The sequence below is a fragment of the Leyella lascolaii genome (assembly GCF_900079775.1).
Lineage (GTDB): Bacteria > Bacteroidota > Bacteroidia > Bacteroidales > Bacteroidaceae > Prevotella > Prevotella lascolaii.
On record NZ_LT556036.1, the window covers coordinates 465,720 to 566,761 of the forward strand.

Below are 101,042 nucleotides of genomic sequence, written 5' to 3' on the forward strand. Positions count from 1 at the left end.
AGTTTGTCCCATAGTAGATCTGTCCACACAACTGTTAGCACCGATTTCTACGTTATCTTCTATTTTAACAATTCCAATCTGTGGAATTTTGTCATATCCATCCTGATTTGGAGCGAAGCCAAAACCGTCGGCGCCAATAACACTTCCTGAATGAATCGTTACATTATTTCCGATTTTACAATCATGATATATGGATACATTAGCATATATCAGACAGTTGTCGCCAAGACTAACATTATCTTCAATTACAGAATTGGGATATATCTGACATCCGTCTCCGATTCTGACATTATCTCCAATATAGACAAACGGACCTATATAACAGTCTTTTCCTATCAATGCTTTTGGCGATATACATGCTAAAGAATGTACTCCAGTCTTTCTTGGTTTGCTTGACTCATACAATTGCAATAACTTTGCTATACATTCATATGCATCCTTGACACGTATCAGCGTTGCTTTTACAGACCGTTCTAATTTAACGTCCTCATTTATAAGGACAACAGATGATTTTGTATCATAAAGATAATGAGTATATTTGGGATTTGAGAGAAAAGATATAGCACCCTCAGTACCTTCTTCTATTTTGGCAAATGTATGTACTGAAGCATTTATATCTCCCTCGACACGGCCTCCAACAAAGTCAGCTATCTGTTTAGCAGTAAATTCCATCTTCCTTTCTTTCTTATTATATCTTGCAAATATAATAAAATTAATTTATAATATATACATAGCTTGATAATATTCCGTAATGCGATAATAATTTGCCCTATAATATGCCATGCGCATACAGTTCCTTTTCCATTTCTTTCTGTATTTCACATGCTTTTTGTGCTGCTACAGTCGCAAAATCATTTTTATTGCTTGCATATATTATTCCTCTTGAGCTGTTAACCAGGAGTCCACAGTCTTTTATCATTCCGTACTTACATACATCTTCCAGAGAACCGCCTTGCGCTCCGACGCCCGGGACAAGAAGAAAACTGTCAGGTACAATCTTTCTTACATCCTTAAACATCTTGCCTTGAGTGGCACCTACCACATACATCATGTTTTTAGGATTGCCCCATTTTTGTGACTTGTACAAAACCTCCTCAAACAATCTCTGTCCGTTTTTATTTTCTGTCAGTTGAAAATCGTTCGAACCTTTATTGCTCGTGAGTGCTAACAGTATAATCCATTTATCATTATAAGTAAGAAATGGAGTGACACTGTCTTCTCCCATATAAGGTGCGACAGTTATAGCATCAATATCATATTCTTCAAAAAATGTTCTGGCATACATTGCAGATGTATTTCCTATATCACCTCTTTTTGCGTCTGCGATTATAAAATGGTGCGGATAGTTTTCCTTCAAATATCTTACGGTCTTTTCAAAAGCAATCATACCTTTTACACCGAAGGCTTCATAAAAAGCTAAGTTCGGTTTGTATGCGACACAGTAAGGTGCAGTCGCATCGATGATTTCTTTATTGAACTTGAATATAGGATCCTCCTCTTCAGTGAGGTGGGGTGGTATCTTTCTTAAATCAGTATCCAAACCGACACAAAGAAAAGATTTCTTATTTTTTATCTCTATAATTAAGTCTTGTCTGTTCATAAATTTATTATAATTCGGATTCTTTCATTCTTTCTGCATTCTCAGCTACAGTAAGGGCATCTATCATTTCTTGAATGTTACCGTTCATAAACCCTTGCAAGTCATGCGTAGTGTAACCTATTCTGTGGTCTGTCACACGACCTTGCGGGTAATTGTATGTGCGGATCTTTGCACTTCTGTCTCCGGTTGACACCAGCGTCTTCCGCTTATTGGCAATATCATCCATATATTTCTGATGTTCCTTATCGTATATAAATGTCCTAAGGCGGGCAAGTGCGCGTTCTTTGTTTTTAGGCTGGTCTCTTGTCTCTGTACATTCAATCAGTATCTCTTCCTCTTCTCCCGTATTCGGGTTTTTCCACATATATCGCAGTCTCACACCAGATTCGACTTTATTTACATTCTGTCCTCCGGCACCGCTGCTTCTGAATGTATCCCATTTTATCTCGCCCTCATTAATGTTAACCTCAAATTTGTCTGCTTCCGGTAATACAGCTACAGTTGCCGCACTCGTGTGCATTCTGCCTTGAGTCTCAGTTGCAGGAACACGCTGAACCCGATGCACTCCGGATTCATATTTCATTATTCCATATACATTTTCACCGCTTACGGCAAAATCGATTTCCTTAAATCCTCCTACAGCCCCTTCACTGACACTAATGATAGATAGATTCCATTTTTTAGAATCGCAGAACTTCTTATACATGTTAAATAGATCTCCTGCAAACAAGGCTGCCTCGTCCCCGCCTGTGCCGGCTCTTATTTCCATTTGTATGTTTTTCCCATCCTCAGGGTCTTTGGGAACAAGAGCCTGTTTTATTTCATTCTCAATTTGGGGTAACAGATTCTCATTAATACTCAGCTCTTCTCGTGCCAGCTCTTTAATTTCCGCATCTGACTCATTTGCCAACAGGTCTTTTGCCTCTTTTATTGAATTCATGCAAGACAAATACCTTTTCCGGGCGTCCATAATGTCTCCCAACTCCTTATATTCCTTCGTCAATTTGATAAACCTATCCTGATTTGCTATTACATTAGGATCGGTTATCAAAGTGGATATTTCTTCGTAGCGGCTTTCCAAGCCATTCAATTTATCCAGGATGTTGTTACGGTCAGCCATTTGTCAATAATTAATAATTGAAGACACCAAATTCTGATTCTATAGTAAGCCCTTTAGGACCTTCTTCAACACGGCCGACAATCTGCGCGTCGATATTAAATTTCCGGCTTATCTCGATTATTCTGTCGGCATGTTTGTTATCCACATAAATCTCCATCCGATGTCCCATGTTGAATACCTTATACATTTCCTTCCAGTCCGTCTCACTTTCTTCACGTATAATTCTGAATAATGGAGGTACTGGAAACATATTGTCTTTTATAACATGACAATTGTCATTAACAAAATGCAATATTTTTGTCTGTGCTCCGCCAGTACAATGTATCATTCCATGAATCTCATGTCGTAAGTCATCAAGTATGCTTTTTATCACAGGAGCGTATGTTCTGGTCGGCGAAAGGACAAGCTGTCCCGCATCAAGTCCAAGCTTACCTATCTCATCGGTAAGTTTATAATGTCCGCTGTAAACAAGTTCGTCAGGAACATTATGGTCGTAACTCTCGGGAAACTTTTCTGCGAGATATTTTGCAAACACATCATGCCGAGCGCTTGTCAGACCGTTGCTTCCCATACCTCCGTTATATTTGTTCTCATATGTAGCCTGTCCGAATGACGCCAGACCTACAATCACATCACCCGGACGTATGTTGGCATTATTGATAACGTCAGAACGTTTCATTCTACATGTAACGGTGGAGTCGACAATAATTGTCCGAACCAGATCCCCGACATCCGCAGTCTCACCTCCAGTCGCATATATACCGACCCCCATATTTCTCATTTCGGACAGCAGTTCGTCAGTTCCATTAATTATCGCAGATATGACTTCCCCCGGTATAAGCATCTTATTGCGTCCGATTGTACTTGAAACAAGAATATTGTCAGTGGCTCCCACGCACAAGAGATCATCCGTGTTCATGACAACAGCGTCCTGAGCAATGCCTTTCCATACACTAATATCACCGGTCTCCTTCCAATACATATATGCAAGTGATGACTTCGTACCGGCTCCGTCCGCGTGCATGATGTTACAATAATCATCATCCCCACCAAGTATGTCTGGCAATATCTTGCAGAATGCTTGCGGATATAATCCCTTGTCTATATTCTTGATGGCATTATGCACATCCTCTTTGGCGGCACTCACGCCACGCATCATATATCTGTTAGAATTGTCCATAGTCGTTTTATGTATTATTCTTTTCCGTTCCAGAATTCCCAACTCGCAAAAGCCTGCAGCAAAAGCATTTCCACGCCGTTTTTTGTTGTTGCTCCGTGTTCGGCACCCTTTCTCATAAAAAGAGTCTCATCAGGATTATATATCAAATCATATAATATGGTGTTACTGTCCATTGCCTCATAAGGAATTTTGGGGCAACTGTTTACATTCGGGTACATACCCAGAGGCGTGCAATTGACAATAACGTTATATTCCCTTATTATATCAGGAGTTACCGCATCATATGATATGGCTCCTTTCTTTTCATTGCTGCGGCTTACAAACAACGTTTTCAAACCAAGTGACCTTAATCCAAAATCTATTGCCTTTGATGCTCCGCCTGTTCCAAGTATAAGAGCCTTTTTATGTATACATTCCAGCATCGGCTCGATGCTTCTTGTAAATCCGATGACATCACTGTTGAATCCCTTCAGATAGGTCTTACCGCCTTTATGAGTTACACGAATTACGTTTACCGCACCTATTTCCCGTGCTTCTTCACTCATATCGTCCAAATACGAAATAACCTTCTCCTTATATGGTATAGTTACATTCAGACCTTTAAGCTCAGAATTTGACGCCAGTATCTCCGGCAGAGTCTCTATCGTCGGGATTTCAAAATTGACATATTCCGCATCAATATTCTCACTCTTGAATTTTTCATTGAAATAGCTGATTGAGAACGAGTGTCCCAGGGGGAAACCTATAAGTCCGTATTTGTCCATAAGCTATACGTTTTATTTCGTTGCAAAGTATGTGGTGCAGATACCGAATGTATGACGTTTGAAACAGGCATCGGAAAAACCGGCATTTTTAAGGATGCTTACCATCTTCTCACCTTGTGGAAAAGCCTCGATTGTAGCTGTGAGATATGAATAAGCCACATTGTCGTGCGATATCAATTTCCCGTATAATGGGAGAATCGTATGTGAGTATATCTTAAAAAGCCCCTTGATTGGATGATGCACAGGAGCTGTAAGCTCAACAATACTGAGATGTCCGCCAGGTTTCAAAACACGATACATTTCATTTATACCGCGGTCAAGATCTGCAAAGTTTCTTATTCCGAAAGCTGCAGTCACAGCATCAAACGCGTTATCCTCAAATGAAAGATTCATACAATCTTCCTTCTTGAATGCAATGACACTGTCCAACCCCAGTTTCTTAACTTTCTCATTTCCTATTTTCAGCATCCCTATACTTATGTCTGCGCCGATAATCTGGTCCGGCGCAAGCATTCTTGCCGCCTCTATGGCAAAGTCACCGGTTCCTGTCGCGATATCCAGAATCGTTCGCGGATTATATCTCCTCAAGGAATTTATGGCGGCTTTTCTCCATATCTTGTCTATATTCCAAGACAGCCTGTGATTCAGTTTATCGTATGAATGGGCGATGTTATTGAACATGCGCGCCACCTGTTCACCTTTGTCACTGTCCGGATCGTAAGGCTTTATTTCCTCTTGTTTATATGTCATTATGTATATGAAATGCTGTCAACTTCATCAGGCACTATCATGCTTATCTGGCTGCAGCCAGATAAGCATTGACGTTTTTCTCTATTCTTGCTGAAATATCGTCAGCATCCTGTGCCTTTACAAACTTTTCACCGGTGATATGCTCGTAAAGTTCGATATATCTCTCGCTCACACTGTTTGCATATTCGTCCGTTATTTCCGGCATTGTCTGTCCTGGCTCGTTCATAAAGTCATGTTCGATAAGCCACTGCCTTACAAACTCCTTGGACAGCTGTTTTTGCGGCTGGTTGTTTGCGAGCTTCTCCTCATAGCCGTCAGCATAGAAATAGCGGCTGCTGTCGGGTGTGTGTATTTCGTCTATGAGATATACCTTACCGTCGCGCTTTCCAAACTCATATTTCGTATCGACGAGTATAAGACCATGCTTCTGTGCTATTTCCTGTCCGCGTCTGAACAGTTGTCTTGTGTATGTTTCCATTACCTCATAATCTTCCGCGCTGACAATACCTTGTCTTATTATCTCCTCTTTGGAAATGTCCAGATCATGTCCCTCATCGGCTTTTGTCGTCGGAGTTATAATAGGCTCCGGGAATCTCTCGTTCTCTTTCATGCTCTCCGGCAGTTTCACCCCACACAGTTCGCGACAACCGTTCTTGTAAGCTCTCCATGCTGAGCCCGTGAGTATAGAGCGGATAATCATCTCAACCCTGAAACCTTCGCATTTAAGACCGACTGTCACCATAGGGTCGGGTGTGGCAAGTTTCCAGTTGGGGCAGATATCAGCGGTCGCATCCAGAAATTTGGATGCTATTTGATTCAGCACCTGACCTTTGTAAGGAATACCCTTAGGCAGAATGACGTCGAATGCCGAGATTCTGTCTGTGGCAATCATTACGAGAATGTCGTCGTTTATATCATACACATCACGTACTTTGCCGTGGTACACACTCTTCTGTCCATCAAAATGGAAGTCGGTCGCTGTTAATGCTTTCATATTTTATATGTTTTAATTGTTCTGTTTCCCTTCTGTCATATGATGTCCTTTATCATATGCATCATAGGCACTCACTATCTTAGTGACCAGTTTATGCCTTACGATATCTTTTCCTGACAGATTCACGAACGAGATGTCATCAATGTCTTTCAATATATCCATGGCATCGACAAGACCGCTTTTCTGTCCTCTTGGCAAGTCAATTTGTGTGACGTCACCTGTTATTATCATTTTTGTATTCCATCCCATGCGGGTGAGAAACATCCTGATCTGCGCCGGAGTAGTGTTTTGAGCCTCATCCAGAATAACCACAGCGTCGTTAAGAGTTCTTCCTCTCATGAACGCCAGCGGTGCTATCTGTATGATGTTCTTCTCCATCATATCCTGTAGCTTCACCTGTGGAATCATATCCTCGAGCGCGTCATATAAAGGTTGCAGGTATGGATCTATTTTCTCCTTCATGTCTCCCGGAAGAAACCCCAGCTTCTCTCCGGCTTCCACAGCGGGACGGCTCAGTATGATTCTTTTTATGCTCTTTTCTTTTAAAGACTTGACCGCAAGTGCTATACTCAGATAAGTCTTGCCTGTTCCGGCAGGTCCCACGGCGAAAATCATATCCTTTTTCTCGTATTCGTCTATCAGTCTTTGCTGGTTGACGCTACGGCTTTTTATTGGTTTTCCGGATATGTTGTATACAAGCACATCTTTTATTGCCTCGCCTTTGGTCTGTCTGCCTTTTATGATGTCTAAAATATCTTCTTCACTGATAGAGTTAAACTTGAGGACATGCTTGCGCATCAGCTCTATCTTATCTTGGAAAACGGTGATGTCATTATCATCTCCGAGCACTCTCACAACATTGTCTCTTGCCACTATCCTGAGCTTCGGAAACAGCGACCTTATCATTTGCAGATGACTGTTTCCTATACCGTAAAATGCGACAGGATCAATGTCTTCCAATATAATATGTTTCTCTATCAAGTTTTTTCGTTATTGTTTCGGTTGCAAAGTTAGCTCAAATAGTATAAAAAACAAAATAAAAATGTATTTAAATTTACAGCACCGGCGTTAACCGAAATACATCCTGACATACTGCATCCTCTCTTGTGAACACGCATTATACGGCACTGCCTGAATGATAAAAGCCCCATTTCAATGACATGGCATGCCGCCATGCCCTTCCGTAGAGATGTTATGCGCGTAGGACATGTCTGTTTTTTATTACGCACTTATTGTAATTCTAAAAAAAATATTACTTTTGCAGCAATTTACAACATATGATGAAGATTACCAAAAAGACATATTTGCAGACATTCGGACTTATCGTGATATTTCTTGCGTTTGTCCGCTGTCTGTTCCCGTCAATAGCGGAGCCGCTTGAAGGCAGTAATATGAAAACGCCGGATGTCCGTAATGAACAGGACTCTCTTTATAAAACGCATGACTCCGGAACGGTTGTGAAGGAGGAATATGCGGGAAAATCGCGCTTTTTCAATCCGGACGGCACGCCTGTTAAAAATCCGATATACAGCGTTCCGCATTTCGGCAACACGTTTCCTGACCAGAATGACGTACAGCTGATTTCTGCAAAGAAACACGGTGTTGCAGCTGTGGAAGACCGTGCCGATGCCGAAAGACGCAAGTCTGAGCTGGTATATGTCGGTAGTAATCCATATTTTCACGTTGACAAACTGTATAGCAGCATACCGTATCTTGTGCCGAAAGCATCGGTGTTGTTACAGGATATAGGACGTAATTTTTTTGACAGCCTGCAGATAAAAGGCATACCGCTTCACAAAATAATTGTTACAAGTGTATTGCGCAGCAAAGAGGACGTCAGGAAACTGCGCGGCCACAACAGCAATGCCACAGAGAACAGCTGCCATCTTTACGGTACGACTTTCGACATATGCTACAACCGGTATAAAACGGTTGAGGATCCTGACGGACCCAAACGGCGCGTTGTGAGAAACGACACGTTGAAATGGGTGTTGAGTGAGGTTCTTGACGACCTGCGCCGCGAAAAGAGATGTCTTGTAAAATACGAGGTGAAGCAGGGATGTTTTCACATTACCGTGAACTGAGCATGCCGCAGTGCCCGACCTGATGGATATATAATCTGTACGCGGTATGCATATTTTCCATCAGTCACTGTAAGGAGTCATATTAAGTTTATGCGCGGTTAGCCATGTATGTATACAACAGGCAATGATGTCGTACTTATGAATGCACATGTGTCTCTCGTACATGGAGTATACGCATAAGGCGAAATTCTATATACAAATATTAACTTAACTCCTTGAGAAAATTAACACAACATTTTCCCGCATTCCATATTGTAGAAATTGAGAACCGGCTTATGAAATACGTGTCATGTGCCTGTTGTTTAGAAAAAATCATAACTGTTTGATGCGAAAAAGCCCGTTCCGGACGCGCAGATGCACTGTTTCATGTCTTGAAACAGGCTCTTCCGCATGCCGGTAGAGCCTGTTCTGTCATGCCAGAGAGCCTCTTTCATGACATCGCGACGAATCCGTCATTTTCCGTAAATACATAAGTCGCATATTGTCAGACACTTACAATATACATGATTTTAAGCTGTATTCGCAGGAATATTTGCAATCTCGCACAGAATCCGAGTTTTCTGTATAATATGAAGTGATTATTTCTGTTTATAATTGAATATACGCAAGTATCGGAAGAATGCAAATCACAAATGTCGGGACACGTTTTTATTTTTTATATTCATATTCATCCTTTGCCCATATTATATGGCCGTCAAGATTGTAATAATGGTCTCTCATCATCCATTGCCGGCGTGTCCCGTTTTTATCTTTTACCCTTTTTATGCGCGAAAGCTTCTTTATAATGAAGCATCCCTTGCGTTTGATTATCTTTATGCCTTCGTCTATCTTTTTGCTTTCATCACCGTCCGGGCTTATCCTCCACAGTTCGTGGCTGTTCTCAGGAGTGGTCTGGGAGAACGGGCTTCTCTCTATGCAGATATAGATATATTTCCCTTTTGGAGCCAGGTAAGTGGCATATATTGACGAGTAAGCGAACGGAGTGAAGTTAACATCTGTATTTTTGTTGGTCAGCACGTCATATTTATATAAACGGTTATGCATCGTATAAAAAAGACAGTGGTATCTGTTGTCCGTATATTTTGCCACAATCTCACATCCGTCAGGCAGGCTTTCAGCTGCTGCCCTGACCCTGTTTGCGACCGGATTCTGTGCTGACAGGGTCAATGTATTTATGAATGATAAGATGGCGAAAGCCGCAGTTTTTATATATATGTTCATTTCTGTTTATATGAAAGTTGTCATAACGCCGTGTACGTCTGTCTGATTCTACATTACGACGGGCAGTCGTCGTCAGGCTCCGAACAAGGTCCCGACCTGGAATACCGCGGCGGAAGTTATCCATGCGAGTGCTGTCGTGTATGCCATGGCAAACAGCGTCCACTTCCATGATCCGGTTTCTCCTTTTATGGCAGCTATCGTAGCTATACACGGAAAGTAGAGTAGTATGAAGACCAGAAAACTTATGGCGGTAAGAGGCGTTATGTTGTCGGCTGTCATCTGTTGTCTGAGATGTCCGTATTCCGACCCGTGTGTATCTTCACCGGCACTGCCGTCCGCCTCAGACGAGTATAGGATGCTGATGGTTGAAGCCACAATTTCTTTCGCTCCAACTCCGGACAATATTGCCACATCAAGCTTCCAGTCAAACCCCTGTGGTCTGAATACAGGTTCTACAAATTTGCCTATCTGTCCGATATAGCTGTTCTCAACCTGCTGCTGTCTGTTCAGCCTGTCGTCGTGCGGGAAATAGCTTAGTGCCCATACTATTATGCTTGCCACAAGTATGATGCCTCCCATCTTCTTGAGATACTGTTTGCCTTTTTCCCATGTATGCCTTGCTATAGCCTTGCTTGTCGGGAAACGGTATGGCGGAAGTTCCATAACAAAAGGAGTGTCTTCGTCTTTAATAAGAAAACGGCTGAACAGACGGCTCATTAAGATAGCCATTACAATGCCGGTGACATACAGTGCCATCATTACGGCAGACTGATATGCCTTTGGAAACATTATGCCCGTTATCATTATGTAGATTGGAAGTCTGGCGGAGCAGCTCATCAACGGAATTATGAGCATGGTGATGATGCGGCTGCGCCGGCTCTCTATGGTGCGTGTCGACATGATGGCAGGAACGTTACATCCGAATCCCATGATGAGCGGAATGAACGACTTGCCGTGCAGACCTATTTTATGCATCAGCTTGTCCATTATGAATGCGGCACGCGCCATATATCCGCAGTCTTCCATATATGATATGAAAAGATACAGAATTAGGATTTGAGGAAGAAACACAATCACCGCTCCCACGCCTCCTATGATACCGTCGCTTATAAGGTCCTTCAGAGGGCCGTCAGGCATATATGTCTTTACTGTATCGCCTATCCATGCCACGCCTGCCTCAATCCAATCCATCGGATATTGCCCGAGTGAGAAAGTAGCCTCAAACATTACCCATAAAAACATGATGAATATTGGAAATCCCACATAACGGTTTGTTATCACATTGTCGATGATGTGGGTTGTCTGATAAGTGTCTTTCTTGTTACCGGTCTCATAACCCGATTCATGAAGTGCCCCGTGAATGAAACCGTATTTAGCGTTCATTATGGCAGTTTCGCAGTCTTCCTTTGTGTAATACTTCACATTCTCCACCGCACGGTCTCTCACTTTAAGTATTGCTTCCTTGTTATGATAAGAGTCAAGCAGTTTTTCCGCCTCCCTGTCGTTTTCAAGCAATTTTATAGCCAGATATCTTGTGGAGTAGAGGTGTCTCGGATTTCCCGGTTTTTTCAGTTCTTTCTGAATGTCAGCTATCCCTTCTTCTATGTATCTGCCATGGTTTATATGTATGTGGCGGAAAACGTTGTTGCGCGGCTTTATGCCGCTGGCGAAATCCTCCTCGTGGTCGTTGCAGTCCTCTTTGTCGTATTTGAGATGCCATTGCCTTATCTCGTCAGCCACCTCAGGATTGAGATTTCCTTTATTGTCAAGAAAATCCAATCCCTCATACATATTTATAATAATGTGAAACAGCAGCTCAACCCCACGTCCGGAAGTGAACGTGGTAGGTATCATCGGGACACCGAAAAGCGTTCCGAGCTTGTTGCTGTCAATGATGTCACCACGTTTCTCAGCCTCGTCATACATGTTTAACGCGCAGACCATACGCAAATGCATGTCTATCAGCTGCGTCGTAAGATACAGGTTGCGCTCCAGATTACTGGTGTCTATCACATTAATCACAACATCAGGGGTTTTCTCGATGAGTTGTCTGCGGACATACAGCTCTTCAGGAGAATACGCTGACAATGAATATGTGCCGGGCAAGTCTATGATGTTGAACTCATATCCTTCAAATGTGGCACGTCCCTCCTTGGCATCAACGGTAACGCCGGAATAGTTGCCTACTTTTTCATGGGAACCGGATGCGAAATTAAACAAGGATGTCTTGCCGCAATTGGGGTTGCCTATAAGTGCTACGTTTATGGTGCGTCTTTTCTTCAGTGCAGCATCGTGCAATTGCTTATCGCTCAATATGGACGAATCATCCTCATATTTGTCGGTTATATCTATATCTTGTGATTCAGGATATTCATCTACCCATTGTCTGGCTTCTTCTACGGATATAACTTCTATCATGCTTGCCTCTGAGCGCCGTAGTGAAATCTCATAACCCATAACCTTGTATTTCACCGGATCCTGAAGCGGGGCGTTCTGTAGTACATCCACAATCTTTCCCTTTATAAAACCCATTTCAACAATGCGTTTGCGGAAACCACCGTGTCCGATCACTTTTACAATGACGCCACGTTCTCCGGTTTTCAATTCTGAAAGTCTCATATAATGCGGTTATTCTGTTCGTGAGACAAAATTACTTATAATATTCGAGTTGGGGAAACATTCGTTGCCGGATTATTACAGATTACCCACAAATTGTTACCGTAATTCCTGTGAAAACATATTAATACTAATAAATTGGTATTGTTGTGTGATGTACTTTTTGTATGTTTGCATATCCAAAAATCAGATTGCAGAGAAATGAATGTCTCGTCTAAAATATTTGCCATAGGCATTTTTACAGCAGTAACAGTGACGGATGTGTCCGCCCAGATTAGTGTGACAGTCAATAAACAGATGTCCTTCGGTAAAAATGTTCCGGCTGGAAACTACAGCGGAATAACCGGTATGGGAAATGGTTTGTATGCGGTTGTCAGTGACAAATCGGAACACGACGGATATTTTGTCTTCAATATAGACATTGATTCCATAAGCGGTGAAATTATTAACGTGAGAAACAAAGGTTTTGTGGCATCGGATGTTCCGAACCGTGATGCGGAAGGCATCACATATATCCCGGAACGCAACACTGTTCTCATTGTTGGAGAACGAGACAGCAGAATCATGGAATATGACTCTGTAGGAACGTTTACCGGGCGTGAACTGTATCTTGCAAAAGCATCCGAAAACTTCGGATACGAATCATTGTCATACAATGAAAACACGGGGTTGTTATGGACCTGCACGGAAAATGTCTATCCTGACGCCAACGCACTGATGACAAGCGACACTGCGGCTGTAGTCAGACTCCAGTCCTTTAACGTTGACTTGCGTCCTGTTTCCGCGTATTCATATAGAATGGACAAACCTCAGGCGGACAGTGCCGGAAAGCATTATGCCCATGGCATTAGTGAGCTTCTCGCTCTTGATGATGGCTCGCTTGTGGTTCTTGAGCGTGAGTTCCGTGTTCCGGAAAGTATTCTTGGCGCTTATGTCGTGTGCAAACTATATCTGGTCAGACCACAATCATCACCGTCAACAGAATACATGTCTGAACCACCGGAAACTGACCTGCCTAAGGAACTGTTGTGTGAATGGAAAACCAGACTCGCTCTTTTCAATTACTCATTGGCAAATTATGAAGGAATGTGCCTTGGTCCGAAATTGGCGGACGGATCACAGACAGTCGTAATGGTTTCTGACTCGCAAAACAGAGAGGGTGGGGTCTTGCGCGACTGGTTCCGCACCATCATTATCCGGAACACGGAGAGCATCCGAATCGCAAATTTCAAGACGGATTGATATCGCTAAGTTTTTCGGCTGACGAGATTTCAAAGAAAACATTTCACATGTATACGGGTCTGAAATGATGGCTTTAACACGAACATAAAACAATATTAAAAATACTGTTTTATTGCAAAATGAAATTTATTCAACTAAAAAAGTGGTAATTTGTTTGCTAATATGAATAATATGATTATCTTTGCAACCGAACAAACAAAAACGGCAATGACAGTATCTCAGAACATCCTACATGCTATTATTATTCAGCTAATTAATATGGTTGAAGAGGGTAAGTTGTAGGATGCGGCTGAAAAATATGCATATAAAAAATATAGACAGACCTTTCTCACTTACCGATGGTGTGAAAGGTCTTTGTTTTATATGACAGAGAGACAGTATAAATTCGCATAAATTAAGACATATGACAGACAGATTATTCATTTTTGATACCACACTTCGTGATGGCGAACAGGTACCTGGATGCCAGTTGAATACTGTAGAGAAAATACAAGTTGCCAAGCAACTTGAGCAGTTGGGGGTTGACGTTATTGAAGCAGGCTTTCCTATTTCGAGTCCGGGCGATTTCAATTCTGTTATTGAGATATCCAAAGCTGTGACATGGCCTGTAATCTGTGCTTTGACAAGAGCTGTAGAAAAGGACATTGATGTTGCGGCAGAATCGCTGAAATATGCAAAACATAAAAGAATACACACGGGAATTGGCACGTCTGATTCTCATATTAAGTATAAATTCCAATCCAATAGGGAAGAAATACTGGAACGTGCCATAGCTGCCGTCAAGTATGCGAAACGCTACGTAGATGACGTCGAATTTTATGCAGAAGATGCAGGACGCACAGACAATGAATATCTTGCAAGGGTCGTCGAGGCTGTCATAAAGGCTGGAGCGACTGTAGTCAACATACCTGACACGACCGGTTATTGCCTTCCGGACGAATACGGTAATAAGATAAAGTATCTGATGGAACACGTTGACGGCATTGATAAAGCCATCATTTCGACACATTGCCACAATGACCTGGGACTGGCTACGGCAAACACACTCAGTGGAGTGCTGAACGGCGCACGGCAGGTTGAAGTCACGATAAACGGAATAGGAGAAAGAGCAGGAAACACATCATTGGAAGAGATTTCCATGATTCTGAAATGTCATAAGCTCGACATAGAGACAAATATAAACACTACAAAAATATATCCCACAAGCCGCATGGTGTCGAGTCTGATGAATATGCCTGTTCAACCGAACAAGGCTATTGTAGGCAGAAATGCTTTTGCGCATTCAAGCGGAATACATCAGGACGGTGTACTGAAAAATGTGTCGACATACGAAATAATGAACCCCAAGGATGTGGGACTTGACGACAACTCAATTGTATTGACAGCCCGTTCCGGAAGGGCAGCACTGAGATACAGATTAAGTGTTCTTGGCGTGGAAGTGGATGATGAAGAGAAGGTGGACAAAATATATCAGAAGTTCCTTAAACTGGCAGACCAGAAGAAGGAAGTGAACGATGACGACATACTGATGCTTGCAGGAGCGGATATTGCTGAGACCCGTGCCGTGAAGCTCGATTTCCTTCAGGTTACAACAGGAATGGGAGTAAGAAGCGTCGCAAGCATAGGACTTGATATTTCCGGACAGAAATTTGAAGAGGCATCAACGGGCAACGGACCTGTAGACGCGGCAATATGCGCATTGAAAAAGATTATACAGAAACATATGACTTTAAAGGAATTCACCATTCAGGCTATAAGTAAAGGGTCTGATGACGTGGGAAAGGTTCATATGCAGGTTGAATATAACGGACATATTTATTATGGTTTCGGGGCTAACACCGATATTGTTACTGCATCTGTAGAGGCTTATATTGACTGTATTAACAAATTTAAAAGATAAGACATGAATACTTTGTTTGATAAGATTTGGGACAGACATGTCGTCCAGTTACTTGAAGACGGCACTACACAACTATATATAGACAGGCTCTATTGTCATGAGGTTACCAGTCCACAGGCTTTTGAAGGATTGAGAGAACGTGGTCTGAAGTGTTTCAGACCTAAGCAGATATTCTGCATGCCGGACCATAATACGCCTACGCATGATCAGGATAAGGAAATTGAAGACCCCGTATCAAGAAAGCAGGTAGACACATTGGCAAATAATGCCAGAGACTTCGGATTGACTCATTTTGGAATGATGTCCGAGGATAATGGTATAATACATGTTGTGGGACCGGAGAAAGGGTTGTCTTTGCCGGGAATGACAATTGTGTGTGGAGATTCTCACACGTCAACACACGGTGCAATGGGTGCTGTGGCTTTCGGGATAGGAACAAGCGAGGTGGAGATGGTGCTTGCGTCCCAATGTATATTGCAGCAGAAGCCAAAGTCTATGAGAATAAATATTAACGGTGAACTGGCAGATGGAGTTACAGCGAAGGATGTCGCCCTATATCTTATGTCAAAGCTTACAACCTCAGGTGCAACGGGATATTTTGTGGAATATTCCGGTTCTACTGTGAGTCATATGTCGATGGAAGGACGTCTCACATTGTGTAATCTTTCAATCGAAATGGGAGCACGCGGTGGATTTATAGCACCGGATGATGTGACTTTTGAATATATAAAAGGACGGGAATATGCTCCAAAAGGTGCTGACTGGGACAAGGCAATAGCATATTGGAGAACGTTAAAAAGCGGTGATGATGCCATATTTGATAAAGAATTGTTTTTTGACGCTTCGGATATAGAGCCACGAATAACCTATGGTACTAATCCGGGTATGGGTATTGGCATAAGCGAGTCTATCCCGAGTCTGGACGAAATCGATGGTTCAGGAAAAGCATCTTTTTTGAAATCACTTGATTATATGGGGTTTGAACCTGGACAGAAACTGATAGGCCATAAGGTGGACTATGTTTTTCTTGGCGCATGTACCAATGGAAGAATCGAAGACTTCCGTGCATTCGCCTCTATAATAAAAGGTAAGAAAAAAGCAGACAATATCACCGCATGGCTGGTACCGGGCTCGTGGGCTGTGGCGAGACAAATTAAGGAAGAGGGACTGGACAAAATTCTTGAGGAAGCCGGATTTGAAATACGCCAGCCGGGATGTTCAGCCTGCCTCGCAATGAACGATGATAAGATTCCTTCCGGCAAATATGCAGTTTCAACAAGCAACCGAAATTTTGAAGGTCGTCAGGGACCTGGCTCTCGAACAATATTGGCAAGCCCGCTTGTTGCAGCGGCAGCAGCAATTACAGGAGTGATAACAGATCCGAGAAGTATCATTTGAAAACATTAAAAACATGAAGCAAAAATTTGATATAATAGTCAGTACATGTGTACCGCTTCCATTAGAGAACGTTGATACAGACCAGATAATTCCAGCACGTTTTCTTAAGGCAACAGACAAGAAAGGATTTGGAGAGAATCTTTTTAGAGATTGGAGATATAATAAGGATGGTTCATTAAAAAAAGACTTTGTACTTAACAATCCTAAATATAAAGGCTGTATTCTGGTTGCCGGAAAAAATTTCGGTTCCGGCAGCAGTCGTGAACATGCTGCGTGGGCAATTGCAGGATATGGATTCAGAGTTGTAATCAGCAGTTTCTTTGCGGATATACATAAACAAAACGAACTGAATAATTTCGTTTTGCCTGTAGTCGTTTCCGATGATTTCCTAAAAGAACTATTTGAAGAAATAGAAAAAAATCCGGATACATTGGTTGAAGTCGATCTTCCTAATCAGAAAGTTACGAATAAGACAACCGGGAGGACAGAGACATTTGAAATAAATGCATACAAAAAACATTGTCTTATGAATGGACTGGATGATATAGACTACCTTTTACAGAATAAAGACAAAATAGAGAAATGGGAGACTCAAAGGTGAATACCTATCAGAGGATACCTCCGTTTATCGAGATAATGGACTGCACGTTAAGAGACGGAGAACAAACAAGCGGTGTATCCTTTCTGCCACATGAAAAGCTGATGATGGCACGAATGCTCCTTAAGGATATAAACGTTGACCGTATAGAGGTTGCGTCAGCCAGAGTGTCTGAAGGTGAGAAGGATGCCGTCAAGATGATATGCAGATATGCAAACCAAATTGGTATGCTCAATAAAGTTGAGGTATTGGGATTTGTCGATGGCACACAGTCTATAGATTGGATATGTGATTGTGGATGTAAGGTCATAAACCTACTTGCAAAAGGTTCGTTGAAGCATTGCACACATCAATTGCATAAAACTCCTGAAGAACATATCAATGATATTAAAAATTCTTTGAGATATGCGGCAGAAAAAAATATAGGTGTCAATCTTTATCTCGAGGACTGGAGTAATGGGATGAAAAACTCTCCGGAATATGTGTATCAGCTTATGGATGCGCTGATTGATACAAATGTAAATAGGTTTATGCTGCCAGACACTTTGGGGGTGCTTAATCCTCTTCAGGTGATTGAATTCTTCAGAAAAATGATAAAACGCTACCCGAATGCGCATTTTGACTTTCATGCACACAATGATTATGACCTTGCTGTAAGTAATTCTCTGGCAGCTGTACTTAGTGGGGCTAAGGGTTTGCATGTTACGGTAAACGGGCTTGGAGAACGTTGCGGCAACGCGCCTCTCGCAAGTGTGCAAGCCATCTTGAAAGACCAGTTTCATGCAAAGACCAACATAAAAGAAAGCAGACTTAACGACATTAGCAAACTTGTTGTAGGATATTCGGGAATAGCAATAGCTCCGAACCAACCAATTGTGGGTGAGAATGTTTTTACTCAAGTAGCCGGTGTACATGCAGATGGAGATAATAAGGATAATCTGTATTGCAATGATCTTATTCCGGAACGTTTTGGACGTAAACGTGAATATGCTTTAGGAAAAAACAGTGGTAAGGCAAACATAGCACGAAATCTTAAAGAACTCGGATTGGAACTCTCTGCAGAGCAGACTAAAAAGGTTACTAAGCGTATAACAGAGCTCGGAGACAGAAAAGAAATTGTAACACAGGATGATCTTCCATTTATTGTCAGTGATGTGTTGAAACATTCTGCTCCTGAAAACAGGATAAAGTTGGTTAGCTATATGGTATCACTCGCATATGGTCTGAAACCTTTAGCCAGTGTGAAAGTTTCGATAAATGGTAATCTTTATGAAGCTGATTCTACAGGAGACGGACAGTATGATGCATTTGTCAAATCTTTAAGAAAAATATATAAAGAAAAACTCGGTCGTACTTTTCCGCTACTTGAGAACTACGCGGTTACAATTCCACCAGGAGGACGTACAGATGCTCTTGTACAGACAGTCATTACATGGCGTTTCGGTGATAAAATGATACGAACCAGAGGCCTTGATGCAGACCAGACTGAAGCTGCCATAAAGGCAACAATAAAAATGCTCAATATGTTTGAAGAACAGGAATATAATAATTAAATGTATAAATAATTGAATATGAAATTGAATATTGCAATATTAGCCGGAGACGGTATTGGTCCGGAGATAATGAAACAGGGAATTGCTGTATTGGACGCTGTTGCCGAGAAGTTTGGTCATGAATTCAATTATAATGAAGCCATTTGTGGGGCAGACGCAATAGATAGGGTGGGTGATCCGTTTCCTGAAGAAACATTCCGAATCTGTAAAGAAGCTGATGCTGTGCTGTTTGCAGCTGTAGGGCATCCAAAATTCGATAATGATCCGACGGCTAAAGTTCGTCCTGAACAGGGACTTCTTGCAATGCGCAAGAAATTGGGGCTTTATGCAAATATACGTCCTATACAGACTTTCAAATGTTTGCTTCATATGTCTCCTTTGAGAGAAGAAATTGTCAAAGATGCTGATTTTATATGCATACGTGAACTTACTGGAGGAATGTATTTTGGTGAGAAATATCAGGATAATGATAAGGCATATGATACAAATTACTATACAAGACCGGAGGTTGAGCGTATCTTAAAAGTTGCATTTGAGTATGCAATGAAACGTAAGAAACATCTGACGGTTGTAGATAAAGCTAATGTTCTCGCGTCATCACGTCTATGGAGACAAATAGCACATGATATGGAGCCTTTATATCCGGAAGTGAATGTTGACTACATGTTTGTTGATAACGCATCTATGAGAATGATAACAGAACCATCTTTTTTTGATGTTATGGTAACCGAAAATACTTTTGGTGATATTCTGACAGACGAGGGTAGTTGCATCTCCGGTTCTATGGGACTGTTACCATCAGCGTCTATAGGTTGTGGAACTCCTGTATTTGAGCCGGTACATGGTTCTTGGCCGCAAGCTACAGGTAAGAATATAGCAAACCCTTTGGCACAAATTCTTTCAGCAGCAATGTTGCTTGAATATTTTGATATGAAAGATGGAAGTAATGTTATAAGACGTGCTGTCGACGCATCTTTGGAAGCAAACATTCGTACTCCAGAAATACAAGTCGAAGGTGGTGCTCATTATGGGACGAAAGAAGTCGGAAAATGGATCGCAGATTTTATAAAAAACAAATGTTGATACCTTATTCAAATTATCAACAGATTTCAAAATAAAAATATAATACATGTATCAGCGTGAATAGACAATAATCATTTGAAATTCAATTTGTTAAAAAATATTTTTGTGATAAATAGTTTAAATAAGATATATAATAAAATGATGAATCACGAATATATTTTCTTTAACAAATTGAATTTCAAAATGATAAAGAACCATATATTTCATGCAATTTGAAATCGTTTTGGTTCGATTATGTCTGCTCTTACTGCATAATAATGTGTATATGACTGAAATGAATAAAAATTTTTTCTTTATTATATTGTCTATTTTCACTTATTTCTGCGACAGAGTAAGTGCACAAAACTATCAGGCACTCCGAGATAGTCTTTCAAAAGCCACAGAAGCATTAAGCTATAAACCTGATTCTTTGGATTTACGGCTAAAAAAAGCAGGGTGGAATATACTTCTTGAACAGTGGCAATATGCCCGTGACGAGTATGACTTTGTATTAAAGCAAGATCCTAACAATATAGCAGCATTGTTTTATAGAGCATTTGTTAACGAAAAACAGAAAAGATATAATTTTGCCAGACTTGATTATGAGAATCTTATAAAAATAGTACCTTATCATTTTGAGGCACGGCTCGGACTGGCTCTGTTAAATCATAAAGATAAGCATTTCACTGAAGCACTGAATCAGATAAACAAACTCGTAGAGCTTTATCCTGACAGTGCGATTGTATACGCAGCACGAGCTGGAATGGAAATGGATCACAAACACTATGAACTTGCTGAATTCGATTACAGCAAAGCGATTGAATTGGAGCCTGAAAATAATAATTATCGTCTGAATAGAATTAATGTACGGATAATACTCAAGCGCAAGGATGATGCACGCAACGACCTTGATATTTTAGTAAAAAAGGGAATACCACGCGCAAATCTGGCAGAGTACTACATGAAATGCAGATAGAGAAGATTCATGTAGTGATATTTGTATATAGTAAACTTCAGTTTATGTATTTAACATAATGCGGATTATGTGATTTTGAGTGGTATTCATTGATGTTCCAACATTTTTTACCATACCTTCAAACGGTCTTACAGTACAAAGGACCGCTTCTTTAATCTACGCGCTATTTTTCGTTCGTAATAGATAGATTTACAATAATTTATACAATCATTTAACAAAATTGTTGGGACAACAGTGGGTATATATCCATCTCAATACATTTAATTAGAAAGAATACACAAAACCAAAGCTAAGATTTTCTTTAAACCTCCAATATCCGTGATTCTCGTCTTTCGCTCTGCTGTCATCGAAATGAGGATATGCATAGAATTGTCCGGAAAGATATTTATTGATGCGAAAATTAAACCAGTTTTCAAATTCCATCATGCTAATTTCGTATGACGTATAGCCACGTATACGACTACGCCAACTTATCCCGTCAATTATGTTTAAGGTGAATTTTATTGTGATTTCTGAACCATAAGTAATCTTAAAGTGTTCTCCATCCTCTATTCCATGTCGAGAAGACAAATTCTTTCTATCGCAATATCTCATCTGGCTTGCTAATAAACCAAAATGTGTAGAGCCTGTTAATTTACCCTTAAACCAATTGAAATTATAATCCATACCTAAAGATGGAGATACAACTAATGGTGAAAGAAAATCTGTATTAACGAAATTAGAATTTGCGTCAAAACCTCTCAACATTTGTGTTTCTGCTGTAACCTGAAAAGCATAATACCAGTTTTTTATCGCCTGAATGCCAACATTTCCTGTATATCTAATTTTGTCTTCATTTGTTTTGAATGTATGCACAGTATCTTCCGACACGTGCCTCAATGCCATCCTGAGCTCAAGTGTATTATTCCATTTAATGCCTTTTTTATTATCGTAGTTTGCCCATAATGTAACATAACCCTTTACCGATGAATGGCTTTTATCATTTCCATCTATCCAATTTTTTGTTGTATGATTATACTCTATATATAGTTCCGTCTTTCCGGAAAGTTTCCAGAAATTTGGCTTTTTTACAATAATATCAACTGGTGCTAAATCCGAATCTGCTACAGTTGGTGAAACTTTTTCTATTATATCCGCATCCGGAGTGATAGCCGAGTTGATAGGCGTACGTATTGTTCCAGCCTGATCCAACTGCTTTTGTGATTTCAAGACAAGATCCGGACGTTGCATATATACAGTAAGTAGCGACTTGTCCGGTTCATCGAGGATTGTATCAGAACTTAAGTCAAACTGTTTTTTTGCAATGTTATAATAAAATGTGAGCGGAGTAAAAAGACGATAATATCTTGCATCAAGAGTTTTCTCTATCTCATTATAAGTGCCAGCACGTTGTAACGAATCTATTTTCAATTTATATACACGAAGAGAGTCAGTATAGTTCTTCACATACGTTGCGACAGAGTCACGCGTATGTTGTTTTAGAGCAAGCACCTGAATTTGAGCATTAGCATCAGATACCGCCAAACAGAACAATAATAACAGTATATATCTAATATTCATATCCGAATTCTGTTTACCGCACAAAGGTAATAATAAATATTTAAAGTTGTTTGTCCAATTCGCATTTTTGTGTTAACTTTGCGCCTTGTATTACTTATGTGTTTTAACTAATTATATTCTTTTAATCGTGGCTGAAACAAAATACATATTTGTCACAGGCGGCGTGGTTTCATCGCTTGGCAAAGGCATTATTTCATCATCAATTGGCAAACTCTTGCAGGCAAGAGGCTACAACATTACTATCCAGAAGTTTGATCCTTACATCAACATCGATCCTGGTACATTAAATCCTTATGAACATGGAGAGTGCTATGTGACTGTCGATGGAACAGAAACAGACCTTGACCTCGGACATTACGAAAGATTTACAGATATACAGACAACACGAGCAAACTCGCTTACAACAGGAAGAATCTATAAAGCAGTAATAGATAAGGAACGTAGAGGTGATTATCTTGGAAAGACAATTCAGGTTATACCTCACATCACAGACGAAATCAAACGCAACGTGAAACAACTTGGTCGTAAGCATGGATATGATTTTGTAATCACTGAAATCGGAGGTACAGTAGGAGACATTGAGTCTACGCCTTTTCTCGAAGCAATACGACAGCTCAAATGGGAATTGGGAAACAGAGCTGTGTGTGTACATCTGACATATATCCCCTATCTGAAAGCCGCTCAGGAGATAAAGACAAAACCTACGCAACATTCTGTAAAAGAACTGCAGAGTATAGGTATTCAGCCGGATATCTTGGTGTTGCGTACAGAAAAACATCTTAGCGATAGCATATTACATAAAGTCTCAGCATTTTGCAATGTCGGACAAGACTGTGTGATACAGAGTGAGGATCAACCAAGCATATACGAAGTTCCTGTGGAAATGCAGAAACAGGGTCTTGACACAGCCATACTTCGGAAAATGGGAGAACCTATAGGTGAGACGCCGACACTCGGACCGTGGCGCAAATTTCTTGAAAGAAGAACAAATGCAACAAGCGAAGTGAAAATAGGACTTGTTGGAAAATATGATTTACAGGATGCTTACAAAAGCATAAGGGAAAGCCTTTCGCAGGCAGGAACGTATAATGACCACAAAGTCGTATTGACATTCATAAATTCCGAAAAAATAAACGAGGAGAATGTTGCAGAGAAACTTGCCGGTCAGGATGGCATAATGATTTGTCCGGGATTCGGACAGCGTGGTATAGAAGGGAAAATTATAGCATGTCATTATACACGAATACACAATATACCTACATTTGGTATATGCTTAGGCATGCAGATGATGGTGATAGAATTCGCACGCAACGTCCTTGGATATAAAGATGCAAACAGCCGCGAAATGGATGAAATGACAGAGCATAACGTGATTGATATTATGGAGGAACAGAAAAATATCACCAATATGGGTGGTACAATGCGTCTTGGGGCATACGAGTGTGTGCTGCGGCAGGGCTCCAGAGTATTTGACATTTACAAAAAAGAACACATACAGGAACGGCACCGTCACCGTTATGAGTTCAACAACAAATATCAAAAGGAATATGAGAAAGCCGGTATGCAATGCGTAGGTCGAAATCCGGAAAGCGACCTCGTTGAGATTGTAGAGATACCTGGTCTGAAATGGTATATAGGAACACAATTCCATCCTGAGTACCAGAGCACAGTACTCAAACCCCATCCGCTATTCATGTCTTTTGTAAAGGCTGCGATAGAAAACAAAGCAAAATAATAAATCTTGATTTAAAACATAATTTACAGAAAAAGTGGATAAAAATACTATTATAGGCTTTGTCCTTATAGCAGCTGTACTTATAGGATACGGAGTATGGTCACAGCCATCGGCTGAGGAAAGAGCGGCTATGGCAAAGCAGGATTCTATTACCAACGTTGTAAGGCAAAGAGCGGAATTCGCCAGAAAAGAAGCGCAGGAGAAAAAACTTGCCGAAGAAAGCAACCGCGCTCAGGACACAACAGCTCTGTTCTATTCTTCTCTGAAAGGAAAGGAAGAGAAGATAAAACTACAAAATAAAAGCATAGAAGTAACGTTAAACACAAAAGGTGGCACACCGGAAAAGGTTGTTGTAAAAAATTTCCCGGATTATAAGAAGAACCCGGATGTAACCTTATTTGACAAGAAAGATCAAAGCCTGAAGTTCATTCTCCAGGCAAAGGAAACAAATATTAATACATCTAATCTTTATTTCACGCCGTCAGATGTCACGGACTCTACTGTAACAATGACAGCCATAGCAGGATCAGGCAAGGACATAACAATCAAGTATACCCTTGGTAAAGATTATATGTTGCATATGGAGTTTCTTGCCAGTGGTATGGAAGGTCTGTTCTCACCAAACTATAACATGATGGATGTGAATTGGAGTGACAGATGTCGTCAGCAGGAAAAAGGATTCACATTCGAAAATCAACATACATGCCTCACATACCATGATGTTGATGGCGGAACCGATGAGCTTAGTAGCACAGGAGAAAAAATTAACGAAATCATTGAGGAAAGAATCGATTGGGTAGCATTTAAAAACCAGTTCTTTTCCGCTGTTATGATAGCCAAAAACGATTTCTCTGACAATTCGGTATTAACAAGCATCCCCCAACAGAAAGGTTCTGGTTATCTGAAACAATATGAGGCAAAACTTAAAACATTTTTCGATCCGAGTGGAAAGAAAGCTTCGGAATTTGATTTTTACTTCGGTCCCAACGACTTCCGCCTCCTTCAGCGTGTAGAGAAAGAGGCTGGATATGATAAGGAACTCGAACTTCAAAAGCTTGTGTACCTTGGATGGCCTATTATACGTATTATTAACCGGTGGTTTACAATATATGTATTTGACTTCCTGACAAGCATGAACATTAATATGGGAATCGTTCTCATTCTCATAACACTATTGCTAAAATTTATAACATATCCTTTGGTAAAGAAAAGCTATATGAGCTCGGCAAAAATGAGAGTTCTTAAGCCAAAACTCGAGGAAGCAACAAAACAGTTCAACAGACCGGAGGATCAAATGCAGAAGCAACAGGCAATGATGGCGGAATACGCAAAATACGGTGTAAGCCCATTGTCAGGATGCCTGCCAATGCTAATACAATTGCCTATTTGGATTGCTATGTTCAACTTTGTTCCAAACGCCATACAACTTCGTGGTGAAAGTTTTCTATGGATAAAAGACTTATCAACATACGACCCTATTCTTGAGTGGAACACCAACATATGGATGATAGGTGACCACCTGTCCCTGACATGTATTCTGTTCTGTGTATCCAATATACTTTACTCAATAATGACAATGCGTCAGCAAAAAGATCAGATGGTCGGACAGCAAGCGGAGCAGATGAAGATGATGCAATGGATGACATATCTCATGCCGGTATTCTTCTTTTTCATGTTCAATGACTATTCATCAGGATTGAATTTCTATTATTTCACCAGTTTGTTCTGCAGTGCATTGATAATGTGGATACTACGTAAGACAACAAATGATGAGAAACTTCTTGCAATACTTGAAGCGCGTTATAAGGAGAACAAAAACAATCCGAAGAAGTTAAGCGGTCTGGCAGCACGACTTCAGGCAATGCAGGAACAACAGATGGAACTGCAACGTAAGCGTGAGGAACTAGAACGCAGACGGAATAGGCAATAAATCAATAAAAATATTCAGGCAGATTATGTAAAAGAGGGATTCACCGTCCTGATTCAACATAATCTGCTTTTATTAAATGAAAAATAATATGAATGCATTAACAACAACTATTGCGGCATTAATTGCATGCAGCGGAATACAGGCACAGACAATGATTGATAAAAGTGACATAAAGCTAAAAAACAACCTAATGACTCCTGAAGCACTATGGGCAATGGGACGAATAGGTTGTGCAGAAGCATCGCCAGACGGAAAGACTATAGTTTATCAGGTAGGATATTACAGCGTTAAGGAAAATAAAAGTCGTCAGGTGATATACACAATAAGCAGTGACGGCAAGACACAAAGAAAACTCACACCGGCAGGAAAGAGTCAGAGTGACGCCACATGGATTGCCAAAGGTAAACGTATAGCATTCCTTCAAGACGGACAGATATGGTCAATGGCAGCTGACGGCAGCGACTGTAAACAGCTCACAAAATCATCAACCGATATTGAAGGATACAAATTCTCGCCTGACGGAAAAAGTGTTTTGCTGATAAAATCAATACCTTATAATGGTAGTATAAAGAAAAATCCGGACGATTTACCATTAGCTACAGGAAGACTTGTTACCGACCTGAACTATCGTCACTGGGATCACTATGTGGAATCAATGCAACATCCGTTCATCGCTAAAGTTGGGGAAAGCAGAATTGATGATGGTATCGATATTCTTAAAGATGAACCATATGAGTGTCCTATGGCACCATTCGGAGGCATCGAACAATTGAACTGGAGTCCTGACTCAAAGATAATTGCATATACGTGCCGTAAAAAAGAAGGGGTTTCTTATGCAATATCGACGGATTCGGACATATATCTTTATGACGTCACAACAGGTAAGACAACCAATATTTGTAAACCGTCCAATTATATTCCTGTTGATGTTGATCCTACAAAATCTATGAAGAATCAGGCTATAAACCAACAGAAAAGTGACTACAACCTTGGTTACGATGTAAATCCGACATTTTCTCCTGACGGGAAATACATTGCATGGCAGAGTATGGCTCGTGACGGTTATGAAAGTGACCGTAACCGTTTATGCGTCTATAATATAGCAGATAAGAAAAAAAAATACGTCACAGAAACATTTGATTCAAATGTGGACAGCTATTGCTGGGCGGCAGACTCAAAGAGAATTTACTTCACCGGATGCTGGCATGCATGCGTAAACCTCTATCATACGGACATTAACGGGAATGTATTGCAGCTCACTGACGACATAGCCGATTTCGGTTCAATATCTCTTGTAAATAACGGCAATAAACTTCTTGCTACACGCCATAGTATGTCTCAGGCGGACGAACTGTACATTGTCAATCCTGGCAAGAACATAAAAAAGACAAGTGTTACACAACTTACATACGAAAATCAGCATATTTACGACCAATTGCAGATGGGGGAAGTCAGAAAACAGTGGATAAAGACAACTGACGGCAAAGATATGCTGTGCTGGATAATACTGCCCCCACACTTCGATGAGACTAAGAAATACCCCACCCTGCTCTATTGTGAAGGCGGACCGCAAAGTCCGGTGAGCCAGTTCTGGAGCTACAGATGGAACTTCCAGATAATGGCTGCACATGGATATGTGATTGTTGCCCCTAACCGGCGTGGTCTGCCAGGATTCGGCTCAGAATGGAATGAGGAGATAAGCGGAGACTGGACGGGTCAGTGCATGAAAGACTACCTCAGTGCTATAGACTATGCGACAACAAACCTTCCATATGTAGACAAAGACCGTCTTGGTGCAGTGGGTGCCAGCTTCGGAGGATTCAGCGTATACTATCTCGCAGGGCATCATGACAAACGGTTTAAATGCTTCATAGCACATGATGGAGCGTTCAATCTTGAATCAATGTACACAGACACAGAAGAGGCGTGGTTTTCCAACTGGGAATACGAGGATGCATATTGGAACAAGAATCTCAGCGACAATGCAAGACGCACGTATGAAAATAGTCCACACCGGTTCGTTGACAAATGGGACACCCCTATATTATGTATACACGGTGAGAAGGATTATCGTATCAACGCCAATCAGGGATTCGGAGCATTTAACGCAGCGCGTATGAAAGGTATTCCGGCTGAACTGCTTATTTTCCCAGATGAGAACCACTGGGTTCTCAAACCACAGAACGGTATATTATGGCAGCGTACGTTTTTCAACTGGCTTGATAGATGGCTGAAAAAATAAGCACGCTGATATGACAAATAGAAATAACACAATAAATTACAAAAATGACTGAAACTATAAAAAAAACACTGAGAGATTCGGCTGCTGCCCGGTGGACAGTACTGCTGTTTTTGGCTTTTGCCATGTTCTGTTCATACATCTTTATGGACATTCTCTCACCTATCAAGGATCTGATGCAGTCGACGCGGGGCTGGGACTCCACGGCTTTCGGTACGATGCAAGGTTCTGAGACATTTCTCAACGTATTCGTATTCTTCCTCATTTTTGCGGGAATCATATTAGACAAAATGGGAGTACGTTTCACAGCTGTACTTTCCGGATTTGTCATGCTTATAGGTGCAACCATCAACTGGTATGCCGTGACCGAACAGTTCATTGGCAGTGGTCTTGAGACATGGTTCAACAACAACCTTAACTACATTCCAGGCTTTGACGAGCTTGGCATATCTCCCTTCTATGAAGGTATGCCGGCATCAGCCAAATTCGCAGCCATCGGATTCATGATTTTCGGTTGTGGAGTCGAAATGGCAGGTATAACAGTTTCACGAGGAATCGTGAAATGGTTCAAAGGACGCGAAATGGCACTTGCAATGGGCTCTGAAATGGCGTTGGCACGCCTAGGTGTAGCAACATGCATGATATTCTCTCCTGTATTCGCAAAACTTGGAGGTGACATTGACGTTTCACGCTCTGTTGCATTCGGAGTGGTTCTGCTGCTCATCGCTCTCATCATGTTTATTGTCTATTTCTTTATGGATAAGAAGCTGGACGCTCAGACAGGTGAGGCTGAAGAAAAGGATGATCCGTTCAAGATAAGTGATCTCGGAAAAATACTGTCAAGCGGTGGATTTTGGCTTGTAGCTTTGCTATGTGTGCTTTATTATTCTGCCATATTCCCCTTTCAGAAGTACGCTGTAAACATGTTGCAGTGCAACCTCACTTTCACCAAGCTTTCTCCGGATTCATTTTGGGCAACCAATACCGTTACTGTAATACAATATTGTATTATGCTTGTCGTTGCGGCAGCCGCATTTGCGAGCAATTTTGCAAAGAATAAATCTTTAAGAGCTGCATATCTGATAACAGCTGTGGTGGCACTTGTTGTATTTTGCTACATGGGTTATATGCGTCAGAGTGCAGAGACTGTGTTTGCTGTATTCCCGCTTCTCGCAGTTGGTATAACTCCTATTCTCGGCAACTATGTCGACCATAAAGGAAAGGCGGCAAGTATGCTGGTCATGGGTTCTATACTCCTCATCATATGCCATCTTACATTTGCATTCATTCTTCCGATGTTCAGAGGCAATACCTCCGGAGGCATCATCATAGCATATCTCACAATACTCGTTCTCGGAGCAAGTTTCTCTCTTGTTCCCGCATCGTTATGGCCTAGTGTTCCGAAGTTGGTGGATGCAAAAATCATTGGAAGTGCGTATGCCCTTATTTTCTGGATACAGAATATCGGACTGTGGCTGTTCCCGCTCCTCATTGGAAAAGTACTTGATAAAACCAATCCGAAGCTTGTGGAGAATCTTAAGAATGGTGTGATAACTCCCGAACAGGCTGCAGTGTCATATGACTATACAGCACCACTTGTCATGCTTGCATGCCTCGGAGTTGCAGCACTTATTCTTGGCTTCGTACTCAAAGCTGTCGACAAAAAGAAAGGCTTGGGACTTGAGGAGCCGAATATTAAAGACTGATGTCAAGACTTTATATACTCACACTGTGAAATAAAATACAGATAAAAGCTGTTATAACATATGAATACGCCGCAGGAAATAGATATTTCCTGCGGCGTATTCATATAAAGTTTCATGTATTGGTTCACGCTATAAATAAGAAGAAAAGTTGCTGTAGTACAATTCGAAATAACAAACAAGTATGACTATAAGGAATATTTAAATTATCTAAACAATAAGAGTTTTCCTTACAAGTATTGTTTTCTACTTAATTTTACAAGTAAGAATGAGACAATTCAATTCATATCTTTCAATAAACAAGATTTATTAGAAAGAAAACTGTCAAAGGCTGATATTTTCAGACATATGATACTTAATGCATCCTTCTTTGGACAATTGAAAATCAAATACAACAATAAAATAGTCTCTCCTGCTACTGATTATGTACTATCTGATTTGACTGATAATAAATGTTGGTATGAAGCGTCAAAAAAAGAATGCAATAGAAAAGATTCCGAATGGTTCATGAATCGAAAATCAATTGGTGGAAAATGTGCGGAATGCATATTTAATAACATTTGTCCGTCTCCATCTGAAATAGAACTGAAATTTAATATTAGATATCCTTGTCAATAGTAAATAAGATTAATTTGAAAACCGCTATGAGCTTTATCATAAAACGACAATCATGATGTAATTTGTAAATCTTATACCCTGGTCAGAAAAACTAATAGCTCAGTCACAAAAATTGAGGCAAACTACTGTACTGTGTGAAGCACTTCAATATGTATAAGTCATGGTTGATATTTTATGAGTATTTAGACATTTCCACTTTTTGTGTAATATACAACAATACCAAGGTTCACGAGACTGATAAACTAACTGTCGGGTAATAAGTATTATACCAATATGGAGCACGATCATATCTTTATTCGCATAATTTCCACTTTTATACATAAATATATGAACTATAATTATTTAGTTCAATGTTTTTATGTCTTTGTGCTCGTAAAATTTGGCGTGCATTATTAATTTTATTAATTTTGTTATCGTTAATAAACGTCTCGCCGACTTCCGGTTTCACCAATTATATTGATGTTGCAACACTAATGCCGAACGGGATGCCGTAAAACACAATAATAATGAATATTTTTTTAAGAACACTGCTATTATTTTCAGTTATTGGATTTGGCATTGACGTGCAGGCGCAGGACAATACAAGATTCACTCTTGTCCGTGATGTGTCAGAGCTTAATGACGGTGATGCCGTGGTTATTGTCGATTCCGAAGAAGGTGCTGCATTAGGNGATTCGGCAGAAAATCTCAGACATGGCATTTATATTGTGAACGGCAGAAAAACAGTAATAAAATAACAGTAAAACAAATACATGAAAAAGACATATATCGTCCCGGCTATTTGCCTGCTCCACATCCCGGCAGTGCTTTTAAGCGGTTCAGGCAGTTCCGCAAAGATGGAAGGAGGACATTTCCTTGACATAAATGATGAGGAGTCGTCCGAAGGTGAGGGACGAGCAAAGAAAAATGACAGTGACTGGGACAGCTGGGACAACGATTGACATATAGGATTTCTTATGAGAATTGATATGATGTATGACAGTTCTCCTATGGACTTCCGTGAATAAATACAAGCTAACAATTGAATAAAAAAGTAGGAAGGAAACGATTTGTTTCCCTCCTACTCTATTTATATACTTACAAATAAGCGAATTAGTCTGTAATCGACTATTTCAAAGCTTTCAGAGACTCTCTGATTACAGCGATTTTTTCCTCGCTATCTTTTTTCTTTTTGCGTTCCATTGCAACAACAGCCTCGGGTGCATTGGAAACGAACTTCTCATTTGTAAGTTTCTTGTTAATACCATTAAGGAAACCTTCAAGATGTTTTAGCTGAGCTTCAAGTTTTTCTATTTCGGCTTTTACATCTATCATGTCACCCAATGGAATGGCAAACTCGTCAGTACCTACCATAAAAGATGCAGCCGTAGCATCTTTGGCACTTACAACCTTTACGTCTTTCAGATTTGCCATTTTACTTATTACGCTCATATATTTCCCGTAGCCATTAGAGCCTATGCAGTGCAGCTCCAACGCATCTTTAAATGGGATGTTTCTTTGATTACGTACAGTACGTATGTTACTTACAATCTGTCTTACATTTTCCATCCCTGTGGATAATGTGTTATCCGAATCTGTCGGTGCCGCCAATTCCAATCTGTCGCGCATAATGGATTCACCGTCTTTTCTGTCATATATATGTTGCCACAATTCCTCTGTGATAAATGGCATAAACGGGTGCAGCATTTTTAACAAAGTCTCGAAAAACTTCAAGGTTGCATCATATGTTGCGTTGTCTATCGGCTGTCCATATTCCGGTTTCACCATTTCAAGATACCAGCTTGAGAAATCATCCCAAAACAGACGGTAAACAACCATGAGCGCCTCTGATATGCGGTATTTCAAAAACAGCTCATTTAGCTCATCATTAGCCTTTCTGAGCCTTGCTTCAAACCATTCTACCGCAATCTCATTAATCGACGGCTGTTCTGCTTCAGTTTTTTGCCATCCTTTCACAAGACGGAACGCGTTCCATATCTTGTTATTGAAATTGCGCCCTTGCTCGCAAAGACTCTCATCAAAAAGAATATCATTGCCGGCTGGTGCTGAAAGCATCATACCCATACGTACACCGTCCGCACCATATTTGTCAATGAGCATCAATGGGTCTGGAGAATTTCCAAGACTCTTTGACATCTTGCGTCCCAACTTATCACGTACAATACCGGTGAAGTACACATTGCGGAACGGCATTGTCTTACGATATTCATATCCTGCCATAATCATTCTGGCGACCCAAAAGAATATAATATCCGGACCGGTTACAAGATCACTTGTCGGATAATAATATTTTATTTCTTCATTGTCTGGATGTTCTATCCCATCGAACACAGCTATAGGCCATAGCCAGCTTGAGAACCATGTATCCAGACAGTCACTGTCCTGCTCAAGAGAATCTGAGGTAAGTAAAGGATTCTTTTCCTGCGCCATTTGTAATGCCTTTTCTTTACTTTCGGCTACGACAAAGTCGCGTTTTCCATCAGATGTGTTGAAATAGTATGCGGGGATACGGTGCCCCCACCATAACTGACGGCTTATACACCAATCCTTGATATTCTCAAGCCAGTGACGATAGGTATTTTTATATTTTGCAGGATAAAATTTTATCTCATCATTCATTACCGGAGGCAAGGCAATTTCAGAAAAATGTGACATCTTCAAAAACCACTGTGTGGATAATTTTGGTTCTATTGGCACATTTGTACGTTCAGAGAATCCTACCTTATTATTGTAGTCTTCCACTTTCTCCATCAGACCGGCTTTTTTCAAGTCCTGCTCTATTCTCAACCTAACGTCCATTCTATCCATACCGACGTATAGTCCAGCAGCTTCACTTATTGTACCATTATCATTGAATATGTCAATCGTTTCAAGATTATGTTTCAGTCCGAGTGCATGGTCATTTATATCATGTGCAGGAGTAACTTTCAAACATCCTGTTCCAAATTCTATATCAACATACTCATCTTCAATAACCGGAATCTGACGTCCCACAAGTGGAACAATAACATGCTTACCGCGAAGCCACTGATTTTTAGGATCATTCGGATTGATACACATGGCAGTATCGCCCATAATGGTTTCAGGACGTGTGGTTGCCACAACTGCGTATTTGCCAGGCTCTTCAACAACCATGTATCGCAGATAATACAGTTTCGAGTGCTCTTCCTTGTATATAACCTCTTCATCAGAAAGGGCTGTCTGCGCTTTCGGATCCCAGTTAACCATGCGTGCTCCACGATAAATAAGACCTTTGTTATAAAGGTCGCAGAATACTTTAATTACCCCTCTTGAGCGGGTCTCATCCATGGTGAAAGCCGTACGGTCCCAATCGCAACTTGCTCCGAGTCTGCGTAATTGCTTAAGAATAATGCCTCCGTGCTCATTTGTCCATTCCCACGCATGTTTAAGAAACTCATCGCGTGTTATGTCTTTTTTGCTTATGCCTTCTTTGGCAAGTTTATTGACGACTTTAGCTTCAGTGGCGATTGACGCATGGTCTGTTCCTGGCACCCAGCAGGCATTTTTTCCTTCCATCCGTGCACGGCGTACAAGTATGTCTTGAATGGTATTATTAAGCATGTGTCCCATGTGGAGCACACCTGTTACATTTGGCGGTGGGATAACCACTGTGTATGGTTTTCTACCGTCCGGCTTACTACTGAACATCTTTTTATCCAGCCAATACTGATACCATTTAGACTCCACCGATTGTGGATCATATTTACTTGCCAGTTCCATATATTTTTTATTTGGTTTTCTACATAAAAACGATGCAAAATTAGTAAAAATACATTGAAATGTAGTATATTTGCATAATTAATAATTAAATTATGCATTCTAAAGAAGAAAAACTACAGGCATTCGGACGTTTTCTTGATGTGTTGGATACGCTAAGGGAAAAGTGTCCATGGGACAAGAAGCAGACAAACGAAAGCCTGCGACCGAATACAATAGAAGAGGTATACGAATTGTGTGATGCTCTGTTAAAAGATGACGGGCAGAATATATGCAAGGAACTTGGCGACGTTTTGCTTCATGTTTGTTTTTATGCAAAGATAGGTGACGAACAGGGACGCTTTGACATTGCCGACGTGTGCAATATGCTTACCGACAAATTGATTTTCAGACATCCACATGTTTACAGTAAATCACAAGTCGGTGCTCCTAACCCACTCCCTCTTCCCTATGGTGAAAACGTGCCCAATGCAGAGTCAAACCACTCAATCACTTCTGCTGAAGTTTGTGAGAATTGGGAACAGATAAAACTAAAGGAAAAAAACGGAAACAAACGTGTTCTATCCGGTGTGCCAGATACACTGCCTTCGCTTATCAAGGCATATCGCATACAGGAAAAAGCCAGAAATGTAGGATTTGACTGGGAAGACAAGCAAGATGTATGGGCTAAAGTTGAAGAAGAGCTTGGGGAGCTGAAAAGCGAATTTAAAAATGAAAACAACCACCGTACTTTAAAAGAATATGGTGATTTCCTGTTCTGTGTAATTAACGCGGGCCGTCTGTACAAACTTAATCCAGACACTGCATTGGAGTATACAAACCAGAAATTTATCCGCCGTTTCAATTATATAGAAGAGCAGAGCCGTTTAGAAGGTAAGTCTATAAAAGACATGACTCTAGGTGAAATGGATGAATTATGGAACAAAGCAAAGTCTCTTGAAAAAGACTAATCACAACATTTCAATATAACCAATGTGTTATTTTCCGTAAGACGGTAATATTATTGCAACAGATAACTAATTATACAGTAGCTATATGAAACATTCTTGCTTTATAATAATTGCAACTCTTTTTTCATGCATTATGTTAGGATGTATGGACAAAAAGAACTCAAATGAGATGTTGAAAGTTGAAGAAAAGACGTCTTCAGAACCAGACACCACTATATACGGTGTATGTGGAGAAGGGACAGCCATGCACACTTTACAGCTTATAACAGATGTAGGAGACACGTTAGAGTTTGCTCTTCTCGACAAATATGATATGCAGGCAAATGTTCAGGGTGGACTGATGTCTGGTGACAGAATGGCAGTTGTTGGGGCTGATATTAATGGAGAAAGAGTGGCTTCAAAAGTCATCAATGTCACAACCTTGCTTGGCAAATGGGTAAGTCTGGATAAAAATTTTGAAATAGAAGAAGGGGGCACAGTGAAGTCGAACGTAAAAGCTGAGACAAAATCGTGGACTTCATGGAAAATATTCAATGGACATTTGCTTCTGAATAAGGATACTTTTGATATAATTTCTCTTGGTGCGGATTCGCTGTATCTTGAGAATAACAACGGTATATTTGTATACAAAAGACAGCAGTAAATATATATTCTGTAATATATGGAACCGTTTAAAGTACACATTCTTGGTTGTGGAAGCGCATTACCGACTCTGAGGCATAATCCATCTTCACAGGTGGTGGAAATACGCGGGAAGTTTTTTATGGTAGACTGCGGTGAGGGAACACAAACGCAGTTGCGTCGTTCAAAAATAAAATTTACAAAAATTAATGCGGTGTTTATATCTCATGCCCACGGAGACCACTGTTTCGGACTGATTGGAATGATTTCTACATTCGGAATGCTTGGACGCACTGCCCCACTTCATGTATATGCGCCGGCAGGCTTGAGAGAGATAATGAAAAAGCAAATTGAATACTTCTGTAATGGATTTGAGTATGAGGTTATTTTCCATGATGTAGATACGTCTGCAAACAAAATAATATATGAGGACAGAAGTTTATCCGTTGAGACTGTTCCCCTATCGCATCGGATGCCATGCAGCGGATATATATTTCGCGAAAAACCGACATTGCCCCATATCCTGCGTGATATGGCAGATTATTATAATGTGCCAGTTTCACAATTCAACAATATAAAAAATGGAGCCGACTGGATTGATAATGAGGGCAATATTATTCCCTATACCAGACTCACAAAACCTTCAGAATCGGCTCGGAGTTATGCATATTGCAGCGACACGAGATACATGCCAGAACTTCATGAATATCTGAAAGGAGTCAATGTCCTGTATCATGAGTCTACATATTTGAACGAAGATGAGGGAATGGCAAGGCAGTTTTTTCACAGTACAGCGTCGCAAGCGGCACAGGTCGCGTCGGATGCCGGAGTAAACACTCTTGTTTTAGGACACTATAGCGCACGTTATAACGATGAAAGCATATTGTTATCTGAGGCAAAAGAAATATTTCCAAACAGTATATTAAGTGATGAAGGTCTGACCATCGATATATAGTTAAATAAACATAAATGATGCTATGATGCTGAAGCAATGTCTTTTATGTTATATTGAAAATTATTATATTTGCGTTCAGATAAACTTTGATAAAATGGCAAAATATATACTAAGCACACTTTTTTTAATACTATTTATCGCAGCTACACCTGTTTATGCTGTATCGGCTACAGAACCGGCATCAGTGGAGTCACCAAATACAGAAATAACAATATCTGTCAATGGCTCAAAAATTCGTGTGACGGGAGCTAACGGTTGTACACTTTCCGTATACAATGTTACAGGAGTTCGCGTTATGAGTGTGAAAATTGACAGTGCCGACAAACAGTATGACCTTGATCTTCCCAAAGGCTGTTATATTCTGCAAATAGGAAAAACGGTGCGTAAAATATCCATCAGATAAATATTTTGCGGTTAGGAAGACATATTATATCGTTTACTATATTGATGCTTTCTGTGTGCTCATGTCATGAAAGAAAGTATGATACAGACTTGTCATTGGAATACTTTTCTGAAATAAGTTCAGAGAGATATTCTGTTGACAACTCTTTATTAAAAGAAAAAATACAACATCTTATTCTATCTGATAGAGATAAAAGTGAATTAGATGTCTCTGTCAGAAAATATTATAAAGATAATGATGTTCTTTTGTGGGTTACACGCAGTGGTATAAATTCCAAGGCAGACACGCTCTTGAAATATTTGAATGATGTAAGACACATCGGTTTTAATCCTGAAAAATTCTATTACTCCCAGATTAGAAACGATATTAAAACTCTAAGAAATCTGGATTTCAATGATACTGACAATATAAATTCTGTTATTGCCAGATTAGAATATTATATGACAAAAGCGTATGTCAGATATTGCACCGGACAGCGTTACGGATTTGTGAATCCAGCGATTCTTTATAATACATTGGAGAAGGATGATTCCGATACTACCAACACAAGATTTATACGGCTTTATGATATACCTATGCAACATCCGGACCGTACATACTATAATGAGGCTTTCCGTAAGATATTGAATGACAGCATTGGTGTTTTTCTTGGCGAATCATCACCTCAAAATCGTTTGTATGATGTATTGGTGACACGCTTAGACAATATAAAAAATAAGTCAAAAATAAAATATATATGTAATATAGAGCGCGCAAGGTGGAGGTTGTCTGATTATCCCGGTAAATACAAGAAATATGTTTTCATTAATATACCTTCGCAGACACTGGAAGCTGTAGATGGAGACGAACGTATTCCAATGAAAATTATATTCGGAAAGACATCCACAAAAACACCTCTATTAATAAGCAAAATAAACCGCATTGATTTTAATCCAAAGTGGATTATTCCGCAAAGTATAATAAGAAAGGACGTTGTAAAGCATGTTGATGACATAGATTATTTCATCAGAAACAACTTCTATGTGACTGAAAAGAAGACTGGAGAAGTTATTGATTTGTCGGATGTTACAAAGGAGATGCTTTTGTCAAATGATTATCGGGTAATACAAGAAGGCGGATCGGGCAACTCTTTAGGTCGCGTCATCTTCAGATTCAACAACAATTTCTCTGTCTTTCTTCATGATACTTCCAGTCCGAATGTATTTACAAGAACCGACCGAAGAGCGTCTCATGGCTGTATCCGCGTGGAAAAACCTTTTGAACTGGCGGTTTTCATGTTACATGAGAAAGAGGACAACACAATCGAGAGAATAAAATACTCGATGACAAATGACAACCATGTAAAAGAGCAAAGTGAGAAAAGGAACACTCATAAAGTAAAAACAGAATTAGCATTGACGGATGCCGGGTTATATCTGAGCAGTCTTAAAATAAATCCCACAGTGCCGCTGTTCATAACATATTACACGGTGTATCCTGTGGAAAATAGCGGGATAAGAGAATATAATGATATATATGGATACGATCAGGTGATTTACGACCACTTGAAACGTTTCATGTAAAATGAGTAAAAAGGATACAAATAAAACGTCTGAAAATATATCGGATAATTTGAAAAAGTCTTTTTCCGATATAGTGAGCCAATACAGTGAACCGTTGTATTGGAAGATAAGACATATTGTACTGAATCACGATGACGCAAACGACATTTTACAGAACGTATTCATTAAAGCCTGGAAAAACATAGACGACTTCCAGAACAGAGCGAAAATATCGACGTGGCTATATCGTATAGCTATAAATGAATCGCTTGACTTTATAAGAAAGCAAAAATCCAATGCTGTTATTGAATCCGATGCGGACAATAATATTGCGAACAGACTTATTGCAGATGAATATTTTGATGGAGATAAAACGGTAGCAATGCTCCAGCAAGCCATTGCGACATTGCCTGAAGTACAGAGAGTTGTCTTCAATCTGAGGTATTATGACGAAATGAAATATTCAGAAATGAGCAAGATTTTAAATACGACAGAAGGTGCGCTGAAGGCAAGCTATCATATTGCAGTGAAGAAAATAACTGAATATTTTAAATCGCAAGATTAAACTTTCAGGATAGATATACGTCAAAATTACAAAAGACAGATATATGGGCACGAACGAAAAATTCTTAAACTCACAATTCGGAAATAAAAGACCGTTCAAGGTTCCAGACGGATACTTTGAGTGTCTTACGTCTCAGATTGTGGACAACTTGCCGGAGAAATCCTTAGATGGCTCTGCAATCAAGCTGTCGAAACCATCGGTATGGCGAGTATGGCGTTATATTGCCGTTGCCGCTTGTATATGTGGTGTAATATTCGGAGTGACCGCATATCTTTACAATGCTCCTAAAGGTATTGAGCATACGCTTCATTCGTCAGTGACGGATGACACCTACTATGATGTTGTAGATTATGTGACAGACTATGGTATGATGGACAATGATGACATCTATGCATTATTATCAGAAAATTAAAAAAATAAGTATTTTGAAGACAAAAATTATATTTATACTTTCTTTTCTTTGTGTTATCAGCTCAGGTCTATATGCGCAGGAACGTCAACGCTTCAGTCCCGAACGTTTTGAGGCAGAGCTGGAACAGTTCATTACGACAGACGCATGCCTTACTCCGGAGGAATCTGCCCGTTTCTTTCCTTTGTATCGTGAAATGCGGAAGAAACAGAGATATATCCTTGATAAGAACAGATTTATGCGTCACATTGATTTCAATGATGATAAGGAGTGTGCGGAAGCCATCAGGAACAATGACGCCAATGATATAGAGTTGAAGAAATGCCAACGTGAATATCATGAGAAATTCATGAAGATACTGCCGGCGTCAAAAGTTTTTCGTATAATTCGTTCTGAAGACAAGTTTCACAGAAGAGTTTTCAGAAAAGCTTTCAACAGACGCGGCAAATAGAGATGACAAACAGATATTTTGTTTATCTGTCATATGACGGTACGTCATATCATGGATGGCAGATTCAGCCAAACGGCAAGTCGGTACAGGAAACCTTGCAGAATGCGTTGTCTTTGATTTTACGTAGCGACATTTCTGTTGTTGGAGCCGGACGTACTGATACTGGAGTACATGCCCGACTGATGGTTGCACATTTCGACACAGACATTACTTTCGATGAAGAAAATCTTGCATATAAGTTGAACCGTATACTCCCGCCAGACATCTCGGTTTCAAGAATAGAACAGGTGCATGGCGATATGCATGCACGCTTCAGTGCAAAATCGCGTACATACCACTATTATGTACATACACAAAAGGATCCGTTTTGCAGAAATTACTCCTGTGAGCTGCATTATAATCTGGATTTTAAAAAGATGAATGAGGCAGCCCGACACTTGCTTGATATAGACGACTTCGGGGCTTTTTGCAAAAGCCATTCCGATGTAAAGACTACCCTATGTAAGGTTTATGAGGCAGAGTGGATATGCGACGGCTCCTATAGATGGCATTTCCGTATTACTGCAAACCGTTTTCTAAGAAACATGGTAAGGGCGGTGGTCGGCACTCTGATTGATGTCGGGCGTAACAGAATAACGTTGTCTGAGTTTGATGACATAGTCGCCGGGCGTAACCGTTCCGCAGCCGGTGAGAGTATGCCCGGGAATGCACTGTTTCTTGAGAATGTCGAATATTAGAATACCAGCACTTTAAATTTTCTGTATATGTGGCTTTTCATGGCATTTGTATCAGCTGCGCTGTTGGGTTTTTATGATGTGTTCAAGAAAAAAGCCCTGTCTGGCAATGCTGTTCTCCCTGTACTGTTCATCAATACACTTATCTGCTCTCTGTTGTTTTTACCGTTTATTGTCATATCATCGGTATCCCCAATACTTGAAGAGACATCTTTTTATGTTCCGGTATGCGATTGGGAGTTTCATAAATTTGTTGTTCTGAAAAGTGTTATTGTGCTGACATCGTGGCTGTTTGGCTATTTTGCCATGAAACATCTGCCACTCACAATAGTGGGACCAATAAACGCTACCCGTCCGGTGATGGTTTTAGTGGGTGCGATACTGGTGTTTGGAGAGTCTCTGAACATATACCAATGGATTGGTGTCATACTTGCAGTCATCTCTTTTTTCATGCTTAGCCGTAGCGGAAAGAAAGAGGGTCTTGATTTCGGGCACAATAAATGGATTCTGTTTCTCATTCTTAGTGCGGTATTCGGTGCAATAAGCGGTCTTTATGATAAGTATCTTATGACATCGCAGGAACATGGAGGTGCCGGTTTGCCGCGAATGTTTGTACAGAGCTGGTATAATATATACCAGTGCATTATGATGGGATGCATGCTTATGCTGATATGGTGGCCGTTGCGCAAACGTACAACTCCTTTTCGCTGGCATTGGAGCATTATATTCATCAGTATTTTTTTAAGTGCCGCTGATTTCATATATTTCTATTCACTCAGCCTGACTGATTCTATGATTTCCATAGTTTCAATGGTAAGGCGCGGTAGTGTGGTTGTGAGCTTTTTGTTCGGTGCGCTGCTCTTTCATGAGAAGAATCTCAAGGGAAAAGCGGTTGACCTGTTGTTAGTGCTGTTGGGTATGGTATTCCTATATATAGGAAGCCGCTGACAAAGTGCATCAACCATGTAGTGACTTCAGCCATTGCGAGTGACGGATAAGGATTATAAAAACTCATGCAGAATTATACTTTTAAATATGCATCCAAACATATTTGCAGTATTTAAAGTTTTTATCCATAGATGAATAGGGCGTCAAGGCTTGTTTTTCACTTGTTTGTCTGCTCTTCATCCTCTCCCCTACCGTTGCGTAGTCTTGATTCCCTATTTTTCCCGGTGAAACCCACTGTACATTTGATAAAAGCAGAAACCAATCCGCTTGACATCTGTACAAAATACGGATGAAACCTATTGTTATATTCGGATAAAACATGGAAAAGCAAAAATGACTACAAGAATAAAGATGAAGAAAGATGACTCATATAAGCGGAAGCAGGTATCTCGCTAAATAGCAGTATAGTAGAAATAAATGGAAAATACGTATAGTGATAAGTCGCTGAGAATCGTTCAGAAGCAAACGGACAGCCGTCGGTCAATTTTATCCCATTTATTTGTCTGGATGTGCAATGTGTTGTATATCAGTATTTTGTTTGTTCTGTATCTTTAAAAGCTTGTTCATTCATGCCGGAAAAGTCTTTTCCGGCACACAGGAAAGCCTCTATTAGCATGCTATAAAGGCTATATCGGAACATGACATAGCCTTTCCGGTGGCGGCAAGGAGTATTTATGACATGTAGAACAGAACCTGATTCTACGCAAAAAGAACAGAAATTGCGACTTTTGGGCGAGAAAGACAACTCTGGACACGACTTTTAATGGCATTCTGAGGGGAGAGTTCCTCCGGACGGACTATGTGTCATAATCCATTCATTTCTCTTTTGCACAAATATTTTGTCAATATTTTTTACTACAGGTATCACCGTATATACTATGCATTTTTAATCCAAATATCTGCTTATAGAAAATATGATATACATAAAAGCTTATGTCTCTTTCCGCTGATATTCTGTTAATATGATATAATTATGGGTGACATGAAAATATTTTTTGTATTTTTGTAAGTTGTTAATATGTATCTGATTTTTTAAATTTACAGCACATGCTTACACTTAAACTCATAAACGAGGAGACAGAACGTGTTATTAAGGGATTAAAGAAAAAACACTTTGAGAATGCTGAAGACGCCATCGCTGAAGTCATAGAAACAGACCGGCGCCGGCGCGAAGCCCAGCAGAAACTGGACAGTAATCTTTCTGAGACAAAAAAACTGTCTGCACGCATCGGAATGCTGATGAAAGACGGCAAAAAAGATGAGGCGGAGGAAATAAAGAAAAATGTCACAGCTCTTAAAGAGATAAGCAAACAACTGGAGGCAGAAAAAGCCCAATGTGAGAAAGACCTCACCTTGCAGCTTTGCTCCATACCAAACATACCAAATGATGATGTGCCGGAAGGACGTGACGCAAGTGACAATGTAGTGGTGAAGGAAGGAGGCTGCATGCCTGAATTGCCGGAGGATGCGTTATGCCACTGGGATCTATGCAAGAAATTCAATCTCATAGATTTTGATCTCGGAGTTAAAATCACCGGAGCCGGATTCCCTGTATATATAGGTAAGATGGCACGTTTTCAGAGAGCTCTTGAGGCATTTTTCCTTGAAGAGGCACGCAAGAGCGGATATCTGGAGGTTCAACCCCCATACGTGGTAAACGAGGCTTCCGGGTATGGTACCGGACAGTTACCAGATAAAGAGGGACAGATGTATCATTGCAATCTTGACAATCTGTATCTCATTCCTACGGCAGAGGTTCCTGTAACAAATATATTCCGCGACGAGATTCTTGACGAGAAAGATCTTCCTATAAAAAGATGTGCTTATTCCGCATGCTTCCGCCGTGAAGCCGGATCGTATGGTAAAGACGTGAGGGGACTGAACCGTTTGCATCAATTTGACAAGGTTGAGATAGTACGCATAGACACGCCGGAGCATTCATATCAGTCGCTTGACGAGATGCTTGCTCATGTTGAGGGACTTTGTAAGAAGCTGGAACTCCCCTATCACATCCTGCGTCTTTGCGGAGGTGATATGAGTTTTACTTCTGCAATATGCTACGACTTTGAGGTTTGGAGCGCAGCTCAGAAGAAGTGGCTTGAAGTCTCATCTGTATCAAACTTCGAAAGCTATCAGGCAAACCGTCTGCACTGCAGATATCGTAAGGCTGACACAAAGAAGATAGAACTGTGCCATACTCTCAACGGTTCCGCTCTTGCTCTGCCGAGAATTGTCGCTACAATTCTTGAAAACAACCAGACGCCGGATGGAATAAGGGTGCCAAAGGCATTGGTGCCGTATTGCGGTTTCGACATGATAGACGATAATAACTTCTGATTTGGAATCCTTCTCACAATAGCCGTATATTGCAAATCTCTCTGATTTGCAATATACGGAATGTCTCCGACCGGCAGTCTGCATCATAATCAGATATGCCAGAACAAAACAAATACAATAACATTTCACACTTTATGAACAAAATTCTCCGTAAAGAACAATTTTCAGAAAATGTATTTTTATTTGAAATAGAGGCACCGCTGATTGCAAAAAGCAGAAAGGCAGGCAATTTCATAATAATAAGAGTTGACAAGAACGGTGAGCGTATACCTCTCACCATTGCGGATGCGGACGTAAATAAGGGCACTATTACTATAGTTGTACAGCGCGTCGGACTGTCATCACAGAAACTTTGCGGGCTCAATGAAGGTGACGTCATTGCCGATGTTGTAGGTCCGCTTGGAAATCCTACACACATAGAAAACTTCGGAACTGTTGTGTGTGCGGGAGGTGGTGTCGGTGTTGCCCCGATGCTTCCGATAATCAGGGCTTTGAAAGCAGCGGGAAACCGCGTTCTGTCTGTTATCGCCGGCAGAAACAAAGACCTCATAATACTTGAGAACGAGGTAAGGGCAAGCAGTGACGAACTGATAATCATGACAGACGATGGCTCATATGGAGAAAAGGGGGTTGTTACAGTCGGTATTGAGACGTTTATCAAGCAGGAACATGTAGACAAGGTGTTTGCCATAGGTCCTCCTGTTATGATGAAATTCTGCTGCATGCTTACGCAGAAGTATAATATACCTACAGATGTCTCGCTAAATACGATCATGGTGGACGGAACCGGTATGTGCGGAGCATGCAGACTTACAATCGGAGGAAAGACAAAGTTTGTATGTATTGACGGTCCGGAATTTGACGGAGCTCTTGTTGATTGGGATGAGATGCTCAAGCGGATGGGCACCTTCAAAAGAGCGGAGCAAGAAGAGATGGAACACTATGAGCAGCATCTCAATAGTGTCAGCCCCGACATAAATGTCAGCACATCAAATATAAAAATGGATGTAGAGGCGACATCGGAGACCATAGAGCAGCTTACTGACCGCAACTCTCAGTGGCGAAAAGACTTACGCGCTGCAATTAAAGCAAAAGACCGTATGGCAATACCTCGGGTTGTGATGCCGGAGCTCGATGCGGAATACCGTTCCCATACACGCACAGAAGAGGTGAACAAGGGACTTACAAAGGAAATGGCTATGACTGAGGCAAGAAGATGTCTGGACTGTGCAAGACCGTCTTGTGTCACCGGATGTCCGGTAAGCATCGATATTCCGTCCTTCATAAAGAACATAGAACGCGGACAGTTCATAGCAGCTGCCAAAGTATTGAAAAACACCTCGTCGCTTCCTGCCGTATGCGGCCGCGTTTGTCCACAGGAAAAACAGTGTGAAAGCAAGTGCGTGCACTTGAAGACTGGAGAACCGGCTGTCGCTATAGGATATTTGGAACGTTTTGCAGCCGATTATGAAAGAGAAAGCGGCAACATCGTACTTCCGGAAATAAAGCCTTCCAATGGTGCTAAAATAGCTGTGGTAGGCTCCGGACCGGCAGGATTGAGCTTTGCGGGGGATATGGCTAAAAAGGGATATGAGGTTACCGTATTTGAGGCACTGCATGAAATAGGAGGTGTGCTGAAATATGGAATTCCAGAATTCCGCCTGCCAAACAGAATTGTTGACGTTGAGATAGAAAATCTCAGGAAAATGGGAGTGGCTTTCATTACAGACTGTATAATAGGTAAGACTATTAGTATTGAACAATTGGAAAGTGAAGGCTTCAGAGGCATATTCATAGCATCAGGAGCCGGTCTTCCCAACTTTATGGGCATACCGGGAGAAAACTCCATCAACATAATGTCCTCCAATGAATATCTCACACGTGTAAATCTTATGGACGCGGCAAATCCTTCAACAGACACACCTATAAATATAGGACACAATGTTCTTGTTGTGGGTGGCGGAAACACTGCCATGGATTCATGTCGCACTGCAAGACGTCTTGGTGGAAATGTGACATTGGTGTACAGACGTTCGGAAAAAGAAATGCCCGCACGTTTGGAAGAAGTGAAACACGCAAAGGAAGAAGGGATAAAATTCATGACGCTACATAATCCTATTGAATATATTGCCGACAAAAATGGTGCCGTAAAACAGGTAAGACTGCAAGAAATGAGGCTTTGCGAACCGGATGAGAGCGGTCGTCGTAGCCCGGAACCTATACCCGGTGCGATTAAAACAATGGACATAGATCAGGTCATTGTCGCCGTAGGCGTCTCCCCCAACCCATTGGTTCCAAAATCTGTCAAAGGTCTTGAACTTGGGCGTAAGAACACAATCGTCGTAAATGAGGAAATGCAAAGTTCACGTCCAGAAATATATGCAGGTGGAGATATTGTCAGAGGCGGAGCTACCGTAATACTCGCCATGGGTGACGGACGTCGTGCTGCCGACAATATGGATAAGCAGCTTTCCGGAATAAAATAATCGAGTCGATATAGAAATCTTTGCGGGATACAGAATAATCTGTCCTGCAAAGATTTTGCATACTATAAATCTCTACTTAACCATAACTTTTGACATGATGTTAACTGATAATCTAAAAACAGGAATCATTGTAATTATATTATATCTGTTTTGTACACCGACATCGGCACAGACTGATACAACACAACCATGGGTAAAATATTTCGAGCAGCTTATTGATATTGAGGACATGGATGACGAGAATGTCCAAAACATGTATGAGAGTCTTCTGTCTCTTTCTGAAAACAAAATCAATCTTAATAAAGCCACACGTGAAGACCTTGAACAAATAGTGTTTCTTACTCCCCAACAGATAGAGGAAATATCTGAATATATATACAAGTATGGTCCGGTACATACATGGGGAGAACTGGCAATGATAGAATCTCTGGATGCGATAAGAAGACGGCTTCTGTCATATTTTGTATATATTGATTATGAAGAGAAAAAAGATTTTCCGACAATCGGCAACATCATTAAATATGGTAAAAATGACTTTATCGCAGCAGTGAAGATACCAATGTACGAACGTAAAGGTGATAAAAACGGATTCATGGGGTATAAATACAAACATTGGTTCAGGTACACGTTCAAGTACGGTCAATACTTACAGGCTGGACTTACCGGATCACAAGATTCGGGAGAACCGTTTTTTGCTGGAAAAAACAGTATTGGATATGACTATTATTCATTTTATCTGTTAATACGTAAATTAGGAAAACTCAAGGCTTTGGCTGCAGGAAGATATCGTCTGAGGTTTGGAATGGGGCTCATTATGAACAATGACTTTTCATTTGGGAAAATGGCTGCTTTTTCTACATACGGTTCAAATAATGTGGTAAGGGCACATTCATCACGGTCGGCTGCAAATTATTTGCAAGGGTGTGCCGCTACATATAACATAATAAAAGGACTTGATGTAACAGCCTTTGCTTCTTACAGAAATATTGATGCAACTCCTGGAAAAGAGCCGAACACGATAACTACTATTATAGAATCTGGTTACCATCGTACTCAAACAGAAATGTCGCATAAAAACAACACAAGTCACTCTCTTATTGGAGGGAATGTAAGGTATTTTAAAAGCGGATATCACATCGCAATAACTTCTTTTTATACTTATCTGAATAAAAGGCTAAAGCCAAATGTCTCGCAGATATACAGACAGTTCTACCCTTCGGGAAAAAATTTCACAAATACAAGTATAGACTATGGTTATACCGGTCACAAACTGTCTGTTGACGGTGAATCCGCAATAGACGGCAGGTTTTCACTGGCTACTATTAACCGCATTATGTACCAGCCGATAAGCGAACTTTCATTAACATTGCTTCAACGTTTTTATTCATATAAATTCAGAACCTTGTTCGGACAGTGCTTTAATGACGGAGGGCGTATACAAAACGAAAGTGGAATTTATATGGGTGTGAACTGGACTCCGTCTTCAGACTTTTCTATAATGTATTATTTTGATTATGCCTACTTTCCATGGGCTAAATATCAGACAAGCACATCTTCGCATTCTATAGATAATTTTATATCCGGAGCTTTCAGACATAACGGTTTTTATTTAACTTCCCGTTATAGACTCAGATTGAGACAGAAAGATAACGCCAGCAAAAATTCTCTTATACAAAAAACAGAACACAGAGGTAGAATATCGTGTGGATATGACAATGAGAGATGGCATTATGGCGTACAATGTGATGTAGCTGACAGCAAGACTGAAGATAATAGTTTTGGTTGGATGGTTTCACAGAATATAGGATACAAATACAGGATGATTAACGCAAATATGGCATTCGGATACTTTGATACAGACAACTATGACAGCAGAATATATTGTTATGAGAAAGGTCTGCTATACAGTTTCTCTTATCCGAGTTATTATGGAAACGGAATACGGTATTCTATATATATTCGTACTGACATAAAAAATAAGATAATGATAATATGTAAGTTCGCATCCACAAAATATTTTGACAGAAAAAAGATTTCATCATCTTATCAGGAGGTCGACGGTTCTTCAATGAGTGACATAGAGGCTCAATTAAGATGGAAATTTTAAGGGACGCAATAAAAAACTCATAATGTATTTACAGAAAATTCACATTTATTTTAATAATATAGATATGTCCGCAACTTTTTTTACTTTAATTTTGTATCGGATAAAATAATACAAAAAAATCACGAAATGGAATTATATTACGCAGGTATAGTAATTGCTATATGCACGTTCTTAATTATTGGAATGTTTCATCCTATTGTAATAAAGGTTGAATACTATTATGGTACAAAACCTTGGTGGTTGTTTCTACTCGTTGGAATTGTATGTATTATATTTGCATTATTTATTGAGAACATTCTTCTGTCATCTGTTCTTGGGGTGTTTGGCGCATCATCATTGTGGAGTATTGGTGAGCTGTTTGAACAGCGCAAAAGAGTAAAAAAAGGCTGGTTTCCCATGAACCCTAAACGAGCAGGTGAGTATGAGAATTAAATTAATAATGATAGGTAAAACTACCGATAAGTTATATATAAATGCAATCAATGATTATATAAGTCGTATAGGGCACTATAATAACTTCTCCGTTCAAATAATTCCGGGACTGAAAAATACAAAAAATTTAAGTCATGAACAGCAAAAGCAAAATGAAGGATACTTAATACAAAAGGAGTTGAGTCCTTCTGATAAAGTGATTCTTCTGGATGAGAACGGAAAAGAATTTAAGAGCGTAGAATTTGCCAGATGGTTGGAAAATAAACAACAGACAACGCAGAAACTTGTTTTTGTGATTGGTGGACCTTATGGGTTTTCTGACGATATATATAATAGAGCTGATGAAAAAATATCATTATCAAAGATGACATTCTCCCATCAAATGGTAAGGCTTATATTTGTAGAACAGTTATATCGTGCATGCACCATTATTAAAGGCGAGTCGTACCACCATGAATGAAATTCAATGAAAAAGCCTTTGGATGAAATATAATATCCAAAGGCTTTTTCTTATAGAATAATTTATTATCCTCCGAAATTGTCGTACATAATTGATTCAGGATCTACACCCAAGCTGTCAAGCATATTCACAACAGCTTTGCTCATCGGTCCAGGACCACACATATAATATTCTATATCTTCGGGGGCTTCATGATTTTTCAAATACGTCTCATACATCACTTGATGAACAAATCCGGCTGTATATTTGACACCTGCAGCATCTGCCGCCGGATCCGGTCTGTCCAATGCAAGATGAAAATGGAAGTTGGAGAATGTTTTTTCCAGTTCAAGAAAATCATTAAGATAAAAAACTTCATTCAATGCCCGTGCACCATAAAAATAATGCATTTCTCTGTCATGTGTAGCCAATGTTTTTGTCATATGCATTATTTGTGCTCTCAGAGGAGCCATTCCGGCTCCACCGCCTACCCATATCATTTCTTTCTTAGAATCAAAATGAGGATGGAATTCTCCGTAAGGTCCACTCATAAGAACCTTATCTCCAGGCTTCAACGTGAATATATAAGAAGATGCGATACCTGGATTGACATCCATAAATCCGCTGCGATCAGGCTTGAATGGAGGTGTCGCAATTCTTACGGTCAACATAAACACATCGCCTTCTGCCGGATAGTTTGCCATAGAATATGCCCTTATTGTCGGCTCCGGGTTTACACATTTCAATGAGAACAGTCCGAATTTTTCCCATGACGGCATATACTCATCACCTATCAAAGATTTATCAATGTCTTTGTCATATGACATTGAAAATGCCGGTATCTTTATTTGAGCATAGGAACCTGGAATGAAGTCCATATGAGCACCTTCCGGTAATTTAACCTTAAATTCCTTAATAAAGGTAGCTACATTCTTATTTGAAATAACGGTACACTCATATTCTTTTACGCCAAGAACACTTTCATTTACTTTGATTTTCATATCATTCTTGACTTTTACCTGACATCCCAGGCGCCAATGGTCTTTCTGTTGTTTTCTGCTGAAATGGGAAACCTCAGAAGGAAGTATCTCCCCTCCTCCTTCCAATACCTGGCATTTGCATTGACCGCATGAACCCTTACCTCCACAAGCAGATGACAGGTAAATGCCATTGTCTGAAAGGGTGTTTAATAACGTTGAACCTGAATTCACCTCAACGACTTTGTCATCATTGATTGTTATTTTAACCTTGCCCGATGACACCAGAAATGTCTTTGCTACAAGCAAAATAATTACAAGTGAGAGAACAACGATTAGAAATACCCCTATACTTGCCAATATCATATTTATATCCATTGTAATTCAATTTAAATGTTCAAACCTGAGAAACACATGAAGGCCATCGCCATCAAACCAACTACTATAAATGTTATACCTAATCCTCTCAGAGGAGCCGGCACATTTGAATATGCCATCTTTTCACGGACCGCAGCAAGCCCCACAATAGCAAGTAACCAACCTAAGCCAGACCCTAATGCATAAGATATTGCATCACCTATATTACCTATCATTTTAGGATCGCTCTCACTCAATGTTATCCTCTGTTGCATAAAAAGCGATGCTCCCATAATGGCACAGTTTACAGCAATCAGTGGAAGGAAAATACCTAAAGAAGCGTAAAGTGACGGACTGAAACGTTCCACAACCATTTCTACCAACTGTACAATTGCAGCAATAACAGCAATAAAAAGTATGAAACTCAAGAAACTTAAATCAACACCGTCAACAAGTGCATTTGCTGCAAGAACCTTTGTCTGCAAAAGGTAATTTACAGGTAAAGTCACTACTAAAACAAATACGACAGCGATACCCAAGCCTAAGGCTGTCTTTACATTCTTTGAGACAGCCAGATATGAACACATTCCTAAAAAGAATGCAAATATCATATTATCCACAAATATAGAGCGGACGAATAAGCTAAATAAATGTTCCATTATAACTGGATATAATTATATATTAAACAAATTTTGATTTAAACAGCATCTGAATTATTGATTCTGTAATTCTTTATGATGTGCGCGTTGATACCATATGATACATGCACATATGATAAGTGCCATTGGCGGCATAAGCATGAGTCCGTTATTGATATAGCCAATGTCTTTTATGCAATCATAATTCAATATATTAAACCCTAATAATGTACCGGAGCCCAAAAGTTCACGAATAAATGCAACTATTATCAGTATTTTCGCATATCCGAGTCCATTCCCAATTCCGTCAAGACATGACTCCCATGGTCCGTTCTGCATTGCAAATGCTTCAAGACGTCCCATCAGAATGCAATTTGTAATAATCAGCCCGACATAAACAGAGAGCTGCACACTCACATCATATGCAAACGCCTTCAGTATTTCACTTACAATTGTAACCAATGCAGCAACTATAACAAGCTGGACTATAATACGAATTCTATTTGGAATTGTCTTACGCAACAGTGAAATAACAACATTGGAAAACATAGTTATTATGGTTACAGAAAGTCCCATTACTATGGCAGGTTCTAATTTGGCGGTTACAGCAAGAGCCGAACATATTCCCAGAACCTGAACTGTAACAGGGTTGTTTATCCCTAAAGGTGTAAATAAAACATCTTTATTCTTCTGTGATAATAAATGCTGTTTCATATCTCCTTTTTACTTTTTTGTTAAAAAATTCTTATAATTACTCAAACAGTTTTTTAACATCAGATTCACACCGTCTGATGTGATTGTTCCACCGGAAATACCATCAACCTGACATTCCGGATTCTCAACCTTGCCATTTTTCACCACGCCCAATACTATTTGACCGTTATCTACAGCCTTCTTGCCAGAGAAAAGAGTCTGAAAGTGTTCTGTTGCAATTTCTGCACCAAGTCCAGGCGTTTCACTCGCATGTGAGAAATAAACTCCATAGACAGTATTTTTATCACTGTTTAGTGCGACGTATCCCCATATTGCACCCCACAGTCCTGTACCATAAACAGGGAATACATATTTAGTGTCTCCATCTTTTTCTGCAACAAATACATGAAAACGCTTATTTGTCTTCACTTCTTTCTCATATGCTGTAGAAAAACCATCTTGATTTTCTGTCAATGTTCCGTCAGCCTGCATTAGCATATCTTGTTTTACATATTTCTTATATGTATTCTCAACATCTTCTACATTTCTAACGTTAAGTGCGGAAAGAATCTGCTTCTTTGTATCAAACTCAACATTCCTGTTCTGTCTGTCACGTAAAGAAGAACTTACAAATGCAAGCATAAATGCGACAATAACAACCATCACTGCCGCGTATATGATTGTATAACTATTACTATTTGTCTTCATTGATATCTTACTTTAATTATTTTGAACAAATGGCACGTTTCTCACGATGTTTGATGTTTTGCTGCACCACAAAATAATCAATCAAAGGAGCAAATATATTCATTAATAAAATTGCCAACATCATGCCCTCTGGATAACCGGTATTGAGGACTCGGATAATTATTGCCATCATTCCAATCAATAATCCATATATGTATTTCCCTGTTTCCGTACGTGCTGCTGTTACTGGATCTGTTGCCATGAATACAGCACCAAAACAAAATCCCCCAAGAACAAGATGTTCATACCAAGGCATGTGTGCCATAGATGTATCCGGACCTACTGTGTTAAATATGAAAGCCATCAATGCTCCACCAACAAAAACTGAAGACATTATTTTCCAGCTGGCTATTCCTGTCCATATTAACAATATAGCACCTATAGCTATTGCAATGACACTTGTCTCACCAATGGAGCCGGGAATCAGACCGTAAATCATATCCATGGAAAAATCAGGAACGACTCCGGTAGTTGCCGTAGACCCAAGTGGTGTGGCGACGGTAAGACCATCAATCTGCTGACCTATTCCTAACATAGAATCACCAGATACCCACACTGCATCACCTGACATTTTTGTAGGGTATCCAAAAAACATAAATATACGTGCTGCAAGTGCAACATTAAATATATTCATTCCAGTTCCACCAAATACCTCTTTTACAAATATTACAGAGAAAGCAACAGCTATCGCAAGAATCCATAGTGGGCAGTCAACAGGAATTATCATTGGAATAAGTATTCCGGAAACAAGAAATCCTTCCTGTATTTCTTCTTTTTTCCATTGAGCAACTATGAATTCTATACCCAAACCAACAATGTATGATACAAGTATTTTGGGTAATACCGCCATTAGACCATAAACAAATATTTGAAAGAATGACGCAGATAGAAGAGCGTCTGAACCAATCGCCTTGAAATGCTGATAGCCAACATTATACATACCAAACAACAACGCCGGCATAAGTGATATAACAACAATAGACATAATTCTTTTGCTGTCTATTGCATCATGAATCATCGCTCCACTTTTAGATGTAGTATTTGGAACATATAAAAATGTCTCAAATCCATCAAAGACAGATCTAAACGCGTGCAACTTACCTCCTTCTTCAAAATTTGGCTTTATCCTATTTAGATAATTTCTTAAAGCTTTCATTTTATATATTTTTTATTATACTACTCCATTTCCTTACGCAATGAGTCTAAACCTTTTCTGACTATCTGCTGTAATTCCAACTTTGAGGAATCCACAAATTCTGCCACAGCAAAATCTTCCGGAGAAACTTCATAAATGCCAAGAGCTTCCATTTTGTCAATATCTCCGCAGAGTATTGCTTTTATGAGATACTCAGGATATATGTTCATTGGAAAGACCTTATCGTACTCACCGCTCATAATCATGTTACGTTTTCCTCCTTTTATGCGGGCATCCAGGACATACTCTTTTTTCTTTCCCAAAAGCCATGAGAAATAACTATGATTAACTGAAAAGTCGTTGATACGCGGCATAATCCATCCAAACATTTCATTGACGTCATCACCCTCTGGTATCGCTGTTATTTCAGAAACGTGTGCTCCAAGATAGTCATCAGTGCTACTTTTCCTGCCTACGAGAGGATTACCGTTTATTATCCTGACATGAGCATTATTCTTTAATTGTCCTTCCAGAATCGATGAAAGCTTTTGTCCCACTTTAACATCAGCGTATGCAGGATTGTTGATTTCGCTACCGGCAATCGCAATTGTATGTGTGAGATCCACTTTGCCTTTATTAAAAAGACGACCGAAAAAAATAACAGATGTAGGATCTACAGTCCATACAATATCGCCTTTATTGATTGGTGATATATGATTTATTTGGACTCCAACGTTGCCGGCTGGGCACGGACCGTCAAACACATTAATATCCACGTTCTGAGCATTTCTGAGTGCTTCTGACGATTGGTTTACTCCGACACCAAGATATGTTTTTGCTATTTTGGACAAGGCTGTCAGTCCCGTCTGGAAATCTTCTTCATTCCCTTCAAGTTCATACTCGAAATCGGCAGCAAGAGGCATATCTCTAAATGCACTGACGAAAATCGCCTTGGGTTTGGTTGTTGGAACCGCTGATATCGCATAAGGTAACTTGTTGATATAGCCAAATAGTCCGGCTTCAATCAGTGCGGTTATAACATCCGAACCGTCAAGAGATGATACATTCTTGCAACCATAGTCCGTATATACCTGTTCGTCGTCTGCATTTATTTTTACCCATAATATTTTTCTACGCTCTCCACGTACAATTGCTGACACCATGCCACTTACAGGTGAGGCGAATCTAACTTCCGGACAATTCTTATTGACAAATAAAGCATCTCCAGCCTTGACATGATCACCTTCATGAACAATCATTTTAGGTGTAACACCGACAAAATAATCAGGAACAAGCCCAAATTCAGTACATTTGCCGACACGTACTTTCTGTCTGACAGCTTTTCCTTTCAAATTAATGTCTAAGCCCTTTCGTAACTTAATCACATTCATAATATATTGTTATTTGTATAAAGATTATCTTAAAATTGATTGTGAAATATGCCTTTTTAACTTATTTTTTCACTATGACGCAATCGATGCAAAATTAACAAAAATAAGTCATAACAAAAAGAAAAAGGATTCTTTTATTTTGTACAGAAAGAAAAATGATGTAATTTTGAAATCTCTTATTAATATTGATTGATTATCAGCGTGCTAAAACGGCTAATACACACCACTGTATGGACAATTATTAGTCTGTACATCATTATTGTAATACTTTTACACATACCTACCATTCAAGGACATATCGGTTCTTGGACGGCAGATGCCTTGTCAAAAAAGATTGGAACAAAAGTATCAATTGGTCGTATAGATCTTGGCTTTATAAATAGACTTATTATTGATGATATCTGTATACTTGACCAAAAGAATAAAAATTTATTAAAGGCATCAAGAGCATCAATAAAAATAAATTTCATCCCACTTTTGGAGAAGCGTATATCCATTTCATCTGTACAGATATTCGGAATGGATGCAAATTTGTACAAGGAGTCCAATATGTCAAAAACCAATTTTCAGTTTGTATTAGACTCTCTTTCAAATAAAAATAAAAACAACAGCAGCTCTATTGATTTGCAGATCAATTCAATTGTAATTAGACATGGCTCAATTAAATATAGATGTATGTCTGAAAAAATAAAGACCAATACTTTTTCATTAAATAACATCAATCTAAAACACATAAGCGGACATATTATACTTGATAAACTTAGCAATGATTCTTTAGACGTTAAAGTAAAAAGACTGTCTTTTGAAGAACATTCTGGTCTTATATTAAAAAAATTATCTTTTAAACTTTCAGCAAGCAAGAATAATTTTAAATTAGATAATCTCAATGTAGAGATGCCGGCATCAAAACTGCATGTAGATTCAATTGATGCTGCGTATATATTAGAAAAGAACAGACTGAATTTTTCATCAATAACATTCAGAGGAAGTTTGTCTGATTCATATCTTACGCCATCAGACATCGCGTTCTGCCAACCTTTGCTTAAAGACATCAATAATAAAATATATTTTAATGCAAATTTGTATGGACGTGAAGGCAACATCTATGTAACTCGTCTAAGAATTCATGAAAAAGAAAATCTTTTTAATTTAAAATCTGATTTGCATTTTAAGAAAAATGCATCAGATTTTAATTGGTCAATTAATAAATTCGCATTAGAAACAAATGGTAAAAACATAAAGACATTATTAAATAATATTCCTGAGGTAAAAATACCAGAAATAATTTTCAGGCTGGGTAATATAGAAATTACCGGAATGTCTCACAGCGTTAATGATGACATGACCGTTTCCGGAGTCATACAAACAGACTTAGGTGCTACAGATATTGACATTACAAAAAGAAGAAAAACAACAAGCGGGATAATCAATGCAAGAAACATAGATGTCAAGACTTTGACTGACAACGGCAAGTTTGGTTTTGTAAATGCTCAAATAGAATTCAACACCTCTTCGTCATCAAAAATTAATCTGAGCGGAAACATATCTTCTTTTGATTACAACCGATATACGTATCATAAATTAATGGTAGACGGTACCTACGATAATGGGAATATCGAGGGAAAATTAGCTCTTAATGATCCGAATGCGCAGATAAATTTGGCAGGAAATGTGAACGTGAAAAATAGTATTAAAATACAGAATTTAAATGCAAATATAAAAGACTTCTCACCTTCGGCTTTAAATCTATCTGACAAATGGCCACAGACAAAATTCAGTATGAAACTAACAGCTGATATAGAGGGTAATGACATTTCAGATATTATAGGCCAGCTGCGTATATCAAATTTTTCTATGGTATCTCCGCAAACTGAATACAAAATAGACTCTCTATATATAAATGCAGAAGGTATTGGTAATAAAAGACGGGTTATTGCTAACAGTGACTTCTGTAATATTGATATGTTTGGAAATATCAATTATATTACTATTCCTCAGAGTATTATCGGATTAATTCATAGTAAACTTCCTACAATGCCGTGGTATACTGGCATAAAGGCACAGCGAAATAATGATTTTACAATTAATGCGACAATAAGAAACTCTAAATGGATGAGTGCTCTATTAGGAATACCTATAGAACTCTATGAGCCGGTGACGCTAAACGGTGAATTAAGCGATAAAAATAATGCCTTACGCATTGATTGTCAAATGCCGTCATTTGCTTATAACTCAGTTAAATATAAAGATGCAACGCTAAGGGTAAGTACAATCGGTGACATAATGAATACGTATGCCGGAATAAAAAAAATATCCGACAAAGGGAAATTATTCTCATATAGAGTAAAGGCTACTGCAGGCGGTAATGAACTTGACACTGAAATCAGTATAAACGAAAACGAAAATCACCCCTTAAAAGGGACAATAAATGCAAACACATTCTTTTATAAAAATGCAGAAGGACATGCCACCGCAAATATAAATATAAAAGAATCCAACATTAATATTGATGACACAATTTGGCATGTAAAACCATCAAATATCATATACAACAAAAACTATTTGGAAATCAATAATTTCTCTGTAGAACACAGCAAGCAGCATGTCTCTGTAACAGGTAAAGCAACTAAAAATCAATCCGATTCTATCCGCATTGATTTCAAGGATATAAATATAAATTATATTCTTGATATGGTTAATTTTCATTCGGTGGAATTTGACGGATTTGCAACAGGAAAAGCTTACTTAAAAGACTTGTCTGGGAAAAATCCTTATTTATTTGCAGATTTAACTGTAAATAACTTCCTATTTGAGAAAGGAAGGATGGGAACTCTTAAGGCAAAAGCAATGTTTAATAATACAGAAAAACAGATAGACATAAACGCCGTGGCGACAGACGGACAGAAACGTAAGACATCCATATTAGGATATGTGTCTCCTCAGAAAAATTATATTGATTTGAATATCAATGCACATAATACAAGGCTTGAATTTATGGAAAGTTTCTGCAGCAGTTTCATGCATGATGTCGATGCACGGGCAAATGGCTCTGTAAGGCTCTCCGGTTCACTCGATAATATAAACCTTACAGGTATGCTTGTTGCAGACGGAACGCTGGGAATAACTCCTCTTAACACAAATTATACTCTAAGAAATGATACAATAAGATTTATACCGGATGAAATAGAATTTAGAAACGATAGCATCTTTGACAAAGATGGAAATACTGGCATAGTGGAAGGAAATATTCATCATAAGCATCTCACAAACCTCAGTTATGACCTGTCTGTCGTATCAGACAATCTGTTGGCGTTTAATACGGACGGTGAAAATGGGGACTCGTTCTATGGTACTGTATATGCAACAGGAGACTGTAAGATAAAAGGACGAAGCGGAGAAGTCGTAATGGACATCAATGTTGTTCCTGAAGATAAAAGTATTATAGTTTATGATGTAAGCAGTCAGAACGATGTGTCTACTAATGAATTCATACAATGGAAAACGCCTGTGGAAGAAAAGAAAGAATTAGAAACTTCAGTACACAGTGCGGATATAGACAGCATATCTGAAGGCAGACAGACTTCTTCAGATATACGTCTTAATTTCCTTTTAGATTGCAATCCTTCAATGACGATAAAAGTACTGATGGACAGACAGTCCGGTGACTATATTTCCCTCAATGGTAATGGAGCACTCCGTGCAACATATTATAACAAAGGGTCTTTTGATTTGTTTGGAAATTATACTGTTGAACGTGGTATCTATAAACTTACTATAAGAGATATAATAAAGAAGGAGTTCACCTTCCAGAGAGGCGGAACTATAAAATTTGTAGGTAATCCATTCAATTCGTCATTAGATTTGAAAGCAATTTATGTCCTTAATGGTGTAAGTTTGTCTGACCTTAATATAGGAAATTCTTTTTCTAATAACAACGTGAGGGTGAACTGCCTCATGAATGTTACAGGGACTCCTGATGCACCGCGGGTTTCCTTTGATTTAGACATGCCCACACTAAGTAATGATGCGAAGCAAATGGTTGCAAGTGTTATAAATGCCGAGGAAGAAATGAATCAACAGGTTTTATATTTGCTGACAGTTGGTCGTTTCTACACCCAAAACAGCAATAATAATTCGTCTGCCGGTGGCCCAACATCGCGCAACCAGGCTTCACTTGCCATGCAGAGCATATTGAGCGGAACAATCAGTCAGCAATTGAATAATATCCTTGGTAATATTATTAACAGTAGTGACTGGAACTTCGGTGCAAATATATCTACAGGAACCGAGGGTTTCAATGATGCGGAATACGAAGGTATACTGTCCGGACGGTTATTGAATAATAGATTGCTGATAAACGGACAGTTCGGATATCGCGATAACGCTAATGCCACAACGAGTTTCATAGGTGATTTTGATTTAAGATATCTGCTCTTTCCCAACGGTAATCTTTCGATAAATGTATATAATAAAACAAATGACCGTTACTTTACAAAAAACAGCCTGAACACTCAGGGGATCGGTTTAATTATGAAGAAAGATTTTAACGGTATAGGAGATCTGTTCAGAAAGAAGAAGAAAAATAAAAAGTAGCAAAATTCACATGAACGGTACTTGAATGCATCTTTAATGCTGGCATTCTGCCGTATACAAATATTATTCATTTATAAAATGCTGTTTTATTAAGATTGCAATTATGAAAACAAAACGTGCCATAATAGTCGGTGCGACTTCGGGTATAGGGTATGCCACGGCAAAACTGCTTGCTTCCAATGGATGGATTGTTGGTATCGCAGGGCGCAGAGAGGACTTACTTTTACAGATACAACACAGTCATTGTGGCATTGTTGCTACACAAAGAATAGATATAACCGAGGATGATGCAACAGAAGGGCTTATGCGTCTTATTCATAAGGTAGGCGGAATGGATATGTATTTTCACAGTTCAGGTATAGGTTACCAGAATGCATCACTTGAAGCGTCCAAAGAACTTGCAACAGTATCAACAAATGTACTTGGGTTCACAAGAATGACGGATTTTGCTTTCGAATATTTTCACAACCATCCGGATACAGATGGAATAATAGCTGTTATAAGCAGTATAGCCGGTACAAAAGGTCTTGGCGTTGCACCTGCGTATTCTGCAAGTAAAAAATATATAAATACATATTTGGAGAGTCTTGCACAACTCTGTAGCATCAGAAGCATTAAAAATATACATATTCTTGACATACGTCCAGGATTCGTAAAGACACCATTTCTTGGAGATGAATGCCATTATCCAATGCAACTTGATGCAGACTACGTTGCAAGGTGTATATGTAAAGCCATCGAGCATCGTAAATGTGTAATTACAATAGATTGGAGATACCGAATTTTAGTATTTCTGTGGCATCTGATTCCAAGATGTATCTGGACTAAAATGAAAATCGGCTCCTGACTTTCTGCTTCATCAAATATATGATTTCATTGCCGGAACATTTAAATGTGATGAGCAATAAAATTTCTTAGAAAAAACTTATACAATGGACATAAAACCTATAGCACATTTTCACTCTCCATTTTCTTCAAAATTCGGTATACCAAAACAAAGTGGGCTTGTTGAATGTTTGAGGGGTACTATCGTCTTTGAACATAAATACAGAAATCGGGATTTTATACGTGGACTTGACGGTTTCGACTACATTTGGCTAATTTGGGGATTCTCTGCAAATCCACACAAAATATCCGCACCTGTTGTAAGACCTCCGGTGTTGGGTGGTAATGAGAAAGTTGGAGTTTTTGCCTCACGCTCACCTTTCCGCCCCAATGCACTCGGGTTATCATCGGTTCGCATAGAGTCAGTCGAACAGGATATTCAAAATGGTCCCATAATCAATGTCCTCGGTGCGGATCTTATGGATGGTACTCCTATATATGATATAAAACCATATATCAGTTATGCAGACTCACATGAAAATGTGCGTTGTGGATTCACCGATAATATCGTACTTAGTAAGCTTAATGTGAATATGCCTGAAAATATAGAAAGTCTCTTTACAAGAGATGAACTTCTGTCATTATATAAAGTTCTCGAGCTTGATCCACGTCCTCGCTATCAGAACGCCTCTGAAAAGATATACGGGATGCCGTATGCTGGATATGACATTCACTTTCGTGTAGATGGTGGTGTGCTCACGGTAATTGATGCAGTACGATTGCGAAGGCATTTATGTTGATTTGTATTAAACAATATGTTTTGAATTCTCATGATATTAATTGTATGTAGCATAGCTGAATTTTTGATAAATCTTCATTCTGACTATAAAGCCGAATAGCATAAGACTTCCATTCTTATTTCGTGCTGCTGTAAGCCGGATTATATTCAGCTTTGTCGAAGATGTACCGGACTACATTGAGAAAAAGCTAAAGACTATATTGCGGCAGCATTGCGTAAGAAGGATGAAGAGCAGACAATAAACCTTAAATTTATAATAGGCATCCTGATGATTTGGGTTTAATGTCAAGATATTGACTTTCTTGCATATTGCTCTGTCTGCGATAATATGATGTTTGACTTTAGTGTGCTTTCATATATTCATACGTTTATGAAAGTAAAAAATATTGACAGCGGAAACTATTAGAAGAGAGATTGAAAAACGATGGCATCTGTATATATAACGGATATGCATTCATTTATGGCTTATTGAAAACTCTGTCACGGTGTGGAAGAGCCTTTCCTGTTTTCTGAGGCTGCGTTGTCGTGGTGTGACATAGCCTGTTATGCGATGCGAAAAAGGCTTTATCAGGCTGCGAAACATGCTTTATGAGAGGACTGAAAAGGGAGTGAAAACAATCTGTTAGGTGTAACTGTCTGTCGTACATGATGTTGACGTATATGTTCAAAACTCCGGATTTTGCGATAGGTTTGATTGTTGTGAGCCACGATGGCATTCTCGTTAAGTATACGTTGGTATAATATTCGGCTTTGGTAATACATATTATATATTTATGCTTTGACACACAGTCAATGATTTTCTGTTTCACAGACGTGGTGAGAGCAGTAATGATAAACCCAAATCGTCGTTAGAACACCTCATACAAATTTAAGGTTTATTGCCTGCTCTTCATCCTTCTTCCGCATTGATGCCATCATCTTGTCTTCGGCTTTTGCTCGACATAGTACGGTACATCTTCGATAAAGCTGAAGACAATCCGTCTGACCACAAGTACGAAATAAGAATGGAAGTATAATGACAGATTCGAGATAAAATACACGGTCTTGTAGAATAAAAGGCAAACCAATACGAATAACAAGCCAACTGGAAAAATAAATTATTCAAAAAAGATGCGTATATCAAAAATTTTTACTTTATTTGTATTTGTAATAGTTATGTATAAACTAAATACAAACAATTTATTCACTAATTCACTATATCTAATATGACAAAGGTTAAAGAAGTTTACCGTTGTGCTATTTGTGGTAACATAGTAGAGATTATGCATATGGCAGGAGGCACACTGACATGTTGCGGGCAACCCATGGAGCTTCTTACAGAGAACACCGTTGACGCTGCAAAAGAAAAGCATGTACCGGTAGTTGAGGCTATTGAGGGTGGTTATAAAGTTAAAGTCGGAAGCGTTGAACATCCTATGCAGGACAACCACTATATAGAATGGATTGAACTTGTAGAGGAAAATAAAATACAGCGAGTTCATTTAAAACCTGGAGACAAACCGGAAGCTGTTTTCTACACAGATTGCAAGAATGTTTACGCACGCGAATATTGTAATTTACACGGTCATTGGAGCTCAAAAAAAACTGAATAAACATTTTATGTTGTTTTTGTGAACAATAACTTATAAAATAAGAATAGCCATGGATAATAGTTCTGATATTATAACTTGGCTATTCTTATTTTTGGTGTCTTTAAAAATAAAATTCCCACATTTATATTTTCTCCAAATAAGAGCATCTCAAATTAAAGGTTAATGCCATTAGCCATTCATACATATATCACATATATGCTTATCAGCCCTTCATTCATTTACATACTGCTGGCGTCATGTTACTTTATGACTCAATCTTAATATAACACATTACATCAGGTTGAAACTTAGAAAGCAAGAATGTCTGTCGCTGCATCACGAAATATGGATGAAGTATTATGCCCTGTTGTGACTAAAACAAAAATCAGCTCCGGGTAGAGCCGATAATAATAAATTATTATTCATAAATGGATAAATAATAAGGAGAATGTCGGTCTTTCAATAAAATTGAATGAACACGACAAACTCCTTATTATCGTATCTACTTTATCTGTGCTTTATAATAAAAAATTATATCAGTAATTTTATATAAAGCATATCGCAAGCAACTTATTCGTTTTCGGCATCAAGTTCTTTCTCATGTTCTGCGATAAGAGTCTGCTGCATCTCATTCGGAACAAGTTCATAACTTGCAAACTTCGTGTTGAACGAAGCGCGTCCTCCTGTTATACTACTTAATGATATCGAATAACTGCTAAGTTCTTTCAATGGGATTTTTGCTTGCAATTTCTGATATCCGGCTTCGCTGTCCATACCCATAATAAGTGCACGACGGCTTTGCAGATCGCTCATTACATCGCCCATATAGTCTGATGGGACATATACCTCCAGATCATATATTGGTTCCAAAATTTTCGGACCGGCTTCCTTAAACGCAAGAGAAAACGCATTACGTGCCGCAAGCATGAACGATAGTTCATTTGAATCAACAGGGTGCATTTTACCATCATAAACAATGACTCTCACGTCACGTGCGTAGCTTCCGGTCAGTGGTCCGTGTTCCATTCTTTCCATTATACCTTTAAGTATTGCCGGCATGAAGCGTGCGTCTATTGCACCGCCAACTACCGAATTAATGAAAACAAGCTTTCCGCCCCATTCCAGATCTATCTCTTCGCGACCTTTTATGTTGACTTTAAGCTCCTGACCGTTTATTTTATATGATACAGGATCCGGCATGCCTTCGGCATAAGGTTCTACAATAAGATGTACCTCACCGAACTGTCCGGCTCCTCCCGATTGTTTTTTATGTCTGTAATCAGCGCGTGCCGTTTTTGTAATGGTCTCTCTATAAGGAATCTTAGGCTCTTCGAACTTAACCTGTAGTTTTTCATTGTTTTCCAATCGCCACTTCAATGTACGCAGATGGAATTCTCCCTGACCGTGTACTATTGTCTGTCTCAGTTCCTTACTCTGTTCTATCACCCATGTCGGATCCTCCTGTCTCATCCTCAACATTGCAGCCATCAGTTTTTCAGTATCGGCAGAATTGACCGCTCTTATTGCGCGTGAATATTTGGAATTCGGATAACTGATAAAATCAAATTTCCACTCACAGTCTTTCCCGTTAAGAGTATTACCGGTTTTTACATCCTTCAGTTTCACCGTGCATCCTATATCTCCTGCATTAAGTTGTTCCACAGGTATTCGGTTCGCACCTGCACATGCGTATATTTGTCCTATCCTTTCTTTCGAGCCACGGTCTGAGTTGGTTAGGTCATCACCGGTTTTGACACAACCACTCATAACTTTAAAATAACTTACTTCACCGATGTGCGGTTCAACGCCTGTCTTAAAGAAATATATTGATTCCGGTCCGTTAGAATCCGGCGTTATCTCTTCACCGCGGGTGTTGTGCAGTTTTGGCATTTCACTGACAAATGGAACAACATTTCCAAGAAATTCCATCAGACGTCTTACTCCCATATCTTTGCCGGCACATACACAGAAAACCGGGAATATGGAACGTGTTACGAGTCCCTTGCGTATACCTTCCCTCATTTCATCCTCTGTCAGTGTCTCTTCCTCGAAAAATTTCTCCATAAGACTCTCATCATTCTCAGCAGCCGCCTCGACAAGAATTTTATGCAGTTCCATTGCCTTTTCTTTTTCTTCCTCTGGAATTTCCTCTATAATCGGCATACCTCCGTCAGGACTCCAAGAATATTTCTTCATCAGCAATACATCTATCAACGCGTTGAATCCGCTTCCGGTACTGATCGGATATTGAATCTGTACGCATTTAGATCCGTATATGCTCTTCATATTCGATATTACGTTATCGAAATCGCATTTATCTGAGTCAAGCTGATTAATAAGAAATATAACAGGTTTCTTAAGTTTTTCAGTATATCTGAAGTTGTTTTGTGTTCCGACTTCGGGACCATATTGTCCGTTTATAAGAATCACTGCTTGGTCTGTAACATTCAGTGCTGTAATCGCACCTCCGATAAAATCATCTGATCCCGGACAGTCTATTATATTAAGTTTCTTATTATTCCACTCTACATGAAAAACGGTCGGGAAAACCGAGTATCCGTATTCCTGTTCAACCGGGAAATAATCACTTACTGTATTTTTTGCTTCTATTGTACCACGGCGTTTGATTATTCCGCTTCCATAAAGCATCGACTCGGCAAGTGTAGTCTTGCCTGAACCCGCACTGCCAAGCAATGCAATGTTCTTAATTTCGTTGGTTTGATATATTCTCATATCAAAAGATTTAATGAGTTAATATTTTTGTCTAAGGTAATAAGAGATAAAAACTCTTACGGCCGACTAAGTTAAATAAATTTATGTCAATTGCAAAAGAAAATATTGAAAAACTGTCAGCGTTTTAAAACATATTAGTATTTTTGCATTGAATTTTGTGGTTAATCAAACATTTTCAATACGTATTTAATATAATATATTGTCGTTAATTCAATATGGCGGGTCTATATGTACATATCCCCTTTTGCGCTACACGATGTTCTTATTGCGGTTTCTACAGTACGACAAAACTCGATTTGCAGGATAGATATGTGGATAGTCTGTGCCGTGAGATTGCACTAAGGAAGGAATATTTATCATCCTACTCTACCGATAGCAAAGCTGCCAATACAATCATCCGCACTATATATATAGGTGGTGGAACTCCATCACAATTATCCCGTTATAGCCTTGAAAAATTATTCCATGCAATAGATACATATCTGGAATGTTCACCGGAAGAGGTCACGATGGAAGTAAATCCGGATGATGTCACAAATGATCTTGCTGAGACCATATCTGCATTGCATATAAATAGGGTCAGTATGGGGGCGCAGACATTTGATGACAATCGGCTGAAATTTCTAAATCGTAGACACAAATCATTTCAGGTGGAACGGGCTATTGACATTTTGCATGAACATGGTGTAGGAAACATCAGCATTGATCTAATGTTTGGATTCCCCGGTCAGACATGTGACTCATGGAAAGAGGATGTAAGACGCGCGATAAGTCTTGACATACAACATATCTCGGCATACAGTCTGATGTACGAGGAAGGAACCAGACTGTATCGTATGCTGAAAGAAAACATGATAAAAGAGATAGATGAAGAGGTCAGTCTAAATATGTACAATGAACTGATAAATATATTGTGTTATGCCGGATATGAACATTATGAGATAAGTAATTTTGCAAAAAAGGGATATAGGGCACTGCACAACAGTTCATATTGGCATGACATTCCTTATCTGGGAATAGGAGCCGCAGCACATTCTTACAACATAAAATCGAGACAATGGAATGTATCTGACATTAATAAATATATTGAATCAATATCACACGACACTGTACCTTTTACATTTGAACCTATTGACGCCGACACACATTATAACGACATTGTAACAACAGAATTACGCACGTCGGAAGGTATAGATTTGTCGCAGCTTGATGACAAGTATATGCAGTATATCGTAAAACAAGCCGCAAGACATGTTGCTGATAAAACGGTTGTCATAAATGACGGGCATTTGAAACTTACACACGAAGGACTATATATCAGTGATATGATAATGAGTGATTTAATGAAAGTATGACAAGATATGGACAAATTGGAATTTGAAAGATATTGGACAGAGAACCGTGAGAAAATACTCAATGCAAACAGTGAATACAGGAAGGTTCGGGATAGCTATAAATCTTTGTCCGGTGCCGACTATCTGCTTTATGCCATACCGGTCGTTGCAGGCATAGTATTCATGGACAGTTGTAAGTTCATAGAGCAGGAACTCTTGAAATGGTTTGTAGGGGCTGTTGTCGTCATAGTGTGTTTTGTGCTATGTGTATGGGTAAAGGTGCTTATATCAGGCAATAACTCACCATTGGAGGTTGAGAATAAAATAAAATCACAGTTAAAAGTGAAGTTATTAAAAGAAGATAAGAGCGAAGAAATATAAAATAATTTGATTATCTTTGCTTGCCGTTCTGTATATAAAGCACGGTTCATATGTTGCATTTCATTTATAAAATATGTATTTTATGATGTATATGTGTGTATGAAAAACGATGACGGCATACAACATCTTATTTTATGTATAATACTATTTAAAATATTGACATAACACATGGAAATCAAAAGTTCTGAGTTTGTTATCTCTGCACCTAACGTAAACCAATGTCCGAATGACATAAAAGCAGAGTATGCCTTTATCGGAAGATCGAATGTTGGGAAATCAAGTCTGATAAATATGTTGTGCAACCACAAAGGTCTTGCAAAGACCTCTTCCACACCGGGAAAAACACTATTGATAAATCATTTCATAATAAATAAAGAATGGTATCTGGTAGACCTGCCTGGATATGGATTTGCAAAACGGTCGAAAACAGTACAGAAGAAACTTCAGAACATGATATCGTCATACATACTTCAACGTGAACAGCTGGTCAATACCTTCGTCCTTGTTGATATACGACATTCCCCCATGGCAATTGATGTGGACTTCATAAACTGGCTCGGACAAAGCAATGTGCCGTTTGCCATAGTATTCACAAAAGCCGACAAACTGACTCCATCCAAGGCGAGGCAGAATGCTGAGGCATGGATGGAAAAACTTAAAGAAAGCTGGGAAGAGCTACCACCCTATTTCGTCACCAGTTCTGAAAAAAGAACTGGACGCGACGAGATTCTCAATTATATTGAGAGTATAAATAAGTCATTGAAAGGTGACAGCTCTGAAATAATAATCTGAAAAACAAAATGATTCCATATATTGACGTACAAAATCTTTCCAAATCGTTTGGCGCACATGTCCTTTTCGAGAATATTTCATTTTCAATTTCTGAGGGACAACATGTCGGACTGATTGCAAAAAACGGTATAGGCAAAACCACGTTGTTGTCAATACTCACAGGCAAGGAAGGCTATGATTCTGGAGACATCATATTCAAGCGGGATCTGAAAATTGGCATACTTGAGCAGAATCCTGTGTTCAATCCGGAAGAATCGGTACTTGACGCATGCTTCAACCATAACGGGGAGTCTGAAAAAGTTCTTCGTGCAAAGCAGATACTCACACAGCTGAAAATAAAAGACCTCAATCAGCCTATGGGCGAGCTTAGCGGCGGACAGCAAAAACGTATTGCATTGGCAAATGTGCTGATTACCGAGCCGGATTTGCTGATACTTGACGAGCCGACTAACCATCTTGACCTTGAGATGATTGTCTGGCTCGAAGGCTACCTCTCCCGGGGCAACAAGACATTACTGATGGTGACACACGACCGATATTTCCTTGACCGTGTATGTAATATCATTCTTGAATTGGACAATAAAACAATTTATACATATAGAGGCAACTATGAATATTATATAGAAAAAAGACAGGAACGCGTCAACGCCACCATGGCGGAAATAGCAAGAGCCAATAATCTCTATCGTCGCGAACTTGAATGGATGCGTCGTATGCCACAGGCAAGAGGTCATAAAGCTCGATACAGAGAGGATGCGTTCTATGAGCTTGAGGCAAGAGCGAAGCAACGGATTGAAGAACGGCAGATGCGCCTTAAATCAAAAAACGTATATATCGGTTCAAAAATATTCGAATGCCAATATGTTTCTAAGGCATGGTCGGAAGAAAAGGTTATCTTGAAAGACTTCTACTATAACTTCAGCCGTTTTGAAAAAATGGGAATCATCGGAAACAATGGCAGCGGTAAGTCCACTTTTATAAAGCTTCTTTTAGGAATAATACAACCGGACAGTGGAAAATTTGACATCGGTGATACCGTAAGATTCGGATATTTTTCACAGGAGGGATTAAAGTTCAATGAGGAGCAGAGAGTCATTGACGTAATATCTGAAATTGCCGATTTCATCGATTATGGAGGTGGTAAGCATATAACCGCGTCACAATTGCTGCAACACTTTCTTTTCACACCGGAGCAACAGTATGACTATGTGTATAAATTGAGTGGCGGAGAGCGTCGCAAACTCTATTTATGTACGATACTCATGCGCAACCCTAATTTTCTTGTACTCGATGAGCCGACAAACGATTTGGACATTCCCACTCTGCAGGTCTTGGAAGAATATTTGCAGGATTTCCCCGGATGTGTCATCATAGTCAGTCATGACCGGTATTTTATGGATAAGATAGTAGATCACCTCTTGGTCTTTCAAGGGAACGGAGTGATACAGGATTTCCCCGGCAATTACACACAATACAGGGAATGGAGTGCCTTGAAGCCCAAAGAACTAAAAGAGAAAAACCAGCCTTTGGAGAAAAAGAGTAGAAAAGTCCAGGATGTTTCTGTACGGAAAAAAATGACATTTAAGGAGAAACGTGAGTTTGAGCAGCTTGAGAAAGACATTGCCGCACTTGAGAAAGAGCAGAAAATCATAGAAGAAGAACTGTGTAGCGGGAAACTGACAATTGACGAACTTACGGAAAAGAGCAAGCGTCTCCCGGTATTGAAAGACGAACTTGACGAAAAAAGTATGAGATGGCTCGAACTTTCTGAACTTGCCTGACGTTATTACATTTAATATAATAACCCTCTGTATGATATCATCTGACAGTCATACAATAATCTTATTGTAGAAGATTATTCTCATACTTAAAAGAGGTTATGTCAAAACCGTTGACATAACCTCTTTTATATAATCTGTCTTGTACTTATATTATTTAACGAGATTCTGTCAAATACTGAGCAAAACTCCATAATTCAGACAGACAGCGATAAATTGTCTCTTATCAAAAGTATTGCTAGCTCAGAGATTCAAAGTTCCTTTGGATTTGTTACTCATGTCCGGAAACCACTTATATCTGTCTTGCAATTCGATGTGTGTACAGCCCGCCTGTGTAAAGCCCTTAGTCACTTTGCTGGGAAACAACAGGACATACAGAAAGTGGTTACAGCCTCATTTCTTGACGGGATTATACAAGTCTGCTATCTTCTGCAAATCAGTTGGGTCTATTTCTTTGTTTTTAAGTTTTTCACACAGAACCGGGTCATCTGCGAGATATTCCATAAGTAAATTACGCTGATATTTATTCCCGCTCTTGTAATAGCCTATCACTTGTCCAATCTCCTCTCCTGTTTTGCGTGCCACATAAAAAATCTCTCCATTTGCTACACTGGAGATTTTCAGGATGCCACTACTTGGAATACTGTATTTATAGCTGCAACAATAGAATTCCACGTGATCGCCTTGCGCCTCAACAGACATCCACTGCGGCTCTATCTTTTTCTTCTTTTTTGTAGAGAACACCTTGTTTGCCATGTATGGATAGCATACGAGGAAGTGGCAATTTTCAGGATGAGTTTTTTTCCAAACACCGAGAACTGCTATGTCCGTGTTCTTTAGTTTTAGCTTTTCACCGTTTGTTGTCGTGATGTTTACTGTCTTCGTGTTTGATTTCGGCATTCTGACACGTCCTGTATACTCAGTGCCGTCCTTCATTACAATTCGACCTTCCTCCTGGTCAGTCGCGTCTTTCACTATGTCATAAATCTGGCAACTGCTTAACAACGGAATTGCAAGACAGAGCAATCCGATTGTTTTGATTGTTTTGATTGCTTTCATAATAGCTCATAGCCTCCAGTCCTCAAAGACCTTTACTAATTAAACATGAAGCGTAGAACTGAAATGCCATGTCCTGACTGAATGTCAATGAAAACCCGTGTTCGGATATTAAAACAGACTGTACACGTTATTACATTGCGAGAACCATTATGCTGTCCTATACACGTATTGTGTGATTTTCAGGATTTCAATCACAAGGTTAAGCATCACGCCCCTTCTTTTCCTTTTGTGTCTTAGAAAGAGTTACATAAACTCCGACAGCAAATCTACGAAAAAAGCCCACACTCTCCAAATTATAAATAGATTATTTTATCACATCGAAAAAAATTATCATGACCTCATGATTTCTCTTTAGATTCTACAGTTACTTTGCGCTTTTGCAACACCATCCACTTCGTTTCAGACAAGGTCCATTCTGTTTATGAAATCTTTTTTTCGTGGCAGCCCATAATCCGGTTGTCTATGTAAATCACATCATCCACGGCATTAGAATACGTTTACCTGATGTTTTTAATTCAAGCAGTTTTCTAATTATGAAACCTCATTAAAGTGCCGTTTGTTTCCTTGCCTTCAAAACTTATGACAAGAAACAAGTCCAAATGTCTTAATCAAGAAGGACAGCGCTGGAAATATGAATCTGGAAGCCATATTTCCGCACTGTTTGAAACTATTTTACAAAGAAATATCAGGCATATATCCCGTCAGAACTGGGGGACAATGGCAAGATACTCTATGTCGTAATCGTTCACATTTTGAAGGCAATGTGTGTGTCCTTTCGGGCAATAGTGTACTTGTCCTTCATTTACCTGCTCTATATTACCGTCGTAAACCACCCTCGCATTTCCTTTAATCATGTAGATTATCTCACAGCTGTCATCATGCGTGTGTGCTCCTATGGACGCACCGGCTCTTAATATGTGGCGCATGATTTTGCAATTATCATCTGTGTGGCTTTGCATGACCAACTCTCCACTGCCGCCTTTAAATTCCTCAAGGATGTTTTTCTCAATTAAGTTAAAATCTATAATCATATCTGATAAGTTTAATATTTGCGTTTTAGAAATACATTTAATGCCGGTTCTTTTTTTCAGGAATCACTGTTAAAGTCAATAACAGTTTAAAAACGACTGTAAGATTTTGTGAAACTGGGCCATAATCTGATTGTCTATAAACATATAACTTATGCAGATTCCTCCTGCAAATCCTCCCTCGCAGGCAAGGAAGTACGAACTTATTGCTGTGCTACGTTCACAATGTATCCCCGCGTCTATGTATTTGTGAAGCACATATGAACCGATATATCCTGTACCACAACCAAGTAAAAGTGGTACCGTATAATCTGTAAAGGGCAGACATCTGCACAAAATGATGAATATGAATGCTGTAAGCATGCATACAAGTCCTATAATGCCGGATAATCTTTTTTTACTTCTTACAAAATAATGACCGCCAATCATTGCTATGGAAAAACCTGCGGACAGAAAACCATAAAACATTACGGAATCCGTAAGGCTGACTATCAACCCAATAACAACATATATTGCTGCAAGTAAAATAAAATATTTTATGTCATGTGAATAAAAAAATCTGTCTGTAGAGATAATATTCACATTCTCGTCCGGACTCTTGAACGGAAATCTAATCATGCATACCAAGAGAATAGCTACAGCTATACATGCATTTGCCATTACATCTGTATCTATACTGTCTGTCATGGTCATGGCAATAACAGCTACAGCAGGGCCGACAGATAATGAGAAGCGCGACACCCATGATGCCGCGATATTAGCATCCGTACGGTTGTATGACTCACATTTGTCAATCATCAGCACGCCGGTAAGCGTTCTTTTCGAAAGACTGTAAAAGCATCCAAACAGAAAACATGAAATTTTTAATAGAATACCGGCAGACTCATCTGCCATTCTGCTTTCATATCCATACACGGACATGAACAATAATACAGAAAGCATTCCGGCGGTGGAAAATATGAACACCTTATTACGTCTGTAGCGCTGTATTAGCCAGTTGGTAAACGGACCTATCGCAAAAAGCCCTATGCCAAACATGCTCACAGCAACTCCTAATCCTTTTTGTATAGTACATTCTGAATTTATGTATCTTTGCAGATATACGGATGCTGTAATCATAAGCTCGGCAATTATAAGGATGATAAAGTCCTTACGCCACAGTTTCTTATGCGAAGGCATGCTAAACGAGTCCATATCCTTTTAATCAGTAGCTTTCGGATTCGTTCGGAAAAGAAACAGTCTTCACATCATTAATGTAACAGCCTACAGCATCGGTCATGACTGTATATAAGTCGGCATATTGGCGCAGGAATTTAGGTCTGAATCCACGGTTCATGCCCAACATATCCGAATAGACGAGGACCTGCCCGTCTGTACCGTTACCTGCTCCGATACCTATTGTCGCACAGTTTACATTTTCTGTTATCTTTGCAGCGAGTACGGCAGGAACTTTTTCAAGTACGATTGCAAAGCACCCCGCTTTGTCAAGAGCTTCAGCGTCAGCGATAAGCTTCTCCGCCTCAGCCTCTTCTTTTGCCCTAAGTCCGTAGCCTCCGAACTTGTGAACGCTCTGTGGAGTGAGCCCGAGATGACCGCACACAGGAATGCCTGCGTCTATTATTGCCTTCACGGTCTCTATTATTTCAATTCCACCCTCGAGTTTTAATGCGTCCACTCCGCTTTCTTTCATTATCTTTATGGCATTTCTAACGCCTTCTTCACGTGAAACCTGATAACTTCCGAAAGGCATGTCGCATAAGATAAGCGCATGGCTTGCAGCGCGTGCCACGGCACGTGCATGGTATATCATCTGCTCCACAGAAATCGGTATTGTATTTTCATTGCCTGCCATAACATTAGATGCGGAGTCACCAATCAATATACAATCCACTCCTGCCGCATCTATAATTGATGCGGTGGTGTAGTCATAAGCTGTAAGCATTGCTATTTTCTCTCCAGCCTGTTTCATCTTAAAGAAAGCCGGAGCAGTAACCTTTTTTTTGCTTGTACTTAAATATTCTGACATATCTCTTTTTTTATTGACGTGCAAAATTACAATAAAAGGACAAAACTGACAAAAGAAAAGTAATATTATGTGAATTTGGTGTCAAATACCAGGAATTAAATGTGAAATGTCCGCATTCATTTGATTAATTCTTCGTACCTTTGCACAAATAGTGCAGTCTCATTATGTATACGAACTGTTTGATTTTTTTGAATGCATTCTTCATATATAATCCACTTGAAGGTTACTGGCAAAATGTGCCAGCCTGCCTTATGGAAAAAGGATAAATTAATTGTAACAATATGAAAAAGATATTTACGGTTTTCCTGTTTGCGGCATTATTAATCTCCTGTCATAGGAAAAATGCCATTGAAAGAGGAGATTTCAATATAGACAGTATCGTGTCAGACTCGTCATTGAGACTTACCGACGGACTTGATTCTCCAGAATGCTCTATACACATAAGCGTGCAGTATTTAAATGGCGGGAATGGGCAAATGCTTAACCGCTCTTTTTTAAGTAATGGAATAATGTTGCCAGATTATACAGAATATTCCAATGGTGACGGAATACGTAAGTCTGTGGATTCATTTGTTGCCGGATATTTGTCTGACTATATGGATTTTTACAAAAAGATATATGAGAATGACAGGACTCATCCGGAACTATATAGCAACAGATATGCATTAAATACGTACATCTTATCAGAGAAAGAAGACGTCATTACTTACATGGCGAAACTGACATCTTACGGAGGCGGGCTTTACGAGACGAGACAGACGCTGGTCAAGAACTTTTATGCTGATACGGGAAAATTTATATCATTGGACGATATTTTCATTCACGGATATGAGAAAATGTTAAAAGACATCATATTAAATAAATTCTATAACATGTTTGATGTTGACAATATTGAAGGACTTAAAAAAAGATATATATTTGCAGACGGGAATATATATGTACCGGATAATTTCATTATTGAAAAAGATGGAATATCTTTTATATATTGTCAGGATGAGATAGCACCGCATGAGGAGGGTGAAATCAGAATAAAGGTAAACGATTCAGAGATAGAGAATCTGAAAAAAGTAGAAATTAAATAATTATTTTCCTCCATGAATGAGATTCTTGAATATTTCCCCAATATTACAGATGAGCAGCGTTCCCAAATGGAAATGCTGAGACCTCTATATTGTGAATGGAACAGCAAAATAAACGTAATATCACGAAAGGATATTGAAAACATTTATTCACATCACGTGCTCCATTCTCTTGCTATAGCAAAAGAGACAAGATTTACACATGGAAGCAGAATACTTGATTTCGGTACTGGTGGCGGATTTCCGGGCATTCCTCTTGCAATTATGTTCCCTGATTGCCATTTCAAATTGATAGACCGGACTGGAAAAAAGATTAAGGTAGTGAATGAAGTCGCATGCTCTCTCGGACTGAAAAATATAGAAGCTGAACAAATTTCAGGAGAGGAAGAAAAAGGAAAATACGACTTTGTTGTAAGCCGGGCAGTGATGCCATTACCGGATCTGATGAAAATCATAAAGAAAAACATATCAGACAAACAGAGAAATGCAATTGCGAACGGATTGCTATGTCTCAAGGGAGGAAATATAGATTCAGAAATTCACAACTACAGACATATTAGCCAAATTACGGATATCAGCAAGATATTCCGTGGAGAATGGTTTAAGAACAAATACGTAATATACATTCCAATATGATAAAAATAGAACGCTTTGTTTTCAACATGCTACAGGAGAACTGCTATGTTGTAAGCGATGATACCGATGAATGTGTCATTATTGATTGTGGTGCATTTTATGACTACGAGCGTAAAGCCATTGTAGAATATATAAATGGAAATAAACTGAAGCCAGTACATCTTCTTGTAACGCATGGTCACTTTGACCATAATTTCGGAAACAATACCATTTATGACGAATTCGGATTGACTCCCGAGGTCGCATCCGCAGACGAAAGCCTGCTTGGAAGCATTGACAGACAGGCAGAGTCATTATGCAGTATACATATCGACTTCAAATCACCGGTTCCGAAGCGTTTCCTTAAGCGTGAGGACGTAATTTGTTTTGGACATCAAAAGATAAGCGTAATAGAGACGCCGGGGCATTCTCCTGGTTCTGTCACGTTTTATTGTGAAAAGGAGAACATCGCGTTTACTGGTGACACTTTGTTCAAGAACTCTATAGGACGTACTGATTTCTCGGGCGGTAGTATGATGCAGATTATACAGAGTCTTAGAATGCTTGCGCAATTACCTGATGAGACAGTGATACTGCCCGGACACGGTGAGAAAACAACAATAGGAGACGAGTTGGCTCATAATCCTTATATGGAAAGATAAAGAAGTGAAAGAAAAACTGATATTAGGCATAGATCCCGGTACAAATGTTATGGGTTATGGCTTATTACATGTTTATGGCAATAAGGCAAAACTTGGTAATATGGGTGTTTGGGATATGCGCAGAATGGTCGACCCATACTTGCGACTCGGTTATATTTTCGAACAGGTGACAGAAATAATATGCAAGTATCTTCCTGACGAGATGGCTATAGAAGCACCTTTTTACGGCAAGAATGTACAGTCTATGTTAAAACTTGGACGTTCGCAAGGTGTTGCCATAGCAGCTGCAATACATCATAATCTTCCAATTTACGAATATGCTCCGTTGAAAATAAAAATGGCTATAACCGGTCAAGGACAGGCGTCAAAAGAACAAGTTGCTGATATGTTGAAGCGTCTTTTAAAGATTACTGATGACCAAATGCCTCATTTTATGGACGCTACAGATGCCTTGGGAGTGGCATATTGTCACTTTTTGCAGAAAAGCGACATTGAGACAGGTGTTCATTATAAAGGATGGAAGGAGTATATAAGAAAGAATCAGGAGCGTATATGCAAAAAGTTATAGAAATAAAAGACGGCATAGCAAGAAAGCCTGAATGGCGGATGAAGACTCCTGTCAATTTTGAGTTACTTTCAGGAGAACAGATGGCTGTTATCGGAAAGAATGCAAGCGGGAAATCTATGTTTATAGATATGCTGACCGGAAAGCATCCGCTTGTCTCTGACAATAGCCTGAAATATGATTTCTCGCCAGACAATCATGAGTACGCGTCAGATAATATAAAGTATATCAGATTCAAGGATTCATACGGATCTGATACTGACCGGGCATACTATATGCAGCAAAGATGGAATCAGGGTGAACTTGGAGATTCTTATATTACAGTTGCACACAAGGTGAAAACAGAATATGGGAACCTTTTAAAAAAAGTGGCGGAGGATGACGCGTATATGAGATTGTACAATATGTTTTCCATTGATGCAATCATGGATAAAAGAATCATCTCGCTATCCAGTGGAGAACTTCGCCGGCTTATACTTGCATTGGCAATACTGAATCAACCTCGTATTCTTATTATAGACAATCCTTTTATAGGTCTGGACTGTCAGACGCGAGAGATGTTAAAAGCCATTCTGAAAACGTTATGTGAGACACAGATAATACAATTAATACTTGTTGTTAATGACCATAAAGAAATTCCTGATTTTATAACGCATGTAATAGAGGTCTGTAAGATGTCTGTCATGCCTAAACAGACAAGGGTGGAATATGTTTCAAGACATAACATAACAGCAGCAGAAGATGCATCTCATGGATATTACCGAAGGAGTGAAATAATCAAACTTCCCTATGGAAGTGATAAAAAATCTTTTTCCTACGAATACGCAATACGTATGCGTGATGTCACAATCTCATATGGTAACAATCTTATATTGAATAAAATCAACTGGTGTGTGAAAAATGGCGAGCGATGGGCTATTACAGGAAGAAACGGTAGCGGCAAATCCACATTATTAAGCATTGTGTGTGCTGACAATCCTCAGAGCTACGCCTGTGATGTCACACTATTTGATAAAAGAAGAGGTTGTGGAGAAAGCATTTGGGAAATTAAAAGACACATTGGTTATGTATCGCCAGAAATGCATAGAGCGTTCAAGCATGACATACCTGCGATAAACATAGTTCGCAGTGGATTGGATGATTCCAAGGTCATAAACCGACGTCTTACAGAAGTGACTTCTGCTTTGTGCCACTTTTGGATGGACCGTTTCGGCATAGAACACTTGGCAGAACGTACATTCCTTAAAATGTCCAGCGGAGAGCAGCGTCTTGTGTTGCTGGCACGTGCTTTTGTGAAAGATCCCGAACTGCTTATATTGGATGAGCCTTTGCATGGATTGGACTACGAAAATAAGACCCTTGTGAATAACATAATAGATGCCTTTTGTGAGCGTAAAAACAAAACATTAATAGTTGTGACCCACTATAAGGAGGAATTGCCAAAATGTGTTGACAGAGAACTGAAATTAGAAAAATCATAAAATATTTAAGTATATAAATTTACAGAATTATTCATTATGAAAAAATTATTATTGCTTTTATCAGTCTGTATTATGACATTGAACGTATCCGCACAGGATATATTTAATGAGGTAAAAAAAATGAAAGACAACGCAGAGGCTTTGATGAACGATAAGACAAAAGATCTTGAAACAAGGAAAATAGCATGTTTCAAATATGACGTATTATATTATCTTATTGGAAAAGCTGCAACGGAGGACACTTTTACAGAATACGAACTGGGAGTGCAAGCCAATGCGATGATAGATTTCGTGAACCTATATCTGAAACGTCTTGCTGACGAAGATAAAAAGAAAGACAGGGAAATAGTAATGGCGAAATTCAAGAATGCAACGATCCAAAATGCGTTGTTCAATGACACGGACAAAGAACTGGTCTATGCCTATGTTGATAACGAGAAATACATAACACAGTTCTCATTGGATACAGACTGGCCAAAGGCATTGGAGGCAGTCAGGAAATAGCATATTGGTAATAATACCAATATGTATTTCCATACGTATCGCGAAGTTTGTTCTTACGTTCTTCAGTATCTGTGATATCGTGTTCCATATTTTGGTAATCTTGAAAATCAGCATCCATAATGCTGTTTTTGAATATTACCTTTGGTGCCGTGTGTGAATGGACATACAAAGTGAGTGCCTCGCGGTAGTGCTTAGGCAAAAAGTCATTAATGTCATAATATTTGGTTATATTCTCAACAAATGCGTCCAGATTCTTATCCATAAGATATCCGCAAAGAATATAATCTGCCGCCTGTTTGTTTCTCCCCCTGCCATGCCTTATAAATTCAATACTGTTATGAATTTGATTGCCTGGTATTTTTAGGTTCAAGTGATGATATATTTCATCAAATCCGAATTTGGAGGTCAACGTGCTATCAGGCAGCAAAGACACGGAACCTCCTCGTAACGGATACTCGAACAGCCTTTCTGCAAGCATATTCTTTTTTGACAAGGTATAGACAATGAGTGTTGTGAGCTGTCTGTCTGACGTTTCCAACTTAACGATTGTGGAGAGTGCCTCGTCATAATCTTTCTCACAAAGACTTTGTAATACATGGAGACGGGCGTGAAACAGCCTGTCACTATTGCTGAAAGCGCAAACATACATGAACTGTACGGTTATAATCAAGAGATTAATCCATAAGTTCTTAATGAATGAGTTGTTATTTATTTTCTCACTGTTGGTTCTTATAAAGTTACGTATACATTTTGAAAATATCACATACAGGCATACCGCAATCAGGGACATGCATGCTATAAATCCGAAAGAAAGATTGAGGTCTTCTGTTTGTCTTCCGCCTGTTATAAATGTCAGAAGTATTGCGGAAGGGAGAAATGTCCATGCGGAAAATGTATGGAATTCCTTGTTTCTTCTTATAGCAAGCAGATTGACCGATAAAAGAAGGAGAGCTGTCAATACAGCTCCCCATAAATGATTGTAATGTGTCTGACCGTCTGAATATGTATACTGCATCAGCGACAAAAGGTCTGCCTGATAATAATACAGATAACAGAAGCAGAACGATACGAATACTATATTACATATGGTGTATGTAAGAAAATTTCTTTTATTCATGTAATGTCAGTTCTTCTTTAATACAACAGCCGAGCGTGCTGGTATGTACAGCTTCAGCCATTCCTTGCGTTCGTTGACGTATGCCTCATCGTAGTTAGTCAGATGTGATATTGTGTCATCAGCGAAACCGTTGCCTCCGAATTCTTTAGCGTCTGTGTTCAGCACCACATCATACGAGCCTGTGGGAACAAGAAAGCCATAATCCGTAAACGAACGTGTAGGATTGAAATTAAACACGAAAATCAAGTCTCCACGCATAAACGCTAATATCTGGTCTCCGTCATTGTGCCATATTTCCGTAACAGGTGTCTTCTGTATGTTTTTTACACTTTTGAGCACCTTTATCATCTGCCTGTCAAAGTCGCCTAAGAAATGATAGTCGAGTTCCTTATTGTCCACAAGGTTCCATTGTCTTCGTGCATATCTGTAGCTCCATCCGTTACCTTCACGCGGAAAATCTATCCATTCAGGATGTCCAAACTCATTTCCCATGAAATTAAGATAACCGCCATTGATTGTAGACGCAGTGGCAAGCCTGATCATTTTGTGCAAGGCGATTCCGCGATTGACAGTGCCGGTCTCGTCACCTTTCTTGAAATGCCAGTACATGTCAGCGTCTATCAGCCGGAAAATGATGGTCTTGTCTCCGACCAGAGCCTGATCGTGGCTTTCACAATAGCTGATAGTCTTTTCATCACTGCGCCTGTTGGTTGTCTCCCATAATATTGAGCTTGGCTTCCAGGCTTCGTCCGGCAGTTCCTTTATTGTCTTTATCCAATAATCAGGTATGTTCATTGCCATGCGGTAATCAAAGCCATAACCGCCATCAGTGAATTTTGCGGCAAGTCCAGGCATGCCGCTTACCTCTTCTGCTATTGTGATGGCATTCGGGTTGACCTGATGTATAAGGATATTGGCAAGTGTCAGATAACATATTGCATTGTCGTCTTCATGCCCATTGAAATAATCACCGTATCCGCAGAAAGCCTCCCCCAGCCCATGGCTGTAATACAGCATTGACGTCACACCGTCAAACCTGAATCCGTCGAAATGGAATTCCTCAAGCCAATATTTACAGTTGGACAGCAGGAAGTGAAGCACTTCGTCTTTTCCATAGTCAAAGCACAGACTGTCCCATGCCGGATGCTCGTGTCTGTCTCCCGGGTAAAAATACTGGTTAGGGTCGCCAGCCAGATTGCCCAATCCCTCACATTCGTTTTTTACAGCGTGGCTGTGCACGATGTCCATAATTACCGCAATACCGTTCTGGTGGGCTGTGTCAATAAGCAATTTCAGCTCTTCCGGTGTTCCGAAGCGGCTCGATGCTGCAAAGAAACTACTCACGTGATATCCGAACGAGCCATAGTAAGGATGTTCCTGTATTGCCATAATCTGTATACAGTTATACCCGTCTTCAATTATTCTCGGCAGTACATTGAGCCGGAATTCATTATATGTACCGACTTTCTCCGCATCCTGAGCCATACCGATATGGCACTCGTATATCAGCAAAGGCGACGTGTTTGGCTTGAACTTTGACTTTTTCCATTTATATGGAACGTCCGGATTCCATACTTGTGCTGAGAATATTTTTGTCTCATTATCCTGAACAACTCTCTGGCACCATGCGGGTATGCGCTCTCCATATCCACCGTCCCAATACACATGCATCTTGTAAAGGTCGCCATGCTTTATAGCCTTCTCGCTCAGCTTAAGCTCCCAGTTTCCATAAGCGTCAAGTCGTTTCGCCTCATATTTCTCTGTTTCCTTCCAATTATTGAAGTCGCCTACAAGAAACAGTCTTGTAGCATTAGGCGCCCACTCGCGGAACACCCAGCCACGTGACAGTTTGTGCAGTCCATAATATTTATGACCGTTTGCAAAGTCTGTCAGAGCCTGCTTGCCATTGTTTGTCAGCATGGAAAGTTTCCATAAAGCATGTTCGTGTCTTCCACGAATGGCGTTCTCGTAATCCTTCAGATAAGGATCGTTCTTTATAAGCGCAAGCTGCTTGACGGCTGCTGTGTCTGCTGTCTTTTTTGTTTTTGCTGCCATGGTTAAAATTTTAACTGTTTTATGTTAGTCTTCATATCTTAATCCGGATTCGTAATACCCTTGTTTTATTATTTTGCCGTTACGGTCTTTCTCTATAAACTTCCCGTCACGAAGGTCATCCACATACGAACCTTCAAAGCGCGTTCCGTCTTTGTTTTCCTCTATTGCATTACCGTTTCTCATACCATTCTTGTACATTCCCTTAAAACGGCTGCCGTCGGCATAGTGGATTATTATCTCTCCGTCAACTTTACCATTCTTGAATGTACCCTCAAACACATCACCGTTCTTCTTTACAAGTTTTCCCTTCCCGTTTTGCAGATCGTTTTGCCATTGTCCAGTATATGAGTTTCCGTTCTGCCATACGTATGTGCCCTGACCGTCTTTGTCGCCCTCTTTGAACATTCCGGTGTATTTGTCTCCGTTCACATATTTGAATATACCGGTACCGGTTCTTTCCCCCTGCACATAATCGCCTTCGTACACATCGCCGTTCTGGAATTTATATATTCCTTTCCCGTTCTGTATGTCATTCAGCCATTCTCCTGTATAGACATCACCATCTGCATATTTGTTTGTCCCTTTACCTGAACGCTGGTTGTTTATCCACATTCCATCGTATGTGGTACCGTCTCCCCAATCAAAGAAACCTTTGCCGTTCTTCTGGTCGTCTTTCCATTCCCCTTCATAGTATGCGCCTCCGGCAAACGTATATTTCCCCTTTCCCTGACGCTTGTCCTTATGCCAGTTCCCTTCATATTTATCGCCGTTATAGTAGTACATCACTCCATATCCCTGCTGATAATCACGGAACCACAGCCCCACATATTTGTTGTTGTTCATGAAATAATATGTTCCATAACCATGCTGCTGGTCCTGAAACCACTCTCCTTCATACTTTTCTCCGTCAGAAAAAGAATATATTCCTTTGCCCTGACGCTTTCCCTTTACATATTCTCCTTCGTATGTATCCCCGTTCTTGAAGGTGGTCTTGCCTTTGCCGTTAGGTTTGCCGGACTGCATTTCGCCTTTATATAATCCATTGTCCCGTGTGACGCACGATCCTAATGTTATTTTTTGGGCATGGGTGACTAATGGTATGAAAAACAAAAGTATGGATAAGAAACGCATATTCACTTTTCTGATTAATTGATATGTTTATGCCAAAAGTATGAAATTTACATGATATCTCAAAAATAATTTAGTTTTTTTTGAAAAAAACAGTGCAAGTAAACGCAACGAAAGCCTGCCTTCAAATTGCCGGGCTCAGCCTGTTATATTCTAAAATACACATTAGACGGTTATCTGTTTACAGCATTTGTGGCTGTATAATGAATAAGGACATTATTAAGATTCCATCTCATGGTTTATACCATTATGCGTATCAGGCCGTTCCGCATACTGTGCAAACAGAGCAAAATACATGATTAAGTGTATCATTTCTGTTATATGCAATCCCCCTACCCTTATTGCCAATATTGAATATTTATACTCTTTTGATATGCAAAAATGATGTTCGCAAATCTGCAAAACAGAAAACCGGCAGCTGCTGTGTTGAAAGCAGATTGTGAATAAGCTCCACTGTTGTATCCGTTTTTTCTTGACAATGATTAAAGCACGATGCCACAGACATGCAGGAAAGGCTTGTTCGCGGTTCAGAACGGACTTTTACATACGCTCATAAAGCCTTTACCGAATGACGAAAAAGGCTTTTTCACGAGTCCAAACAGCCTCTTTCATGAGCGCGGAAATAGTAAGGCAATGTGTCTGAAACCATAAATCGCTGACTGAGATGCAGTTATGTAATACTCCGGGAAATAAGATATTTACAGCCGAATGCGGATTATATGGCAAAGATTGCCTTATTTTGACACTTCACAATGGATAAATATGCGCTTTCAGCATCGTTTTCCGCATATATATTCAAAGATGCATCCGACATACAGACTGTCAAAAACAACAGTACGCACTACAAATTCAGCCAATGTCGAATAAATGGAATAAAGACTTTAATGATTTTTCAGGACAATCTTCAATATCATATTTGTTTTGTCCGTCACTTTATATCGGTTGTCCGGACGTTCGTTTACGAGCCACATGATTTCTCCGTTTGCGTTTGTAATGACGAGTTGCTCTTCCTTCTCGAAACCGCTTCTCTTGATGTCGGTCATGTAATCGCTTATAAGTTTCGACCCTCTCATTCCTAATGGACAGAATCTGTCGCCATTCTGGAGTGGTCGTATTGTCAGCGGGAACTCTATCTTTCCGGCATCCAGACAAGCACAGTCTGACGACTTATCTATCTTATAATCAGCATCTTTAATTTCTTGAATAAATGTAAACTTTAAGTTTTCACCATACACATATACACCTGGTTCAATTACTTTCATGTGTCTCATGGTGAACGACTTGTTACGCTTTCTTATAAGCAAATAACCCCTGTCCGAAAGCAATTCATAATCCTCGGAGTACCATCTCCTTCCGCTGGAACCTTCCATATGCTCAAAGATTTGTCTTATGACAGCCGGGCTGAAATTGTATTTCCTAAGGATGTGAAACAGAGCGTACTCCGGAGATGGCTGTGATTTCAGCTTGGATATATCTATCTTTCCTGCATTGAAAGCCTCAGTTACTGACCGGCTGATTGAAGAATCAAATACTTTTATTGATTCAGATATGTTAAGAGAGGTGCTGAATATATTTTTTCTTACATTAGGATTGATGGTCTCTAATAACGGAATGACATTCAGTCTGATTTTATTCCGCATAACATCATCAACAAGATTGGTGCTGTCTGTGACATAATCCTGACCAAGCGAATTAAGATAATCCTCAATGTCTTTTCTGCCAACACACAATAACGGACGTATTATGTGCCCGTTAATCGGCTGTATTCCTTTAAGTCCGTTTATCCCCGTGCCACGTATAAGATTCATCAATAACGTTTCTATGCTGTCATCCTGATGGTGTGCCACACATATCGCCTCCGCACCAATGTCTTGTCTGAGCTGCTCAAAATACCGGTATCTCAACTCCCTCGCAGCCATTTCGATGCTTATTTTTCTGGCTTCCACATACGAACGGGTGTCAAAATGGCAGCGATGAAGCTTTATGCCCAGTCTTTCGCATAATGCGACACAGAAATTCTCATCTCTGTCAGACTCTTTCCCGCGCAGATGGAAATTGCATGTGACAGCTTCCGTATCAATCCCCATCTTTTTCATCACCAATAAAAGAGCCACACTGTCAGCCCCGCCGGAGAGTGCAACAAGATATTTACAATCTGTCTTGAACAAGCCGTTTCTTATGGAAAAACTTGTTACAGACTCAGTAAAACGGTTTTCTATATTCTCATTCGACATATAAAACCAGTCCTTTCAAATATTCTCCTTCCGGATGATATATGTTTATCGGGTGATCGGACGGCTGGTGCAACTGGTGAAGAATCCTCACCTTGCGGTTTGCCTGAACCGCCGCAGTAAACACAGCGTTCCTGAAATTGTCCTTTGTTATTATCTGTGAGCAACTGAATGTGAACAGTATTCCTCCCGATTTTATGTGTTGAAGACCTTTCTGGTTCAGTCTGGTATATCCTTTTAATGCATTGTGTATCGCATTACGGTGCTTCGCAAAAGCCGGCGGATCCAATATTACAAGGTCGTATTGTTCCTGACAGTTATGGTCAAGATATTTGAATGCGTCTTCGCAGAATGCCGTGTGGCGTTTGTCGTCAGGGAAATTCAATGCGACATTCTGGTTTGTCAGTTCTATGGCTTTTGAACTGCTGTCAACGGAATGCACTGTTTTTGCGCCTCCACGCATGGCATACACGGAAAAGCCTCCCGTGTAACAGAACATATTCAGCACGTTTTTGTCCCTCGAATACATCTCAAGCAGTTTGCGGTTCTCGCGCTGGTCCACAAAAAAACCTGTTTTCTGACCTTTCAGCCAGTCAACGTGGAACTTGAGCCCGTTTTCAATTGTCACGTCAGTATTCATACTGCCATATATGAAACCGTTGCTGCTGTCTATTTCAGCTTTATATGGCAGGGTTGTCTCACTCTTGTAGTACACATTCTTTATTCTTCCGCCTGTAACTGCGACGATAGCTTTGCATATGTCGTGCCTGAATACATGGATCCCTACATTGTGAGCCTGCATAACGGCGGTGTCGCCGTAACAGTCTACTATAAGCCCCGGAATATAGTCTCCCTCACCATGAAACAGCCTGAACGTGGTGTTATAGTCCTCGTTGATTATTCCAAGGGCTTTTCTCATGGAGTATGCGGCAGACAGGCGTCTGTACCAGAATTCATCATTAATCTCGATGTCTGAGAAAGAAAGCACCCTCACGGCTATTGACCCTATCTGGAAAAAACCGGTTGCAATGAATGCATTGTCATTGGTAAAAACTCGTACGATGTCTCCGTCTTCTATGTTTTCATCCATAGAATTAATTGCACCGGAAAATATCCATGGGTGAAATCTTTTAAGACTGTCCTCTTTCCCACGTTTTAAGTATACTGATTTATACATTTGCAATAGAATTATTTATATCGTCCTTTATAATCAAAGAATAATCGCCGGTCTCTTTCAGTTTTAGAATTTCCTTATATAACCTTACGCATGCCCAGGCGTCTGTTGCGGCATAGCTCATCTGTTTGTCGCTCAGCACATCTGCATCCCAGTTTGTCAGTCGCTGTCTTTTACTAATCTTTTGTTTGAAGATGTTGGCGTACAGTTTTTGCAGGCTTTTGTCCTCAATGCCTATATCTCCTATTATATCCTGTATGTCTATGAACAGTCCCGGTTTGAATTCCATTCGTTTTTGCAGTGCGGCAAGATCGTCATGCCAGGACAATCCTACCATTGGAACCTTGGTGTTGCTTAGCAATGATATTACCGATGTTACCATTCCGATGTAATTCAGGCGGAACAGGAAACAAATGTCTTCTGTCGCAACCTGTAATAATGAGACCTTGTGTTGTTGCCCTTTTTTAAATGAAGGCCTTGTTTCCGTATCAACACCCAAAATATCTTTAGACAACAAAAAAGGTACAGCCTTGTCCGCTTCACGCTCACTGTTCACGGTTATAATCTTTCCGGGAAAGCTCACTAACGGCAAATCCTTGATGTATTCTTTGTCTAATCTGTTGTAGATAGTCTTCATTGTCTGCATTTAAAACAATTTGCAAAATTAGAAAAAAGTTACGAATTTATGGCTGTTTCCAACTTTTTTACGCTATTTTTGCACATAAATAAGAGAACGAAGAAATGGTCAAGAAGAAATCCGAGCGCAAACCGAAAAACATAATGGAGGCTGTAGGCTTTCAGAATATATTCAACAGTGAAAAAACAGACTTCTTACTGGGACTTATAATATTAATCATCGCGACTTATATCATCATCGCAATGGTTTCTTTCCTGAATACAGGTCAGGCAGACCAAAGCATACTTGAAGATTTAAGACCGGGAGAATGGCTGAATACAAACAGGACTTTCAAAAACTACTGCGGTAGTATCGGAAGTATCATAGCCTACACATTAATAACGGTGAACTTTGGTCTTCCGGCATTTATCATACCGGTATTTCTGATAATAGTCGGACTGAAGATGATGAAAATCTGTACAATCAATCTTTGGAAGTGGTTCATGTGCCTTGCGATAGTGATGATATGGACATCCGTTTCGTTCGCTAAGTTTTTGGCACCGTTTATGGAAAACTATATATTCAATCCTGGAGGAAATCATGGACTGTTCTGCGTACAGACCATGGAGAATGTCATAGGTGCGCCGGGACTTACTGCCGTGCTCATATTTGTGGCAATTGCGTTTCTGACATATTTGAGTTCGGAAACGATAAATATTGTAAGAAAGATTCTCAATCCGGTCGGATATCTTACGAGAAAGATTAAATTTACTGTCATAAACAATGCAAATCACGATTCGTCAGAATCATCAGAGACAATATACGAGGATAAAACAAATACAACTATACAGGAAGTGTCTCCTATAAAGGATGACACACCGGAAGAAACGGAAATACACACACCCACTGTTATAGACCTCACCGAAGACATCAGCGACAATAACAATAAGGCAAAAGAACCGGAAAAGGAGAAAACAGATAATCCTGACAGTGGGCTTATTGTTGAGATATCAAAGACAACGGAACGTCCCGATGATAGTAGAAAAATAGAGGATGATGATATAATCAAGACACCTATAAACCCCAAAGAACCGTTTACAGGATATAAGTATCCGACAATAGACCTGCTGAAAAAATATGACAATGACGGGAAACCCTTCGTTGACATGGATGAAATAAGAGCCAACAATGAGCAGATTGTTAAGGTTCTGAAAAGTTTTGGAGTTGATATAAGTGAAATTAAAGCGACAGTAGGTCCTACAATAACACTATATGAGATAACGCCGGCTCCAGGTGTGCGCATATCAAAAATCAGAAATCTTGAGGATGATATAGCGCTAAGCTTGTCAGCTCTCGGCATAAGGATTATAGCGCCAATCCCAGGGAAAGGTACTATAGGAATCGAAGTCCCGAACCGAAAAGCCAACATCGTTTCAATGGAAAGCATCATTAATTCGAAGAAATTCATAGATGCGAAGATGGAGCTGCCCATTGCATTGGGCAAGACCATATCAAATGATGTGCTTATTGTAGACTTGGCTAAAATACCACATCTGCTTGTCGCCGGCGCAACGGGTCAAGGTAAATCTGTCGGTCTGAATGCTATAATAACATCATTGCTTTATAAAAAGCACCCGAACGAATTGAAGTTTGTGCTTATTGATCCTAAAAAGGTTGAGTTCAGCGTGTATTCGCCTATTGCCGACCATTTCATGGCAACACTGCCGGAAAATGACGAAGAGCCTATTATAACGGATGTCTCTAAGGTAGTACGCACACTGAACAGCTTGTGCACACTAATGGAACACCGGTATGACATGCTGAAGATGGCAAAGGTCAGGAATATAAAAGAGTACAATCATAAGTTTGTAAATCATGAGCTTGACCTTACGAAAGGACATGAATTCATGCCTTATATAGTTGTAATTATCGATGAGTTCGGTGATTTGATCATGACAGCCGGAAAAGAGATAGAAATGCCGATAGCGCGCATCGCCCAACTTGCACGTGCCGTGGGAATCCATATGGTGATTGCCACACAGCGCCCTACCACAAATATTATAACCGGAACGATTAAAGCGAACTTCCCGGGACGAATAGCCTTTAAGGTCACTTCAATGATTGACTCACGCACTATTCTTGACCAACCCGGTGCCAACCAGCTTGTCGGACGTGGTGACATGTTGATTCTCGACGGAAGAACACCAAATCCCGTACGTGTGCAATGCGCGTTTGTAGACACTCCTGAAGTCAAAAATATAAATGAATATATAGAGTCACAGCCTGGTCCTGTAGAACCCATGGAACTTCCAGAACCGGAAACAAAAGCCGATGGCACATCTAACGGTTCTTCAAACAATGAGATATCTAATCTGGATCCTTATTTTGAAGAAGCAGCAAATCATATAGTAACAACACAACAAGGAAGTACAAGCATGATACAGAGAAGGTTCTCCATAGGATATAATCGCGCCGGAAGGCTTATGGACCAGCTGGAAAAAGCTGGGATTGTAGGAGCCGCTCATGGAAGCAAACCAAGAGAAGTTCTTGTCTCTGACGTAAATCAGTTAAACGTTTTATTAAGACAAATAAAAAATTAAATATTATGAAAAGGATTAGTTGTATATTAATATTGCTGATTATCATCGCGTCTGGTGTATTTGCGCAAAATGCCACACAAGCCCGCGCGGTATTAGACAAGACTGCGGGAATATTGAATAGAAAAGGCGGTCTGAGCATAAGTTTTTCTATGTCAAATTCAAAAACAGGTACTGTTGCTGGTACAATTGCCATCAAAGGAAAGAAATATAATGTCAGGACACCTCAGGCAATAGTATGGTTTAACGGGAAAACACAGTGGACATATATGAAAAATACAAATGAGGTAAACATTACAACTCCCTCACTGTCACAACAACAAATGATGAATCCATATGCTTTCATAAACATGTACCGTAGCGGATACAGCCTTTCAATGAAAACACAAAATAAAAACTATGTGGTACATATGACTGGTGAAAACAAAAATATACAGGAGATATATGTTACAATAAATAAAAAAACATATATTCCATCAGCGATAAAGCTTCGGCAAGGTGCTCAATGGACATCTATAACAATCAGTAATTTCGCTGCAAAAAACCAGTCTGACAACATTTTCACATTCCGTTCTAAGGATTTCCCAAGTGCGGAAATAGTTGATTTAAGATAATATACGCAACCGCTGATGAATACATGGGATTTATACAAGGAGTTAAGACGTCATCGCAAATATGCCGGAATACGCAATGTTAACATTACAAGAAACAGAACAGCAAAATATGTGATATACGCGTTGTTCGCATTACTTATCATATATTTAATGTTGATTGCTGTCGGCTTGGCGTTCATTGTCAACGACAAGGATAATAACGAAATATCATCATTGGAACTGATTTCCGCCTTGTTCCCGTATATTCTTATACTGGATTTCCTTTTCCGCTTTATTATGCAACAAACTCCTTCACAAATAATAAAGCCCTATACACTGTTGCCATTAAAACTTTCTGACTGTATAGATAACTTTATATTCACGTCTCTTCTATCACTGGGTAATTTCGTGTGGTTTGCACTTTTGTTGCCATATGCCTTAATGTCAATAGTATTCAGCTACGGACTGCTTCCAACGTTTCTTTTTTTATTATACTCATTGATTCTAATAATGGCAAACAGTCAATGGTATTTAATTATACGGACGTTGCTAAGTGATACTGTCGCATATTGGCTTATACCGATTGCTGTATACGCATTGATATTCTCTCCATCGTTCATCGGCAAGGACAGTAATATAGAGCGGATGCTGTATTTCTATTCAGAGTCAGGAACGTTGATACAGAACAACAATATATTACCAGTCATTTTCTCGTCGGTTATCCTTGTTGTTCTCGTATTGATAAACAGAAAAATACAGCTTTCACATGTGAAAAAGGAAATTTCATCGTCGGAAAGTTCTACGAGCCATAAAATAAATTCATTCTCGTTTTTGGATAAATTCGGAGAACGAGGTTTATATATTCAGCTCGAGATAAAGACGATATTACGTAATAAGACACCTCGTAAAGGTCTTATTTACTCCATTCTTTTGGTTGTTTTTTTCAGCTGTATAATTTGCTACACATCGGTCTATGACTCCAGATATATGACAAATTTCTGGTGTCTTTATAATCTAATCATTTTCGGTTCAACCATGCTTATAAATATAATGGGCAATGAGGGCAACTATTTCGATTTTCTTATGACAAGACGAGAGAATATTTTGTCTCTCTTAAACGCTAAGTATCTATTATACTCACTGCTTCTCCTGCTTCCGTTCTCATTAATGCTTCCAATTGTAATAATAGGTAAATGGTCGATGCTGATGTTGGTTTCATATACAATATTTACTGCCGGATTTCAATATTTCATAATATTTCAGATGGCTGTATACAACCGACAGACAATCCCGTTAAATACAAAGTTTACAGGTAGGAGCAACATAGAAGGTAACCACTTTCAGATATTGGCAAGCATAATATGCATGCTGTTTCCTCTGGTTCTGGTTTCCATGTTGCAACTTGTATTTAAAGATAGCATATCATATATTATTATATTAATAATAGGACTTATATTCATATTGACTCATTCATTATGGCTTCGTAACATATACAAACGTTTTATGAAACGACGCTATACTAATATGGAGGCATTTCGTTCCACACGCCAATGACTTATAATCCAACAGACAAACACTCCCTAACCGTATATAAGGCAAGTGCCGGTAGCGGAAAGACATATACATTATCAATAGAATACATAAAACTATTGATAATTCAGCCTCAATGTTACAGGAAAATACTGGCTGTGACATTCACCAACAAGGCTACCGAAGAAATGAAAATCCGTATTCTCAGTCAACTTTATGGTATTTGGAAACTGCTGCCGGATTCCAGAAACTATATTGACAGAATAACGAAAGATCTTGACATTTCTGAGTCAATCGCTTCTAAACAGGCTGGCATCGCCTTGCATAATATTATCCATGACTATAGTTATTTCAGAATAGAGACTATAGATTCTTTCTTTCAGGGAGTATTAAACAATCTTGCAAGAGAGCTTGATCTCACGGCAAACCTAAGGGTGGAACTGAATGATTATCAGATAGAACAGTATGCTGTAGACAAACTTATTGAAGAACTTCATAAGAAAGACGAACTGCTTAAGTGGATACTTTCGTACGTTAAGGAAAATATAGAGGACAATAAAAACTGGAATGTAATAGGAAAGATAAAAAAGTTCGGAGAGAATATCTTCCGTGATTATTATAAAGCAAACAGTTCCAGACTGAACGAAGTCCTTCAAGATAAAGAAAAACTGCACCGTTTCATTGATTCCTTGAAGACAATAAGACAGCGCATGAAAAATGCGATGAAGGAGCAATGCGAGCGATTCAACTCGATAATGTCCTCGTCCGGAATTGAAATCAATGATTTGGCGTATGGGAAATCCGGAGCGTGCGGCTATTTCATCAAACTGTCGGAAAGTCAGTTTGATGGCAGCATTCTTACCAAACGTGTTCAGTCTGTAATCGACAGTCCGGACAAGTGGCTGAAAAAAGGAGGCAAGGACAAAAGCAGACAATCCCTGCTTGAAAATGTCGTAAACAACAAACTGTGGCCCTTACTTGTAGAAACAGAGCGTTTGCGTTCTGACTTATGGAAACCTTATAAGTCTGCTGAACTCACTCTTCAACACATAAACCAGCTTCGCCTGCTAAACAGTATTGAGAACAAAGTGAAGGAACTCAACGCAGACGTCAATCGTTTTCTATTAAGTGACACACAGTTTTTGTTGCATTCATTGATAAATGACTCTGACTCACCATTCATTTTTGAGAAAATAGGAACTCAACTTGAATATGTGATGATAGATGAATTTCAAGATACAAGTACTATACAATGGAGCAATTTCAAGATACTGCTCGAAGAATGCATGAGCCGTAGTTCGGAAGGGAATCTCATTGTAGGAGATGTCAAGCAGAGCATATACAGATGGCGTTCCGGAGACTGGCGGCTATTGAACAATATCGAGTCACAATTCACTGACGCAGAACGACGCATGTCAATAAAAACACTTGACACCAATTACCGTTCAAGCCGTAGAATTATAGAATTCAACAACATATTCTTTAACACTGCGGCAAAGATTGAATACGATAACCAATATAACGAATCGGCAGACGACAGGCTTGCCCGACAACTCGCGTGGGCATATAGTGACGTAGCTCAGAAGATTCCCGAAAAGACTAAAGATGAAGGTTTTGTGGATGTGGAACTGTTGCCGCGTGAAGACTATCAGGAAAAGACTTTGTTACGTATCAAGGAAATTATAGACGACCTTATAAGCAAAGATGTTCCACAGAACCGTATAGCGATAATTGTCCGTTCCAACATAAATGCACAGCTTATAGCAGAGTATTTCTCCCAGTATGCCGGTTACATTAAAATTGTGTCAGAAGATGCCTTCAAGATAGAAAGTTCAGTAGCCGTAAATATCATTATCAACGCGATGCGTCTGCTGCTTAATCCGGACAATGACATAGCAAAAGCATATCTTGTAAAGGCATACAGAAACAAGATACAACATAAAGAAATAACCGATGACGCATATGCAGGAACACATATGTCTGATGAAGAATCACTTCCGGCAGATTTCGTGGATCAACGTACGCATCTGCTTACCAAATCGCTTTATGACATAGTGGAACATATTTTCATATCTTTCCGACTGCACGAACTGAATGAGGAAAGTGCATATATATGTATGTTCTACGACCTGTTACGCAATTTCATAAAAGACAACACCCCCGATCTCGATGCATTTATAGAAGAATGGGAGAACAGCATACACGACAAGACCATACAGGCAAACGAGATTGACGGTGTAAGGCTTATAACCATACACAAGAGTAAAGGACTTGAGTTTGACAATGTCATAATCCCCTTCTGTGACTGGAAGGTAAATGATTCGGGCACAATATGGTGCTATCCTCAAGAAGCTCCTTTCAACACATTACCCGTAATTCCGATTGACTACAGTCCAAAGCAGATGAAAGGAACGATATATGAAAATGATTATCTTAATGAATATCTGCAGAATACGGTTGATAATCTCAATCTGCTATATGTCGCTTTCACAAGAGCATCCGACAATCTGTTTGTTATCGGAAAACGCAATAGCCCGCAACTACGTTCGTTCATCATAGAGAAGAGTCTGGCTGCTGTAGCAGAACATTTACCTGATTCTTCGTACGAATGCGACGATGATTCCTCGAGCCCCATAACATTCCATTACGGAAATACATGTATCCCAAAGAGAAATGACGTCAGGGAATCTTCGCGGAATGTATTCATGCAACCTGTCTTACAGACAGAGACAGACATAGACACATATATCTGCAAGGCGGAATTCAGACAGAGCAACAAGAGCCGGGACTTTATCGAAGGAGATGATGATGATAGCCGGAAGCGATACATCAGACTCGGTTCTGTTCTGCACAAGCTGTTTTCGACAATTAACACAGCAGATGACATTGACAATGCTCTCCTACGAATGGAATACGAGGGCGTGACTTATGATTGTGGAATGACCGTTGACGAAATACGCAAGCTGCTGACGCAAAGGCTCTCCTCCCCGCAAGTGGCGGAATGGTTCTCTGGCAGATGGAAGCTATTCAACGAATGCACCATACTATCTTATGATGAAGAGAAGCATGCTACAGTGAGCCATCGTCCCGACCGTGTCATGACCGACGGCAGACAAATGATAATCGTGGATTTCAAATTCGGAAATCCAAAGCCTGAATACAACAGGCAGGTCCGAGAGTATATTACGCTTGTCTCTCAAATGGGATATAAGAATGTTAAGGGATATTTGTGGTTTGTCTATTCAAACAAAATTGTAGAGGTAAAATGAAAAGTTTTCTGGAATATGTTTCTGAAGATATGATAAACAAGTTCGGCTACGACTTGTCACGCACTGTTGTGGTATTCCCCAACAAAAGAGCATCTCTCTTTATGAACGAATGTCTGATGAGAATAGCCGGCAAGCCTATATGGAGCCCTGTATATATAACCATCAGTGACCTTTTCTGCCAACACTCAGCCCTGACCATAGCCGATCCGATAAAGCTTATATGCGAACTGCACAGATCTTTCATCAAATACTCAGGAACAAACGAGAGTCTTGACCATTTCTACGGATGGGGACAGCTGCTGCTCTCAGATTTTGATGATATTGACAAAAATATGGCTGACGCCGGCAAAGTGTTCGCCAATCTGAAGAATATACACGAACTCGACGATATATCATATCTTACAGAAGAGCAGAAAGACATCCTGAAAAAGTTCTTTATAAACTTCAATGACAACAGTCAGAGCGAACTGAAGAAAAGATTTCTTAGCCTGTGGCAGCATTTCGGAAATATTTACAACGACTTCAACTCACGTCTCCGCGATATGGGCATAGCTTACGAGGGCGCGCTATACCGCAGCGTCGCGACTGACGAGGAGCAGACATATGAATATGACAGATATATATTTGTGGGATTCAATATGCTGCATAAGGTGGAGAAAATGCTTTTTGACAGGTTGAAGAAACAGGGCAAGGCGTTTTTCTACTGGGACTTTGACAAGTATTTCATGCCTGACAGTGAAACCTCACACAATGAGGCAGGACATTACATATCACAATATCTTAAATATTTCCCGAACGAGTTGGATTGCAACGATTCAAAAATATACGACAATCTAAGTAAATTCAAAAAAATAAAATACATCAATGCGTCAACCGAGACAATACAGGCACGATATGTAAGCGACTGGTTGAGAAATGGCGGACGAATGGCTGACGGCTCTAAAACTGCTATAATCATGTGTGACGAAAGTCTGTTGCAAAGCATACTCTACAGCCTGCCTCCTGAAACTGGAAAGGCAAACATTACAACCGGATATCCGCTGTCACTCTCGCCAGTGTCCTCATTTGTCATGCACCTTCTTGAGCTGCAGCTCAACGGACGTAAACGAAAAGAGGACAGATTCTATCAAAAACAGGTTTTAAGGGTTCTGAGACATCCGTTCATGTGTTTCATATCCGACAAGGCGGAAGAACTTGCAAGCAGATTGAGCACACAAAAGATTTACTATCCTGATGGCAGACTCCTCTCGGAAGACGACAATCTGAAGACTTTGTTCTGCGACATAAATAACAACAGGAAATACTGTTCTCCCGGCGCACATCCGAATCTTTGTCTGCTTAAATGGGTCATGGAAATCATAAGTATAGCCGGAATTAACAGCAAAGACACATCAGACGCACTCATACAGGAGTCGCTCTTTAGGATGTATATGGTGATAAGCCGACTGGCATCGCTTACAGAATCAGGCGACTTGTCAGTGGACGTAATAACACTTAGACGACTGATAAAGCAGCTTATAGACTCCACCACAATACCATTCCACGGCGAACCGGCAGTGGGTGTACAGATAATGGGAATACTCGAGACACGCAATCTTGATTTCGACCACGTACTGCTGTTGTCTTGCAATGACGGGAAAATGCCCAAAGGTGTGAATGATGCGTCATTCATTCCCTACTCCATCAGAAAGGCTTACGGACTGACAACCATCGACAATAAGATATCCATATATTCATATTATTTCCATAGCATCTTGCAACGTGCTACGGATGTAACCATGATATACAACAGCTCGACCGATAACGGACGCGGAGAAATGAGCCGTTTCATGCTCCAACTGATGATAGAGAGTCCTCATGCCATTATATGTGAGAACCTGCATGCAGGCTGTAATTCCGCAAGGTCTGTGCCGCACATCATAGAGAAAAGTCCTGCCGTTATGGACGTGCTTGACAACATGCGTCGGATTTCACCGTCGGCGGTAAACCAATACATGAGATGTCCGCTTCAGTTCTTCTACAATTACGTGGCAAAGATAAAAGAACCCGACAATACTGATGAGGACACTGTGGACAACAGAATATTCGGCAATATATTCCATAAAGCCGCGTTCTACATATATAAGGACATGGCTGGAAATGACGGATTGATAAAAAGCGGCGATATTGACAGATATCTGAAAGACCCGAGAATAATCGAATCGGTCGTCGACAGAGTCTTCAATGAGGAGTTGTTCAAGTCAGACAATATCCGGAAGGCTCCTGAATACAACGGTTTGCAGATAATAAACAGGGAAGTGATAATAGGATATCTCCGTCAGCTGATGAGACTTGACCGCGAAATGACTCCGTTCAAGATTCTCGGACTGGAGACGCCTGCATATGATACAGTCTGCTTCAATACAAGCCGGGGAGAAAGGGAGATAGAGATTGGAGGTATAATAGACCGCATGGACGTCACCGGAAATGCTCTTGAAAAGATAAGGATTGTGGACTATAAGACCGGACGGCAGCCTTTGAAAAAGACGAACTCTCTCGATGAGATTTTCTCAAGCGACAGTATTGAAGACAAGCATGGGGACTATTTCTTTCAGGTGATGCTCTACTCGCTTATAATAAGCACATCGGAGGAATATGGGAAAAGCGGCAAACCTGTCAGTCCGGCACTGTTCTTCATCAGACACAGCATGCAGGACAGATACGACCCGACGCTGACTATTGCAGACGAACCTATAGACGACATACGCAAATATGCCGGAGAATTCGTTGGAAAACTAAAAGACGTCTTGGGCGAAATATTCGATTCACAGACTTCATTTGTTCCTACGGAGCATAAGACACGGTGCATTTCATGCCCATATAAGTCAATATGCTGTATATGAAAAATAATATAACAACACATACACATTCACAATGTCATACGATTTCATAATAAGAATACTGGCTGCAGCCATCATAGGTGGAGTAATAGGAATAGAGCGTGAATACAGGGCAAAAGAGGCAGGATTCCGTACACACTTTCTTGTCGCACTGGGAAGCGCGCTGTTCATGGTCGTTTCTCAGTTCGGCTTTGAACAGACCGGCGGAACCGTCGGCAATATCTCAATCGACCCGTCAAGAATTGCCTCACAGGTTGTTACGGGTATTGGTTTCATCGGCGGTGGCATAATCATATTTCAGAAACATGCGGTCAGAGGGCTTACTACAGCCGCAGGCTTGTGGGTCACTTCTGCAATAGGTCTTGCATGTGGCTCGGGACTCTATTTTCTTGCCACAGTCACAATGATACTTGTACTCATATGTCTGGAAGTCCTGTATTTTGCAGTGAGAGGAGTCGAGTCGAAGCGCATCACTGTGACATTCGCTCCATTGTCCAAAAACATGGTGGGAGGAATAATCGACACACTTAAAAAAGACGGTATGGATGTCAAGTCATACCATATAAAGCATTATTCAGACAACAACAGCATGCATTACTCTATGAATGTAGACATAAGCATAAGAGGAAATCACTTTGAAGAAACCATAAAAAAGATTCTGACTGATTTCGAAGGCGTGTCCATAGATGAGATAGAGTAAAGGATATTTCATTCTGAAAGAATATCTGACAGCATGGTTATTGCACATACAACTATGTGTGCCATATGTAAAATATGATAATTATAACCGAGAGTGTCACTCTCCAACACTTTAAAATACTAAAGAATTTAGAGACAAACTTATATTTTGGCTTAAAAACACAGTTTTATCTATATTACGGTAATACGGTGTGATACAGACAGTTGGCTATTTCCCGCTTGTCTTACTGTACGAGATTGAGATGTCAAAAAGGCTTTTTCAATCAGCAGAAAAGGCTTTTCCGTGTTCCCAAACGGGCTCTTTTGACTTCTGAAAGTACATATAAAAAGTGTTTGAGAGAAGAATGAGGAAAGTTTACTGGTTATCAGTTACTTTCCTCATTTTGGTTAAAAGTAGCGAGGACAGACGAAGACGGGAATACGACAAGATGAGACAGAGGAACGTTACCTATCCGTAACCTATACCCCAAATGGGGAATGTTAAGGTTCGGAAGAATAAGGAAGGTTACGAATTGAATTTGAACACTCTGATTTATAGTGAGTTACTGATGAGTAACGTAAGATTTTTGGTTACGAACCAAATTTGCCGTGTTCTGCCGTGAAATGCGTAGCAAGAAAAGACTCTTCATGTATTAATTTTGAACGCAAAAAAGAATGACGTTATGAAGAGTACATTTTCAATTATCTTCTACCTCAAAAGACAGGTAGTAAAGAAAGATGGTACTGATTTGTGGGACACCAAGGGCGGACGCATGATAGGTAAGAGTATGCAGGCTTTGGAGGTGAACCGCAAATTGGACAAGATGCGTGTGAGTATCAGTAAGCATTATCAGGAGATTATGGACAGGGACAACTTCGTCACTGCCGACAAGGTGAAGAACGCCTTTCTTGGCTTGGAGTATCGTTGCCATACACTGATGAAAGTCTATTCTCAAAGCCGTGATGAAATGGAAAAGCAATATAAGGCTGGCATGAAATCTTTGAGTACATACACGAAGTATAGAATCGGGTGTGCCTATGTGGGCGAGTTCTTGCAGATGCATTACCATGTGAAGGATATTGCTCTGAAAGAGTTATCGCTGCCTTTTATCACAGACTACGAGACTTTTCTCAGAACCGACAAGCACTTGAAGATAAACTCTGCGATGGTGTTTGTCCGCAATCTCCGTGCAATGGTATTCCGTGCCATAGATAATGAATGGCTTGTAAAAGACCCATTCAGACGATATGAGTACAAGGAAGAAGAGACCACAAGAGAATTTCTGAGCAAAGAAGAGATTCATCTGTTGATGGAGACACCTATCACAAGAAAGAAGATGAGCATGGTGCGTGACTTGTTCCTGTTCTGTTGTTTTACAGGTCTCGCTTTCATTGATCTGTACAACTTGAAGGAAGAGAACATCAAGGAATTTTTCGATGAAGGTGAATGGAT

The 101,042-nt window shown here is 39.7% G+C and carries 77 protein-coding genes (1 of these 77 only partly in view); 48 read left to right on the forward strand and 29 right to left on the reverse strand.

Features of this window, described 5'->3' with window-relative positions:
- The 8 genes from lpxD to BN4609_RS05305 all read right to left on the reverse strand — a co-directional run.
- Positions 1–672, reverse strand: the 5' portion of a protein-coding gene (gene lpxD, locus BN4609_RS05270; protein WP_068855560.1) for a UDP-3-O-(3-hydroxymyristoyl)glucosamine N-acyltransferase. The gene continues 360 nt to the left of window position 1, outside the view; 672 of the gene's 1,032 nt are visible here — the first part of the coding sequence; it begins with the start codon at positions 670–672; its stop codon lies beyond the left edge, outside the window.
- Positions 673–769: 97 nt separating this feature from the next.
- A complete protein-coding gene (pyrF, locus tag BN4609_RS05275) occupies positions 770–1,600 on the reverse strand; it encodes an orotidine-5'-phosphate decarboxylase (RefSeq protein WP_068855561.1) in 831 nt (276 codons plus the stop codon).
- A gap of 7 nt (positions 1,601–1,607) precedes the next feature.
- Positions 1,608–2,720, reverse strand: a complete 1,113-nt coding sequence (gene prfA, locus BN4609_RS05280; protein ID WP_021992397.1) for a peptide chain release factor 1 — start codon at positions 2,718–2,720, stop codon at positions 1,608–1,610.
- 10 nt (positions 2,721–2,730) lie between these two features.
- The gene (locus tag BN4609_RS05285; RefSeq protein WP_021992396.1) at positions 2,731–3,900 is read right to left on the reverse strand and encodes an AIR synthase related protein; all 1,170 of its coding nucleotides are present in this window, start codon (positions 3,898–3,900) and stop codon (positions 2,731–2,733) included.
- Positions 3,901–3,914: 14 nt separating this feature from the next.
- Positions 3,915–4,664 carry a shikimate dehydrogenase family protein gene (locus BN4609_RS05290; protein WP_068855562.1) on the reverse strand — a complete coding sequence of 250 codons (750 nt, stop codon included), beginning with the start codon at positions 4,662–4,664 and terminating at the stop codon, positions 3,915–3,917.
- Between the two features lie 12 nt (positions 4,665–4,676).
- Positions 4,677–5,414 carry a bifunctional demethylmenaquinone methyltransferase/2-methoxy-6-polyprenyl-1,4-benzoquinol methylase UbiE gene (gene ubiE, locus BN4609_RS05295; RefSeq protein WP_068855563.1) on the reverse strand — a complete coding sequence of 246 codons (738 nt, stop codon included), beginning with the start codon at positions 5,412–5,414 and terminating at the stop codon, positions 4,677–4,679.
- Between the two features lie 43 nt (positions 5,415–5,457).
- On the reverse strand, positions 5,458–6,408 hold the full coding sequence (locus tag BN4609_RS05300) for a phosphoribosylaminoimidazolesuccinocarboxamide synthase (protein ID WP_068855564.1): 951 nt from the start codon (positions 6,406–6,408) through the stop codon (positions 5,458–5,460).
- Between the two features lie 12 nt (positions 6,409–6,420).
- Positions 6,421–7,389 (reverse strand): PhoH family protein, encoded by a 969-nt coding sequence (locus BN4609_RS05305; protein ID WP_068855565.1) that lies wholly within the window; start codon positions 7,387–7,389, stop codon positions 6,421–6,423.
- A 299-nt stretch (positions 7,390–7,688) separates the two neighbouring features.
- Here BN4609_RS05305 and BN4609_RS05310 point away from each other — a divergent pair, with 299 nt between their 5' ends.
- Positions 7,689–8,492 (forward strand): DUF5715 family protein, encoded by an 804-nt coding sequence (locus BN4609_RS05310; RefSeq protein ID WP_068855654.1) that lies wholly within the window; start codon positions 7,689–7,691, stop codon positions 8,490–8,492.
- A 648-nt stretch (positions 8,493–9,140) separates the two neighbouring features.
- On the opposite strand, the gene BN4609_RS05315 is transcribed toward BN4609_RS05310, so the two are convergent.
- Entirely contained in the window at positions 9,141–9,713 is a 573-nt protein-coding gene (locus BN4609_RS05315) for a hypothetical protein (RefSeq protein ID WP_068855566.1), read from the reverse strand.
- Between the two features lie 72 nt (positions 9,714–9,785).
- Positions 9,786–12,332 carry a ferrous iron transport protein B gene (gene feoB / locus BN4609_RS05320; protein ID WP_068855567.1) on the reverse strand — a complete coding sequence of 849 codons (2,547 nt, stop codon included), beginning with the start codon at positions 12,330–12,332 and terminating at the stop codon, positions 9,786–9,788.
- A 294-nt stretch (positions 12,333–12,626) separates the two neighbouring features.
- Here feoB and BN4609_RS05325 point away from each other — a divergent pair, with 294 nt between their 5' ends.
- The 7 genes from BN4609_RS05325 to BN4609_RS05355 all read left to right on the forward strand — a co-directional run bounded on the left by BN4609_RS05325 (position 12,627) and on the right by BN4609_RS05355 (position 21,058).
- Positions 12,627–13,571, forward strand: coding sequence for an esterase-like activity of phytase family protein (locus BN4609_RS05325; protein WP_241033202.1), 945 nt, complete (start codon positions 12,627–12,629; stop codon positions 13,569–13,571).
- 403 nt (positions 13,572–13,974) lie between these two features.
- Complete coding sequence (locus tag BN4609_RS05330) at positions 13,975–15,471, forward strand: 2-isopropylmalate synthase (protein ID WP_068855569.1); 1,497 nt, start codon at positions 13,975–13,977, stop codon at positions 15,469–15,471.
- A gap of 3 nt (positions 15,472–15,474) precedes the next feature.
- On the forward strand, positions 15,475–16,869 hold the full coding sequence (gene leuC, locus BN4609_RS05335) for a 3-isopropylmalate dehydratase large subunit (protein ID WP_068855570.1): 1,395 nt from the start codon (positions 15,475–15,477) through the stop codon (positions 16,867–16,869).
- A 13-nt stretch (positions 16,870–16,882) separates the two neighbouring features.
- On the forward strand, positions 16,883–17,470 hold the full coding sequence (leuD, locus tag BN4609_RS05340) for a 3-isopropylmalate dehydratase small subunit (protein ID WP_021992385.1): 588 nt from the start codon (positions 16,883–16,885) through the stop codon (positions 17,468–17,470).
- Positions 17,452–19,020 carry a hydroxymethylglutaryl-CoA lyase-like TIM-barrel protein gene (locus tag BN4609_RS05345; protein ID WP_068855571.1) on the forward strand — a complete coding sequence of 523 codons (1,569 nt, stop codon included), beginning with the start codon at positions 17,452–17,454 and terminating at the stop codon, positions 19,018–19,020. Before leuD ends, BN4609_RS05345 begins: the two co-directional genes overlap by 19 nt.
- Before the next feature lie 18 nt (positions 19,021–19,038).
- Positions 19,039–20,103 (forward strand): 3-isopropylmalate dehydrogenase, encoded by a 1,065-nt coding sequence (leuB, locus tag BN4609_RS05350; protein ID WP_068855572.1) that lies wholly within the window; start codon positions 19,039–19,041, stop codon positions 20,101–20,103.
- A gap of 274 nt (positions 20,104–20,377) precedes the next feature.
- Positions 20,378–21,058: a tetratricopeptide repeat protein gene (locus BN4609_RS05355; protein WP_068855655.1), complete on the forward strand. Its 681-nt coding sequence runs from the start codon at positions 20,378–20,380 to the stop codon at positions 21,056–21,058.
- 264 nt (positions 21,059–21,322) lie between these two features.
- On the opposite strand, the gene BN4609_RS05360 is transcribed toward BN4609_RS05355, so the two are convergent.
- Positions 21,323–22,618 carry a DUF3078 domain-containing protein gene (locus BN4609_RS05360; RefSeq protein ID WP_084791364.1) on the reverse strand — a complete coding sequence of 432 codons (1,296 nt, stop codon included), beginning with the start codon at positions 22,616–22,618 and terminating at the stop codon, positions 21,323–21,325.
- Positions 22,619–22,745: 127 nt separating this feature from the next.
- Here BN4609_RS05360 and pyrG point away from each other — a divergent pair, with 127 nt between their 5' ends.
- The 5 genes from pyrG (at position 22,746) to BN4609_RS05390 (ending at position 31,784) form a co-directional block, all read left to right on the forward strand.
- Positions 22,746–24,353 carry a CTP synthase gene (pyrG, locus tag BN4609_RS05365; RefSeq protein ID WP_021992379.1) on the forward strand — a complete coding sequence of 536 codons (1,608 nt, stop codon included), beginning with the start codon at positions 22,746–22,748 and terminating at the stop codon, positions 24,351–24,353.
- Between the two features lie 34 nt (positions 24,354–24,387).
- The gene (gene yidC / locus BN4609_RS05370; protein WP_068855573.1) at positions 24,388–26,283 is read left to right on the forward strand and encodes a membrane protein insertase YidC; all 1,896 of its coding nucleotides are present in this window, start codon (positions 24,388–24,390) and stop codon (positions 26,281–26,283) included.
- 88 nt (positions 26,284–26,371) lie between these two features.
- Entirely contained in the window at positions 26,372–28,525 is a 2,154-nt protein-coding gene (dpp5, locus tag BN4609_RS05375; RefSeq protein ID WP_068855574.1) for a dipeptidyl-peptidase Dpp5, read from the forward strand.
- A 44-nt stretch (positions 28,526–28,569) separates the two neighbouring features.
- Positions 28,570–30,228: an MFS transporter gene (locus tag BN4609_RS05380; RefSeq protein ID WP_021992376.1), complete on the forward strand. Its 1,659-nt coding sequence runs from the start codon at positions 28,570–28,572 to the stop codon at positions 30,226–30,228.
- A gap of 1,367 nt (positions 30,229–31,595) precedes the next feature.
- Entirely contained in the window at positions 31,596–31,784 is a 189-nt protein-coding gene (locus BN4609_RS05390; protein ID WP_068855576.1) for a hypothetical protein, read from the forward strand.
- 166 nt (positions 31,785–31,950) lie between these two features.
- Here the strand turns inward: BN4609_RS05390 and BN4609_RS05395 are convergent, their stop codons facing one another.
- Positions 31,951–34,584 carry a valine--tRNA ligase gene (locus BN4609_RS05395; RefSeq protein WP_068855577.1) on the reverse strand — a complete coding sequence of 878 codons (2,634 nt, stop codon included), beginning with the start codon at positions 34,582–34,584 and terminating at the stop codon, positions 31,951–31,953.
- A 92-nt stretch (positions 34,585–34,676) separates the two neighbouring features.
- On the opposite strand from BN4609_RS05395, the gene mazG reads away from it, so the two are divergent.
- From mazG to rlmH, 14 genes are all read left to right on the forward strand, one after another.
- Complete coding sequence (gene mazG / locus BN4609_RS05400) at positions 34,677–35,531, forward strand: nucleoside triphosphate pyrophosphohydrolase (RefSeq protein WP_068855578.1); 855 nt, start codon at positions 34,677–34,679, stop codon at positions 35,529–35,531.
- Positions 35,532–35,676: 145 nt separating this feature from the next.
- Positions 35,677–36,174: a lipocalin family protein gene (locus BN4609_RS05405; protein WP_241033203.1), complete on the forward strand. Its 498-nt coding sequence runs from the start codon at positions 35,677–35,679 to the stop codon at positions 36,172–36,174.
- Between the two features lie 18 nt (positions 36,175–36,192).
- Complete coding sequence (locus BN4609_RS05410; protein ID WP_068855579.1) at positions 36,193–37,107, forward strand: ribonuclease Z; 915 nt, start codon at positions 36,193–36,195, stop codon at positions 37,105–37,107.
- Between the two features lie 22 nt (positions 37,108–37,129).
- On the forward strand, positions 37,130–37,510 hold the full coding sequence (locus tag BN4609_RS05415) for a T9SS type A sorting domain-containing protein (RefSeq protein ID WP_241033204.1): 381 nt from the start codon (positions 37,130–37,132) through the stop codon (positions 37,508–37,510).
- 95 nt (positions 37,511–37,605) lie between these two features.
- Positions 37,606–39,072 (forward strand): L,D-transpeptidase family protein, encoded by a 1,467-nt coding sequence (locus tag BN4609_RS05420; RefSeq protein WP_164071578.1) that lies wholly within the window; start codon positions 37,606–37,608, stop codon positions 39,070–39,072.
- Between the two features lies 1 nt (position 39,073).
- A complete protein-coding gene (locus tag BN4609_RS05425; RefSeq protein WP_068855581.1) occupies positions 39,074–39,616 on the forward strand; it encodes an RNA polymerase sigma factor in 543 nt (180 codons plus the stop codon).
- Between the two features lie 43 nt (positions 39,617–39,659).
- Positions 39,660–40,028, forward strand: coding sequence for a hypothetical protein (locus tag BN4609_RS05430; RefSeq protein ID WP_021993977.1), 369 nt, complete (start codon positions 39,660–39,662; stop codon positions 40,026–40,028).
- A 450-nt stretch (positions 40,029–40,478) separates the two neighbouring features.
- Complete coding sequence (gene truA, locus BN4609_RS05440) at positions 40,479–41,213, forward strand: tRNA pseudouridine(38-40) synthase TruA (RefSeq protein ID WP_068855582.1); 735 nt, start codon at positions 40,479–40,481, stop codon at positions 41,211–41,213.
- Positions 41,214–41,240: 27 nt separating this feature from the next.
- Positions 41,241–42,158 carry a DMT family transporter gene (locus tag BN4609_RS05445; protein ID WP_068855583.1) on the forward strand — a complete coding sequence of 306 codons (918 nt, stop codon included), beginning with the start codon at positions 41,241–41,243 and terminating at the stop codon, positions 42,156–42,158.
- 1,047 nt (positions 42,159–43,205) lie between these two features.
- On the forward strand, positions 43,206–44,495 hold the full coding sequence (gene serS / locus BN4609_RS05450; protein ID WP_068855584.1) for a serine--tRNA ligase: 1,290 nt from the start codon (positions 43,206–43,208) through the stop codon (positions 44,493–44,495).
- A gap of 134 nt (positions 44,496–44,629) precedes the next feature.
- Complete coding sequence (locus BN4609_RS05455; RefSeq protein ID WP_068855585.1) at positions 44,630–46,981, forward strand: bifunctional dihydroorotate dehydrogenase B NAD binding subunit/NADPH-dependent glutamate synthase; 2,352 nt, start codon at positions 44,630–44,632, stop codon at positions 46,979–46,981.
- A gap of 94 nt (positions 46,982–47,075) precedes the next feature.
- Positions 47,076–49,088: a ComEA family DNA-binding protein gene (locus tag BN4609_RS05460; protein WP_106390510.1), complete on the forward strand. Its 2,013-nt coding sequence runs from the start codon at positions 47,076–47,078 to the stop codon at positions 49,086–49,088.
- Positions 49,089–49,214: 126 nt separating this feature from the next.
- A complete protein-coding gene (locus BN4609_RS05465) occupies positions 49,215–49,520 on the forward strand; it encodes a DUF4491 family protein (RefSeq protein ID WP_068855586.1) in 306 nt (101 codons plus the stop codon).
- Positions 49,510–49,980 (forward strand): 23S rRNA (pseudouridine(1915)-N(3))-methyltransferase RlmH, encoded by a 471-nt coding sequence (gene rlmH / locus BN4609_RS05470; RefSeq protein WP_068855587.1) that lies wholly within the window; start codon positions 49,510–49,512, stop codon positions 49,978–49,980. The genes BN4609_RS05465 and rlmH overlap by 11 nt, the downstream gene beginning before the upstream one ends.
- Before the next feature lie 65 nt (positions 49,981–50,045).
- Here the strand turns inward: rlmH and nqrF are convergent, their stop codons facing one another.
- From nqrF to BN4609_RS05500, 6 genes are read right to left on the reverse strand one after another with little or no spacing between them, the layout of a single operon-like run.
- Positions 50,046–51,314 carry an NADH:ubiquinone reductase (Na(+)-transporting) subunit F gene (nqrF, locus tag BN4609_RS05475; protein ID WP_021993985.1) on the reverse strand — a complete coding sequence of 423 codons (1,269 nt, stop codon included), beginning with the start codon at positions 51,312–51,314 and terminating at the stop codon, positions 50,046–50,048.
- Between the two features lie 11 nt (positions 51,315–51,325).
- Complete coding sequence (nqrE, locus tag BN4609_RS05480; RefSeq protein WP_021993986.1) at positions 51,326–51,952, reverse strand: NADH:ubiquinone reductase (Na(+)-transporting) subunit E; 627 nt, start codon at positions 51,950–51,952, stop codon at positions 51,326–51,328.
- Positions 51,953–52,006: 54 nt separating this feature from the next.
- Positions 52,007–52,645: an NADH:ubiquinone reductase (Na(+)-transporting) subunit D gene (locus BN4609_RS05485; protein ID WP_068855588.1), complete on the reverse strand. Its 639-nt coding sequence runs from the start codon at positions 52,643–52,645 to the stop codon at positions 52,007–52,009.
- A gap of 9 nt (positions 52,646–52,654) precedes the next feature.
- Entirely contained in the window at positions 52,655–53,332 is a 678-nt protein-coding gene (locus tag BN4609_RS05490; RefSeq protein ID WP_068855589.1) for a Na(+)-translocating NADH-quinone reductase subunit C, read from the reverse strand.
- Between the two features lie 16 nt (positions 53,333–53,348).
- Complete coding sequence (locus tag BN4609_RS05495) at positions 53,349–54,527, reverse strand: NADH:ubiquinone reductase (Na(+)-transporting) subunit B (protein WP_068855590.1); 1,179 nt, start codon at positions 54,525–54,527, stop codon at positions 53,349–53,351.
- Positions 54,528–54,547: 20 nt separating this feature from the next.
- Entirely contained in the window at positions 54,548–55,900 is a 1,353-nt protein-coding gene (locus BN4609_RS05500) for a Na(+)-translocating NADH-quinone reductase subunit A (protein ID WP_068855591.1), read from the reverse strand.
- A gap of 318 nt (positions 55,901–56,218) precedes the next feature.
- On the opposite strand from BN4609_RS05500, the gene BN4609_RS05505 reads away from it, so the two are divergent.
- From BN4609_RS05505 to BN4609_RS05520, 4 genes are all read left to right on the forward strand, one after another.
- Positions 56,219–60,490 (forward strand): translocation/assembly module TamB domain-containing protein, encoded by a 4,272-nt coding sequence (locus BN4609_RS05505; protein WP_164071579.1) that lies wholly within the window; start codon positions 56,219–56,221, stop codon positions 60,488–60,490.
- A 103-nt stretch (positions 60,491–60,593) separates the two neighbouring features.
- A complete protein-coding gene (locus tag BN4609_RS05510; RefSeq protein ID WP_068855592.1) occupies positions 60,594–61,337 on the forward strand; it encodes an SDR family NAD(P)-dependent oxidoreductase in 744 nt (247 codons plus the stop codon).
- 85 nt (positions 61,338–61,422) lie between these two features.
- Positions 61,423–62,115 carry a tRNA (N6-threonylcarbamoyladenosine(37)-N6)-methyltransferase TrmO gene (tsaA, locus tag BN4609_RS05515; protein ID WP_068855593.1) on the forward strand — a complete coding sequence of 231 codons (693 nt, stop codon included), beginning with the start codon at positions 61,423–61,425 and terminating at the stop codon, positions 62,113–62,115.
- A gap of 1,204 nt (positions 62,116–63,319) precedes the next feature.
- The gene (locus tag BN4609_RS05520) at positions 63,320–63,706 is read left to right on the forward strand and encodes a desulfoferrodoxin (protein WP_021993994.1); all 387 of its coding nucleotides are present in this window, start codon (positions 63,320–63,322) and stop codon (positions 63,704–63,706) included.
- Between the two features lie 549 nt (positions 63,707–64,255).
- Here BN4609_RS05520 and fusA2 read toward each other — a convergent pair.
- Positions 64,256–66,418 (reverse strand): elongation factor G2, encoded by a 2,163-nt coding sequence (gene fusA2, locus BN4609_RS05525; RefSeq protein WP_068855594.1) that lies wholly within the window; start codon positions 66,416–66,418, stop codon positions 64,256–64,258.
- Between the two features lie 215 nt (positions 66,419–66,633).
- Here fusA2 and hemW point away from each other — a divergent pair, with 215 nt between their 5' ends.
- The 4 genes from hemW to abc-f all read left to right on the forward strand — a co-directional run bounded on the left by hemW (position 66,634) and on the right by abc-f (position 70,706).
- The gene (gene hemW / locus BN4609_RS05530) at positions 66,634–67,773 is read left to right on the forward strand and encodes a radical SAM family heme chaperone HemW (protein ID WP_068855595.1); all 1,140 of its coding nucleotides are present in this window, start codon (positions 66,634–66,636) and stop codon (positions 67,771–67,773) included.
- A 6-nt stretch (positions 67,774–67,779) separates the two neighbouring features.
- Positions 67,780–68,133, forward strand: coding sequence for a hypothetical protein (locus tag BN4609_RS05535; protein ID WP_068855596.1), 354 nt, complete (start codon positions 67,780–67,782; stop codon positions 68,131–68,133).
- A gap of 168 nt (positions 68,134–68,301) precedes the next feature.
- The gene (gene yihA / locus BN4609_RS05540; RefSeq protein WP_021993999.1) at positions 68,302–68,925 is read left to right on the forward strand and encodes a ribosome biogenesis GTP-binding protein YihA/YsxC; all 624 of its coding nucleotides are present in this window, start codon (positions 68,302–68,304) and stop codon (positions 68,923–68,925) included.
- Positions 68,926–68,933: 8 nt separating this feature from the next.
- Positions 68,934–70,706: a ribosomal protection-like ABC-F family protein gene (gene abc-f, locus BN4609_RS05545; RefSeq protein ID WP_068855597.1), complete on the forward strand. Its 1,773-nt coding sequence runs from the start codon at positions 68,934–68,936 to the stop codon at positions 70,704–70,706.
- A gap of 390 nt (positions 70,707–71,096) precedes the next feature.
- Here the strand turns inward: abc-f and BN4609_RS05550 are convergent, their stop codons facing one another.
- The 4 genes from BN4609_RS05550 to panB all read right to left on the reverse strand — a co-directional run bounded on the left by BN4609_RS05550 (position 71,097) and on the right by panB (position 74,816).
- Complete coding sequence (locus tag BN4609_RS05550) at positions 71,097–71,762, reverse strand: hypothetical protein (protein ID WP_068855598.1); 666 nt, start codon at positions 71,760–71,762, stop codon at positions 71,097–71,099.
- A gap of 701 nt (positions 71,763–72,463) precedes the next feature.
- Complete coding sequence (locus tag BN4609_RS05555; protein ID WP_068855599.1) at positions 72,464–72,793, reverse strand: cupin domain-containing protein; 330 nt, start codon at positions 72,791–72,793, stop codon at positions 72,464–72,466.
- A 75-nt stretch (positions 72,794–72,868) separates the two neighbouring features.
- Positions 72,869–73,984, reverse strand: a complete 1,116-nt coding sequence (locus BN4609_RS05560) for a hypothetical protein (RefSeq protein WP_068855600.1) — start codon at positions 73,982–73,984, stop codon at positions 72,869–72,871.
- Positions 73,985–73,994: 10 nt separating this feature from the next.
- Positions 73,995–74,816: a 3-methyl-2-oxobutanoate hydroxymethyltransferase gene (panB, locus tag BN4609_RS05565; protein WP_068855601.1), complete on the reverse strand. Its 822-nt coding sequence runs from the start codon at positions 74,814–74,816 to the stop codon at positions 73,995–73,997.
- Positions 74,817–75,097: 281 nt separating this feature from the next.
- Between panB and BN4609_RS05570 the strand changes: the two genes are divergently transcribed.
- The 6 genes from BN4609_RS05570 to BN4609_RS05595 are packed head-to-tail and all read left to right on the forward strand — an operon-like array spanning position 75,098 to position 79,722.
- Positions 75,098–75,898 carry an RsiV family protein gene (locus BN4609_RS05570; RefSeq protein ID WP_068855602.1) on the forward strand — a complete coding sequence of 267 codons (801 nt, stop codon included), beginning with the start codon at positions 75,098–75,100 and terminating at the stop codon, positions 75,896–75,898.
- Positions 75,899–75,910: 12 nt separating this feature from the next.
- Positions 75,911–76,531 carry a 16S rRNA (guanine(527)-N(7))-methyltransferase RsmG gene (rsmG, locus tag BN4609_RS05575; RefSeq protein ID WP_021994006.1) on the forward strand — a complete coding sequence of 207 codons (621 nt, stop codon included), beginning with the start codon at positions 75,911–75,913 and terminating at the stop codon, positions 76,529–76,531.
- The gene (locus BN4609_RS05580) at positions 76,528–77,172 is read left to right on the forward strand and encodes an MBL fold metallo-hydrolase (RefSeq protein ID WP_068855603.1); all 645 of its coding nucleotides are present in this window, start codon (positions 76,528–76,530) and stop codon (positions 77,170–77,172) included. The genes rsmG and BN4609_RS05580 overlap by 4 nt, the downstream gene beginning before the upstream one ends.
- Before the next feature lie 4 nt (positions 77,173–77,176).
- On the forward strand, positions 77,177–77,740 hold the full coding sequence (gene ruvC, locus BN4609_RS05585; protein WP_262503276.1) for a crossover junction endodeoxyribonuclease RuvC: 564 nt from the start codon (positions 77,177–77,179) through the stop codon (positions 77,738–77,740).
- On the forward strand, positions 77,689–79,218 hold the full coding sequence (locus BN4609_RS05590; protein WP_306455818.1) for an ATP-binding cassette domain-containing protein: 1,530 nt from the start codon (positions 77,689–77,691) through the stop codon (positions 79,216–79,218). The genes ruvC and BN4609_RS05590 overlap by 52 nt, the downstream gene beginning before the upstream one ends.
- Before the next feature lie 36 nt (positions 79,219–79,254).
- The gene (locus BN4609_RS05595) at positions 79,255–79,722 is read left to right on the forward strand and encodes a hypothetical protein (protein WP_021994010.1); all 468 of its coding nucleotides are present in this window, start codon (positions 79,255–79,257) and stop codon (positions 79,720–79,722) included.
- Here the strand turns inward: BN4609_RS05595 and BN4609_RS16435 are convergent.
- From BN4609_RS16435 to BN4609_RS05625, 6 genes are all read right to left on the reverse strand, one after another.
- Entirely contained in the window at positions 79,712–80,200 is a 489-nt protein-coding gene (locus tag BN4609_RS16435) for a DUF6057 family protein (RefSeq protein ID WP_164071580.1), read from the reverse strand. The genes BN4609_RS05595 and BN4609_RS16435 overlap by 11 nt on opposite strands.
- 645 nt (positions 80,201–80,845) lie before the next feature.
- Positions 80,846–82,894, reverse strand: a complete 2,049-nt coding sequence (locus BN4609_RS05605) for an alpha amylase C-terminal domain-containing protein (protein WP_068855607.1) — start codon at positions 82,892–82,894, stop codon at positions 80,846–80,848.
- A 24-nt stretch (positions 82,895–82,918) separates the two neighbouring features.
- Complete coding sequence (locus tag BN4609_RS05610; RefSeq protein ID WP_068855608.1) at positions 82,919–84,025, reverse strand: MORN repeat-containing protein; 1,107 nt, start codon at positions 84,023–84,025, stop codon at positions 82,919–82,921.
- Between the two features lie 878 nt (positions 84,026–84,903).
- Positions 84,904–86,256 carry a tRNA lysidine(34) synthetase TilS gene (tilS, locus tag BN4609_RS05615; protein WP_068855609.1) on the reverse strand — a complete coding sequence of 451 codons (1,353 nt, stop codon included), beginning with the start codon at positions 86,254–86,256 and terminating at the stop codon, positions 84,904–84,906.
- The gene (locus BN4609_RS05620; RefSeq protein ID WP_021994015.1) at positions 86,246–87,430 is read right to left on the reverse strand and encodes a class I SAM-dependent rRNA methyltransferase; all 1,185 of its coding nucleotides are present in this window, start codon (positions 87,428–87,430) and stop codon (positions 86,246–86,248) included. The genes tilS and BN4609_RS05620 overlap by 11 nt, the downstream gene beginning before the upstream one ends.
- The gene (locus tag BN4609_RS05625; RefSeq protein WP_068855661.1) at positions 87,423–88,064 is read right to left on the reverse strand and encodes a 3'-5' exonuclease; all 642 of its coding nucleotides are present in this window, start codon (positions 88,062–88,064) and stop codon (positions 87,423–87,425) included. Before BN4609_RS05625 ends, BN4609_RS05620 begins: the two co-directional genes overlap by 8 nt.
- Before the next feature lie 104 nt (positions 88,065–88,168).
- Between BN4609_RS05625 and BN4609_RS05630 the strand changes: the two genes are divergently transcribed.
- From BN4609_RS05630 to BN4609_RS05660, 7 genes are all read left to right on the forward strand, one after another.
- Positions 88,169–90,643, forward strand: coding sequence for an FtsK/SpoIIIE family DNA translocase (locus BN4609_RS05630; RefSeq protein ID WP_068855610.1), 2,475 nt, complete (start codon positions 88,169–88,171; stop codon positions 90,641–90,643).
- Positions 90,644–90,648: 5 nt separating this feature from the next.
- Positions 90,649–91,254 (forward strand): outer membrane lipoprotein periplasmic chaperone LolA1, encoded by a 606-nt coding sequence (gene lolA1 / locus BN4609_RS05635; protein WP_068855611.1) that lies wholly within the window; start codon positions 90,649–90,651, stop codon positions 91,252–91,254.
- Between the two features lie 15 nt (positions 91,255–91,269).
- Complete coding sequence (locus BN4609_RS16930) at positions 91,270–92,787, forward strand: DUF5687 family protein (protein ID WP_068855612.1); 1,518 nt, start codon at positions 91,270–91,272, stop codon at positions 92,785–92,787.
- Positions 92,784–96,032 carry a UvrD-helicase domain-containing protein gene (locus BN4609_RS05645; protein WP_068855613.1) on the forward strand — a complete coding sequence of 1,083 codons (3,249 nt, stop codon included), beginning with the start codon at positions 92,784–92,786 and terminating at the stop codon, positions 96,030–96,032. The genes BN4609_RS16930 and BN4609_RS05645 overlap by 4 nt, the downstream gene beginning before the upstream one ends.
- On the forward strand, positions 96,029–98,914 hold the full coding sequence (locus BN4609_RS05650) for a PD-(D/E)XK nuclease family protein (protein WP_068855614.1): 2,886 nt from the start codon (positions 96,029–96,031) through the stop codon (positions 98,912–98,914). Before BN4609_RS05645 ends, BN4609_RS05650 begins: the two co-directional genes overlap by 4 nt.
- Before the next feature lie 31 nt (positions 98,915–98,945).
- On the forward strand, positions 98,946–99,611 hold the full coding sequence (locus tag BN4609_RS05655) for an MgtC/SapB family protein (protein WP_021992939.1): 666 nt from the start codon (positions 98,946–98,948) through the stop codon (positions 99,609–99,611).
- A 661-nt stretch (positions 99,612–100,272) separates the two neighbouring features.
- Positions 100,273–101,042, forward strand: a 770-nt coding sequence (locus BN4609_RS05660; RefSeq protein ID WP_164071581.1) for a site-specific integrase, incomplete at its 3' end; no start/stop codon positions are given.

What these genes read in the sequence shown, in the direction of transcription:
- pyrF (WP_068855561.1), bottom strand. Translation starts at nt 1,600, where the DNA reads ATGAACAGACAAGACTTAATTATAGAGATAAAAAATAAGAAATCTTTT.
- prfA (WP_021992397.1), bottom strand. Translation starts at nt 2,720, where the DNA reads ATGGCTGACCGTAACAACATCCTGGATAAATTGAATGGCTTGGAAAGC.
- BN4609_RS05285 (WP_021992396.1), bottom strand. Translation starts at nt 3,900, where the DNA reads ATGGACAATTCTAACAGATATATGATGCGTGGCGTGAGTGCCGCCAAA.
- BN4609_RS05290 (WP_068855562.1), bottom strand. Translation starts at nt 4,664, where the DNA reads ATGGACAAATACGGACTTATAGGTTTCCCCCTGGGACACTCGTTCTCA.
- ubiE (WP_068855563.1), bottom strand. Translation starts at nt 5,414, where the DNA reads ATGACATATAAACAAGAGGAAATAAAGCCTTACGATCCGGACAGTGAC.
- BN4609_RS05300 (WP_068855564.1), bottom strand. Translation starts at nt 6,408, where the DNA reads ATGAAAGCATTAACAGCGACCGACTTCCATTTTGATGGACAGAAGAGT.
- BN4609_RS05310 (WP_068855654.1), top strand. Translation starts at nt 7,689, where the DNA reads ATGAAGATTACCAAAAAGACATATTTGCAGACATTCGGACTTATCGTG.
- BN4609_RS05315 (WP_068855566.1), bottom strand. Translation starts at nt 9,713, where the DNA reads ATGAACATATATATAAAAACTGCGGCTTTCGCCATCTTATCATTCATA.
- feoB (WP_068855567.1), bottom strand. Translation starts at nt 12,332, where the DNA reads ATGAGACTTTCAGAATTGAAAACCGGAGAACGTGGCGTCATTGTAAAA.
- BN4609_RS05325 (WP_241033202.1), top strand. Translation starts at nt 12,627, where the DNA reads ATGTCCTTCGGTAAAAATGTTCCGGCTGGAAACTACAGCGGAATAACC.
- BN4609_RS05330 (WP_068855569.1), top strand. Translation starts at nt 13,975, where the DNA reads ATGACAGACAGATTATTCATTTTTGATACCACACTTCGTGATGGCGAA.
- leuC (WP_068855570.1), top strand. Translation starts at nt 15,475, where the DNA reads ATGAATACTTTGTTTGATAAGATTTGGGACAGACATGTCGTCCAGTTA.
- leuD (WP_021992385.1), top strand. Translation starts at nt 16,883, where the DNA reads ATGAAGCAAAAATTTGATATAATAGTCAGTACATGTGTACCGCTTCCA.
- BN4609_RS05345 (WP_068855571.1), top strand. Translation starts at nt 17,452, where the DNA reads ATGGGAGACTCAAAGGTGAATACCTATCAGAGGATACCTCCGTTTATC.
- leuB (WP_068855572.1), top strand. Translation starts at nt 19,039, where the DNA reads ATGAAATTGAATATTGCAATATTAGCCGGAGACGGTATTGGTCCGGAG.
- BN4609_RS05355 (WP_068855655.1), top strand. Translation starts at nt 20,378, where the DNA reads ATGAATAAAAATTTTTTCTTTATTATATTGTCTATTTTCACTTATTTC.
- BN4609_RS05360 (WP_084791364.1), bottom strand. Translation starts at nt 22,618, where the DNA reads ATGAATATTAGATATATACTGTTATTATTGTTCTGTTTGGCGGTATCT.
- dpp5 (WP_068855574.1), top strand. Translation starts at nt 26,372, where the DNA reads ATGAATGCATTAACAACAACTATTGCGGCATTAATTGCATGCAGCGGA.
- BN4609_RS05380 (WP_021992376.1), top strand. Translation starts at nt 28,570, where the DNA reads ATGACTGAAACTATAAAAAAAACACTGAGAGATTCGGCTGCTGCCCGG.
- BN4609_RS05390 (WP_068855576.1), top strand. Translation starts at nt 31,596, where the DNA reads ATGAAAAAGACATATATCGTCCCGGCTATTTGCCTGCTCCACATCCCG.
- BN4609_RS05395 (WP_068855577.1), bottom strand. Translation starts at nt 34,584, where the DNA reads ATGGAACTGGCAAGTAAATATGATCCACAATCGGTGGAGTCTAAATGG.
- mazG (WP_068855578.1), top strand. Translation starts at nt 34,677, where the DNA reads ATGCATTCTAAAGAAGAAAAACTACAGGCATTCGGACGTTTTCTTGAT.
- BN4609_RS05405 (WP_241033203.1), top strand. Translation starts at nt 35,677, where the DNA reads ATGGACAAAAAGAACTCAAATGAGATGTTGAAAGTTGAAGAAAAGACG.
- BN4609_RS05410 (WP_068855579.1), top strand. Translation starts at nt 36,193, where the DNA reads ATGGAACCGTTTAAAGTACACATTCTTGGTTGTGGAAGCGCATTACCG.
- BN4609_RS05415 (WP_241033204.1), top strand. Translation starts at nt 37,130, where the DNA reads ATGATGCTGAAGCAATGTCTTTTATGTTATATTGAAAATTATTATATT.
- BN4609_RS05425 (WP_068855581.1), top strand. Translation starts at nt 39,074, where the DNA reads ATGAGTAAAAAGGATACAAATAAAACGTCTGAAAATATATCGGATAAT.
- BN4609_RS05430 (WP_021993977.1), top strand. Translation starts at nt 39,660, where the DNA reads ATGGGCACGAACGAAAAATTCTTAAACTCACAATTCGGAAATAAAAGA.
- truA (WP_068855582.1), top strand. Translation starts at nt 40,479, where the DNA reads ATGACAAACAGATATTTTGTTTATCTGTCATATGACGGTACGTCATAT.
- BN4609_RS05445 (WP_068855583.1), top strand. Translation starts at nt 41,241, where the DNA reads ATGTGGCTTTTCATGGCATTTGTATCAGCTGCGCTGTTGGGTTTTTAT.
- serS (WP_068855584.1), top strand. Translation starts at nt 43,206, where the DNA reads ATGCTTACACTTAAACTCATAAACGAGGAGACAGAACGTGTTATTAAG.
- BN4609_RS05455 (WP_068855585.1), top strand. Translation starts at nt 44,630, where the DNA reads ATGAACAAAATTCTCCGTAAAGAACAATTTTCAGAAAATGTATTTTTA.
- BN4609_RS05460 (WP_106390510.1), top strand. Translation starts at nt 47,076, where the DNA reads ATGATGTTAACTGATAATCTAAAAACAGGAATCATTGTAATTATATTA.
- BN4609_RS05465 (WP_068855586.1), top strand. Translation starts at nt 49,215, where the DNA reads ATGGAATTATATTACGCAGGTATAGTAATTGCTATATGCACGTTCTTA.
- rlmH (WP_068855587.1), top strand. Translation starts at nt 49,510, where the DNA reads ATGAGAATTAAATTAATAATGATAGGTAAAACTACCGATAAGTTATAT.
- nqrF (WP_021993985.1), bottom strand. Translation starts at nt 51,314, where the DNA reads ATGGATATAAATATGATATTGGCAAGTATAGGGGTATTTCTAATCGTT.
- nqrE (WP_021993986.1), bottom strand. Translation starts at nt 51,952, where the DNA reads ATGGAACATTTATTTAGCTTATTCGTCCGCTCTATATTTGTGGATAAT.
- BN4609_RS05485 (WP_068855588.1), bottom strand. Translation starts at nt 52,645, where the DNA reads ATGAAACAGCATTTATTATCACAGAAGAATAAAGATGTTTTATTTACA.
- BN4609_RS05490 (WP_068855589.1), bottom strand. Translation starts at nt 53,332, where the DNA reads ATGAAGACAAATAGTAATAGTTATACAATCATATACGCGGCAGTGATG.
- BN4609_RS05495 (WP_068855590.1), bottom strand. Translation starts at nt 54,527, where the DNA reads ATGAAAGCTTTAAGAAATTATCTAAATAGGATAAAGCCAAATTTTGAA.
- BN4609_RS05510 (WP_068855592.1), top strand. Translation starts at nt 60,594, where the DNA reads ATGAAAACAAAACGTGCCATAATAGTCGGTGCGACTTCGGGTATAGGG.
- tsaA (WP_068855593.1), top strand. Translation starts at nt 61,423, where the DNA reads ATGGACATAAAACCTATAGCACATTTTCACTCTCCATTTTCTTCAAAA.
- BN4609_RS05520 (WP_021993994.1), top strand. Translation starts at nt 63,320, where the DNA reads ATGACAAAGGTTAAAGAAGTTTACCGTTGTGCTATTTGTGGTAACATA.
- fusA2 (WP_068855594.1), bottom strand. Translation starts at nt 66,418, where the DNA reads ATGAGAATATATCAAACCAACGAAATTAAGAACATTGCATTGCTTGGC.
- hemW (WP_068855595.1), top strand. Translation starts at nt 66,634, where the DNA reads ATGGCGGGTCTATATGTACATATCCCCTTTTGCGCTACACGATGTTCT.
- BN4609_RS05535 (WP_068855596.1), top strand. Translation starts at nt 67,780, where the DNA reads ATGGACAAATTGGAATTTGAAAGATATTGGACAGAGAACCGTGAGAAA.
- yihA (WP_021993999.1), top strand. Translation starts at nt 68,302, where the DNA reads ATGGAAATCAAAAGTTCTGAGTTTGTTATCTCTGCACCTAACGTAAAC.
- abc-f (WP_068855597.1), top strand. Translation starts at nt 68,934, where the DNA reads ATGATTCCATATATTGACGTACAAAATCTTTCCAAATCGTTTGGCGCA.
- BN4609_RS05550 (WP_068855598.1), bottom strand. Translation starts at nt 71,762, where the DNA reads ATGAAAGCAATCAAAACAATCAAAACAATCGGATTGCTCTGTCTTGCA.
- BN4609_RS05555 (WP_068855599.1), bottom strand. Translation starts at nt 72,793, where the DNA reads ATGATTATAGATTTTAACTTAATTGAGAAAAACATCCTTGAGGAATTT.
- BN4609_RS05560 (WP_068855600.1), bottom strand. Translation starts at nt 73,984, where the DNA reads ATGGACTCGTTTAGCATGCCTTCGCATAAGAAACTGTGGCGTAAGGAC.
- panB (WP_068855601.1), bottom strand. Translation starts at nt 74,816, where the DNA reads ATGTCAGAATATTTAAGTACAAGCAAAAAAAAGGTTACTGCTCCGGCT.
- BN4609_RS05570 (WP_068855602.1), top strand. Translation starts at nt 75,098, where the DNA reads ATGAAAAAGATATTTACGGTTTTCCTGTTTGCGGCATTATTAATCTCC.
- rsmG (WP_021994006.1), top strand. Translation starts at nt 75,911, where the DNA reads ATGAATGAGATTCTTGAATATTTCCCCAATATTACAGATGAGCAGCGT.
- BN4609_RS05580 (WP_068855603.1), top strand. Translation starts at nt 76,528, where the DNA reads ATGATAAAAATAGAACGCTTTGTTTTCAACATGCTACAGGAGAACTGC.
- BN4609_RS05590 (WP_306455818.1), top strand. Translation starts at nt 77,689, where the DNA reads ATGGAAGGAGTATATAAGAAAGAATCAGGAGCGTATATGCAAAAAGTT.
- BN4609_RS05595 (WP_021994010.1), top strand. Translation starts at nt 79,255, where the DNA reads ATGAAAAAATTATTATTGCTTTTATCAGTCTGTATTATGACATTGAAC.
- BN4609_RS16435 (WP_164071580.1), bottom strand. Translation starts at nt 80,200, where the DNA reads ATGCTTGCAGAAAGGCTGTTCGAGTATCCGTTACGAGGAGGTTCCGTG.
- BN4609_RS05605 (WP_068855607.1), bottom strand. Translation starts at nt 82,894, where the DNA reads ATGGCAGCAAAAACAAAAAAGACAGCAGACACAGCAGCCGTCAAGCAG.
- BN4609_RS05610 (WP_068855608.1), bottom strand. Translation starts at nt 84,025, where the DNA reads ATGCGTTTCTTATCCATACTTTTGTTTTTCATACCATTAGTCACCCAT.
- tilS (WP_068855609.1), bottom strand. Translation starts at nt 86,256, where the DNA reads ATGTCGAATGAGAATATAGAAAACCGTTTTACTGAGTCTGTAACAAGT.
- BN4609_RS05620 (WP_021994015.1), bottom strand. Translation starts at nt 87,430, where the DNA reads ATGTATAAATCAGTATACTTAAAACGTGGGAAAGAGGACAGTCTTAAA.
- BN4609_RS05625 (WP_068855661.1), bottom strand. Translation starts at nt 88,064, where the DNA reads ATGAAGACTATCTACAACAGATTAGACAAAGAATACATCAAGGATTTG.
- BN4609_RS05630 (WP_068855610.1), top strand. Translation starts at nt 88,169, where the DNA reads ATGGTCAAGAAGAAATCCGAGCGCAAACCGAAAAACATAATGGAGGCT.
- lolA1 (WP_068855611.1), top strand. Translation starts at nt 90,649, where the DNA reads ATGAAAAGGATTAGTTGTATATTAATATTGCTGATTATCATCGCGTCT.
- BN4609_RS16930 (WP_068855612.1), top strand. Translation starts at nt 91,270, where the DNA reads ATGAATACATGGGATTTATACAAGGAGTTAAGACGTCATCGCAAATAT.
- BN4609_RS05645 (WP_068855613.1), top strand. Translation starts at nt 92,784, where the DNA reads ATGACTTATAATCCAACAGACAAACACTCCCTAACCGTATATAAGGCA.
- BN4609_RS05650 (WP_068855614.1), top strand. Translation starts at nt 96,029, where the DNA reads ATGAAAAGTTTTCTGGAATATGTTTCTGAAGATATGATAAACAAGTTC.
- BN4609_RS05655 (WP_021992939.1), top strand. Translation starts at nt 98,946, where the DNA reads ATGTCATACGATTTCATAATAAGAATACTGGCTGCAGCCATCATAGGT.